Here is a 112025-nt window from a genome sequence, read left to right on the forward strand (position 1 = left end):
TCTCGACAATTACCTTCCCCCTGTCTAAGCGTCCCGTCCGCACCCTCCCGCCCCCGGCTGAATCCGGAGTGAACATGTCCGATAGCACGATTTCCGCCAGCAAGGTCCTCGACCGGGTCCTTGTCCTCGAGATGGTCCGCGTGACCGAGGCCGCGGCGATCGCCGCATCGAAGCTCATCGGCAGGGGCGACGAGAAGGCTGCCGATGCTGCCGCGGTCGAGGCGATGCGGACGGCGTTCGACGAGCTTTACATGGACGGAACCGTCGTTATCGGCGAGGGCGAGCGCGACGAGGCTCCGATGCTCTACATCGGGGAGAAGGTCGGCGGGGCGCCGGGCAAGGGGCCCAAGATCGACATTGCGCTCGACCCTCTCGAAGGCACCACCATCACGGCGAAGGCCGGACCAAATGCGTTGGCGGTCCTGGCTGCCGCGGAGGAAGGCTGCCTGCTCAACGCTCCCGACGTCTACATGGACAAGCTGGCCATTGGGCCTGGGTATCCCGAAGACGTCATCGACCTTTCCAAATCGGCGACCGAAAACGTCGAGGCGTTGGCCGCTGCTAAAGGCGTGCAGCCGAACGAGATCATCGTGTGCGTGCTCGACCGCCCGCGCCACGCCGACCTGATCGCCGAACTGCGCGCGATCGGCTGCGGCATCCAGCTCATTCCCGATGGCGACGTCGCCGGCGTGATCGCGACGACCAACGAGGAAACCACGATCGACATGTACATGGGTTCCGGCGGCGCACCGGAAGGCGTCCTTGCCGCCGCCGCCCTGCGCTGCGTCGGCGGACAGTTCCAGGGCCGCCTGCTGTTCCGCAACGACGACGAGCGCGCGCGCGCGGCCAAGTGGGGCATCGAGGACCTCAACCGCATCTACAAGCTGGAAGACCTGGCGCGGGGCGATTGCATCTTTGCGGCGACGGGTGTCACCAGCGGTTCACTGCTGCAGGGCGTGAAAAACCTCAAGAGCGGCAAGATGACGACCGAGAGCGTGGTCATGCGCGCTTCTTCGGGCACGGTGCGCTGGGTTCGAGGCGAGCATCGCAAGTAAGCGCCGCCCCGCCTGCTCTCCGATCCTCCGTGGACGACGAGCCGGTGGCGTATTGCAATACAATGACGCTTGTTTAGAGCCGGGCGCGACAGGCGCGTTCGGGGAAGGGCACCGCAGATGAAGATCTTGGCCGGCAACAGCAACCTGCCGCTCGCACGGGCGATCGCAGGCTACCTCGAACTGCCGCTGACCGATGCCAGCGTGCGGCGATTCGCCGACGAGGAAGTCTTCGTCGAAATCCATGAGAACGTGCGCGGGGAGGACGTCTTCGTCGTCCAGCCGACAAGCTTTCCGGCCAACGACAACCTGATGGAGCTGCTCATCTGCATCGATGCGCTGCGCCGCGCTTCGGCGCGACGGATCACGGCGGTCGTCCCCTATTTCGGTTATGCTCGGCAGGACAGGAAGCCCGGGCCGCGTACGCCGATCTCGGCCAAGCTGGTCGCCAACCTCATCACCGAGGCGGGAGCGAATCGCATGCTCTCGGTCGACCTGCACGCAGGCCAGATCCAGGGCTTCTTCGATATCCCGACCGACAACCTCTACGCCGCGCCGGTGATGGCGGCGGATATCCAGGCGCGCTACGGCGAGCAGGACCTGATGGTGGTTTCTCCCGATGTCGGGGGCGTGGTGCGCGCCCGGGCGCTGGCCAAGCGGCTCGACAACGCGCCGCTCGCCATTGTCGACAAGCGCCGCGACCGTCCGGGCCAGTCCGAAGTCATGAACATCATTGGCGACGTCCAGAACCGCGCGTGCATCCTGATCGACGACATCATCGATTCGGGCGGAACGCTGTGCAATGCGGCGCAGGCGCTGCTCGATGAAGGCGCGGCCAGCGTGACTGCCTACATCAGCCACGGCGTGCTGTCGGGTGGCGCAGTGGCTCGGGTCGACAAGTCGGCGCTGAAGGAACTGGTCATCACCGATTCGATCCTTCCCACCGACGCCGCCATCGACAGCGAGAAAATCCGCATCCTCACCATCGCCCCGCTGATCGGCGAAGCGATTCGCCGAATCGCCGACGAAAGCTCGGTCTCGAGCCTTTTCGATTGAGCGTCGGACAAGCGCTTCCGGTTGCGAAGGCCGCTTGACCCTCCCGGCAGGGGCGTATCAACTCCGACGATGAATCTCGACAACGACATCCTGCTCGCCCACCGGCTTGCCGAAGCTGCCGGACAGGCGATCCGTCGGTATTTCCGGACTGCGGTGGAGACCGAGCGCAAAGGCGATGCCACGCCCGTATCGCTTGCCGACCGCGCAGCCGAGGAAGAAATGCGTCGCATACTTTCCGCAGAAGTGCCGCGCGACGGCATCGTCGGCGAGGAATTCGGCAGCGAGGCAGGATCGAGCGGACGGACCTGGGTGCTCGACCCGATTGACGGGACGACCGCGTTCCTTGCCGGCCGCCCGATCTTCGGAACGCTTATCGCGCTGCTCATGGACGGCTGGCCGGTGCTCGGCGTGATCGATCAGCCTATCCTCGGCGAGAGGTGGACCGGCGCCAGCGGAAGGCAGACGCTGTTCAATGGCAAGCCGGCGCAAACCCGCCGCTGCCGCGAGCTGGCATCGGCGACGCTTGCCACGACCGGGCCGCATTATTTCGACGAGCACGACGGCGGGCATTTCATGGCGCTTGCGGCCCGCACCGATCACAAGCGCATGGTCATGGGCGGCGACTGCTATAATTATGCGATGCTTGCATCCGGACACGTCGACCTCGTGTGCGAGGCGGGCCTGAAGCTCCACGACTGGGCGGCGCTGGTCCCTGTTGTCGAAGGCGCCGGAGGCACGATGAGCGACTGGTCGGGCGAACCGCTTCACGCCGAATCGGACGGTCACGTGCTGGCGCTCGGCGATCCGGCGCGGCTAGAGGATGTGGTGGAAGCACTGGCCTGCCACCATTGAAGGCGAAGCGCCCCGTGACACGCCGTTTCTTTTTCTACGGAACGTTGCTGGCAGGAGCGGATACGCCGATGGCGGCATGGGTGGGGGACCGGCTGACCGGCTCCTCGCCGGGAACATGCGCCGGAAGCTTGCGGGCGATACCGGCGGGCAGCGGTTGGTATCCGGCGCTCCTGAGAGGAACCGGGCGGGTGCGCGGCTGCTGCTGCGAACTGGCCTTGACCCCGGAGGATCTTCGCCATCTCGACCGTTACGAAGGTGCATTCTACCACCGTCGCCCGGTACAGGTAGTCCAGGGCAATGGATCGCGAACGTTCGCGCAGACCTACCTCTGGCGGGGACCGATGCCGCGCGGCTCTCGCCGGATTTCTGGCGGAGACTTTCTCGGCTGGCTGGCACAGCACGGACTGGCTGCCTTCGCCTGAAGTAGCAGGTTGCCCGCAAACGCTTGCCTTCCTGCCGCATTACCTCTAAAGGCGCGCCCTTCATCGACACGGATTTCTCGACCGGTCTGGCTTGAAAGGGCTGCCAGGGCCGGTCCGGCGTGTCTCGAACAAGGAGACGAAAATGCCCAAGCTCAAGACGAAGAGCGGTGTGAAGAAGCGCTTCAAGATCACCGCCACCGGCAAGGTCAAGCATGGCGTGGTTGGCAAGCGGCACCGCCTGATCAGCCACAACAGCAAGTACATCCGCCAGAATCGCGGCACCAAGGTCATTGCCGACCAGGACGCGAAGACGATCAAGAAATGGGCGCCCTACGGCCTCAACTGATTTTGCAGGAGTATTGCTGACATGCCACGCATCAAACGCGGTGTAACCACCCGCACCAAGCACAAGCGGCTTCTCGATCAGGCCAAGGGCTATCGCGGCCGCCGCAAGAACACCATTCGAGTAGCCCGTCAGGCCGTCGAAAAGGCCGGCCAGTACGCGTACCGCGATCGCAAGATCAAGAAGCGCAACTTCCGTGCGCTCTGGATCCAGCGCATCAATGCGGCGGTCCGTGCCGAAGGCCTGACCTACTCGCAGTTCATCCACGGCGCGAAGCTTGCCGGCATCGAACTCGATCGCAAGACGATGGCCGACCTCGCCATGAATGAGGGCCAGGTCTTTTCCTCGGTCATCGAGCAGGCGAAAAAGGCCCTCGGCTGACGCGAAGGATCGCAGGAATGCCATTCGAAAGGGCGCGAGCGGGATTGCCGCTCGCGCCCTTTTTCTTGCAATTGCAACCATCTGTACTTAGGCGCGCACCAGTATCTGGGAAAACAAGGGTCGCGCGTGAACTCGTCTTGCGAAGTCGAGATACGGTACTATACGCCGCCACCCGACCTACGTCCTTATTTCAGCACGATTTTTTTCATCGAAGTGGCAATGCCCGATGGTGAATTCGTCGCCGACTATCTTGTGCCGGAATGGGCGACGCTTCGATTCCATTCGGGCTCCCTGCCCGTGGCACGCGGTCGCGACCGCACGATCGTGGCGGGGACGAACTTTCCCGTCACCGGGCCGCATTCGCGCGAGATAAACTTCACGATCGGGGCGACGCGGCAGTGGGGTGTGCGCCTGCTGCCGGCGGGCTGGGCTCGCTACGTCAGGGAGCCGGCGGTCAGCTTCGCCAATCGCCTGATCGACGGGCACCGCAACGTCGCCTTCGCACGCCTTGCTCAGCTCGCCAATTCCCTGTTTCAGGGCGAACCCGACCTGGATGCCGAATACGAGCGCATACTGGCGCATTTCCGCAGCGGCGAGAGCGAACCCGATATCGATGAGGATCGCATCATCGCGATGCAGAAGGCGATGACGGATCCCGAAACGACATCGGTCTGGGAAGTCGCCGAGGCGGCGGGCGTGAGCCAGCGAACGATCGAGCGCATCTGCAACCGGGCCTTCGGCTTCTCGCCCAAGACGATCCTGAGGCGACAGCGCTTCCTGCGCAGCCTTACGGACGCTACGCTCGACCCGACGCTCAGCTGGACCGACGCGATGGACCTTTCCTATCACGACCAGCCGCAATTCGTTCGCGACTTCCGCCATTTCATGGACATGACCCCGGGGCAGTACGCCGCGCTCGAAAAGCCGATCGTCGAGCCTGTCACCCGCGCACGCGCGCTTCACAATGCGCGCCGTCGCGAAGGAGCGGACGACAGCTCTCCCGACTGCGGGGCGGCATGATTGCGATTCTCGCTTTTGCCCCCTAAGGACCGCCGCCGACAGCAAAGAAATCGAAGCAGCAGGCGGACTTTACCAAGTGGACTACACTGCAACCGGGCGGGATGCGCTCCTGCGCATTGCCGAAGCGGCGGACCTGGACGCGGTCGAGGCGCTGCGCATCGAATTTCTTGGCAAGCAGGGTTCGATCTCGCTGCTCCTCAAGACTCTTGGCAAGATGACGCCAGATGAGCGGCAGGCGGAAGGACCCAAGATCCACGGCCTTCGCCAGAGCGTGACCGACGCCATCGCCGCGCGAAAGTCGGCGCTGGAAAACGCTGTGCTCGAGGCGCGGCTTGCCTCGGAAAAGATCGATCTCACGCTTCCTGCTCCCGAGGCGACAATCGGTTCGGTGCATCCTGTCAGCCAGGTGATGGACGAGCTCGCCGAGATCTTCGCCGACATGGGCTTTGCCGTCGCCACGGGGCCCGAGATCGAGGACGACTGGCACAACTTCACCGCGCTCAACATGCCCGAAAGCCATCCGGCGCGCGCGATGCACGATACCTTCTATTTCGCGGACAAGGGTGCCGAAGGCCGCGAAATGCTGCTTCGCACGCATACCTCGCCGGTGCAGATACGATCGATGATCGAGCAGGGTGCCCCGCTGCGTGTCATCGCGCCGGGCCGTGTCTATCGCTCCGACAGCGACGCGACCCACACGCCCATGTTCCACCAGGTCGAAGGGCTGGTGATCGACAAGGGTATCCACCTCGGGCACCTCAAATGGACGCTCGAAACCTTCCTCAAGGCCTTCTTCGAGCGAGACGACATCGTCCTCCGCCTCCGCCCGAGCTACTTTCCGTTCACCGAGCCTTCGGTCGAAGTCGATGTCGGCTACACGGTGATCGACGGCAAGCGCGTCGTGGGCGGCGGCGGCAATGTGCCCGATGGCGGCTGGATGGAAGTGCTTGGCTCGGGCATGGTCAACCGCCGGGTGATCGAGTTCGGCGGGCTCGATCCCGACCAGTGGCAGGGCTTTGCCTTCGGCACCGGCGTCGATCGCCTCGCCATGCTCAAGTACGGCATGGACGATCTGCGTGCGTTCTTCGACGGCGACGAGCGCTGGCTTTCGCATTACGGCTTCTCGGCTCTCGACGTCCCGACCCTGTCGGGCGGCGTCGGAACGCCGGCCTGAGCGGGAGGGGAAATCATGAAATTCTCGCTAGCCTGGCTCAGGGACCACCTCGAGACGACAGCCTCTGTCGAGGAGATTGCCGATACGCTCAATGCCATCGGCATCGAGGTCGAAGCGATAGAGGACCCGGCGCAGAAGCTTGCGGGCTTTCGCGTCGCGAAGGTTCTGACCGCCGAACCGCACCCCGATGCCGACAAGCTTCATGTCCTTTCGGTCGATGCCGGCGACGGGCAGCCGCTTCAGGTCGTCTGCGGCGCGCCGAACGCACGTGCCGGCATGCTCGGCGTTCTCGGCCTTCCCGGCGCGGTCGTTCCCGCGAACGGGATGGAACTGCGCAAGTCGTCGATCCGGGGTGTCGAATCGAACGGCATGATGTGCTCGGTGCGCGAACTCGAGCTGGGCGAAGAGCACGATGGCATCATCGAATTGCCCGAAGATGCTCCCGTCGGCTCGAGCTTTGCCGATTATCGAGGCAGCGAACCGGTGCTCGACGTCGCGATCACCCCGAACCGGCCCGATTGCATGGGCGTCTACGGCATTGCCCGGGACCTTGCGGCGGCTGGCCTTGGCGCTCTCAAGCCGATCGTCGTCGAAAGCCAGCCGGGAACCTTCCCCTGCCCGATCGAGATCCGCACCGACGACCCGCACGGGTGCCCGGCATTCTTCGGGCGCGTCATCCGCGGCGTGAGCAATGGGCCGTCGCCCGACTGGATGCAGGAGCGCCTTAAAAGCGCGGGTCAGAGACCGATTTCGGCGCTGGTGGACATCACCAACTACCTCATGCTCGCCTACGGTCGTCCGGCGCATGCCTATGACCTTGCCAGGCTGTCCGGCGCAATGGTCGCCCGCAAGGCCCGCGACGGGGAACAGGTGCTGGCGCTGAACGAAAAGGAATATACGCTAGATTCCTCGATGACGGTCATTGCCGACGATGAGGGTCCTCACGACATCGGCGGCATCATGGGCGGCGAGCATTCCGGCTGCGACGAGAATACCACCGATGTCCTGCTCGAGATCGCTTATTTCGATCCGGAAAAAATCGCGTCGACGGGCCGCAAGCTCAATCTGACTTCCGACGCGCGCCAGCGGTTCGAGCGCGGGGTCGATCCCGCATTCCTGGAGACGGGCATCGACCTCCTGACGCAGCTTATTCGCACGATCTGCGGGGGCGAGGTATCCGAACTCGTCCGCGCAGGCGCCCCGCCCAGCCAGCCTCGAATCGTGCATTATCGGCCCGTCATGGCCGAAACGCTTGGCGGGATTGCGGTGCCGGAGGTCGAGCAGAAGCGTATCCTCGGCATTCTCGGCTTCGAAGCGGTTGGAGAAACGGCGGAACTGGAGCAGGCCTGGGCCGTGACGGTTCCCGGATGGCGCCCCGATATCGACGGCGCCGCCGACATCGTCGAGGAAGTGATCCGTATCCACGGACTGGACAAGGTAGAAAGCGTCGCTCTTCCGCGTGCCGATGGCGTCGCGCTACCGACCGCGACGCCGCAGCAGAAGCTGGAGCGCCGCGTGCGCCGTGCGGCTGCCGCGCGGGGCATGCACGAGGCGGTGACGTGGTCGTTCCTCCCGGAAAGCGAAGCAACGGCGTTCGCGGACGAACAGAACGCGCTCTGGATTCTGGCCAACCCGATCAGCGAGGACATGAAAGCGATGCGCCCCTCGCTCGTGCCCGGCCTGCTCTCGGCGGCGAGACGAAACCTCGACCGCGGTGCAAACGGGCTTCGCCTGTTCGAGGTGGGCCGCCGCTACTTGCGTGGCGAAGAGGGTGCGAGCGACGAGAGGCCGACGCTGGCAGTCGTGCTCGCCGGGGAAAGGCAGGCACGAGGCTGGGCGACGGGCAAGGCGGTCGCTTACGACGCGTTCGACGCCAAGGCCGAGGCGCTCGCGATTCTCGGCGAGGCGGGCGCGCCTGTCGCCAACCTCCAGGTAATGGGCGAGGCCGGGCCGCAGTTTCACCCCGGCCAGTCGGCGACACTCCGCCTTGGGCCGAAGAACGTACTTGCCCGTTTCGGCATGCTGCACCCGACGATGCTGCGCGCTTTCGACATCGAAGTGCCCGTGGCGGTCGCGGAGATCTACCTCGATTCGATTCCGGCGAAGAAGGGCCGCGAGACGTTCGCGCGTGCGCCCTACGCGCCGTCGTCGCTCCAGTCGGTGACGCGCGACTTCGCTTTCCTCGTGCCGCGTGACCTCCCGGCCGGCGATCTCCTGAAGGCGGTGCGCGGCGCCGACAAGGCGAATATCGTCTCGGTTCGCCTGTTCGACGATTTCCGCGGCGCCGGGGTCCCCGACGACGGGAAGTCGCTGGCGGTCGAAGTCACGCTTCAGCCAGGCGAGGCCAGCTATCGCGACGAAGACCTGAAGGCGATTGCCGGACGGATCACGGCGGCGGCCGGCAAGCTTGGCGCGACGCTGCGCGGCTGACCCGCGAACGTCGACCGTTGCGGGCCGCGCCTTGCGACCCTAAGGGCCGCGGATGTCTTCAGAACGCCGAACTTTCGCGATCATCTCGCACCCGGACGCGGGCAAGACCACGCTGACCGAGAAACTGCTGCTGCAAGGCGGTGCGATCCACCTTGCGGGCGAGGTAAAGGCGCGCGGGCAGGCGCGGCGCGCGCGTTCCGACTGGATGAAGATCGAGCAGCAACGCGGAATCTCGGTAACCAGCTCGGTGATGACCTTCGAGCGCGGTGGCATCACCTTCAACCTGCTCGACACGCCCGGGCACGAAGACTTCTCCGAGGATACCTACCGGACGCTTACCGCGGTCGATTCGGCGGTGATGGTGATCGATGCGGCGAAGGGGATCGAGCCTCAGACCCGAAAGCTGTTCGAAGTGTGCCGAATGCGATCGGTGCCGATCATAACCTTCGTCAACAAGGTCGATCGCGAGGGACGGCCCGGTTTCGACCTGCTCGACGAAGTGGCCGATGCGCTCGCGCTCGACGTCGTGCCGATGAGCTGGCCGGTCGGCATGGGCGGCCTGTTCGAAGGAGTGCTCGATTTCGCTACCGGAGCGGTGAGCCGTCCCGAGGGCGGGAGCCGCGAGTTCCTCGGCAAGGTCGACGAAAACCCCGAGATACCGGGGGAATTCGCAGAGGAAATGGAGCTGGCGCAGGCTGGCTATCCCGAATTCGACGTCGAGGCCTATCGCGGCGGGGACATGACGCCAGTCTACTTCGGCTCGGCGCTCAAGAACTTCGGAGTGGTCGAACTGATCGACGCGCTGACGCGGTTCGCCCCGCCACCCCGCCCGCAGCCGGCGGACGGCGGCGAAATCCAGCCGGGCCGTGACGAGGTCAGCGGATTCATCTTCAAGGTCCAGGCCAACATGGACCCGCAGCATCGCGACCGCATCGCCTTCATGCGGCTGGTCTCGGGCACCTTTAAGCGGGGCATGAAGCTGACACCGTCAGGTCTGGGCAAGCCCATCGCCGTCCATTCGCCGATCATGTTCTTCGCGCAGGACCGCGAGATCGCCGACAGCGCCGAGCCTGGCGACATCATCGGAATCCCGAACCACGGCACGCTGCGGGTCGGGGACAGCCTGTCGGAGAAGAACGACATCCGTTTTACCGGCCTTCCGAACTTCGCCCCGGAAATCCTGCGACGAGTCGTCCTGAAGGACCCCACCAAGACCAAGCAGCTGCGCAAGGCGCTCGACGACTTGTCGGAGGAGGGCGTTATCCAGGTGTTCTACCCGGAAATCGGCGCGCAATGGATCGTCGGCGTCGTCGGGCAGCTCCAGCTCGACGTACTCGTCTCGCGGCTCGAGGCAGAGTACAAGGTCGAGGCAATGCTCGAACCCGCGCCGTTCGACACCGCCCGGTGGCTGAAAGGGCCGGACAAGTCGCTCGACGAGTTCGAAAACTTCAACAAGGGAAACCTCGCGCGCGACCGGGATGGCGACCTCGTCTTCATGGCGAGGTCGGCATGGGATGTCGGCTATCAGCAGGAGAAGAACCCCGACCTGACCTTCAGCGCGACGAAGGAGCGATGAGTCTGCGGGCTGCAGCCGGATTGCGCAACCCGGGCGTCGCGCCCTAGTTAGAAACTCGTGCAACTCACTGTCGCCAGCTACAACATCCACAAGGCCGTTGGTCTCGACCGCAGGCGCGACCCGGACCGCATCCTTACGGTCCTTCGCGAAATAGACGCGGACGTGGTGGCGCTGCAGGAAGCGGACCGGCGTTTCGGGAAGCGCGAGACGGTTCTGCCTCTTGCTGCGATATACGATCATTCACCGTACAAGCCCGTACCCCTCTCGATGCGTCCCGACAGCATCGGGTGGCACGGAAACGCTTTGCTGGTGCGGCGCAACATCGACATCCTGTCGGCGCATCGCGTGCCCTTGCCCACGCTGGAGCCGCGCGGCGCGATCCGCGCCGATCTCGCCAGCGGGGAAAGGCGCTTCCGCGTCATAGGAATGCATCTCGACCTGTCGGGCCTGCGCCGCCGTCATCAGGTTCGCAGCGTGCTCGATCATATCGGCGGATGCGAACCGGAGTGCCCGACGGTCCTCATGGGCGATCTCAACGAATGGGCGCGCCGCGGCGGATGCCTGAGGGAATTCGGGCAGGGCTGGCGCATACTGGCTCCGGGCGCCAGTTTTCCATCGCGCAGGCCGGTCGCGCACCTCGACCGCATAATTCTTTCACCGGAATGGCGTACCGTTGAAACCAAAGCCCATCACAGCGCGTTATCCGCGCAAGGGTCGGATCATCTGCCCATTCTAGCCCGCCTGATGCTGCCCAATATTTAGGCAGCTGCACAGGAATCGGGCGATCTGATGCTGCAACAGCGAAAGGCTTGTCTTGCAGATCGGCTGAATCTTACCAATCCGTAAATTGGCATATCCCTTGCTTCGTTAGTCCAGCCGGCGCTGGGCCGGTGGCTAACAGGGGATAGGCATGAAGTTCATCATCGCCATCATCAAGCCGTTCAAGCTCGACGAGGTTCGGGAAGCGCTTGGCGCGATTGGCGTTTCGGGAATGACCGTTTCCGAAGTCAAGGGGTTCGGACGGCAGAAGGGGCAAACCGAAATCTATCGCGGAGCGGAATACTCCACGAACATGCTGCCCAAGGTGAAGATCGAGGTTGCGGCGCCGGACGGCCTTGCCGCGCAAGTGGTCGAAACCATCCAGCAAACCGCCAGCACCGAAGCCATCGGCGACGGAAAGATCTTCGTGCTCGACCTTGCTTCCGCCGTGCGCATCCGCACCGGCGAGGCCGGCGACACGGCTCTGTGAGAATGGGGGGACTCCAAATGAACCGCAATTTACTCAAGTGGGGTGCGCTCGGCGTAGCCACTCTTGCGCTGGCCGAGCCGGCATTTGCCCAGCAGGGAACCGATGAAGCGGCTGCTGCCGTCGCCGTCGGAGGCGGCACTGCCTACATCCTGAACACGCTACTGTTCCTGATCGGCGGCTTCCTAGTCATGTGGATGGCCGCAGGCTTCGCCATGCTCGAGGCCGGCCTGGTCCGCGCCAAGAACACTTCGGTGCAATGCCTCAAGAACATCGGCCTCTATTCGATCGCCGGCCTGATGTTCTGGATCATCGGCTACAACATCGCCTATCCGGGCGACTTCAATGGCTTCATCGGCGGCTTCACCGGCTGGTACCCGATGCAGGAAGTCGGCGCGGCCGATACCGAAACGGGCTATTCGGTGGCATCCGACTGGTTCTTCCAGATGGTCTTCTGCGCTACTACGGCCTCGATCGTTTCGGGCACGCTGGCCGAACGCATCAAGATCGTTCCGTTCTTCATCTTCGTCACCGTCCTGACCGGCATCATCTACCCGGTCGTGGTGAGCTGGGAATGGGGCGGCGGCTTCCTTGATGCCCAGTTCGGCTTCTCCGACTTCGCCGGCTCCACGCTCGTCCACTCGACGGGTGGCTGGGCCGCGTTGATCGGTGCAATCATCCTCGGTCCCCGTCTCGGCCGTTTCGTGGATGGCAAGGTCGCCGTGTTCCCGGGCACGAACATTCCGCTCGCAACTCTTGGCACCTTCATCCTGTGGCTGGGCTGGTTCGGCTTCAACGGCGCATCGCAGCTTGCGATGGGGACCGTCGGCGACGTTTCGGACGTGTCGAAAATCTTCGTCAACACCAACATGGCGGCCTGCGCGGGCGTTGTGGTGGCGATCATCCTGACCCAGATCCGCTACGGCAAGGCTGACGTCACCATGGCGCTCAACGGAGCCCTGGCCGGCCTCGTCTCGATCACGGCCGAGCCGCTCACGCCGAATGTCGGCATGGCGGTGATCATCGGCGCGATCGGTGGTGTCATCGTGGTCTACACGGTCCCGCTGCTCGACAAGCTGAAGATCGACGACGTTGTCGGTGCGATCCCGGTCCACCTTTTCGCCGGTATCTGGGGCACGATGGCCGTGCCGCTTACCAACGGCGATGCCAACTTCCTGGGTCAGTTCGTGGGCGTTGTCGCCACGGGTGTCTGGGTCTGCGTGGCCTCCGGCATCGTCTGGCTGATCCTCAAGGCGGTGATGGGCCTGCGCCCGACCGAAGCCGAGGAACTGGCCGGCCTGGACCATTCGGAAACGGGCATCGAAGCCTATCCCGAGTTCGTCCAGACCTGACATCCACCAAGCTTGGCGGGGTGGGAATCCTCCTCTCCTCCCACCCACCCCGCCACCCGTTGTTCCTCCTGCGAACAGCAACTCGAAAGGGCCGGAGCGCAATGCTCCGGCCCCTTTTTTCGTCTGCGATGCGTCGGGACTGTGCCGGTGGCAGGCAGGCACTAGTCGTTACCGGACGACAGCATGTCGAGTAGCGGTTGCACCGGCGTCAGATCGTAACCCGCAGCTACGGCGCGCGCTTTCAGGTCATCTACGTCCGCACCGGCGCTCGCCTTGGCCAGCGACCAGAGCAGCGTCGATCGGGTGCCCGAGCGGCAATAGGCGAGTACGGGGCCTTCGGCATTGGCGAGCGCATCGGACATTGCCTTCACCTGCCAGTCGGAAAAGCCCGAATGGGTCACGGGAATGGCCACGTACTTCATTCCTGCCTCATTCGCGGCTTTCTCGATCGCTTCACCCGGCGTCTGGTCGTCGCTTTCACCATCAGGCCGGTTGTTCACGATCGTCGTGACCCCGAGCTCCCTGGCGCGCTCGATGTCCTCGACAGTGATTTGCGGACTGGCGTAGACTGATTCGGAAAGCTTTCGGAACATGGCGATACCTCCTTCATAGGGTTGCCCGAATACACTTCGGGACGATCCCTTGCGCCCTCTCGCCATTGCGAGTGAGTTCTTGCAAGCGGCAACTCTTTTCAGACAAGCATTTATGTTCGCCATCGCAAGCGAATTCGTGTAAGAACCTTGCCGCAGGATGGGGTACGGCTGCCATGCCGGGCGACCTGTCCTGACGTTCGGCCCGATTCGTCCGCGCGGCCGACGGTTAGCTTTTCTGGGGGCGAAGCGAAGGTTTATTCGAGAAGATGGGTTTTGACAGAGGGCGTCGTGGCCGGGGACGCGACAAGCGGGATGGTATCGGAGAAGAGGGTTTCGATCCTTTCTATGCCGGACAGGATCGTTTCGGAGGAAATGATCGATTCGGAGGCGACCGCGGAGGCGATCGCTTCGCCGAGGACCGCTTCGGCGGCGGCGGCGGCGGCGGCGGCGGAGCCCCGCGTGGGGGCTTTCGCGGCGGCGGCGGCGGAGGTGGGCCGCGTGGCGGAATGCCCGCACAGGTCGTCGGCCAGGGTCGTGGCACTGTAAAGTTCTTCAATACGAACAAGGGCTTCGGCTTCATCCAGCGCGACGAAGGTGGCGAGGATGTGTTCGTACACATCAGCGCCGTCGAGCGTGCCGGCCTCGAAGGCCTTGCAGAGGGCCAGGAACTGGAATTCTCGCTCGTCGATCGTGGCGGCAAGATCTCGGCAAGCGACCTTCAGGTCGTCGGCGACGTGATTCCCGTCCAGAAGCGCGAGAGCCCGCAGCGTCAGCTTACCGGCGAGAAGGCGACCGGGACGGTCAAGTTCTTCAACACGATGAAGGGCTTCGGCTTCATCACCCGCGATGACGGCCAGCCCGACGCATTCGTGCATATCTCGGCAGTCGAGCGTTCGGGTCTTTCGGGCCTCAACGAAGGCGACCGGGTCGAATTCGATATCGAAGTCGACAGGCGCGGAAAGTATTCGGCGGTGAATCTGGTTCCCTGCTGAGCTTCGGGACATGCACTTGCGTTGACCTTGTCTGCGCAAGTGCCTAAATCTCACGACCAAGGCGGCGGCCCGAATCCGGGCAAGCCGCCTTTTGTCGTTTCCCGAATCCGGGAGCGAACACTTCAAAGGTATCGTGAAAGGTCAGTGTAATGTCGATCAGCCCGCTCATGCCCGTTTATCCCCGGTGCGACGTGCGGCCCGTGCGAGGGGACAACTGTCATCTGATCGATGAGAAAGGCGAACGTTACCTGGATTTCGCCAGCGGGATCGCGGTCAACCTCCTCGGACATTCGCATCAGGGTCTGATCGGAGCCATACAGAAGCAGGCCGCCGAATTGATGCACGTGTCGAACCTGTATGGCAGTCCGCAGGGCGAGAAAATCGCGCAAAGGCTCGTCTCGCTGACCTTCGCGGATACGGTGTTCTTCACGAACTCCGGTGCCGAGGCGGTGGAGTGTGCGATCAAGACGGCCCGCGCCTACCACCAGCATGCCGGCGACGAGCAGAAGTTCGAGCTCATCACTTTCAACAATGCATTCCACGGCCGGACGATGGCGACGATCAGTGCCTCGAACCAGGACAAGATGCACAAGGGCTTCATGCCATTGCTCGCCGGTTTCCGTTATGTCGATTTCGACGATTTTGCGGGCGCTGAAGCCGCGATGGGCCCGAATACGGCGGGCTTTCTGGTGGAACCGATCCAGGGCGAAGGGGGAATTCGTTCTGCATCGGAGACTTTCCTGCAAGGTCTTCGCAAGCTGGCCGACGACAACGATCTGATGCTTGTATTCGACGAAGTCCAGTGCGGCGTCGCGCGAACCGGGTCTCTTTATGCCTACGAACAGTACGGGGTCGAGCCGGACATCATGGCCACGGCAAAGGGAATCGGCGGCGGTTTCCCGCTTGGCGCCTGCCTCGCCACCGAGAAGGCCGCTCGGGGCATGGGCCTCGGCACTCACGGTTCGACATACGGCGGCAATCCGCTTGCCATGGCGGCAGCAGGAGCGGTGCTCGATGCCGTGGCGAACGACGAGTTCCTAGCGAGCGTGCGTGCAAAAGGTGACAAACTTCGGTCCCGTCTCGAGCAGTTCATCGGCAACTATCCGGAACTGTTCGATTCGATTCGCGGGCGCGGCCTGATGATGGGTATCAAGCTGAAGACCGAGCCGCGTCCCTTCGTCGCGCACCTACGGGACAATCACGGGCTGCTTACGGTCGCGGCCGGTGACACGACCATGCGGCTGCTGCCGCCCCTGGTGATCGAGGACGAGCATATCGACGAGTTCATGGAGAAGCTTTCGGCCGGCGCTGCCAGCTACGATCCGGGAGAATCAGCCTGATGCGGCATTTCCTGAACCTCAGCGATGCGGGCGGCGATGCCATCGCGGCCATGCTCAACGACGCAATCGATCGCAAGGCGGCGCGGGCGAACCTGCCCAAGGGGGTCCCCGATCCCGATGCACCGCTTGCCGGACGCGTTCTTGCGATGATCTTCGAGAAGAACTCGACGCGGACGCGCGTGTCTTTCGACATGGCGATGCGGCAGCTGGGCGGCACATCGATCGTCATGGAATCGGCTGGAATGCAACTCGGTCGAGGAGAGACGGTGGCGGACACTGCGCAGGTCCTCGGCCGAATGGTCGATGCCATCATGATCAGGACCGACGATCACGCCAAGATCGAGGAGCTTGCCGATCGAGCGGGCGTTCCCGTCATCAACGGACTGACCGATCATTCGCATCCTTGCCAGATCGTGGCCGACCTTCTCACCCTGGTGGAGCGAGGTATCTCGCTTCCCGGGCTGCAGATGGCATGGCTCGGAGACGGCAACAACGTCGCGCATTCTATGATCGAAGCCGCCGGCCTGATGAAATTCCGCCTGAGGCTGGCCGTCCCGCCCGGCTATGAACCCGAGGGGGAGGTCGTCGAACGTGCGCGCGCAAACGGCGGTGAGGTTACTGTCCTGCACGATCCGGTCGAAGCCGCGACCGATGCGTCCGTGATTGTCACCGACTGCTGGGTTTCGATGGGGCAGTCGGGCGCGGAGGAGCGAATGAAAGCACTCGCCCCCTACCAGGTAAATGCCGAGCTGATGGGTAAGGCAAGGGCCGATGCGGTCTTCATGCACTGCTTGCCCGCGCATCGCGGTGAAGAAGTGACCGCCGACGTGATCGACGGACCGCAGTCCGCAGTATGGGACGAGGCCGAAAACCGCCTTCACGCCCAGAAGTCGGTGCTTAGGTGGGTGCTGGGCCAGCTGTGAGCGGTATCGACGAGACTGCAGTGCAGGATGACGGCTTCGATCGGGTGCTCGGTTTCACAGTGCCCGGACGCAATGCGAGGGGGAGGGCGATCAGGCTCGGGCCGGTCCTCGACACCATCCTTGCAGCCCATGCCTATCCCGACGCGATCCGCCACCTGCTAGCAGAGGCGCTCGTCATCACGGCGGTCATGGGGTCGCTGCTGAAGCATGAGAAGAGCCAGCTGACGCTACAGGCTCAGGCGCAGGGCGGTGTCGTGGACCTGATGGTGTGCGACTATCTCGACGGGGAACTGCGCGGATACGTCAGTTTCGACGAGACGAAGCTCGCGGCGGTAGGGTCCAATCCGTCGCTCTCGACGCTGTTCGGCGAAGGCTATCTGGCCTTCACTTACGATCTTGCTGCGAAGGACGAGCGTTATCAGGGGATAGTGCCTCTTGAAGGGACTTCGATGGCTGCGGCTTGCGAGAGCTACTTCGCACGATCGGAGCAATTGCCCACGCTAATGCGGGTGGCTGTCAGGACCAGGGGCGAGCGCTGTGTTGCCGGAGGCCTCCTTGTCCAGCACTATCCGGAAGGCGAGGAGGGTGGCGAGCGGCTCCATGTGAAGGAAAACGAGCTCGAGTGGGAGCACGTGGCAGTCATCGCCGGGTCGGTCCGGCACGACGAGCTGCTCGCGGGCGATCTATCGCTCGAACAGCTGGTCTGGCGGCTCTTCCACGAAGAGGACGAAGTCAGGGTGATGCCGATGGCTGCATTGTCGCGCGGCTGCAGGTGCAGCGCTGCCTACTACGAATCCATTCTGTCGAAATTTCCCGAAGCGGAACGAGCCGATATGCGCAGCGACGAGGGCGTGATAGAAGTGGACTGTGAATTCTGCGCGAAGACCTTCCCGATTTCGCTTTAGGCGATCTCCATTCCGTTCGCGTCTCGAACGACGAGGACCGGCCGTGAAACGACAATTGTTCTCTCTCGCCGTATTCATTCCGGTCGTTGCAGTCTCGCTTACCGGTGCCGCGAGCGCGCAGGGGCTTAAAGGTCTGGAAGAATTACAGAAGGGCAGGTGGGAAATCCGTATTCGCGGTGGCGCGAACGACAGCAGGTCGGTTTGCCTTGGCGATCCTTACAGGCATTTCGTCCGGATCCGCCATCCCGACCAGGCTTGCAAGACGGTGGCAACCCGGATCGACGAGAACGAGGTGACGGTTCAATACACTTGCCCGGGTAACGGCTTTGGGCGGACGAGCGTCCGGAAGGAAACCCCCCGGCTTGTCCAGATCGATGGACAGGGCGTTGCCGACGGCATCCCCTTCGTCTTCAATGCCGAGGCGCGACGTGTCGGAACGTGCAGGCCATGACCGGAGGCAAGCGCGAGGCATCGCGACAGGCGGAACGGCTTGAGCCGGGCCACGGAAAACCTGCGGTCGTGCTGCTCTCGGGGGGATTGGACTCGATGGTCTGTGCCGGCCTCGCTGTCGAGGCTGGATACTCGCTGCACGCTCTGACCATCGACTACAATCAACGCCACAGGGTCGAACTCGAAGCAGCCCGTAAAATCGCGGACATGCTTGGTGCGAGCAAGCATCTGGTCCTTCCCATCGATCTTCGGCGCTTCGGCGGGTCTGCGCTCACCGATGAGATTTCGGTTCCCAAGGGCGGGCTGTCCGACGATATCCCGGTAACGTACGTTCCCGCCCGCAACCTCATATTCCTGTCCCTGACGCTTGGATGGGCCGAAGCGACCGGCGCACAAGACATCCTCATCGGCGTAAACGCGCTGGACTATTCGGGCTATCCCGATTGTCGACCGGAATTCATCGAGGCATTCGAGGGCGTTGCCAACCTTGCGACCAAGGTCGGGACGGCCGGTCCCGGTTTCAATATTCACACGCCGTTGCAATACCTGTCGAAAGCGGAAATCGCGACGGAGGCGGAACGCCTGGGCCTTGACGTATCTGTCAGCTGGTCGTGCTACGATCCGACGACCGCCGGAGAACCCTGCGGCCTGTGTGACAGCTGCCGCTTGCGGAGAGCGGGCTTCGCGGCGGCAGGCCTGACCGATCGCCAGGACTATGCAAGCCTCATTTCGGAGTGAGGCCGCTCAGCCGACGCGGGCGAAGACGCCGCAGCCGATGCGCCCGCCGCTGTCGCCGCTGGGATCCGTCCGGTAGTCGTCAGCCCGTGCGTGGATAACGATGGCTGTGCCGTCCGTGTCGAACATCTTTTCCATGACGTCCGCGTAAGAGCCGCGGAGAGGGACGACGTAACGACCCATCCCGTTATCGGCGATGGTAAGGTTGGGCAAATCACCGAGATGAGGCCCCTGCGGATTGAGAGTCCCGTGCTTGCGCCCGAATGGATCGAGATGGCCGCCGGCGCTCGAGAAGTCGGGAGGCACGCAACGACCTGTCGTGTGAAGGTGAACGCCGTGGACTCCCGGCGGCAGATCCATGCCTTCAAGCTGGAGTTCGATCTCCCCGTCCTGGACCGCGACGACGGCATTCCCTGTAACGGAGTTTTCGGCGGACAGGATCGTTGCTGCTGCGACGACCTGTCGCGACGGCACATTCGTTCCTGCGCATCCGCCAATCATGAAGGCGGCCACAATCGCGCACCCTGTCAAAATTCGCATTGTTCGCATCCTCCCGAAAGCTGTTCTGCGAAGCTTGCACCGCTTGCGGACAAAGAAAAAGGGGCCGGATTTCTCCGACCCCCAAATCTTTCGCTCCGAAGAGAAGCTTACATGCCCGAACCCGGACCGTAAGTGATCTCGACGCGGCGGTTCTGAAGTTCGCGAACGCCGTCCGCGGTCGGAACGCGCGGGTTGCTTTCGCCGAACGCCTGGCTCGAGATGACCGTGTCGGGGATGCCACGAGCGGTCAGGTACGAGCGGACCGACGAGTTGCGACGCTCCGACAGGCCCATGTTGTACTGCACGGTACCCGAACGGTCGGTGTAGCCCGCGAGCATGATCGGAACGCGATCGCAATTCGCGTAGGCACTGATCGCGCTGTCCAGAATGGTGGCAGCTTCCGGCGTGATGTCGGACTTGTCCCACTCGAAGAAGACGATGTACGGGCCCTTGTTGCAGACCGCGCTCGGCGGAGCCGGGGGAGCCGGCGGACCCGGGGGAGGCGGCGGCGGCGGCGGCGGCGGCGGCGGCGGAGCCGCAACGGGACCGCCGAAGTTGTAGATCAGGCTGCCCATCGCACTGTGCGAACGCCAGCGCGTCTCGACCGAACGACCGAGTTGGTCGACCATCTTGAGATCGTCGACGTTGTGGAAGCGATACTTGATGCCGACGTCCCAGTTGTCGGTCAGCGGCGCGCGTACCGCCGCGATGACCTGCCACGCAAAAGCGGTGTCGGAATCGTCGAAGATGCCCGGGCCGGTGCTGTTCAGGCTAGCGTCGTAATCGACGCGCGAAACGCCGACACCACCACCGATCGAGCCCTGGAAACCATTGTCGCGACCGAAGTCGAGAAGACCGTTCAGCATGAACGAGAGCGCGCTGGCATCGCCCTGGAGGTCGTAGGTGCCGGTGGTCAGGTTGTTGCCGCCGAGCACGGGCACCGCAACGCCCGCATCGATGGAGTCGTTGTCGGCCGTACGGTAGCTGGCTTCGGCTTCAAGCCGGAAGGCGCCGAAGTCGTAGCCGACCGCGCCGCCACCATCGACGCCGTATTCATGATCAATGGCAGCGCCGTTGGTCGTCGTGCCGATATCGAATTCACTGTCTTCGACGATCATGGGACCGAAATCGAGTTCGATATACCACGAACCGTCACGCGCCATGGCTGGCGTGGCGAGAGCTGTGGAAGCCAACGCCATCCCAAGGACGAGTTTCCGCATTATGTTTCCCCTATAAAGAGACTTGGAGCCACCGAGTGTGCGATGTCTACCGCCTATACAATGGCCACGCAAGCGGGCAAAATCTTCAACTGTTGCAATAATGCCGCGTTCCCTGCGCGTTTGGATGACCCTATTGCACCCAAATTGCTTCAGATTTGGCACTAATAAACCTCAGGTCTGTTCAGTCTTGAGCGAAGATCCCCGCACCCTTGAGTGCCGCCATTAGTTCGACGATCGCTTGTCGGGCCTCGGTGTCAACGTTGGAACCGCCGGAAGGTTCCGCAGGAGACTCAACCCTTTGCCACCCGTTCAGATAGTGAACCTGCTGGCCGGTCGAGCGATCGAGCAGCCGCATGCCGTCCCTCGGCGATACGTAGAGCCATTGACCACTCTGCTGGCAGGCGATGGTGCCGTCCCTGCCGCTCCACTCGCCGGTCGCGCCCGCGCCGACGATCCAGCCGGTACCATCGATGGGGGTTTCCGGTGGCGCCGGGGATGTGCCCTCGACGGACCCGTGCAGCAAGGCATCGATGATTGCGAAGGCCTCGTTCACATAGAACTCCTTCTGCGCTTGTCCCGAGTACAGGAGGGGAAGTGCAAGGCGGGGACTGGTCGCGTCGAAGACTATCGGGTCGGACATGATGAACTCCGTGTTTTGCTGATCATGCTGGGAACAGGGTCGGACCGGATTGCGCATAGGTGCCGACCTGTTTGACGAAAAAGCCTTGGGCGAGGCCTTCCGCTGCGGACTGCGGGTCAAGCTCCAGGCGGGGCACATCGACCGTCCATGCCGCAGCCGGAGCCGAGGGCTCTCCGTACCCGACGATGTAGCTTTCACGCGTCTCCGCCAGCGGGACATCGACGCCATCGGTCCATTCCCATGCGCCCCGCGCCCGCCGCGCCCAGGTCAGCCGCAGGCCGCCTCCGGCAAGAGGTTCCGCGCGGGGGTGAACGGGACGAAGCGGTTTCAGGGTAACTCCGCGCAGGGCGATCGCGCTGGTAACGGGGCCGGCATCACCAGGGCCGATTGCGACGAGAGTCGCGTACGGCTGCGCGCCGACGATGGCGGGGTCGACGGAAACCGGCTTTTCATCGAGGAGCACGAATGTCTCGCCGGCCAGGTGCGAGATCGCGCCTGCCTCAGTGCCTCCCCGGCCGCGCAGCAACCCGGAAAGCTTCCATCTGGAAACGCCTAGTGCAGTCGCCGTGGCGAACTGGATTATCTCCTTGCCGACGAGCGCCAGGTTGGCTCCGGCGGCAAGCTGGCGCGGTGCTGCGTCGGAGAGGACGAAGTCTGCCGATGCAAGGGTGACGACCAGCGACGTCGATCGATCGAGGATTAACGGCGAGAGAGCCGGTAACGCATTCTCGGTCGTACCGACAATGGCTCGCCTGCGACCGCTCGATCCGAGCGAATGCAACTCGCCATCGCCGCGGTCGGCATAGAGTGCAGCGCCCTTCCAGCCAGCTTCGCTGGAGGAAACCGCGGCGAAAACGGCGGGAGTGGAGCCTGCTCCGGTCCCGTCCCACGGCATTTCGAAAGCCGAAAGTCGGGTCTCGGGCACCGTCAGGTCGTCGGGAAGGTTGGCCCTGCCGGGATCGGTCGGCACCGGCGGCGCGGCCTCGGCCGAGGCCGGCAGGACACGTGTCAGCTGAAGTTCCACACCCTTTTCGCGCCACTCCCATTCCGCGATGCGCCAGGTTCCCTTCTCGCCGGGCAACCTGACGATGGATCCGGGCGAAAGGGACGGGTCGAGATCAGTTGTGCGCCATGAAATGCGGCTACGCGACCAGTCGAGCCGCCGCGACATCCTGAGCGCGATGTCACGTGCGTTCGCCGAAGTCAGCACTGCAGGAATTTCGACTGTTCGCGGCTGCCCGCTGCGCTGCACTATGGGAGCGCGCTGCACGCCCGGAAGATAGTCGCGATCAACGTCGTAATAGCGCAGTATCTCTGGAGGCGTTGCTGGTTCTTCGGCGCGCTTGCGGAGAAATCCCGATGCACCGCCGAAATCGTCGTCCCCCACCGCAATCGCAGGTTCCGGCAAGATGATGGCAACGCCTTGCACCGATCCATCGCGCAGCTGGAGCGTGTCCCCCGTAGCGCTGGCGTTGAACGGGCAGGCCGGCTCGAGCGCCGCGAGGGTGCCGGACAGGGGACCCTCGCACGAAAAGCCCGCTACTCCGCCAAGCGGCACGGCAGCGTCGGTTCGGGGGACTACCTCTCCCACCAGCTTGTCGAGAGACAGCGGATCATCGTCGGCGAAGACTTCGAAAGTCAGGGCGGGGATGCGATTGAAGAAGTCTCCCAGCTCGAGGTCTTCGAAGACCACGTAGGCAAGCCCGCGATAGGCCGGGCACCTGTCCTGACCTTCGATCGACGCGATCAGCGGATCGGGCATCTGGTCGCCTTCTCCTGTGTACACCCTGAGCGTCCCGGGAGCCTTCAGATCGCCCGCTTCGCCTCGCAGGAGATTGCCGTCGGCCCATATCCTCCCGATGCGCCCGATCGGCCTGCTGGAAAGGGCGACCGCGAACGAAGCGGTGTAGCTGTACGTCGTGACCGAGGGTCGGTTCTTGCCGCCGCCTTCCGTCTCGGACCTTTCGACCAGTTCGGTCGACCAGATGATCGAGCCTGACACGCGCATCCTGCCGAAGTGACGCGGGATGGGCGTGCCGTAGCTCGATGTCGTGGCATTGAGTTCCTTGAGGCGCGGGCCTTCGCGATCCGGAGTGCCGATGATCAGGCCATCGACCTGGCGGCCGACGAGTGCGCCGAGCGCGCCGCCAATCGGCCCGCCGACAAGCGTGCCGACCGCTCCGAGTACCAGTGTAGCCATCTTTGCTCAGTGTCCTTCTTCGGAAAGGCGCAATTGCCGGATCGTCGGCCACGGCAATCCGCCGGATTGTATTAGGACGCGCCGTGCACCCGCATGGGCGTGTACGAAGCTCTGCGCGTTCAGGCAGATCATCAGGTGAAGCTGGCAGGGTCCGGGTTCGACAAGCAGTACGTCGCCCGGCAGGATCTCGTCCTCGACGCGAGCCAGGCCGCACGCCGTCGCGACTTCGTCGAGGTCCGGTCTGGATAGCGCGCGGAGCCTGTAGCCGTTCGGGAGCCGGGGTCGCTTGCCGATCGCGACGAGGGAAGCATGAAGCAGGCCGATGCAGTCTAGGCCGTGTTCGGCCCGCCGGCCGTGGAGCCGAAAGGGAACTCCGGCGAAACTACCGGCGGCCGCCGCCAGGGCATTGCCGCTCACGATGGGGGCAGGGGATATCGGGAGATGAGGTCGTTGCCCGGAAGGTGCGGCTCACCCTGGAAGTTCGCGGCGTTGGTGAACCTCGACGCGCATGTTTCGAGCCGGCGGTCGCATCCCTCGCGCACGATGGCCCGCAGCCCGGATGGCAGCGTGCCATCGATGGGAACCGCAAGGATGAGTCCTCCGCCCTGCGCCGGACCGGTGATAGGCATCTCCATTCCCGCATGGGGACCGTCGAACCATCGCAAGGTCCCGCCAACGAGCGCTTCTTCAGACACAGGGCTCTCCAGTTGAACGGCGTTCTCGGGAGCGTTCAGCGCAATCAGGATCGCTTCGTGCGTGAAGTGCGCGGCGTTGAGGTTGCAGCCGGGAGCGCAAAAGTGCGCCCGGCACGTCGGCGCCGTGCGGGGCACGGGATCGATCCGCAATTCGGCCTTGCGCGAGACGAGTTCGGCGGAGAACGAATCTTCCTGCTGCGAAACCGAACCGAGAGAGCCGCTATAGAGGACCACCTTCTCTCCGGTCTCCCAGTCGACGAGGCCGATCTTGACGCGCGCTCCGTCGAAACGTCCCTCCGAAAGATCGGAGGCCGAGATCGAATCGTGGCTGAGGGACCCCATCACGTCGGCGCTGTCGGGTTCCAGGTCGGCGGAGCGGCGAATTGCCGACGGGACCATGCCGGGAGCGGCGCGATGCCGGATGCCGTCGAACCAGAGATCCTGGTCGTGCGTGGTCAATCCGACGGTCACGCCGTCTTTGCGGAGCACGCGCCAGAACGACGCCACGGTTTCAAGTTCCTCGCGGAACCACACCCGGCTCATGCCGCTTCCCGGATTTCGACGACAGGAACGCTGGGCGCCTCGCCGGCGGCGAAAGCGGCTCCGGAAATTTCCAGGCGGTCGTCCGCAAAGCGAACCGGTACGTCGAAGATGAAGCCTGCCCGCACGACGCTGCCTTCCGCTGGCGGCACGTCGAAAATCACGATCCCGCCCGTTCCGAGCGCGAAGTTTTCCTCCTGCACGCCGTTTACACTGACCAGCAGGCTCTCGGCCCGAGGCCGCGTGATCCGGCGAAGCTGGGCTGCTTCGGCGGTGCCGTAGCGCTTGGAAAGCGGGAAATCCGTGGTCGCGCCATCTCCGCGGCCGATAAGCTGGTCGAGCATCGTCGGCGTACCGACCATGCCGCTGGAGCTGAAGTCCGTGGGATCGCGCAGCAGGAATCCCCGTGCTGCGCCCCTTCTCGCCCGGTAGAATTCGATGAGGTCGCCGAGTTCGGCTTCCGATCGGATGCCCGGGCCGACATCGAAGCGCAGCCGGGCATCGGACCACAGGCTGTTGCGGCGCTCGAAGCCCGAAGCGGTTACCGAAACCGAGGTCGAAAATTCGGGAATGACCGTCGCATCCCGTCCGAGTGCGAGGGGATACCGGACGTCGTCGAAAGCTTGCATGTCGTCACCTGGTTTGTTCACGGGGATGCGGACGTATCCGTCGCGGGAAACCTGCGGCAGCGCCCATACGAAAACCTCGTGCGGATCGCGTTTCAGCGCCTCGTCGATACCTGCGTCGATCCTGCGCCAAAGGTCGCGATCTTCGGGCTTCAGGACGAAGCCTGCGAAATAGTCCTGTTCCGCAAGGGGATAGCCGAGATGCTCGTCGAGGCGGGTGTAGGCTAACCGGCGATATCCGTCCGAGCCGCTCGTCAGCCAGTCGTAATCCTCGACCTGCAGGCGGTCGAAAGCGGGGTATGCCCAGCCGCCAGGGACATTCGCGCGCCGGGCCTCGGGCATCTCCGGATCGAGGATCGTCGGCGAGAAGATGAGCAGCAGGCTTTCAAGCGGCTCGGGCGCGACGGCCGAACGCGCCGCTTCCACGAGAGCGGAGGTGGACGCCGCCAGCAGCGAGCCGGCGGCGTCGAGGAGCGCGACCTGCTCGTCATCGAGCGGCTGCCGGATGTCCTCGATATCGGGCGGGTCGCCCCCGAACGCGGCGCGGGCAGCGGCATCGTAAAGGCAGATCCGTCCGCCCGGCTGGACCCACCACCACGGCTCGCCCACCTGAAAGCGAACCGGAACACCGGCATCGCGGGCGAGGGTGACGAATTCGGCGGCAACCGATTGCAGCCATGCCATGGCAGCGCCGTTTGCAGGCGACAGCAAGGCAGACGGCGGGTCCCATCCGGTCCGGCCGGGTTCGCCGTCGAACGTGCGCTGCTGCCAGGCGGAGGGGCAATGCTGGGCGAGCACTTCGTAGGAAAGCGAGACGATAGGCGAGAAGCCGAGCGCGGCGCATGCGGAAAAGTACCCAGCATGCCATGCACGGGCCGGCCCGCAGAGGGGATCGCCGGTCCCTCCGACAAGGAACTCGCCAGCGGATGGTGCGAGCCGGAAATAATGGCTCATGCCGACATAGTGGACGACGCTGCCGCGATAGCCGAGCTGGCGAGCGCTTCGCAGCAGCCGCGCGGGGGTCTGCGTGCCGCAATCGTCGAAGGCCGTCGCCATCGCGAGGCCATGGGGAGGGACGACAACGTCTCCGATTTCCAGCATTGCGCGATGGCCGGTGCATTCGATCCCGGTCAGTTCGACCCAGCCTTCGACAGGGCCGGGCAGAGCATCCTCCACACCGGCTTCGTAATCGGGGGAGACGAGCGATATGAACATCCGGTCGATACTGCCGGGCCATACGAGATCGGCATCGTCGGGCAGTGTGAAACCGCCGCGCAAGTCGGAGAAGCGCAGCACGATGCGCGCGTCCTCGTTCGTACCCTCGGCATAGTTCCACAGCCGGACGTACCAGGTGCGAGGTTGCCTCGCCTCGTCGCGGCCCTCGATCGTCAGCGTCGGTCCGTTGATCCCGTCGAGCGGGATGATCCCGCCCGAACGCCAGCGGAACGAGAGCGTCGTGCGCGAATAATCGCGATCGGTCGCGTAAGCGAGGAGGGGGTGGTCGAGCGTGTCCTCGCTCTGCCAGATCAGTCCCGCAAGGTCGGTCTTGCGAAGGAACGTCGCTTCCACGCGCAAGGCGTCGGGGGCGGTGGTGACGACCGAAGCCATCATCGGGCGCGGAAAGTTCACCGTCCAGAAGCGCGGGTCGAAGCGCTGGATCCAGTCGGTCACCTGCCCCTCGCGTTTATCGGCGAGCCAGAACGCCATCGATAATTCCTCCCGGTTCAGGCGAGCGCGCGGCGGACGGCGGCGGCAACCTGCCGGGCCGAGCGCTGCAGCGACTGCGGCACGTCGGCACCGCGCGGAGAATTGACGTTGATCGAGATGCGCACGTCGCGCCCGCCTCCCTGGCCGGGCTGCCCGATACCGAAATTCTCGACCCGGCCTGCCGAGGCGGGGACGAAAAGTTCGGGTCCGCGCTCGCCTACAAGGTAACCGCGCCCGGGAGAAACCGCCCCCCCCGTCGCGCGGCCCGGAAGTCCGAGCGCCGCTCCGATGATCCCGCCCGCATCGAAAAGCCCGCCGAACAGGCCGCCGCCGCCCGAGGGTATCAGGCTGTGCAACGCCTGCGCCGCGATCTCGTCCAGTGCATTCAGGGCGACGCGCTTGAGGTCGTCGAAGCCCAGGCTGCCCTTTCGGATCGCACCTGTCAGCCCGCGCTCGAGAACGTCGCCCGCACGGGCGAAACCGTCAGCCAGCGTGCCGTCCACGGAGCCTCGCATAGTAGCGATATCCTGCGCGAATTCCTCGGTGCTCGCTCTCACTTCGACGAGCAGGCTCTCGACGTCTTCATCCATTTTCGCTCTCCATCAATCGTTCGAGGTCGTCGCGGCCGAGGCCGCCAGCAGACGTGGCGGAATGACCCAGGCTGGCGGCGAGTTCGGCCGGTGTCGCTTGCCAGAATTCGTCAGGAAGCCACCCCAGCGCCCGCGCCGCGATGCCGGCAAGCACGATCGCGGCGGCTCCGAAGCCGGAGCTCACCCCGCGCCCTGGAGGATCTGGGCAAGGACGGCGCGAAGCGCGGGGGCGCAACCGGCGAGACCCCTTTCCATAACGGCCGCACCGACCTCTTCGCGCGTGATCTCCCCGCGCTCGGCAAGGCAATGCCAGAACAGCGCGGCAAGCTCGGAAAGGCGCAACCCGCCCTTGCCCGCGCGCTCGACGAGCGCGAAAAGCGAGCCGAGTTCCTCTTCGGCGGCGACCAGCGCGGCAAAGGTCGGGCGCAAGGTATGTGGGCGTCCCGCGACGACCAGCGTCGCTTCGCCGCGGTGCCGGTTGGCCGGGCGCTCGCTCATGCGGGCACGACCTCGCCCGAGCTTTCGAGCTGGACGGTGTAGTTGCGCTCGCCGTTGAAGTCGCCCGCGTAGTCCAGTCGTTGGATCAGGAAGCGGCCGCGAAGTTTCTCGCCGTCCTCGAAGCTGAGCTCGTAATCGTCGAGGATGCCCGCCATCGCGTTGGCGCGAATCCGGCCCTCTGCAGCGCTGCCGAGGAAGATGCCGGCGGCACTTACCGAAACCGAGCGAACGCCCGCGCCCGAAAGCAGTTCGCGCCAGCCGCCGCTGTCCTTGCTGGTGACGACGACGGTGTCGCCGGTAATCGACATCTGCGTCGTGCGCAGTCCCGCGACGGTTTCGAAGGCCGGGGTCTCTGCCCCGTCCGAAATCTTGAGCAGGAAAGCGCTGCCTTTCTGGGCGGTCATGGCATTCTCCGTGATGAAGTGGATCAGTCCGCCAGCAGGCGGAAGCGGTATTCGATTAGGATCGCGCGGCGGCTCTCGCCGCGCTGCTCGGCGCGGGCGCGCAGGAAGCGGGCAGTCACGACGGTGAATCCCGGCTGATAGCGAGGGATCGAGGCGACGCGCTCCTCGATCCGGGCGACGAGGTCCGCGGCACTGTCGGCCCTGTCGCCGCGGCAATGCAGTTCGAGTGCGATGCGCACCTCGCGGCCCTCGTTGCCCTTGCAGCCCCATTCGGCACTGGCGCTGGTCGCGATGGCAAGCCAGGGGAGTGCGGTACGCGAGGGCGCTTCCTCGACGATCGCGTTGAGCTCGGTTGCCAGTAGCGGGTCGGCCGCGAGCCAGCCGAGCAGCGCGGCGCGGAAGGGTACTTCCATGGACCGGGTCATCCTTTCGTGAAGAGGGGCCAGAGGAGCGTCGCGCGCCGCCAGCGGGATGGATCGTCTCGGCGCTGCCGTGCCTTCCGTTCGCCGCGCGCGACGGCGAGGGCATGCGCCTTTCGGGCAAGCCGGTTCGCGAAGGCCGCCGGACCTTCCCGTGGTTCGGCCTCGATCATGAGAGGCGCATCCGGCGGAACGGGCGCCAGAGCGCTGCGACCGAAGCGGGCGGCAATGGCGCCGAACCAGCACTCTCCCGCTCGCGATGCTGGTGCGCGGCAAGGCGGACGACGCCGTGGCGCAGCTTTGGCGGCAGCGCATCCCATTCGGCGGCTAGACCGGCGGTGAAGCGCACCGCGATGCGCGTCGCCGCGCCCGGCGTGATGACGAGGATGCGACCGCTTCCCTCGGCATCGAGATCGACGGCATAGGCCTCGACCGGCAGGGCGAACCTGTCGCCGCTCGCGGTCAGGCCGTCTACCTGTGTGATTGCCTCGACCGGGCGGGTCGAAAGCGTCTGCCAGTCGATGCCGACGGGCAGCATTTCCTCGCATTTGCACTCGAGCGGCAAGGCACCGACGAAGGCCTCGCAGGTTTCCAGGCTGGTGCGAACGAGGTCTGCCAGGGGCGCATCGTCGTGCGCCGTGGTGATGCCGAGCCATTGCTTGAGTTCGGCGAGGGCCGAGGGCGAGACCTCGGCAGGCGTGACGATAGCCCGCTTCATGGCGGCGGCCTCCGTTGATTCGGGTTTCGAGAAGGGGCACCCGCGCCGCCTTGGGGGAGCATCGGCGGCGCGGGTGCGAACCGGACAGGGAGAGGGCCTGCCCGGCTATCGGAAAGAGGCTGTCCGGCGGATCAGGCCTCGATCTTCATCAGCTTGATCGCATCGCTGTCGAGCACCTGGCCGCCGATCCGCTTCGTCGCGTAGAAGTGGACGAACGGCTTGTTGGTGAACGGATCGCGCAGGATCGCGGTCGCGCTGCGCTCTGCGATCAGGTAGCCGGCGCGGAAGTTTCCGAAGGCGATCGGGAAGGCGTCGGCGGCGATGTCGGGCATGTCCTCGGCCTCGACCACCGGGTAGCCGAGCAGGCGGTTGGGCTGGCCTTCCATAAGTCCGGGCTGCCAGAGGAACGAGCCGTCGGCTGCCTTCAGCTTGCGCACTTCTGCGAGAGTGGTCGAGTTCATCACCCAGCTCGCGCCCTGGCGATGCCCGGCCTTGAGCGAATGGACGAGGTCGATGAGGCGAAGCTCGGGAGACGTGTCGAAGCCGGAAGCGTTGCCGCTGCCGACGTACTGCAGCGTTGCGAACGGGCGGATGCTGTCGCCCGCCGCGCTGGTCGGCGCGCCGAGGAAACCCCTGGGCTGGTTGACGCCGGTGCCGCCGACGAAAGCCGCACCCTCGGCCCGCGCGAATTCCATCGCGATCTCGTCGGCCAGCCATGCCTCAAGGTCGAAGGCTGCATCCTCGAGCATCGCCTGGCTCGCCGCCGGATTGGCGTAGAGCTCACCCGAAGGCGGCGCGACTTCGACGAAGCTCGGCGTATCGGTTTCGGGACGACCGGCGGTTTCGCTGACCCAGCCGGACGAGGTGCCGCCGGTGGTCACGAGCTTGCGATAGCCGGCGCTGCCGGTCTGGACGACCTGGGCGATCGAACGGATCGGGCTGATGTTCCTGAGGCGCGAGGAGATCATCGCATCGATCTCGCGCGGGACGGCATAGCCCCCGTCGCCCGGTACAGCTCCGGAGATCGACTTCAGTTCGGCCTCGCGGCCCATGCGCAGGTAGCCGTCGACGAAGCCCTTGAGCTCGGGGCTGGCGGGAGCCGCGCCCTCGAGTACGGGCCGAGCAGCGGCTCGCGAGACGCGATCGAGCCGCGATTTGACGTCGTCGACGTCGGTTCGCAGCGCCTCGACGGCCTGGTCGGTGGCATCCTGCCTCGCGACGAGATCGAAGGACGCGTCGAGCGCCTCGGGCGGAGTATTCATTTCCATTGGGCATTCACCTTTCGGGGGTTGTTCTGGCCGTTCCGTGACCGGCGCGACCGGGCGGGATTCAGGAGACGAGGTGCACGCGCGCGCCGTGCTGCATGGGGCGGGAGACGAGGCTGACCTCGAACAGCTCGACGTCGAGCAATTCGCGCCCCTCGGGCGTCTGGCGGCTTTCCAAGGTCCGGTATCCGAAGCTGAGACCGGTCATCCGCCCGCGCCGGACGGCGATCCCGGCGGCACCGTCGGGATTGTCGATCGAGGCGACCACACGCAGGCCGCGCGCGTCCTCGCTCGCGCTCACAATCCAGCCGATGCGCAGATCGGGGCGGTGCTGCCAGTAGAGCGGGATCGGGTCGCGCCGCCCGGCGAGGGTCCTGGCAAAGGCACCTTTGCGGATCATGTCGCGCCCGGCGTCGCGCTTGCCGAAAAGCGCGGCATAGCCGGCGAAGCGCAGGCTCATCGCAACAGCTCCGTCGCGCCGATGCGCACGGCGATCCCGATGAGCAGCAGCGCCAGCATGGCGCGCACCGTCCAGTCGATCGCGGCGCGCCAGGCACTGGCCTTCGCGTCGCGCCAGGCCCTGAGCAGCTCGCGCAGTTCGACGAGATCGTCCTGCGCGGTCTCGTCGTCCAGGCCGAGGTGCGCGAGCATGCGCTGCGCGCCAAGCTCGCTGGCTTCCTCGACTATCGCGCGCAAGGTGACGAGGTCGGTCCCGTCGATGGCCGCCTGCGAAACGAGTTGCGCCAGCATTTCCTCACTGTTCATGAATTGTTCTCCTGTTCGGCCGGCGCTTCGGGCAGGCCCAGCAGCGCTCGCTTTTCGGCGTCGGTAAGGAAGTCGGCGTCGGTGACCTGGGCCCAGAGCCGCTCGCGGTCCTCGGCAAGGGCGGGCACGCGGTCGAGATCGATCGCGAGCCTTGCATCGGGGTACCAGGGCTCCAGTCCCTCGAGCAGCGCGGCGAAAAGCTTGGCCGAGAGCGGCAGGAGCGTAAGCCGCCACAAGGCGCGGTTTGCCTCGCGGTAGTTCGAGTAGGTCGAATCGCCCGGCAGACCGAGCAGCATCGGCGGCACTCCGAAGGCAAGGGCGATGTCCCGCGCCGCCGCTGCCTTGAGCGTCGCAAAGTCCATGTCGGCTGGCGTCATCGACATCGACTGCCACTTGAGACCGCCCTCGAGCAGCATCGGGCGGCCGGCGTTGTTCTCGCCCGAGAAGGCGCGGGCAAGTTCGGCCTTGAGCCGGTCGAACTGGTCGGGGGTAAGCGTCGCCGTATCGCCCGCCTCGTAGACCAGCGCGCCCGAGGGCCGCGCCGCGTTTTCGAGCAGCGACCGGTTCCACACAGCGGCTGCATTGTGCGTGGCGACCGCCTGCTCGGCCGCCGCGAGGCACCCGGCGCCGTAATGGTCGTCGGTCGGATGGAAATGGCGGATATGAATGACGTTGGGCGAGGCGTCCTCGTCGAGGACGGGGATGGTCAGCGACTGCTCCCCTACCCGGTAGGCATAGGCGGTGGGCCAGCCGTCGGATCCGGCTATCACGCTCATCCGCTCGGGCCGCAGCGCGAACAGTTCGACCGGGCGGCCCCTGGCATCCTTCATGATCTGCACGTACCCGTTGCCGTGCAGCAGCAGGTGGGAGGCCAGGGTTTCGAGGAGCGACTGTCCGGCGCTCGTCGTCGCGACCAGCCGGGCGAGGTCGGGATCGGTCTCGAGAAGCGGCGCTCCGCCGATACCTTCGGCGACGAGGCGAACGGCCCGCTGGGCCACCGGGTTGTCGATGTAGGCGCGCCCGACCGATCCGCGGTACTCGAACGGGACGCGCGGCGCTCCTGTATCGGCGAAAGCCCAGGGCGAATTGAAGCTGCGCGCCAGCGGCACGCGGTCGCCCCCGCCCTTGAAGGCGGCGGCAAGCGTTTGAAGGAAGGACATCGTTTGCCTTTCGCTTGGGTTTCGGAACGGTCCGGTCCGGTTCGTTTCGGTTTCGGTTCCCGGGGTCTTCAGCCCACCCACACGCGCGGGCGGGCGGGACGGTTGAGCATGAGTTCGGACAGCGCCCAGACAAGCGCGTCTGCCCTGTCCGGGGAGCGGCCCGGCCCCTCGTACCCGCCCCCCGCCATCAGGCCGCACAACTCGTCTTCGAGCTGCGGGAAGTGTCCGGCATGCCGGACACGTCCGACCTCGTAGAGTGCCGCGACCGGTTCGGCGCGCGCAGCCTTGCCACGAGTGGCGTGCACGAGTTTGACCGGCAACGAGATATCCGCGGCGCGCAGGACGCTTTCGACCATCGCGCCGCCCTGGTTCGCTTCTGCGACGACGCGGTCGGCGCGCCATTCGGCTGCGGCGTTCGCGACCGCCCGCGCCCATCTTTCGGGGCTGGGCCTTGCAACCGATGCATCGGCGAGAACGTGCCCCAGGCCGTCGCCGCCCAGCGCCGCGACGACGATGCCGCATGCGTCGCCGTTCGCCGAGGCCGGCGGATCGACGCCGACGACAATCCTTGCGCAATCGGCGGGCGGCGCATCGCTGCGGCATCGCTCAATCGTCTCGCGGCTCCACAGCGCACCCGGTATGTCGGCGACGAGTTCGCCGTCGAGCTCCTGCCGCGCCAGTTGCGACTTGCCGAAGGTACGGCGCATGTCCCTCAGGAACCGGCCTGGCAGGTTGTCGGCGTTGTCCTCGGTCCGGCCCCGCGTCACCGCCAGTCCGTCGCCTTCCTCGGCCAGCAGGCGGCGAAGCAGCGGAACTGCGCGGGGCGTGGTCGTTGCCAGCAGTCGCGGGCATTCGCCGAGGCGCAGGCCGAGCAGCAGGTTATCCCACGCCGCCTGCGCGCGGTCGCCCGCCTGCTCCCACTTGGCGATTTCGTCGCACCAGGCATGGCTGTGCTGCGGACCGCGCAGCGATTCGGGCTCGCCTGCCGAATAGAGCGTTGCCTGCGCGCCGTTGGGCCAGCTCAGGCGTCGCAGCGAAGGTTCGAACTTCGGTCGGCGGCGCGGCGGCGTCGTGCCCAGGATTCCGCTTTCGCCTTCCACCATCACCGCGCGCGCTTCGCCGAGCGAGGCTCCGACCAGGGCGATGTGCGCTTCGGGATCGGTCGTCGCGATTTCGCGGATCCATTCCGATCCGGCGCGAGTCTTGCCGAAGCCCCTGCCCGCAAGGATGAGCCAGGTCCGCCAGTCGCCGCCCGGCGCGACTTGCGGCTCGCGCGCCCACAATCGCCAGTGCCAGGCGAAGGCCGTCCGCTCGGCCTCGTCGAGGTTGCGGAGCGCCGCCAGTCGTTCGTCCTGCGGCAGGTCGAGGAGGAACTGCAGGCGCTTGCTACGCCTCATTCGCAGCTTCCGCGGCCTTCAAGGCGCGTTCGCGCATCCGGTCGAGCTTGGCGTCGATCGAGGCGAGCACGGCTTCGGCGTCCTCGTCGTCGCGAATTGCGCGCTCGCGCGCCACGGCCTCGCGGTGTGCCGAAAGCAGGCGGAAGGCGGTGGCGTTATCGTAGGTCCTGACACCCTTCTTCGCACCGGAAGGTGGCTTGATCTCACCGGTCCGCAGGCGATGGAGGAGGTCCATCTCGAGGTGGTCGTAGCCTTCGATCAGCGCCTGCTGCCACTTGCGATAGAACGCGGGGTCCCTGCGCTTGGCATCGTATGCTCTCGACGTGCTGACGCCCGCGCGCTTTGCCGAAGCCGTGATGTTCGAGGTTGCTGCAAGCTCGGACAGGAATGCTTCCTGCCAGTCGCACGGGGACGGCTGCCGGACGTCTCGTCGTCCGCCATAAGCTGCTGGTCCGTTTGCTGGAGTGGATCGGGGGTCGCTTGCCGGCCGTTTCGAATCGGTCCATCGCGATGTTCCCTCTATGTGGCGATTAGGTAGTTTACAAACCCGCCACGACAGCGAACAGCCAGCGCACCGCTGGATAACCTAGGGAAACCGCCATCAAGAAGGCGATGACGGTGAATTCCAGCTCAAGAAGATCGGGGTTGCGCATCGCCGGACGGGATAACCGATCCGGTGCGCTGTAGGACAGAGGGGTTAGCTTCTGATAGGCTTTGACCATGAGCCTTTCTTGGGTGGACGGGGTGGCTTTCCCCTAGGCCGATCGTCCGGGTGCATCCAATTTTTTGGCGGATCATACTCAGTGGGGCGTAAAACCGGCACGCCATTCAGGGTCAACCGATCATTTATCACGCAGCGTTCAATATCTTGCTGGGTCAGGCTGACCGATTTGACGCCGTACTTGCTGTAGCCAGAAGGGGCGGAGCGGTCTGGAGGAGCAACTCCCACAAGCATCTTGCCCTTCGGGTGCAGAGATTGAGAAAATACACGAGCTGTGGCTACTTGGTCGGTGTCCGCACTTAAAAGTAGAGCCACGTCATAAACATCGTTCAAGCCGTCAAGGATCAGTTCAAGCGCGACGTTAATGTCGGTTTGCTTTTCCGTCCATTTGGTTTGACCTGTCGCGATACCGTTTTCCTCGATGTTTTCGGGCACATAGTGGCCATTGATGATTTCCACCCCACAAGCGCGCTGCGCATCATTGAAGCGTTAGTGGCGTTGACGCTTTCCCGGGTCCTGCCGAGTGCTCGGGACCGCAGTGCAAAACAGCACCTTGACTAGGCGTTGACCCTGTTTTTGAGCCAGGTTTTCACCGAGTTTCCAAAGATTGGCCCACTTGAGGTGGTTCCAAACTGCGCCCATCCTGTGGATAGGGTGATATAGGTTGAACCCATCGATATACAGGGCAGCGCGAGGCTTCTCGCCCCCTTGACTTTTGGCCTCATTTTGCATATGTGCGCATCACCGATGTTGAGGGTAGCGCCCTCAGCGACCCCGGCGCGGACCTTTCGAGGGCGCGACCGGGGTTTCGCTTTTTGTGGGTTTGACCACCCGTTTCAGCCGCTCTCTGAAATGTTCATCATCGTCGTCGCATTCGAGGTCGCGCGCGGCGTCCTTGAACTTATCAATCTGGGTTCTGTTATCTCGGTCCATTTGCCGCACAATAGACTCTTATTGTAACTCTCGCCAGTCGAAGCCGAATCTGGCAGGGGAAACTGCGTGAACATAAAAATCGATGATGCAGCTTCATTGGTCGAGAACCTCCGGTCCCTTCCGCATGAGACCGACTGGGTTGAATTTAAACACAACTATGAGAATGAAGAAGGCATCGGGAAATACATATCTGCGTTGTGTAACGCTGCAATCTTGAACGAGAAAGATGATGCCTATCTCGTTTGGGGCATAGAGGACGAAACGCATAAAGTCGTCGGGACCAATGTTGATGTTAGGAAAAAGAAGAAGGGGAATTCTCCGTTTTTATTTTGGCTGTCTCGGGAGTTAGACCCAAGTCCGACGCTTCATGTAGAGACAGTTGAATATGAAGGAATGCGTGTCGAATTACTCTGTATTCGTCCGCCCTATGAACGGCCGGTGCGCTTTAAAGGGCAAGCATACGTACGGGTCGGAACGGCGCAACAGAGACTGTCCGACCATCCTGAATTAGAACGATCAATTTGGCAAATAACTTCCCGGTTTTCCTTTGAGGAGTCAATCATAGAGCCGAATGCGACTCTCGAAAACCTGGATGAAAAATATGACTATACAAAGCTTCTTAATGTGCTTGGTGTCAGAACATCGTCGAAAGAGGCGCGAATTACTAAATTAGAATCAGAGGGCTTGATAAAGATAAATCTTCAGGGGCGATACGATATCAAGTCTCTATTGGCCATTTCTTGCGCTAGCGATCTTAATGAGTTTTCCGCCCTTCGCTCAAGGGGCGCAAGAGTTATTTCGTTCGACGGGGCTGATAAAGGTCACGCAGCGGATGATATAGAGGGGAAGCGGGGATATGCTGTAGTCTTTGAAAATTTGCTCAAGGTAATGATGTCCCGCCTTACGCTGGGAGAGTATTTTGAGGGCGGAAAGAGGCGCAATCATTACGCCATTCCAGAAGAAACCATCCGAGAGTTTGCTGCAAACGCCATTGTGCATCAGGATTTCACTAAACAGGGGGAGCGTCCGACTTTTGAGGTCTATTCGGACCGAGTTCGAATAATCAATCCTGGGGTGCCGTTGATTGAAGCGGACAGATTTATCGATAGCCCTTCAAGATCGAGAAATCCTAGCTTTGCTGGCTTGATGAGGAAAGCTGGACTTTGCGAGCTTCGTGGAAGCGGAGTGGATCGCGCCGTCCGGGCAATCGAAAGAATGGCCCTGCCGCCTCCTTTAATTCAACCCGTCGAAGGGTCTACGATTGTGACGGTTTTCAAGGACCGGCCATTTGCCAAGCTCACGCCCGAGGAGCGGGTTCGAGCGTGTTATCAGCATGCTTGCCTCAAGTATGAGGGCGGCGAGGCAATGAGCAATTCATCTCTGCGGGAACGGTTTGGTCTTTCGAAGAGGCAATATCCTCAGATATCCAACGTTATCCGCGATTCTATCGAAGCCAAAAAAATCGTTCCGGAAAATGAGGATCAGGGGAAGCGGTATGCTCGCTATCTCCCATATTGGGCGCGCTAATGTAATTCGTTCGGCACCATAGCGGGAGAGAAAGGGAAAAAACGGGAGAAATCCGCAATTACCAATCCGTCCTTTTTGTAATCGGCTGAGGTCAACTCTTCGTTTTCCGGTGCGGATTGGCCCGCCACCGTGAGCGGGTCCGCCCGACCGGAGGGCGATCGTCAGACTGAGATGTCAGGCCTTGCGTAGGTCAGGCGCTTGCCAACGATGCCCTGCATCGCACGGGTGGCGCGGGCCGTATCGTTGACGCCGTTTGCTTCGCGGTGCGTGTAACGGAAGTCGAACTCAGCAAGGTATCGGTGCAGGTGCTTTTCGGAGCAGTGCTGGTAGACGCCGCGCATGCCGCGCTTGAAGATCGAGAAGAAGCCCTCAATCGTGTTCGTGTGAACGTCGCCACGTACGTACTCACCGCCGCCGTGCAGTACGCTATCGTGACCGGCAAACTCGCGACCGACACGCTTATACAGGTGGGCCTCGTCGGTCGTCAGGATCGCCTCACGCTTCACGTTGTCGGATACGATCTGCGCTACCTCTGACTTGCTCACGCCCTTGGCATGGAAGGAACGTACGACGCCAGTCTCGCGATCGACGAGCGAGACGACGCAATGCTTATGCCGCCAGCCACCGCGTTGCTTTTCGACGCCCTTCTTCTGGCCGATGTAGGTTTCGTCGGCTTCAACCCGGCCACCGGGCGAACCGAACGGGGCCAGCGAGCCTTCACGCATGGCTTCCTGGATGCGGTGATGCAGGAACCACGCGCTCTTGTACTGGATTTCCAGAACGCGGTGCAGCTGATGGGCGCTGATACCCTTCTTGCTCGACACGATCAGGTGAACGGCCTGGAGCATCTTGTGGAGCGGGATGCGCGCATGCTCGAAAACCGTGCCCACCTTGACGGTGAACTGCTTGCGGCACTCGCCACACTTCTTGAGGCCGTAGCGGATCGCGCCTTCCGGGTTCTTCTTGCTCGGCTTGCCGCGAACTCCCGACAGGTCATACACGCGACCATCAACCGCGCCGCAGTGCGGGCAGGTGACGCCATCGGCCCAAACGATGCCTTCAAGGTACTCGAATGCCTTGGCTTCGTCATGGAAATGAGGCTGGGAAAGAACCGACATGGTGAAGTGCTCCGTTGATGGAACACATATATCGTGAATAGCTGGGTTTGTAAACTACCTAATCACCCTCTATGTACCGAAACAGCGTGACGATGTCAAGGATAAAGAACCAAATAGGTTATCGCTTGTCGCGTGTTCCACGCGCGTCTAGGCAGCCCGCTCTTGCAAGGGGACGCGATACGATGCTGCGCCGGCTTTACGACTGGACCATGGCCAAGGCGGCGCACCCGCATGCCGAATGGTGGCTTGCCGCGTTCTCGTTCATGGAAGCGAGCTTCTTCCCGATCCCGCCGCACCCGCTCCTCGGTCTCATGTGCCTTGCCGAGCCGAAGAAGGCGATCCGGTTCGCCGCCATCTGTACCGCGGCATCGGTGATGGGCGGACTGTTCGGTTACGCGATCGGGTATTTCCTGTACGAATCGGTGGGCGTCGCGCTGCTCGGCGCGCTGGGCCTTGCCGAAAGCTTTCCCAAGGCCGCGTGCTACCTGCGCGAATACGATGTCGAGGTCATCCTGCTCGCCGGGACGACGCCGGTTCCGTTCAAACTGCTGACGATAACGGCGGGCTTCATCGAGATGGCGATCGTGCCTTTCATCCTGGCGAGCATCGTCGGACGCTCGATCATGTTCATGGGCGTAGGCATCCTGTTTCGGCTGTTCGGCGCGCCCATCAAGGCAGTGATCGACCAGCACCTAGGCAAGGTCACCGCGCTGTTCGGCGTTCTGCTGGTGGGCGGCTTCGTCGCGCTCGCATTCCTGGGCGGCGGCGCGGAGGAAAGCAGCGACAAGTGCGACGCCGCAGTCAGCGTCAAGCGCTGAGCCCCGTGCCCTAACGCTCTCCGGCGCGCGCGAGCGCCTCGGCGATGGCGTCGCGAAGCACCGGCTCCATGGCCGCGTAGCCGGCCTCGTTGGGATGTGCGCCGTCGTCGAACAGCTCCTCGCGGAATCCCGCCTCACCGCCTTTCAGAACCGCGTTGTAGTCGGCGAGGACGAGGTTCCTCTCGCGCGCCATTTCGACGAGCCTTGCATTGACCCGCGACAGCCAGGGTTCGGGCGAGACACCCGGCTTCCACGGAAAGCGGCTCGCCGGCGGCATCGTCGCGAGCACCACCTCGATCCCGTTTGCCCGCGCCTGGTCGACCATCGCGCCGACGTTCGCGATGTAGCTGTCGATGGCGAGCGGGCCGGTGTTCCCGGCGATGTCGTTCGTTCCGACGAGGATGTGGACGACCTCCGGCCGGAGTGCCACGACGTCCTGCGAGAACCGCAGCAGCACCTGGTCGGAGGTCTGGCCGCCGATCCCGCGGTTGACCGCGTCGACGAGCGGCAGGTCCCAGAACGCGGTTAGCGAATCGCCGATCATGGCGACTTGCGGTCGTTTGCCGCTGGCGATCACTTCGGCATTGGCGGCGCGGTAGGCGCAACGGCCCGCCCAGTCGTCGATCGGCTGGCCGGTTACGGGCCCGCCCTCGGCCGCGCAGGGTTCATCGGTCATGCCGACCGTCGCCGGCGGGGGTGCATCGCGATTGCGCATGGCGACGAAGACAAGCACCGCCACCAGGGCGATGGCAAGGATCGCGATGCGGATGCCGCGCGTCACCCTGCGGCTCCGTCAGATGATGCCCGTCGCGCGCCCGGCCCGCTCGAACATGCCGACAATGGTGTCGACCTGCTCCTCGGAATGCTCGGCGCACAGCGAGCAGCGCAGCAGGGTCATGTTGGCGGGCGTCGCCGGAGGCCTTGCGAGGTTCACGTAGAGCCCCTCGTGAAGGAGGGCCTCCCACATCGCGGCACCCTTTTCGAGGTCGGGCATGATGACCGAAATGATCGCGCTCTGCGGTTCGTCGGTCCCGAGCCTGAAGCCCAAGTCCTTGAGGCCCTTGTGCAGCTTGCGCGAATTGGACCAGAGATGCTCGCGCTTGTCGCCTGCCTCCATCAGCTTGCGGATCGAGGTGGCAGCGGTGGCGACGACGCTGGGCGGCAAGCTGGCAGTGAATACGTAGGGACGGCAGACAAGTCGCATGATCTCGAACTTGGGATGGTTCGAAACGCAGAATCCGCCGACCGTGCCGACGCTCTTCGAAAAGGTGCCGATCACGAAGTCGACATCGTCGAGCACGCCCTGCTCCTCGGCCACGCCGCGCCCGTTCGGGCCGATGAAGCCCATCGAGTGCGCCTCGTCGACTAGGATCATCGCGCCGTTCGCCCTTGCGACCGCGATCATTTCCTTCAGTGGCGCGACATCGCCGAGCATCGAGTAGACGCCTTCGAGGATCACCAGCTTGCCCGCACCTTCGGGAATGCGGCGCAGGCGCTTTTCCATTGCCTCGATGTCATTGTGGCGAAAGGGCACGACTTCGGCGTCGCCCATCTTGCAGCCGTCCCAGATCGAGGCGTGGCTGTCGATGTCGAGCACGATGTAGTCGCCCTTGCCCGCGATCGTGCTGATGATGCCGAGGTTGGCCTGGTACCCGGTCGAGAAAACCATCGCATGGTCCATGCCGTAGAATTCGCACAGCGCCTGTTCGACTTCCTTGTGCCCCTGATAGGTCCCGTTGAGCACGCGGCTGCCGGTCGTGCCCGATCCGAAGTCGGTGAGCGCGGTACGGCCGGCATCGATCACTTCCGGGTCGAAGGTCATCCCCATGTAGTTGTAGGTGCCGAGCAGGATGGTCTCGCGCCCGTTGCAGACGGCGACGGTGGGCGAAAGCACACGCTCCATCACCAGGCCGAACGGATCCTCCATGCCCGAGGCGAGCAAGCCCTCGCGCATCTGGATGAGCTCGTCGAACTTGGAGAACAGGTCGCGTTCCCCGCCTTCGAATTGCTGTGGGCGATCCGGCTGGCTGACGGCTTCGGTCATCGGGTCTGTCGCCTCTCGTCTCAGGACTGTTCGGATCGCAAACGGACGACCGCGTCGACCAGTTGCCCGTAGGTTTCGATCTCGGCCTGCTGGTTCATGCTGATGATGATGTCGAACTCGTCCTCGATCGCCGCCACGAAGTCCATTACGGTAAGGCTGTCGAATTCGAGGTCGCCCGCGAAGGTCGTGTCGTCGGTGATCGTGACGCCCTTCTTGTTGAAGGGTTCGATCAGGCTGGCGATCCGGTTTGCGGTTTCGGCGCGGTCCATGTCTTGGGCTCCAGAAGCGGTTACGGCTGTTTTGCCGCCGAATGCGGCGCAAAAGCGGCGGGTGGTCGGACTGTCAAGCTATAGCAGGGCCTTTACCGCGTTCATGAACGGCGTGATCGAGACAGGCTTGGCAAGGTAACTGTCCGCACCCGCGTCGCGGATCCGCTCCTCGTCGCCCTTGCCGGCATAGGCGGTGACGGCAAGCACGGGAATGGCGCGAAGATCCTTGTCCGCTTTGGCCGCCTCGATCAGGTCGAGGCCGGAGACATTGGGAAGCTGGATGTCCATGATCATCAGGTTGGGGACGAATTCGCGCGCCTTGGCGAGCGCTTCGAGGCCGTCGGCCACCGGCTCGACGGCGAAACCCTGGCTCTTCAGCACGTCGCAGAAGAGCTTCCGGTTCAGATCGTTGTCCTCGACAACGAGGATTCGCTTTGCCATTCGCCGCGTCCATCCCATCTTGGGCTTCGACCGCTCTATTCGCTGCATGCGAGGCTGACAATTATCAGAGACAATCCTTCCCCCGCGATCGACCCGCAGGCGCTTGCCCTCAATGCGCTCGGCTGGGTGCTGGGCGACGAGGACCGGCGCATGCGGCTGCTGGCGCTCACCGGCCTCACGCCCGGCGATCTTCGCGAAAGGCTCGGCGATCCGGCGCTGTTGTGCGCCGTGCTCGACTTCCTTTGCGCGCACGAGCCCGACCTCGTCGCGGCGGCAGGCGCGCTCGGCGTCGAGCCCGAGGACCTTGCCGCCGCGCGCGAAAGGCTGGCGGCATGAGCCGGCCCCTCGTGATATCGGACTGCGACGAGGTCCTGCTCTACATGGTCTCGCACTTCCGCGACTGGCTGGGCGAGGAGCACGGCGTCGATTTCGACATGGCGGGCGGCGATTTCGCCAGTGCGATCAAGTGGCAGGAAACCGGGCAGCCGCTGGCACAGGAAGACATCTGGCGCCTGCTGAACCTTTTCTTCGACAACGAGATGCACCGGCAGGAGCCGGTCGAGGGCGCGGTCGAGGCCATCGGCAAGCTCGGCGAGCACGCCGACGTCGTGGTGCTGACGAACCTGAAGGATCACCGGCAGGAATCGCGCGTGCGCCAGCTTGCCGATCACGGCATCGATCTCGAAGTGTTCACTAACCAGGGGCCGAAGGGGCCTGCGCTCCGGGCGATTCTCGACAGGTACCGGCCGAGCCGCGCGATCTTCATCGACGACCTTGCGCAACACCACGATTCGGTCGCCAGTGTCACGCCGCATGTCTCGCGGCTCCACCTGTGCGCCGAACCCTCGCTCGCGCCGCACATCGATTGCGCGCACAAGGCCGGCCATGCCCACGCCCGCATCGACGACTGGCAGGGCGCCTTGCCCTGGCTGCTCGACAGGCTCTACGCTGAGGAAGACGGACCCGGTGCCGCCGGCAGCAAGGAATCCCAAGATCATGAATGACGACGAAATCGAGAAGCGGCTGCACGAACTGGGCCTCGTCCTGCCCGAGCCGGCCGCGCCTGTTGCGGCGTACGTACCCGTCGTCGTGTCCGGTGGTTTCGCGCACGTTTCTGGCCAGCTACCCTTCGTGGACGGTGCACTCGTCACCGGCCGGCTGGGCGAGGATGTCTCGCTCGACCGCGGGATCGAGGCGGCGCAGGCCTGCGGGATCATGATCCTTGCGCAACTCAAGGCCGCGCTCGGCTCGCTCGGGCGGATCGAGCGAATCGTGAAGCTCGGCGCTTTCGTGAATTCGACGCCCGCTTTCACGGACCAGCCGAAGGTCGCCAACGGGGCCTCGGAACTGATGGCGGCGGTGCTCGGCGAAGCCGGGCGGCATGCACGCAGCGCGGTGGGCGTTCCGGTCCTCCCGCTCGGTGCCGCGGTAGAGGTGGACGCGATTGCCGCTGTTCGCCCCGATTGACCGCTGGCGCGCGCCGGCGCCCGATCCCGCAAAGGTATCGTGGATCGGCGAGGCGGATTATGCGCATCGCGGACTGTTCGGTCCCGGCGTGCCCGAGAACTCGCTCGCGGCGTTCGGCGCGGCGGTGGATCGCGGGTACGGCATCGAACTCGACATCCAGCGGTCGAGCGACGGTCACGCTATGGTCTTCCACGACTGGGATCTAGAGCGGCTGACCGGCGCGTACGGGCCGGTCATGAAGCAGAGCGCCGAGGCGCTGGGCAAGCTGGCACTGGGCGGTACCGGGGAGACCGTTCCGACCTTGCGCGCCGTGCTCGACCTCATCGGGGGCAGGGTGCCGGTCCTGATCGAGATAAAATCGAAGCGCGATCTGCGCGTCGGCCCCTTGTGCCTTGCAGTGCGGCGCGTGCTCGAAGGCTATCGCGGCCCGCACGGCGTGATGAGCTTCGATCCGCGTGTCTCGCGCTGGTTCGCGACGCACTCGCCTCACACGGTGCGCGGGCTTTCGTACACCGAGGGCGAGGACAAGGCGTTGCCAGGCATGATCCGCAGGCGGCTGGCGCTGTGGCATGCGAGGCCCGACTTCCTGTGCTACGACATCCGCGACCTACCAGGCCGGTTTCCCGCCTCGCAGAGACGGCGCGGCCTGCCGCTCGTTACCTGGACCATTGCGAGCGCCGAACATCTGGAGCGCGCCGAAGCACATGCCGACGCCGCCATCGTCGAGGGGCCTGCCATTCGATGAGCGATCCCGCATGAGCGAAGGCGAGTATCTCGCCCGCGCGGGCGGACGGATCGGTGATTTCGATGCCGGGCAATGGGATGCGCTGACCGGTGGCGGAAATCCCTTCATGCGCCATGCCTTCCTGTCGGCGCTGGAGGATTCCGGAAGCGTCGGCGAGGGAACCGGCTGGGACCCGGCACCTATAGCGATCGAGGACGCGCAGGGGCATCTCGTCGCCGCGCTTCCGGCATATGTGAAATTTCACAGCCAGGGCGAATATGTCTTCGACCATGCCTGGGCCGATGCACTGCACCGGGCGGGCGGGGCATATTATCCCAAGCTCCAGATCGCGGCGCCCTTCACTCCCGCGACCGGCCCGCGGATCCTGACAAGGGAGACGAAGTTCGCATCGCACCTGCTGGCGACGGCGGAGAGCCTGTGTCGCGAGAGCGGACTGTCGTCGGCGCACGCAACCTTTGTCGAGCCCGGCCAGCTCCGACACTTCGAGGAAGCAGGCTGGCTGCTGCGCAGCGACATCCAGTTCCACTGGCGGAACGATGGCTACGCAACGTTCGACGGTTTCCTCGGCGCGCTGTCGTCGCGCAAGCGCAAGGACCTGCGCAAGGAGCGCGCGAGAGCGCAGGACGGCGTGGACATCCGGCGATTGAGAGGAAGCAGGATCGAACCTGCGCACTGGGACGCCTTCTGGCGGTTCTATCAGGATACCGGCGCACGCAAATGGGGCTCGCCATACCTGACGCGCGACGCCTTCGACCTGCTGGGAGAGCGACTGGGGGACGACGTGCTGCTGGTTCTCGCCTTCATGGAGGACAGGCCGGTCGCGGGCGCGCTGAACTTCATCGGCGCCGACGCCCTCTACGGCAGGTACTGGGGCGCGCTGGTCGACAAGCCCTTCCTGCATTTCGAGTTGTGCTATTATCAGGCGATCGATGCCGCGATCGAACTCGGGCTGGACCGCGTGGAAGCCGGTGCGCAGGGCGGGCACAAGCTCGCTCGCGGGTATGCGCCGGTGCAGACATGGTCTGCGCACTACATCGTCGATCCGGGCTTTCGCCGCGCGGTCGCCGACTATCTCGGGCGCGAGCGGGCCGGTATCGCGCAGGATGCGCTCTACCTCGAGACGCGCACGCCCTTCAGAAGGGATTGAAGCGCGCTCAGGCGGCGCGGCGTACGGTTTCGGCGAGCCATTCGCGGGCGCGGCGCTGCGCCTCGGCGATTTCCCGCGCGGTCATCTCGTCCGCGACTTCGGCGCGGCAGAGCTGCGCTTCCTCGTAGCCGCCGGTTGCCGCCAGGTTGAACCACTTGTGCGCTTCGACGAGGTCGCATTCCACCCCGTGGCTGCCGGTCGAATAGGCGACGCCAAGGTCGAAGTAGGCGGATACGTCGCCTTCCGAAGCGGCGGCGAGGCAGTTGGCGACCAGCAGGTCCGCCGCGTGCCCCCCGATGCCCGTGCCGGCCGACTTGGCGTTCCAGCTCATGTCCATGATCTTAACCCCCAGTTGGAGGAAGGCGACCCCCTGCCGCGCTTCCACAAGCCGAAAGCTGGCCTACCGTGGTCAACAAATGGTTAACGCTGGCCGCAAAAATCCGGCCAGACGCAAGGAGGCGGCAAATGCGTAGAGGAAAATCCGCAATTTAGAGGCCATTGGCGCTTGTGCGCAGGAAGACCGGCAACTATAGGCGCGGCATCCTTGGCTCGCTGCAGGTTCACGGGAAAAAAGCCCGGAACGGCAGGACTCTGGCGATCCGGGTGGGGAACTGTGCGGAGTGATCTATGGCAACCGTCCTCGCTGACGAAATCGATATCCTTGCCAAGGCCAAGCGGAGTGTCGGGGACGAGTACTACCCCGGAGACGACGAGCCCTACATGTGCGAGGCGCATCTCGACTACTTCCGCAAGCTGCTGCTTGCCTGGAAGAAATCGATCCTCGATGCTGCGGCGGGAACGCTGCAGCAGCTTCAGGACGGGCCGATCCGCGAACCCGATCTCAACGATCGCGCCTCGAGCGAGACCGACTGGGGGATCGAGCTTCGCACGCGCGATCGCCAGCGCAAGCTGATCGCCAAGATAGATTCGGCGCTCCGCCGGATCGAGGAAGGCGAATACGGCTTTTGCGAGGTTTCGGGCGAACCCATCGGCCTCGGCCGGCTGGCGGCACGACCCATCGCGACGATGACCGTGGAAGCGCAGGAAGCGCACGAGCGCCGCGAAAAGGTCTCTCGCGAGGATTGATCGACCGCCCGGGCCGGTCACGGCGGTATCCATTAAGGGTTTTTTTGCCAGATTGCTTTAGCGAAGCGTTTCTGAACGGACCGCATTGCGGCCCGACTTTTGGACACGCGGCTTAGCACGCCGCACAGGCGCCCGGGCGACTTTATGGACGACAGTGAAAATCGGCAACTCGCGCGCGATAGCCTGTTTCTCATGGCCGACCTGCGCATCGACGGCCTCGACGGCGAGCACCGGATCAAGGTCCGCAATCTCTCGAGCGGCGGCATGATGGGCGAAGGCCCGGTTCGCGTCGTGCGCGGCGCGGTGGTCGAAACGGCGATCCGCAACATCGGCTGGGTCGAAGGATCGGTGGCGTGGGTGCAGGGCAACCGCTTCGGCGTCGCCTTCCGGGACGAGATCGATCCCAAGGTCGCGCGCGCCCCGGTCGGCGGAGATGGTGAGCAGGCGCAGTTCCTGCGCCCGCTCAGGACGGGGACCGGCCACTCCCAAGGGGTTTCCCTTCGCAAGGTCTGAACGCGGCATCCGTTTTCGAGGCGTCGCCTGCCTGCGGCGTTTCACCGCTAGCCGAAATCGACTAGGCGTTGCGGATGAACGCCGTCCGCCGCATGATAGCATACCCGGTCGCCATCCTCATGGCCGCGATGCTGGCCGCCTGCGGCTCGGGCCACGGTTCGGGGGTATCCGTGACCGTCATTGGCGACCCGGCGGACCCGTTCGACGAAGAGCGGGCGCTTTCGCCCGCGCGCGAACTGCTGCGCGCGGCCACTACCGAGGGCCTTGTCGCTTTCGACGAGCAGGGGCGGGTGATACCGGCGCTTGCCGACCGCTGGATCGTGACCGAAGACGGCCTGAGCTACATCTTCCGGCTTCGCGACGGCACCTGGCGCGACGGCGAGGCCCTGACTGCCGCTTCTGCGCGCGAAGCGCTTCGCCGCGCGATCCGCGCCCAGCGCGGCAGCGCGCTCGGTCTCGACCTAGCGGGCATCGAGGAAATCAGGGCGATGGCGGGCCGCGTTATCGAGATCAGGCTTTCGCGGCCAATGCCCTACTTGCTGCAACTGCTGGCGCAGCCCGAGCTCGGCCTGGCCGTGGACGGCGAGGGCGCGGGGCCCATGCAGTTCGCGCAGGTACAGGACCTGGCCATCCTCGAGCCGATTCCACCCGGCGCCCTCGGCCTGCCGGAAATCCCGAAGTGGGACGAGCGGGTACGGGCCATACGTTTGTCGGCAATGCCCGCCGCCAGAGCGGTCGAGCGCTTCAACGAGGGTGAGACCGACCTGGTCCTGAACGGCACCATCGCGGATTTTCCGTTAACCAGTTCGGTTGGAATCTTGCGTGGAACGATCCAGATCGACCCGGTTGCGGGCCTGTTCGGACTGGCATTCGTGGAAGACGCCGGCTTTCTGGCGTCGCCCGAAAACCGCGAGGCGATCGCCCTGGCGATCGACCGCGAGGCACTGATCGTTCCCTTCGGGGTTTCCGGGTGGGTTCCAACGACGAGGATCGTTCCTCCCGGACTCGACGCCGAAACCGGGGACGCGGCCGAGCGCTGGGCCGACATGACGATCGAGAACCGGCAGGCGCTGGCGCGCGCGCGCGTCGACTTCTGGCTGCAGGGTGAGGAAGATCCCGAACCCCTGAAGCTGCGCATTTCACTTCCGGCCGGCCCCGGCGCCGATCTCCTGTTCGAACGGATCGCCGCAGACCTCTCTGCCATTGGAATAGAGGCCGAACAGGTCGGATTGGGCGACGATGCGGACTTGCGGCTTATCGACGCGGTGGCCCGGTATCCGCGACCTCGGTGGTTTCTCAACCGCCTCAGCTGCGCGGCGCAGCGCATTTGCAGCGAGGCCGCCGATGACCTGGTCACCGAATCCGGCACCATGTCCAATTCTGCCGTGCGCGCGGCCGTGCTGCGCGAAGCCGAACGCGAACTGACAGATGCAAACCTGTTCATCCCGTTCGGCTCGCCTATACGCTGGTCGCTGGTGCGGGGCGACGCAATCGGCTTCGCGACCAACCAGTGGGGATGGCATCCCTTGATGCCGATGGCGCTGCTCCCCAGATAGGCGTTATGGAAAAAGCTGTTCGCGGAGCAATTGGCAAGCGATGGTAGAGCAGGGCACGGTACGCCGCATGAGCGCGCAATTGCCGCTGGGTCGCGATGCCGCCTCGGTGCGGCAACGTGTCGAGGCGCTCGAAAAGATACTCGAGCGCGCCTTCGTAATTCCCGGCACCAAGCAGCCGATCGGCCTGGATGCACTGGCCGGGCTCATCCCTGTCGCGGGCGACATTGTCGCAGCGGGCCTCGGTCTTTATCTCATCTGGGAGGCGCGCAATCTCGGCATGCCCAAGTGGCAGCTGGCGCGGATGGTCGGGCACGTCGGTTTCGACACGCTGATCGGCGCGGTCCCGGTCGCGGGCGACCTGTTCGACTTCCTCTACCGCTCGAACACGAAGAACCTGAAGATCATCCGCAAGTATCTCGACAAGCATCACCCTCACACGATGGTGATCGACCAGTAGCATGCGCGCAGCCCTTGCATTGACCGCGCTCGGTGCGCTTTGCGCCTGTGGCCAGGGCGAGAACGATGCCGGTCCTGGCGGCGTGACCGTCGGGGAGGCGCGTGCTCTCGACGAGGCAGCCGAGATGCTCGAGGAACGGCGTATGCCCGAGGAAGTCGTGAGCGCGGTCCCGACCGATGTTCCGTCGCCGGCGGCGGCACAGGCCGAGTAGGCCTTTCAGTCCAGCCGGACCTTGCCGCGTGCGGCCTTGACCGCGCCGCGCTGCTTCTTGTGCTTGAGCCGTTTGGTCTTGCCGACCCGGTTGAGGCGGCTCTTCTTGCGCTTCTCGGGAAGGTTGTGCGCTTCCGCCAGCAACTCGGCCAGACGCTCGCGCGCATCGGCACGGTTGGCTTCCTGCGAGCGATGCCGCCGTGCGGTGATCAGGAGTTCGCCGCGTGCGTTCAGCTTGCTGCCCGCCAGCTCCTTCAGCCGACGGAAGACGGGCGGGCGCAATCGCAGCGCGTAGACGTCGACCCGCAATTGTACCGCCGTCGCCACCTTGTTGACGTTCTGGCCGCCGGGGCCGGTGGAGGCGATGAAGCTCTCTGTCGCAAGCGACTGCGCATGCTCGATCACCTCATCCATCGACGAAGCCCAACGCCAGGAAGTCGCGTGGAAGCGGCGCGACGGCGGCGATGTCGGCCTTGCCCTCGCGTGCGATCTCCAGCCCGGCGGCATGCAGCATCGTGCGTCCCGCACCCTTGCCATCGCCGTAGACCGGGTCGCCCAGCAGCGGCACGCCGAGGCCGGATGCGGCATGTACGCGGATCTGGTGCGTCCTGCCGGTTTCGGGCCGGAACTCGACCAGCGTGAGGCCATCGCGCGCATCGAGCCTTCGCCAGTGCGTGACCGACGGCTTGCCCTTCCGTGCCGGGATCATCCGCCAGCCCTCGCTCGCGCTGCTGATCTTGGACAGTGCGAGTTCCACCGTTCCCCCTGCTTCGGCGAGATCGCCCGCGACGATGCCGAGGTAGCGCTTTGCCACCGCGCGCTCCTCGAAGGCGCGCGAAAAGCGCTTCAGTGCCTTGGGATTGCGTGCGAGCAGAAGGCACCCAGACGTGTCGGTATCGAGCCGGTGGACCGGCACGGGCGCGCGCGCGAAACCGAGCTTGAGTTCGTCGAGGCGGTCGCCGAGACACGCGCCGCCGCTGCGCGGCCGGTCGATGGGCAGGCCGCCGGGCTTGTCGATCACCAGCGCCTCGGCGTCCTCGAACAGGATCGGGATGGTCATGGCGCGAGTGCGTCCCCGATGCGGCGAAGCGCTTCCATCAGCGTCTCGCGTCCCGCGGCGAAGCTGATGCGAAAGCCGTCGCGTCCGCCGAACGCCGATGCGGGCACTACCGCGACGCCGTGCTCGAGCAGGTGGAGCGCAAGTTTCGCATCGTCCCCGAAGCGGTCCATCAGCGGCGCGGCATCGACCATGCAATAGAACGCGCCCTCGGGCTCGGGGGTCGAAAGGCCGGTAATGGCATTGATTCCGGCAACGACGAGGTCGCGCCGCTGCCGAAACGTCTCGCGCCAGTCGGCAAGGAAATCCTGCGGCCCCTCGAACGCCGCGACGGCAGCAGCCTGGCTGATCGAGCAGGGGTTGCCGGAAGCGTGCGACTGGAGCTTCTCCATGGCGCGGATCAGCCATTCGGGACCGGCCGACACGCCAATCCTGAAGCCTGTCATGGCATGGCTCTTCGACACGCCCGAGACGGTCAGCACCCTGTCGGCGAGATCCGGGCACAGCGCCGCCAGCGTGGCGTGCGGCGCGCCGGTGTAGTTGAGCGGAGCATAGATGTCGTCGCTCAGCACCATCACGCGCGGATTGCGGCGCAGCACCTCCCCGATGCCGAGCAGCATGTCTCCGGAGTACACGGCGCCGGTCGGGTTGCCGGGACTGTTGAGGAGCAGCCATTGCGTGCGCGGGCCGATCTGCGATTCGAGGTCGCCTGCCGAAAAGCGGAACCCGGATGCCGCCGACGTCTGCAGCGGGACGACGCTGCCGCCTGCGAAGCGCACGATCTCGGGATAGCTGACCCACCATGGGGCGGGCACGATCACTTCTTCGCCCTCGCTGACCGTGGCCAGCATCGCGAGGAATATCGCCTGCTTGCCGCCCGCGCTGGTCATGACCTGCGAGGTCGGAACCTCGATGCCCAGGTCGCGTGCGAAATGCAGCGCCGCAGCCTCCTTCATCCGCGCCGTGCCGCCGACCGGCGTATATTTCGTCAGGCCATTGACGAGTGCCGCTTTGGCCGCTTCCACGACATGCGTCGGCGTAGCGAAATCGGGCTCGCCCACGGAAAGCGAGATGATGTCACGCCCTTCGCCGCGAAGCTGCGTCGCGCGGTCGGTCATCGCCGCCGTCTGCGATGGCGCGATGCGCGCGAGGGCACGGGAGGTCTGACCGGTCACGATGCAAGCCTCGCGGGCACGAGGCCGCGCACGGCATTGCCGATGAGGAAGCCCCCGGCGAGGTCGTCCGTGCCGATCTCGCCCTCTCGGGCCTCCCCGCTCTCGATCAGCGACCGGCGCAGCACGCCGGGCAGGAGGCCGATGCCGAGCGGCGGTGTGACCAGCCCGCCTTCGCGCCGGACGAAGACGGAAGTGAAGCACCCCTCCGTCACGAGGCCGTCGTCGCGTACGAAAATCGCTTCCGCCGCACCCGCCTTGCGCGCGGCCGCCAGCCCGGCATCGTAAAAGCCCCGGTCGCTGGTCTTGTGGCGCAGCCGCAGGTCGCCGGGATCGACGGGCAGGCGCATCAGCACGCAGGGTGCGGGATCGGGAAGCGGCGGCGGCATGTCCGAAAGCTCGAGCGAGAACTGGCCGCCGCCCGAGGCGACGAGCCGCAGCCGCGCAGGCTCCTCCGCTTCGAAGCACAGCGCCTGGATCGCGTTGCGCACGGCATGGCGGTCGAACCGGAAACCCAGGTCCGCCGCGCTCGCCCTGATCCGCTCGAGATGGAGTTCGAGAAGCGCTATGCCATCGTCGGGAATGAAGACCATGGTCTCGATCAGGTCGAAGCCGGCGGCGCCCGTATCCTGTCCCGATTGCCGCACGAAGTCCCCCTTGACCATGCATTCCCGCCATTCGGGGAGCGCTTCGGAATCGGCGACGATCGCCGATCCCACTCCCAGTACCGCGCGTCCCCGTCCGTTTTCGCCCGGGGTCAGGCGCAGTGTCCGGATTGCCACATTGAACGCCGCGTCGCCAGAGGCATCGATGCGCCCGATGCTGCCGCAGTACGGTCCGCGCGGATCGCGCTCGACTTCGGCGATCAGTTCCATCGCCCTGATCTTGGGCGCGCCGGTGATCGAGCCGCACGGGAACAGCGCGCGCAGGACATCCACCGCATCGTGTTCGGGCGCGAGCCTTGCGCGGACGGTCGAAACCATCTGGTGCACCGTCGGATAGCTCTCGACCGCGAACGGCGCCGCCACCGACACGCTACCCGCTTGGGCGACGCGCGACAGGTCGTTGCGCATCAGGTCGACGATCATCAGGTTCTCGGCGCGGTCCTTTTCGGATCGTGCGAGTTCGCTTGCGAGCGCGCGATCCTGCGCCGCATCTGTGCCGCGCGGGCGCGTGCCCTTCATCGGCTTCACCGTCACGTCGCCGTTCTTCAACGCAAAGAACAGCTCGGGCGAAAAGCTCAGCAGCCAGTGCCCCCCGTCGAAGACGATGCCCCCGTACCCGGCGGCGGCGCGAGGCCGGATCGCGGCATAGAGCGCGACCGCATCGCCGGCCCACGCTCCCTCGATCGGAAGCGTCAGGTTCACCTGATAGATGTCTCCTGCCCGGATGGCGGCTTGCAGGCGGGCGAACGCCTTTGCGTACCCTCCGGGCGAAAGCTGCGGTTCGAGCGGTCCGAGAGAGGCATCGGACGCCGCGCAATTGGCGGCAAGCCAATGAGGGACCTGATCCGCGGCGATGGTCTCGTAACGGTCGAAGGCTCCGAACAGGAGGAGCGGCCCTGCCGCGCCCGAACGGGATGCGGCGATCGGCGCCAGCCGGCCTTCCATGGCAAGCCCGGCCTCGTACGCGATGAAGCCTGCGAGTTCGCAGCCCGACCGCGACAACTGCCGCAGGCGTTCGAGCGCGCCCGCCACCTCTTCGTGCCTGTGTGCGACGATCCATTCGCGCGCATGGCGATAGAGCCGCGCATCGCTCGCATCGGCGGAGCGCGCATCGTCGAGAAGGATGAAGGGGTCGGCCATCTGGAACGACGGTCCTAGACGTGCCGCGCGCGGCTTGCAAAAGCCTGTGTGCCCGGTAACCAAGTCGGCATGGGACGGGCCGGAACTGCAACGTACGAAAGCGGGGTCACAAGCGCATGGACGACATTTTTCTCGGTCAGGATCTCGGCGGCGGTCGCCAGTCGCTGCTTCTCGGGCGGGCAAACCGGCACGGGCTGATCGCCGGGGCGACCGGAACCGGCAAGACCGTGACGCTCCAGACCATTGCCGAACAGTTCTCCGCCGCCGGGGTGCCGGTGTTCGTTGCCGACGTGAAGGGCGACCTGTCGGGGATCTCGATGGCGGGAAGCCCGGACTTCAAGCATGCCGACAAGCTGGAGGACCGCGCGAAGGAAATCGGCATCGCGGACTATTCATACCGCGACAATCCGGCGGTCTTCTGGGACCTCTATGGCGAGCAGGGCCACCCGATCCGCACGACGATCTCGGAAATGGGGCCGCTGCTGCTGTCGCGCCTCATGGGTCTCAACGAAACGCAGGAAGGCGTGCTCAACATCGTCTTCCGCTTCGCCGACGAGCAGGGAATGCTCCTGCTCGAACTGGAAGACCTGCAGGCGATGCTCGTCTACACGGCGGAAAACGCGAAGGACCTGTCGGCGCAGTACGGCAACGTCTCGCGCGCCAGCGTCGGGGCGATCCAGCGCCAGCTCCTGTCGCTCGAAAGCCAGGGCGCCGCCGCTTTCTTCGGCGAGCCCGCGCTCGAGATTTCCGATTTTCTCCGCTGCGACGAGGACGGGCGCGGCTACATCAACGTTCTCGCCGCCGACAAGCTGATGCGCGAGCCGAAGCTCTACGCCACGTTCCTCCTGTGGCTGCTCGCCGAACTGTTCGAGACGCTGCCCGAGGTGGGCGACCCCGAGAAACCCAGGCTCGTCTTCTTCTTCGACGAGGCGCACCTGCTGTTCGACGATGCGCCCAGGGCGCTCGAGGAGAAGATCGAACAGGTCGTCCGGCTGATCCGTTCGAAGGGCGTCGGCGTCTTCTTCGTCACGCAAAATCCCATCGACATTCCCGAGGATGTCGCAGGCCAGCTCGGCAACCGCGTCCAGCACGCGCTGCGCGCTTTCACCCCGCGCGACAAGCGCGCGATCAAGGCGGCCGCCGAAACCTTTCGCATCAACCCCGAACTCGACGTCGAGACCGCGATCACCGAATTAAGGGTGGGCGAGGCGCTGGTCTCGACGCTCGACGAAGACGGCGCCCCGTCGGTCGTACAGCGCACGCTGATCGCGCCGCCGCGCTCGCGGCTCGGACTGGTCAGCAAGAAGGAGCGCGCCATTGTCCGCTCGATCAGCCCGGTGGAGGGCAAGTACGACGAACGCGTCGACCGCGAGAGCGCCGAGGAAGTGCTCGCCCAAAAGGCGCTAGACGCCGCGAAGACCGCAGAGGAAGTGGAGGAAAAGGGCGAGGAGGAAGTGCGCAAGCGCGAGCGCAGGAACACCGGCCTGTGGGACGGCATCGGCGGCAGGATGGCCAAGGCGGCGGCCGGAGCGGCGGCAGCGAGCGCGGGTTCGATCCTTGCCGGCAAGCTTTCGGGCCGCAAGAGCCGGGCCAACCCGCAAGCAACGGCGGCGGGGGCGGCGGCCGGTACCTTCGGCTCGCAACTCGAAAAGGCGGTCGGAATTCCGGGAATAGGCCGGTTCGCCCGCAACCTTATCGGTGGCCTCATGCGTTGAGGCTGCGACACGGTACTCACGAAGGACAGAAATGGGTCGCCTGAAATTCGCCGCCGCGCTCGCCTGCGCGGCGATCGCCACGCCGTCCAACGCGCAGGAACCCGGCTCGCGGCCCGACGTGCCGCCCGTCGTATCCGAACCCGAAGTGCCGCTGGGACGGCTGGGGGACGCGGTTGTGCCCGCTCGCTATCGGCTCGACCTCGCCGTCGATCCGGCGCGCGAGAGGTTTGCGGGGCATGTCGAGATCGACGTCGCGCTGGCCCGTCCCTCGCGCAGTATCGATCTCCATGCCTACGACCTCGCGATCCGGTCGGCATCGGCGCGGATCGGGGCGCGCAACTATCCGGCCGAGTGGGAGGTCGTCGATCCCAGCGGCGTCCTGCGCCTGCGCTTCGCCGAGGAACTGCCGGCAGGCGAACTGACCTTGCTGTTCGACTACGATGCTCCGTTTAACGACGGCCCGGCAGGCATGTTTCGCGTCAACGTCGGCGGGGACTGGTACAGCTGGACGCAATTCCAGTCGATCGACGCGCGCGCCGCCTTTCCGTCGTTCGACCAGCCCTCGTTCAAGACGCCCTTCGAAGTCACGCTGCGCACGCCCGTGGGCCAGATGGCGGTGAGCAACGCGCCGCGAGTATCGACCGAGACCGTCGACGGCTGGGACATCCATCGCTTCGCGCCGACCCGGCCGCTGCCGACGTATCTCGTGGCGATGATGGTCGGGCCGTTCGTCGCGGTGGAAGGCACCGCGCCGCCGACCCCGCAGCGCGCCGACCCGCTGCCCCTGCGGATCGTGTCGACCAGACCCAACGCGGGACGCCTCGACTTCGCGCTCGAGAACTCGAAGGAAATCGTCGTACTGCTGGAGAGCTATTTCGACGACGCCTTTCCCTATCCGAAGCTCGACCAGATCACCTCGCCGATCATGCCCGGCGCGATGGAGAACGCGGGCGCGGACCTCTACAAGACCTCGCTGCTGGTGATGGACGAGGATGCGCCGATCGCGCAGCAGCGCAGTTTCGGCAAGGTGGTCAGCCACGAACTTGCGCACCAGTGGTTCGGCGACCTCGTCACTCCGGCGTGGTGGGACGACATCTGGCTGAACGAGAGCTTCGCCAACTGGATGGGCTTTCACATCGGCCACCAGTGGCGTCCCGCACTCAACCTCGGCTCAGGCGCGCTGGCCGACGGGTTCGAGGCGATGCAGACCGATGCCCTGGTCGCCGGAAGGCCCGTGCGCGCGCCGGTCGCGACGAGCGCGCAGATCGACGAGGCGTTCGACAGCATAACTTACGGCAAGGGCGGCCACGTCATCGCGATGATCGCCGATTTCATGGGCCCCGAGCGCTTCCGCGACGGCGTTCGCCGGTACATGCGCACGCACCGCGACGGCAACGCGACGAGCATGGATTTCTTCGCCGCCCTCGCCGAAGCGGCGGAGGACCCGCGCATCGTCCCGGCGCTGCGCAGCTTCGTCGGCCAGCAGGGGGTGCCGCTCGTCACCATCGAACGCGCCGCGGACGGGTTCACCGCGACCCAGAGCCGCTACGCGCCTCTCGGTGTCGAGGCGCCGGAGACGCGCTGGGGCATCCCGCTCTGCGTCAGGCAGGGCGAGCGGCGCATGTGCCAGCTTCTCGATGAGCGCAGCGGCACCTTCCCGCTCGCGGGCAGGGGGGCGGTCATGCCCAATGCCGGCGGCACCGGGTACTATCGCTTCGAGCTCCCCGAAAAGGACTGGGAGGCGCTCATCGCGCGCGCCGGCGACCTGCCCGGCGGCGAGGCGCAGGCGCTGGCCGATTCGCTTGCTGCGAGCGTGCTCGCCGGACGTTCGGATGTCCGCGCGCTCGCCCGCCTTGCGCGCAACCTCGTGCATCATCCCGATACCTACGCCGCCGACGCTGCCAGCGATGCGCTCAACGACCTGTCGCGCTCCGGCCTGCTCGACGGCGAGGGCAGGCGCGGCTGGAGGAAATTCCGTGGCAGGCTCTACGCGCCGTTGCTGCGCGAATACGGCTTCGATCCGGGAGCGGGGGCCTACGTTCGCGAAGACCCTGAACGCTCGCAGCGCCGCGCACAGATCGTCGAGCGCCTGATGGGATCGACGAGGGACAACGATGTGCGCGCCACCCTGATGAAGTCAGCCGAGGCCTACCTCGAAGGCGATACGCGGGCGCTCGACCCCGTGTGGTTCGACAAGGCCTTCGCTGCCCATATCTATCGCCGGGGCGAAAGCGGCGCGCGCGACCTCGTGGCGGCGGCGCTGGCTTCGGAGGATCCGCTTTTCCGACCGGCGGCGCTCGGGTCGGCTGCCGGAAGCGGCAACGAGGGCATTGCGCGCTGGCTGCTCGAGGAGCTCGACGATCCGCGCCTGCGCGAAAGCGAGCGGCGCTCGATGCTGCGCGCCGTCGTGCTCAATTCCTCGACGCGCGAGTACGGCTATGGCTGGATGCTCCAGAACATTGACAGTCTGCTCGAAGGCGGCGGTATTTTCGATGCGCGGCGCATTCCGCAGATGCTGACCCGCTATTGCTCGGTCGAGGATTCGCAGAGGATCGCGCGGGATTTCGGCCCGCATCTGGCAGGGACGGCTGGAGCGCTCGAACTGGGCCGGACGGTCGAGATCGTGCGCAACTGCGGCATGCTGAAGGATGCACTGGGCGACCGCATCTCGGATGCCTTCGCCGACTTCGGCTAGGTCGCTTGCACGGGCAGGCGCAACGTAGCGACGAGGCCCGAGACATTGCCCGCGGCGTCGCGCCGGTTGGCGAGTTCGAGCGAACCGCCGTGCTGCTCGGCGATGGCGCGGGCCAGCGCGAGACCCAGGCCCGCCCCGCCCGTCCCGGTGTTGCGAGAGGGGTCGCCGCGCGTGAACGGGGCCATCATCCGCTCGATCTCGCCATCGGGAATGCCGGGGCCGTCGTCCTCGATCCGGATCGCCGCGCTCCCGCCCGCGCGTTCGAGCGAGACGCGCGCCTGCCCCCCATAGCGCAGGGCATTGCCCACGAGATTGCGGAGCGCGCGGCGCAGCCAGGTCGGTCTCAGCGTCGCGACGATGCGGGTGCTTTCGGCGAAGGACACGCGCTCGCCCATGTCCTCGTATTCCTCGACCACCGAGGCTACCAGCGCGGAAAGCTCGGTCCGCTCCTCGGGATCGCTCGGGCGGCCGACGCGAGCCAGCGAAAGGATGTCGTCGAGCGACCGGGTGATGTCCTCTATCGTCGCGGCCATGCGCGAGCGCTCGTGCTCGTCGTCGACCGACTCGATGCGAACGCGCAGCGCCGCGAGCGGTGTCTTGAGGTCGTGCCCGATCGCCCCGAGCATCACGTCCTTCTCGTCGAGCAGCGCGGCAATCCGTGCCTCCATCGCATTGTGTGCCTCGATCAGGCGGCGGACATCGGCGGGGCCGCGCGGCTCGATCTGGCCTTGCGGGTCGCGGGTCTCGGCAAAGCGCTCGAGCCGGCTGGTAAGGCTGGCAATCGGCCGGGTGATCCGCCGTGCGACGAGCGCGATGACGGTCATCAGGATCGCATAGATGAGCAGGGTTTGCAGGGCGATGGTCCATAGCCCCTCGCGCCGGTCCGGTGGCACGCGCATCCGCGCCGTGACCCAGCCTTCGGCAGGACCGAGATCGACGCCTGCGATGATCACTTCGCCATCCAGCGGATCGCGCCCGGGCCGGAATGCCGCGCGCCGCATTGCCGCCTCCCGCGCCAGCGGGTCGGCGGCGACGGTTCGGCGGACGACCACGGCGTGCCGGGGATCGATGCCCTGGTAGCCGAGGATATCGACGAGCTTGGCTGCTGCCGCGACGTCCGGCTTCTCGCCGGTCCGCAAGGGCGAGGTTTCCGTTCTTGTGACCTGTACGCGGCGCATGCCCCGCCGCCTGGGCGGACGCTCGCCGCGCATCTCGCGCAGGGGGGGCACGCCACGCATTTCGGTCATCAGGCGGAAGGCGGCGGCATTGAGCATGCCTTCCTCGAGCCGCTCTGCCCGTGCCCGGTAGACGAGCGTCGCGCCGAGCACCTGCGCGACGAGCAGCGCGAGCGCCACCGAAAGCAGTAGCTGCCCGAGCAGGCTTTGCGGCCAGAGCCTGTTCACGGAGCGACGCGCCTGACGTCCGCCGCGAACATGTAGCCGCCACCCCAGACCGTCTGGACAAGCTGCGGATTGCGGCTGTCGACCTCGATCTTGCGGCGCAGGCGACTGACCTGATTGTCGACGGCGCGGTCGAACAGATGCGCTTCGCGGCCCTGGACCATGTCGAGCAGCCGGTCGCGGTCGAGCACTTGCCGGGGGTGTTCGAGGAAGGCGATCAGCAGGCGGAACTCGGCGGACGATATCGCGACCGAAGCGCCTTCGGGATCGGTCAGGCGACGCTTGAGCGGGTCGAGCCGCCAGCCTTCGAACTCGAAATGCTCGTCCTCGTCGGGCTGGGCCGGACCACGCGTGGCGCGCCGCAGGACGCTGCGGATACGCGCCACCAGCTCGCGCGGCTCGAACGGCTTCACGACGTAATCGTCGGCGCCGATTTCCAGCCCGACGATGCGGTCGGTCGCCTCGCCCCTGGCGGTCAGGAAGATCGTGGGGATCGATCTCGCCTCGACGAGGTGGCGGCATAGCGAGATGCCGTCCTCGCCCGGCATCATGATGTCGAGAAGGACGAGATCGGGAGTTTCGTCGCGCAGGATCGTGCGCGCGTCGGCAGCGCTGGTCGCTTCGGTCACGACAAACCCCTGGCGCGAGAGGTACTCGGCCAGGGGCTCGCGCAGGGCCGGCTCGTCGTCCACGAGCAGCAGCCTTGTTTGCGCGATATCGCTCATGTGAAGGCCGTTCCGCGGCGGATCATCAGTTGGCGCGGTCGGAGCGGCGCTCCCTCCACTGTTCGCGCATCGCCTTGCGGGCGGCCTGACGCTCTTCCTTCGTGACCTGCCCGTCGTTGTTGGCGTCGGCGGTCTCGAAGCGGGTCATCGCGGCGGCGGTGAATTCGGCCTGGCTGATCGCGCCATCGTTGTTCGCATCGGCCATGCGCATCATCTTGAAGGCGTGGCCGCCGCGGTTATGGGCCTTGCGGCCCATCCGGTCGCCGCGCTCGCCACGTTCGCCGCGCATGCCGTGGTGGCCGCGCATCGCTTCGAATTCGTCGCGCGAGATCGAGCCGTCGTTGTCGGTGTCGATGCGGTCGAACATCTGAGCGCGGCGCGCTTCGCGGTCGTCGGGGTTGATCACGCCGTCGCCGTTCACGTCCATGCGCGCGAACATGCTGGCAGCGGAGGCCTGCGCTTCGTCGCGGCTGATAACGCCGTTGCCGTCGCTATCGCCGCGCGGGCGCATTTCGTTCTGGGCATAGGCAGCGCCGGTCACGGTAAGGGCGGCAATCGAGACGCCGAGGACAAGCTTCTTCATCGTTTCGAACTCCATTCTTTCCCCGAGGGGGTAAACAGGGGGAAAGCCGCAGGGGAGGGGGAAGGGAGGGAAACGACCCTGCGGCTTTCTGAAACCCGTTATATGAAGTGAATGTCGCGCAAATTTGCCGCGATGGAAGAAGTTTGTCGCAAATTGTCGCGGGAGCTGCGGAGCGTTCATCCTACCGCAAGGCTCACGGCGCGTCAGCCCATGACGAAGGCGTTGAGCTTGTTGCCATCGGGATCGCGGAAATAGGCGGCGTAGAACCCGCCTTCGCCGCGCGGGCCGGGCGCGCCCTCGTCACTGCCGCCGTTGTCGAGCGCGAGGGCATGCAGGCGATCGACCTGCGCCTTGTCCGCTGCCTGCAGCGCGACCATCACGCCGTTGCCGACCGTGGCGGCATTGCCGTCGTAGGGCCTTGTCAGGCCGATGCCCGCACCGCCTTCCGCGTCACCCCAGGCGATGCCGCCCTCGTATTCCATGAAGCGGCCCACGCCGAGCTCGGCGGCGATGGCATCGTAGAATTTAGCGGCCTTCTCGAGGTCGTTGGTACCGAGCGTCACATATCCGATCATCGCGCTTCTCCTTGCGACTCGCCAGACAGGAACATTACGCGAACATAAACCGGCCTACAAGGGACGGCATGCCTCCCCGAGCCAGGCGAGCGCCTCGCCATCGAGTTTCGGCGCGAGCAGGTCGCGCACCTTCGCGTGGTAATCGTTCCACCATTGCCGCTCGTGCGGGGCGAGCAGTCCGGGCGCGACGAGGGTGCGGTCGATCGGCACGTGGGTAAGCGTCTCGAAGCCCATCGATTCGCCTTCGCCCCCCGCGATCTCGCGCTTTTCGACGAGGACGAGGTTCTCGATCCGGATGCCGTATTCGCCTGCCTTGTAGTAACCGGGCTCGTTCGACAGGATCATTCCCGGAAGCAGCTCCTGCTCGGTCCCGCCCTGCCCGCCGGCCGGCTTGGCAATGCGCTGCGGTCCCTCGTGCACGCCGAGGAAGCTGCCGACGCCGTGGCCGGTGCCGTGCTGATAGTCGAGCCCCGCTTGCCAAAGGTATTGCCGCGCCAGCGTATCGAGCTGGCTGCCGCGCGTGCCCCTGGGGAAGACCGCGAGCGCAAGCGCGATGTGGCCCTTGAGGACGCGGGTAAAGCGGTCCTTCACTTCGGCGGGGGGCGCATCGGGGCCGATCCACACCGTGCGGGTGATGTCGGTCGTCCCGTCAGGGTACTGCCCGCCCGAATCGACGAGGTAGACGCTGTTCGGCTCGAGCGTGCGGTTGGTCTCCTCGCAGACGCGATAATGGCAGATCGCGCCGTTCGGTCCCGCGCCGGAAATCGTGTCGAAAGACAGGTCGCGCAGGTCGCCGCACTCCTGCCGGAAGCGGTAGAGCCGGTCTGCGACGTCGAGTTCGGTCAGCGCGCCCTTCGGCGCTTCGCCCGAAAGCCAGTGCAGGAAGCGGGCGACCGCCGTCCCGTCGCGCAGCTGCGCATCGCGGTGGCCCTGCTGTTCGGCGGGGTTCTTGATCGCCTTGGGCAGGATCGTCGGGTCGCGCGTTTCCGTGATGTCCGCCCCCGCGCTTTCGAGCGCCGCGAAGATGGCATGGACGGCATTGCCGGGATCGACCGCGACCCGCTTGCCCTTCATTTCGCCTAGCGCATCCTCGAAGGCGTCGCGCGGGCGGATGGTCACCGAGTTGCCGAGGTGTTCGCGCAATTCGGGTGTGACCTTTTCTTCTGCGATGAACAGGTCCGCCGTGCCGTCGCGCCGGGCGACGATGTAGGAGAGCGCCACCGGCGTATGATCGACGTCGCTGCCCCGGATGTTGAGCAGCCATGCGATCGAATCGAGCGCGGATACGACCGTCGCGTCGAGGTCTTCCCCGGCGAGCCACTCGGCAACCGCGGCCCGCTTGGCCTGGCTGCTTTCGCCCGCCAGCGCGGTTTCGTGGACGAGCGCGGGAGCGGTCGAGGCGGCGGGGCGATCTTCCCAGACCGCGTCGATCGGGTTCCTTTCCACCGCCACCAGTTCGCCGCCGCGTTTGGCCAGCGCCTTGCGCGCGGCCTCGACCCAGGCCTTGCCGTGAAGCCAGGGATCGAAGCCGATCCGCGCCGAAGCGGGTGCATGCTTGCCCAGCCATTCGGCGATGCTCGTGTCTGGCACGCTTTCGTAGTCGTAGAGCCGTCCGTCAACCTGGTCGCGCACCTGAATCGTGTAGCGCCCGTCGACGAACATCGCCGCCGCCGGATCGCGCGTCGCGTCGGCCAGCACGACCGCCGCGCCCGCCGATCCGCCGAAGCCGGTCAGCCATGCGAGCCGCTGGGCGTAGGCGCCGACGTATTCGCTCATGTGCTCGTCGGAAATGGGAATGACGAACCCGTCGAGCTCCTGGTGCTTCAGTTCCTTGCGCAGGGCGTCGAGACGGGCTTCGTGGGTGTTCATCAGCATTGTCAGGGTATCCGCTTGCGGGAGGTATGCTGCCAACATAGATGCAGGGCATGGCAAGTTCCACCCAGTCGCAGTCCGCGCCGCCCGTCGCGGCGAAGAAACCGCACGAGACGACCCACCACGGCATCACCGTGTCCGACGATTACGCATGGCTGCGCGATCCCGGTTATCCGGACGTGTCCGACAAGGCCGTGATCGCACACCTCGAAGCCGAGAATGCGTGGTTCGAGGCGCGGATGAAGCCGCACGGGGAAACGGTCGAGACCCTGTTCCGCGAGATGCGCGCGCGCATCAAGGAGGCCGACAAGTCGGTTCCGCAGAAGGACGGCGACTGGCTCTACTGGATCGAATACGAGGAAGGCGCCGAGTACAAGAAGTGGTGGCGACGCCCGGTCGGCTCGGCTGAGGACGGCAGCGCCGACGAACTGATCCTCGACGAGGTCGCGCTGGCCGAGGGCAAGGACTACTTCCGGCTCGGGGCGATCTCTGTCAGCAGGAGCGGCAAGCTGCTCGCGTACTCGGCGGACGAGAACGGATCGGAGCGGTTCACTGCCCGGATTCGCAACCTCGAGACCGGCGAATTGCTCGCGGACGAGATTCCCGGCACGCTCTCCTCGCTGCTCTGGGTGGCCGGGGACAAGGGCATCGTCTACTCGCTCGCCAACGAGCATTGGCGCACCGACAATGCCCGGCTTCACTGGCTCGGCGAGCCGACCTCAAGCGACGTTGAGCTTTTCCACGAGGACGACGAGGGCTTTCGCGTCGGGTCGTCGCTTTCGGCCAACGAGGGCTGGCTGATCATCTCGACGAGCGATCACGAGACGAGCGAGGTGCGCCTCGTCCCCGCAGCCGATCCGCTGGCCGATCCGGTTCTGGTGCGCGCGCGGCAGAAGGGCGTCGAGTACGACGTCGACGTCGACGAGCGCGAAGGCGGCGATGCGACGCTTTTCGTCCATGCCAACGATACGCACGAGAACTTCCGGCTTGCCACGGCACCGCTGGCCGACCCCGCGAGCTGGACGACGCTGGTCCAGGGAACCGACGACTTCTACCTGACCGGCTTCGATCTTTTCCGCGATTTCTTCGTGACCGAAGGACGCCTGGCCGGGCTCGATCAGGTCGAGATACGCCACTACGACGATCCTGCGCGCGTCGAGCCGATCGACTTTCCCGAAGCGAGCTACGTCGCCGGGCTATCCGACAATCCCGAATGGGCAGTCGATCGCCTGCGGCTTTCCTACCAGTCGATGATCAGCCCCGGCACGGTCTACGACTACCATGTCGCGGACAGGCAACTGGAAACGCTCAAGGTGCAGGAAATCCCGTCGGGCTACGACAAGGACCTCTACCTCACCGAGCGCCTCGAGATCGCCGCGCGCGACGGGACGGCGATCCCGGTCAGCATTGTCATGCGCAAGGACAGGCCGGCCGGCGGGCCGCTGCACCTCTATGGTTACGGCGCATACGGACTTGCCATCGAGCCGGGCTTCTCGACAGCGCGGCTCAGCCTTGTCGATCGCGGGTTCGCCTATGCCATAGCGCACATCCGCGGCGGCGACGATCTCGGGCGCGCATGGTACAAGGCGGGCAAGCTCGAGCGGCGAACGAATACCTTCAACGACTTCGTCGACGTGGCGAAGGGCCTGGTCGAGCACGGCTACACGGCGAAGGGCCGCATCAGCATCTCGGGCGGCTCGGCGGGCGGCGAACTGATGGGTGCGGTGGTCAATTCGGACCCCGAGCTATGGGGCGCGGTCGTCGCGCAGGTGCCGTTCGTGGACGTGCTGGCGACGATGCTCGACGCCTCGTTGCCACTGACGCCGGGCGAATGGCCCGAGTGGGGCAACCCCATCGAGGACAAGGGCGCGTTCGAACTGATCCGCAGCTACAGCCCCTACGACAACGTGCGTGCGCAGGCCTACCCGCCGATGATGGTGACCGCCGGGCTCAACGATCCGCGCGTGACCTACTGGGAGCCTGCGAAATGGGTCGCGCGGCTGCGTGAGCTGAAGACCGACGACAACGAACTGATATTCAAGACCAACATGGGGGCGGGACACGGCGGCAAGTCGGGCCGCTTCCAGTCGCTCCACGAAACCGCCGAGGAGTTCGCCTTCATCCTCTGGCAGATGGGGGTGGAGACTTGAACGGGTTCGAACTCGAATTCGTTGCCGGGTACGATCACATCGACTTCATGGGGCACGTCAACAACGCGGTCTGGCTCGAATGGGTGCAGGACATCGCGATCGCCCACTGGGAAGCGGTCGCGCCGGACGAACACCGCCAACGGTATCTCTGGGTCGTGACCCGGCATGAGATCGACTATCGCGGCAACGTGCGCGAGGGCGAGGCGGTCATGGCGCGCACCTTCATCCCCGACCCGCCGCGCGGGGCCCGTTTCGACCGGCATGTCGAGTTCCGCAATGCCGGGGGCAAGGTCATCGTCAAGGCGAAGTCGACCTGGGCGATGATCGAGCGCGGGAGCGGGCGTCTCGCCCGGGTCACGCCTGATATAGCCGCGCCGTTCTTCGGCGGCTAGGCGGCGGCCCTCGTGGCGCGGCGGTGCGATATCGCGAAGCTCTGGAGCCGCTCGCTCATCGTCCGGTTCCGGCCCGCCGCCTTGGCTTCGTAGAGCAGCTTGTCGCAGTGCGCGTAAAGCACCTCGAAATCGCCCTTGAGGCGACCGGCCTCTGGCTGCTCGACGAGCCCCATGCTGGCGGTGACGAGCCGGTCGAGCCCGGGAATCTCCGCCAGCGTGCGGGTGGAAATCGCGATGCGGCGACGCTCGGCGCGTTCGGCAGCATCGCTTCCGCGAAGCAGGAGCAGGAATTCCTCGCCGCCCAGCCTTACCGCGATGGTGTCTTCGTCGGGGGCCAGGGCTATGGCGACCGCCCGCAGCACCGCATCGCCGGTCGCGTGCCCGTGGGTGTCGTTGACCTGCTTGAAGTGGTCGAGGTCGATCACCGCCATCGTGCGGAAGCCCTCGTTGCGCAGGCGATCGAACCGCTCCTCGATCACGCCGCGGTTGAGCAGCCCGGTCAACGGATCAAGTGTCGCCCGGGCCTCGAACACCCGCGCATCGGCCCGGGCAAGATCGCGCTGCTTGCGGATGATCATGAACCGGTCGGCCACGCTGAGCGAGGTGATCAGCACCTCGAGCGCGATCGCCACGTGCTGCTCGAGCTGCAGCTCCAGCGGCACGTCGGACAGCCCCAGCGCCGAGCCGACGCGGACGACGCCGACGATCATGATCGGCGACCAGGCCGCGATCTGGAACCGCACCGCGCGGCTGCCGCGCCTTGCCGCCACCGCCATGATCCACACGAACAGGACGAGCACCGGGATGAACGCGGCGTAGTAGGCGGGCGTGGCGTAGGGGCGCAGCGGCCCGTCGGCGAAGAGGTAGAAGGCCGTGAACACCGCGATCCACGGGGCGAGCAGCCGCATGAGCAGGCGATGGACCGGGTCGAGCTTGCCGGGTTCGATCAGGTCCGCCGAGAAGTAGGCCGCAGCGACGATACCGGCACTGAAGCTCGTCGCCGATATCAGGCACAGTTCCTTTAGCGACAGGTCGGCGAACCGGTTGATCAGCCCCGACGATACGAGCGTCTGGATCAGCATGAACACGACCGCGACCGCGTGCCACAGCAGGAATTTCTCGCGCAGGACCCGGTAGAACGCGAAGTTGAACACCAGCGGCACGCACAGCAGGCCGCAGATCGCTGCCAGGATCAGCTCGAAGCGCAGCGATCCGGGCGTGTCGGCCGGCGCGCTCGTCAGCGTGGCGTCGGAGAAAAGCCCGGCATGCCGCGCCCCGTTCACCTGCAGGATGACCGCCGCGGGCGGTCCCGCGACGGGCGGCAGTTCCGCGAACATCAACCAGTCATTCGTCGCCGGCCGGAAGCCCTCGGGGGTAAGCTTCCTGCTCGCCTCGCTGCCGTCCGCGCCGATGGCGGTGATCCGCATCGTGTCGAACAGCTTGAGCCGCGTGCGCAATTCGCGCGGCATTTCCTCGGTGCCGGTCAGGTCGAAACGGACGAAGACCCGCTCCGCCGACATCGGCCAGTCCTTGTCCGCGCAGGTCCAGCGTGCGGGCTCGGCGGCGACCGAGGCGTAGGTTTCTTGCGGTCCGGCCCCGGCGTGGCAGCGGGAACCGAAGGGAAATCCTTCTGTTTCAGCCCCCGCCGAGGCGGGGGCGGCGAGCAATCCCGCCAGTAAAAACAAACATTTGATAAGTGCCCGCCACATTGCGGGACATTGCGGCCTCGCGGTTCAAAGCCCGGTTAAGGCGAATGCCGAATCAGACGTTAACGTGTTCCTCCACCGGCACGTAATCGTAGCCCAGCTCGCGTGCGACCGCCTCGTAGGTCACCTGCCCGGCATTGACGTTAAGCCCGGCGCCAAGGTGCGGGTCGGCACCCAGCGCCTTGCGCCAGCCCATGTCGGCGATGCGCAGGGCGTGGGGCAGGGTGACGTTGTTGAGCGCATAGGTGCTCGTCCGCGCCACCGCGCCGGGCATGTTCGCCACGCAATAGTGGACGATGCCGTCGATCACGAAGGTCGGATCGTCGTGGGTCGTCGCCCGGCTCGTCTCGAAGCAGCCGCCCTGGTCGATCGCGACGTCGACCAGCACTGCGCCCTGCTTCATCGTCTTCAGCATCTCGCGGGTGACGAGGCGCGGGGCCGCCGCGCCGGGCACCAGCACCGCCCCGATGACGAGGTCGGCCTCGGCGATGATCTCGGCCAGGTTGGCCTCGCTCGAAAAGCGGGTCTTGGCGCGCGCCTCGAAATAGATGCCGAGCTTTTCCAGCACTTCGGGATTGCGATCGAGGATGGTCACGTCCGCGCCCATGCCGACCGCGACCTGCGCCGCGTTGAAGCCGACGACGCCGCCGCCGATCACCGCGACGCGGGCGGGCATCACGCCCGGCACGCCGCCGAGCAGCACGCCGCGTCCGCCCTGTGCCTTTTCGAGCGAATGCGCGCCCGCCTGCACCGACATGCGGCCGGCCACCTGGCTCATCGGCTTGAGCAGCGGCAGCGTGTTGCCGGGGCCGGTCACCGTCTCGTAGGCGATGGCGGTCACGCCCGATTTGACGAGGTCGGCGGTCTGTTCGGGATCGGGAGCGAGGTGGAGGTAGGTGAACAGCACCTGCTCCTCGCGAAGCTGCGCGCGTTCCACCGCCTGCGGCTCCTTGACCTTCACGACGAGCTCGCAGCCCGTGAAGATGTCCGAGGCGTCCGGCTTTATCGTCGCACCCGCCGCCTCGAAATCCCGGTCCCAGGCCCCGATGCCTTCGCCCGCGCCCGCCTCGACCCAGACCTCGTGCCCGTGCGCACGGAACTCGCGCACGCTTTCTGGCGTCAGGCCGACGCGGTACTCGTGGTTCTTGATCTCGCGGACGGTGCCGACACGCATCGCTGATTTCCTTGCGTAATTTCGTTGCGCACAACTATTAACAGATTGCGCCGGATTTGGGCAACATGCGGGCGAAGAGGACGGGGCGAAGTTGACAAAGGCGACACGGTGTCACCCTGCTGGAAATGCAGGATTATCGCCTTGGATCAGTATTTTGTTCCGGCGTTCCTGAAGTTGACAGTTTATCGCACCGAAATTCGACGTGAAATGCGCGCATACCGGGCAGTCATGGCAGCCATCCGGCAAGTAGGAAAGGGCGGCTCGCATTTCGTCCGGACTGATTTTCAGCCAATCGGAAGTGCCGCTGGGAAGGTGCAATGGACTGCGTTGAACAGCACGCAGCCTTTCTTCACGGGCCCGGTTGCGCCGGTTTGGTTTCGACGGTGGGGCGCGATCGTCTGATTGCCCCTACAACGGGTTCCCGTTCTCGTCGCGGTAGATGTCGCGGCGGCCCACGTGATTGGCGGGGCCGACGAAGCCGTCGGTTTCCATGCGCTCGACCCACTTCGATGCGGTGTTGTAGCCGACGCCCATCTGCCGTTGCAGCCAGCTTGCCGAGACCTTCTGGTTCTCGAACACTAGCTGGCAGACCTGCCGGTACTTGCGCTCGGCCGGGTCGTCGGACGCGGTCAGTTCGTCGTCGAAGCCGAAGCCGCCGTCCTCCGGCTCCTCGGTGACCGAATCGACGTATTCGGGAGTGCCCTGGCCGCGCCAGAACTCGGCAACGCTTTCGACTTCCTCGTCCGAGACGAACGGGCCGTGGACGCGCTTTATAGGATCGGTGTTGGGCTTGTAGAGCATGTCGCCCTTGCCCAGCAGCATCTCTGCTCCCTGCTCGCCCAGGATCGTGCGGCTGTCGATGCGGCTGGTTACGGCAAAGCTGATGCGGGTGGGCAGGTTCGCCTTGATGACGCCGGTGATGACGTCGACCGAGGGGCGCTGCGTCGCCATGATGAGGTGGATGCCCGCCGCGCGGCTCTTCTGCGAAAGGCGCTGGATCAGCACCTCGATCTCCTTGCCGACGGTGACCATGAGGTCGGCCAGCTCGTCGACGATGAGCACGATCTGGGGCAGCACCTCGTAATCGAGCTGGTTCTCCTCGTAGAGTTCCTCGCCCGTATCGGGGTCGAAGCCGATCTGCACGCGGCGGCCCAGCGGCTTTCCCTTGGCGGCGGCGGCGCGCACCTTCTCATTGAAGCCGGCGAGGTTGCGCACGCTGATCTCGCTCATCATGCGATAGCGCCGCTCCATCTCCTCGACCGCCCATTTCAGCGCCCGCACCGCCTTCTGCGGCTCGGTCACGACGGGGGAGAGCAGGTGCGGGATCTCGTCGTAGCTCTTGAGCTCGAGCACCTTGGGATCGATCAGGATCAGGCGGCACTGCGCGGGCGTGAGCCGGTAGAGCAGCGAGAGCAGGATGCAGTTGAGGCCCACCGACTTGCCCGACCCGGTGGTGCCCGCGACGAGCAGGTGCGGCATCGAGGCGAGGTCGGCGACGATCGGCTCGCCCGAGATGTCCTTGCCGAGGATGATCGGCAGCATGCCCTTGTGGTGGGCGAAGGCCTCGCACGCGACGAGTTCCTTGAGCATGACCATCTGGCGGTCGGCGTTTGGCAGCTCGATGCCCATCACGGTGCGTCCGGGGATCGAGGAGACCCGCGCCGAGACCGCGCTCATGTTGCGGGCTATGTCGTCGGCAAGGCCGATGACGCGGCTGGCCTTGATGCCGGGAGCGGGCTCCAGCTCGTACATCGTGACGACAGGGCCGGTGCGCACCGCGGTGATCTCGCCCTTGACGTTGAAGTCGTCGAGCACCGTCTCGAGCAGGCGGGCGTTGCGCTCGAGGCTGAGCTTGTCGATCTTCTTGGCGGAATGATCGGGCGGGTTTGCCAGCAGGTCGAGACTGGGCAGGTCGTATTCCTCGAACAGGTCGCCCTGCCGGCTGGTGGCGGATAGCTGCGCGGGCTTGGCGGGTTTCGTCGGGTCGCTGATCTCGGGCGCGCGGCGCGGCGTGTCGGCAAGCGGGACGGGGGCCTTCGCCTCGCGCGGCTTCTGCTCGCGCTGCGGAGCAAGCGCCGTGTCGTCGCCGGCGTCCTCGCCCTGGAACGGCAGTGCGGGAACCGCGCCGCGCAGCCGGCCCGGCAGCGTCAGCAGCGCGCCCCAGTCGACCGCGAAGACCCGGCCCGCAAGCCCCGCGCCCGCCAGCAGGAATACGCTCGCGACGCCGAGGATCGCCCAGCCTCGCGCCACATCGGGGAGCAGCGCGGCAAGCGCTGTCACCGCCTTGGCACCCAGCAGCCCGGTGATGCCGCCCATCCCGGCAGGCAGCGAGCCGCCCGGACCGTCGAACGCCAGCGCCAGCACCGTGGAGAGCAGCGCCATCGCGAACAGCAGCACGCCGATCGGCCGCCACCAGCGCTGGTCGCTTTCCTCGGCGGTGCCGTCCTCTTCCTCGACCAGACGCCACAGCTTGCGCGCGAAGACATAAAGCAGCGGGAGAAACAGCACCGAGACCGGGCCGAACAGGAACAGCGCGCGCTCCGCCACCCACGCGCCGGGCGCGCCCATCCAGTTCTGCACCGCGCCGCCGGCGGCGGTCGAGGCGGAAGGGTCGGTCTGGTGGTAGCTGACGAGGGCGAGCGCGAGGAACACCATCGCGGCGAACAGCAGCACCGCGCCGCCCAGCTCGCTCGCCCGGCGCGCGGCACGCCGCAGCACGGCACGGATGTCGGGCCGTGCCCGCCTTGCGCCCGAGGTCATCGCCCGTGTCGCCATGTCTTGTCCCCCGAATGAGCGCGGATAATCCCGCATGCGCGACTCCGCGTCAAGAATCCAAGCGAATCCAAGCACGTGGGCGGAGTCTAAGTGCCCCCAAACATGGCCCTATTTTTATGCGTCGGGACGGGGCAGTCCGGTCGAAAGGCCGTCGATCGCGGCCCAGCGTTCCCACTTCATCCGCTCCGCACGACCACGGTCCATCCCCCCCAGCGCGATCACCGGCATTCGTGCACGCCTTGCCAGCAGGCGGAAGCGCAAGGGGCCCAGCGTCCGCGCGCCGGGGTGCGAGCGGGTCGGGAAGACGGGCGAAAGCATCACGGCATCGGCGCCGAAGCGGTTGGCCCTGCCGATTTCGCGCAGGTCGTGCGCGGTCGCGACGGCGACCAGCCCCGTGCGCCGGGGACGAAGGCTCTCCGGCGATGCGTAATAGCCGTCCGCGCCCCACCGCAGCGCGGTCGCCGCACCGGATGCGAGGACGACGAGGTGGCCTTCCATGCGCGCGATCCGGGCCAGTGCTTCGAAGCGCTCTCGACGCTCCCCGGCGGCAAGGTGATAGTGCCGGTAGACGAAGGCGACCGGTGCGCTCCAGCCGCGCAGCGCGGTCTCCAGCACGGCGTCGTTGCGCGCGTCCGAAAGCAGCCAGAGCCGCGGCAGCGCGCGGGCCTTCAGGGCGCCTCGCACCAGACTTCCACGCCCTTGTCGAATTCGCGAACCAGCGCGCGGCCGGTCCGTGCCGACTGGTCGATGGCGTCGATCAGTCGATGCATGTGCAGCGCGTCCTCGAACGTGGCCGCATCCTCGCTCCCCGAAACGAAGAGCGCCCAGGCTTGCGCGACGTTGAGCGCCGGGTCGGGCAGGTCGCCCGCGAGCATGTACTCGGGAGGAATTTCCATCGGCTCGGGTCGTTCGCCGCCCTTCGCTCCCGCCAGGGCGAGCGTCATCGGCTGCATCTGGCCGAAATCGCTCGACAGCACGAGATCGCCCTCGGTCCCGTTGATCTCCCAGCGCAGGTTCTGGCCGCCTGCCTGCCCGCCGCGATAATGGATCGAGGCAACGGCCCCGCTTTCGAGCCGGGCTGCGATGACCCACTGGTCCTCGGCGGTCGCCTTCACCGTCTTCGAGTTCTCGACGAAGTGGATCTCCTCGCGCCGCAGGCCCGAAAGCGTCTGAACCTCCTCGATCCTGCCGAGGCAGAATTCGAGCGGGTCGAGCGCGTGCCCGACGCCGATGGTCAGCAGCGTCGCGCCGTTCCTGGCGTCCAGCGTATAGGCGTTGCGCAGCAACATGCCGGGCCCCCAGTTCATGCCCGAACCGAGCAGCGTCGTCGACAGCACATCGCCGATGTAGCCCTGCGCCACCAGGTCGCGCACGTAGCGAATCGTCGGCGCGGCGCGGGCCTGCAGGCCGACCGCGCAGCGCAGGTCTCGCGTCGCGGCGTGATGCGTCATCTTCTCGGCCTCGAGCAGCCCGTTGCCGAGCGGCCACTCGCAATAGACGGGCTTGCCCGCTTCGATCGCGGCGGTGACCACGTCGTAGTGGTCGGGCACCTTCACCGTCACCGCGACGATGTCGATCCCCTGGGCAGCGGCCATGTCGGCCGCCGAGGAATAGCCGGGGACGCCGAACCGGTCGGCGGCGGCCTGCGCCTTTTCGGGCGAGGTCGCGCAAACCCCTGCCAGCACAACGCCGTCCAGCGCTTCCAGTGCGGGCAGGTGGGTAACGTTGGCCCAGCCGGTGAGCGTCGGATCGTCGCTGCCCGAAACGCCGACGAAGCCGACGCGGACGGTGTTGCTCGCAGTTGCCATGAACGCTTCCCCTCTCGTCTGGACGCACTGTCCCGCAGCGCTATAGCACGCGCCATGACCGAAACATCCACCCCCTTGCAGGACGTACGCGCGGCGATTGCCAGGGCCGCCGGAATCGCCCGGCGTGACGCCGACGAGGTGACGCTGATCGCGATTTCGAAGACCCACCCGACCGAGAGCATCGTACCGCTTATCGGGGAAGGACAACGCGTCTTCGGCGAGAATCGCGTGCAGGAAGCGCAGGAGAAATGGCCGCCGCTGGTCGAGGCGCACCCGGACATCGAACTGCACCTTGTCGGGCAGCTCCAGTCGAACAAGGCGGACGATGCGGTCGCGCTGTTCGACTGCATCCATTCGCTCGACCGGCCCTCGCTGGTGAAGGCGCTGGCGAAGGCCTTCGACAAGGCCGGGCGGCAGGTTCCGTGCTTTGTGCAGGTCAACATCGGCGCCGAGGAGCAGAAGGGCGGCTGCGCGATCGCGGACGTGCCGGGACTGATCGGGCAGGCGCGCGACGCAGGTATTCCGCTGGCGGGGCTGATGTGCGTGCCGCCCTTCGAAGTCGAGCCTGCGCCGTACTTCGCGCTGCTTGCGAAGCTGGCGGCGGACAACGGGCTGCCGGGGCTGTCGATGGGGATGAGCGGCGACTTCGAAACCGCTGTCATGCTGGGCGCAACGCACGTCCGGGTCGGCAGCGCGCTGTTCGGCGAAAGGGGTTAGGTAGCGGCCCTGCGAAGGCGGGGACCTCCGGCGTCGCGCGTATTCGATGATGGTCCCCGAGTTCGCAGGGACCCGTGCCGCATCAGTCCTCGTGCTTGTCGAGTTCGTTGCCGCTCAGCGTCACGACGTGGAGCAGGTTGGTCGAACCCGGCGTACCGAAGGGGACGCCTGCCAGCGTGATCAGCTTCGATCCGGCCCGGCCGAACTTGTGCCTGAGCGCCATGCGCTTGCCCTTGGCGATCATCTCCTCGAAACTGCCGATGTCCTTGGTCGCGACCGCGTGGCTGCCCCATAGCAGGGCGAGGCGGCGAGCGGTGGTCTTCGACGGCGTGAGCACCAGCATCGGTGCACCGGGCCGTTCGCGCGCGACGCGGCGCGCGGTGGAGCCGGAGCCGGTGAAGATCACGATGCCCGACAGCGTCACCGTCTCGGCGATCGAGGCGCAGGCGTGGGCGAGCGCATCGGCGGTGGTGCCGTCGGGCAGGACGCGGGTGAAATCGACCTGGTGGCGATAGCCGGGATCGCGCTCAACCTTCATCGCGATGCGATTCATGATCGAGACCGCTTCCTCGGGCCACTGGCCCGCCGCGGTTTCCGCCGACAGCATCACCGCGTCGACCCCGTCGTACACCGCGTTGGCGACGTCGGAGACTTCGGCGCGCGTCGGGGCCGGGCTCTCGATCATCGATTCGAGCATCTGCGTCGCGACGATCACCGGCTTGCCCGACATACGCGTCTTGGAGACGATATGTTTCTGGAGCGGGGGCACGTCCTCGGGATAAAGCTCGACGCCAAGGTCGCCGCGCGCCACCATGATCCCGTCGGAAAGTTCGATGATCTCGTCGATGCGGTGGACCGCGGCAGGCTTCTCGATCTTGGCCATCAGCGCGCCGTATCCGCCCATCAGCTTGCGCGCCTCGGCCACGTCCTCGGGCCGCTGCACGAAGCTCAGTGCGATCCAGTCCGCCCCGTGCTCTATCGCGAAGGCAAGGTCGCGCCGGTCCTTCTCGGTCAGCGCGGGCACCGGGATCACCGCGTCGGGGACGTTCACGCCCTTGCGGTCGGAGATTTCGCCGCCGACTTCGGCGGTGCACAGGATCTCGTCCGATCCGGCGCGAATGACCTTGAGGCGCAGCTTGCCGTCGTCGATCAGCAGTCGCTGGCCCTTTTCGAGGATTTCGAAAAGTTCGGGATGCGGCAGGCAAACCCGCTCGTCGCTGCCCGGCTCGTCGCGGCGGTCAAGCGTGAAGTGCGCGCCGTGCCGGATGAACGCCTTGCCGCCCTCGAACTGTCCGACGCGCAGCTTCGGCCCCTGCAGGTCGCACAGGATGGCGACCGACTGGCCGGCCTTCTTCTCCTCGGCGCGGATCGCCTCGATCGTGCGGGCATGCGTCTGATGGTCGCCGTGGCTCATGTTGACGCGAAAGGCGTCCGCCCCGGCACGCAGCAGCTTCGCGATCATCTCCGGGCTGTTGCTGGCAGGCCCCAGCGTGGCGAGGATCTTAACCTTGCGGCCGCGCGGATCGATCTTGCTCAACGGTCGCTACCCCTTTTCCCGTGTGGCCGCCCTATGGCAAAGGCGGCCCGATCAACCAAGGACGAATAGAACCATGCCCGAACCGACAGACCCACTCGACCAGCTCGACGATGTCGTGGCCGCCGCCGCGTTTCGCCGCCTTGTGCGTCATTTGCGACATCGCCATGACGCGCAGAACATCGACCTGATGGGCCTGTCCGGCTTTTGCCGGAACTGCTTGGCCGACTGGATCCGCGACGCCGGTTACGAAGGGGACAAGCCGCAGGCGCGCGAATTGATCCACGGCATGCCGATGGACGAGTGGAAAGCGAAGCACCAGAGCGAGGCCACGCCCGAGCAGATCGCCCGGATGGAAGCCAGCGTCGCGAAGAACCGCACCTGAATCGGGGTCCTGCGCCGAATATCCACAGGTCGTCGCTTCCGACTCGCCGCGGCCCGCGCTAACAGCCGCGGCGAACCCGATTCACCCTCTTGCCGGAGAGTATTCCCATGGCCGATGCCGAGCCCACAGACGACCGCCTGCGCCTCCTGATCGAGCGCGTCGAGCGCCTCGAGGAAGAGAAGAAGGGCATCGCCGACGATATCCGCGACGTCTACGCCGAGGCCAAGGCGGTGGGCTACGACGTCAAGATCATGCGCCAGATCGTCCGCCTGCGTAAGATGAAGCCCGACGACCGGCGCGAGATGGAAACCATCCTCGATACCTACAAGGCGGCGCTAGGCATCGGCTGAGACGGGCTTTACCATGCGCCGGGCCCCCGCTGCGGCGGGGCGTGGAACGCCCTTCGCGAACCGCGTGTTTCATATGTGAAGCACCCGAAGACTCGCGAAGGAGCAGCCCGATGGCAGAAGCACACGACACACCTGTACACGACCGTGCCGATTTCGTCCGCCAGATCGACGAGGACCCACTGCCGGGTCATGAATCCGAACTGGAACCCAAGCCCGACTGGGAGCCCCGCTATCCCGGGTCGGATCGGCTGAAAGGCAAGGTCGCGCTAGTCACCGGCGCAGACAGCGGCATCGGTCGGGCGGTCGCGGTGCTCTATGCGCGCGAAGGCGCAAACGTCGCCATCGCCTACCTCGAAGAACACGACGATGCCGGGAAGACCGCAGAACTCGTGGAGGCCGAAGGTTCCGAGGCGCTGACTTCCGCAGGAGACCTCGGCGATCCGGCGCACTGTGACGAACTCGTGAAGTCAGTGATCGACAAGTGGGGGCGACTGGACGTTCTTGTCAACAACGCCGGTGAGCAGCACCCGGACGACGAAATCGAGGAGATCACGCACGAACAACTGCAGCGCACCTTCCAGACCAACATCTTCTCGATGTTCTACCTCGTCCAGGCGGCTCGCCCGCACCTCGAGGCAGGAGCCGCGATCGTTAACTGCACTAGCGTGACGATGTACAAGGGGTCCTCGGGCCTGCTCGACTACTCGGCGACGAAGGGTGCGATCACCGCTTTCACCCGTTCGCTTTCCGAGAACCTCGTCGGCGAGGGCATCCGGGTCAACGCGGTCGCTCCCGGTCCGATCTGGACGCCGCTCAATCCCTGCGGCGGCGCGCCGAAGGCAAAGGTCGAGCATTTCGGAGAGTCGACCCCGATGGGGAGGCCCGGCCAGCCGAACGAGGTCGCGCCTTCGTTCCTTTTCCTTGCCTGCGAGGATTCGAGCTATATGTCGGGACAGGTCCTCCACCCCAACGGAGGCTACATCGTTAACGGCTGACAAGAGGGGAAAGCCGATGATCTCGACCACGACGCCCCATATCGAGGGCAAGCCCGCCAAGCGCTATCTCGGCATCGTGACCGGCGAGGTCATCGTCGGCGCCAACCTGTTCCGCGACATCTTCGCCTCGATCACCGACATCGTCGGCGGTCGCTCGGGCAAGTACGAGGAAGTGCTCGCCCGCGCGCGAAAGGAAGCGCTCGCCGAGATGGAGGAAGAGGCCGCTAAGCTGGGCGGCAATGCCGTGGTCGGCGTCGACCTCGACTACGAGGTGATCGGCCAGAACGGGTCGATGCTGATGGTCAGCTGCTCGGGAACCGCGGTCGAGGTCTGATCCGCAGCGCGATTGCCCGGAAGGTCCGGTTGGGTTAGGGGCGGCCCGAACCCAACCGAACACCCGAACAAAGACGAAAAGCACGATGGCCGGCCATTCCAAATTCAAGAACATCATGCACCGCAAGGGCGCGCAGGACAAAAAGCGCTCAGCGATGTTTTCCAAGCTCAGCCGCGAGATCACCGTCGCGGCCAAGACCGGCATGCCCGATCCGGACATGAACCCGCGCCTGCGCCTGGCGGTGAACAACGCCAAGGCCCAGTCGATGCCCAAGGACAACATCCAGCGCGCCATCGACAAGGCGACTGCCAACGAGGGTGACGACTACGAGGAGCTGCGATACGAAGGCTACGGCCCCGGCGGCGTCGCGCTCATCGTCGAGGCGCTGACCGACAATCGCAACCGCACCGCCACCAACGTGCGCACCGCGTTCTCCAAGAACGGTGGCAACCTGGGCGCGTCGGGATCGGTAAGCCACGGGTTCGAGCGCGTCGGCCTGATCGTCTACCCCGCCAGCATCGGCGGCGAGGAAAAGGTCCTCGAAGCCGCGATGGAAGCGGGGGCGGAGGACATCCAGTCGGGCGAGGACGAGCACGAGATCTGGACCGCCGCCGACGACCTCCACGAAGTCGCCTCGTCGCTTGAAAAGTCGCTGGGCGAGGCCGAGACGGTCAAGCTGGCGTGGCGTCCCAACCTGACCGTCGAGGTGGCCGAGGGCGATGCGCAGACGCTTTTCAAGCTGATCGACGCGCTCGACGACGACGACGACGTCCAGACCGTCTGGGGCAATTACGACGTCTCGGACGAGGTGATGGAAAAGCTGGGGTGAACTGGAAAGGTTGGCTCTTTGCAGTCGGCCTTTTTGCTATTTCGCGTTTCTCTTTGTCATGAATGGCGGTTTCATGATGGGTGACTGCATCGAACCGAACGAAGCGCCACCATGCTAGTCCATTGTAATATCGTCACCCTGAACTTGTTTCAGGGTCCATTTCTCCACCCGCGACGTCAGTGCAAGTCGGCGGAATGGATGCTGAAACAAGTTCAGCATGACGATGCAGACGGGTTTGGGCATTGCTCATAATCGGCCTCGACCCCTCGCTCAGCTGTACCGGCTGGGGGATCGTCGCGAAGTCGGGCAGCCGCGTCTCGCATATCGCCAACGGGCAGGTGCGCACCGATCCGAAAGCGCCGATGGCCGAGCGGCTGGTGACGCTCGATCGCGAACTGGCCGACGTGATCGCCCGGCACGCCCCCGATGCCGGCGCAGTCGAGGAAGTCTTCGTCAACAAGAACCCGCAATCGACGCTCAAGCTCGGGCAGGCGCGGGGCGTCTGCCTGCTCGCGCTCGCCCGCGCCGGGCTGCCGGTGCACGAATACGCGACGCGACTGGTCAAGAAGGCGGTGGTCGGCACCGGCGGGGCCGAGAAAGCGCAGGTCCAGGCGATGCTAGGGGTGCTGCTGCCCGGCGCGCAGCTTGCGGGCGCGGACGCGGCGGATGCGCTCGCGGTGGCGCTCACACACGCGCAGCTCGCCGGAAGCCGATAGCGGGCACGGCAACAACGGGGCGCGGGGCGCGTTGATCCTCCAGTTCCCGCGCGAAGCCGGAAAGGAGCCAGCCCTTGAAACGTTCCCAATCGAAGCGTGCAGTCGTCCTCGCCGCCGTCGCCGCCAGCCTGACGCTGGGGGCCTGCACCGCCAGCCGCTACCAGATTTCCGATGCGCTGATGCGATACGGCATGGACGCGAACGAAGCCGGCTGCGCCGCCGAATTCCTGCGCGGCAAGCTCAGCGTCAGCCAGGTCGACCGGCTGAAGGACGCGGCGCGCTACTACAACGGCGGCAGTCGGGGCCTCACCTTCGGAGACCTGATCCGCGTTGCGGGCAGCGTGCGCGATCCAGACATCGCGCTGCAGGTCGGCGCCAGCGCGCTCGCCTGCAACATCGCCGCGGATATTCCGATCCCCGGACTCTGAGCGCGCGCCGGGGATAGCGGCGCATTCGTGCTTGCCCGTCCGCCTTCGGTGCGGCAGGAACAAAGCATGATCGCAAAGCTGACCGGCACGCTCGACGATTTCGGCCCCGACTGGGCCGTGATCGACGTCGGCGGCGTCGGCTACCTCGTCCATTGCTCGGCCCGCACGCTCGCTGCGCTGGGCGCGCGCGGAGAGCAGGTCACCGTCCACACCGACCTTCAGGTTTCGGAAAACGACCTGCGCCTGCTCGGCTTTGCCGAAGCGGGCGAGCGCGAATGGTTCCGGTTGCTCACGGGCGTGCAGGGCGTGGGCAGCAAGGTGGCGCTGGCGATCCTGTCCGCACTGTCGGCGGACGAACTGCGCAGCGCCTGCGCCAGCGGAGACGCTGCGCAAGTCGCACGCGCGCAGGGCGTCGGGCCGAAACTGGCCGGCCGCATCGTCAACGAACTCAGGGAGAAGGCGGGCGGCATGCCGGGCGGCGGCGGCGCTCCGGCCGGCGCGGGCGCGCCGCTGCCGGAGGGTTCGGCAACGTCCGATGCCGTCTCGGCGCTCCAGAACCTCGGCTTCAAGCCCGCCGTCGCCGCCACCGCCGTCGCCGCCGCTGTCGGCGAACTCGGCGAAGGCGCGAGCGAGGGCGAACTTATCCGCGTGGCGCTGAAAAGGGCGGCGGGGTGAAGGGGAACGTCGTCCATCGTCATCCTGAACTCGATTCAGGATCCATCGTGCTTCGGGCCGGGATCGAGCGACTGCAAGCCAAGTCCCGAAGCCAGGTCGGCCCAATCGGGGTTTCCGGTCTCGATCAGGTTGATCTTCCACTGGCGTCGCCAGTTCTTGATCTGCTTTTCCCGCGCGATGGCGCGCCCCATGTCGCCGAACAGCTCGAAATGGACGAGGCGTTTAACCTTGTAGCGCGAAGTAAAGCCGGGAACCGCTCCGGTCCGGTGCTGCCAGACCCGCCGCACGAGGCTGGACGTGACGCCGACGTACAAGGTTCCGTTGTATCCGCTGGCGAGGATGTAGACGCAGGGCTGCCGCTCGTCATTCATGCGCTGCGATGTGCCGGGGGATGGATGCTGAAACAAGTTCAGCATGACGACTTTTTCAGCGCCGCAACACTTCCTCATCGTCATCCTGAACTCGTTTCAGGATCCACTGCACAAGCGATGCCGGAACCCCGGGCATGACCGATAACCCCATCCTCACGCCCGACCGGCAGCCCGACGACGCCGATGCCGCGCTTCGGCCCAGGACGCTGGCCGAATTCGTCGGGCAGGCGGCGGCGAAGGACAACCTGCGCGTGTTCATCGAGAGCGCGAAGTCGCGGGGCGAGGCGATGGACCATACGCTGTTCTTCGGCCCGCCCGGCCTTGGCAAGACGACGCTGGCGCAGATCGTCGCGCGCGAGCTGGGCGTCGGCTTTCGCGCCACCTCCGGCCCGGTCATCGCCAAGTCGGGCGACCTTGCCGCGCTCCTCACCAACCTCGAGCAAGGCGACGTCCTGTTCATCGACGAGATTCACAGGCTGAACCCGGTGGTCGAGGAAGTGCTCTACCCGGCGATGGAGGACCGCGCGCTCGACCTCATCATCGGCGAGGGGCCGTCGGCACGTTCGGTGCGGATCGACCTGCAGCCGTTCACGCTCATCGGCGCGACGACGCGGCAGGGCCTGCTGACGACTCCGCTGCGCGACCGGTTCGGCATCCCCGTGCGGCTCAATTTCTACACCGTGCCCGAGCTGGAACGCGTGGTGACGCGCGGTGCCTCGCTCCTCGGTATCGGTATCGACGAGGATGGCGCGCGGGAAATCGCGCGGCGTTCGCGGGGTACGCCGCGCGTCGCCGGGCGGCTGCTGCGCCGGGTGCGCGACTTCGCCCACGTCGGCAAGGCGAAGGCGATCACGCAAGGCGTCGCCGACGATGCGCTGACCCGGCTCGAAGTCGATTCGCTCGGCCTCGACGCGCAGGACAGGCGCTATCTTTCGATGATCGCGGACATTTACAGGGGCGGCCCGGTCGGTGTCGAGACGCTGGCGGCGGGGCTTTCCGAACCGCGCGACACCATCGAGGACGTGATCGAGCCGTACCTGATCCAGCTCGGCCTCGTCGCGCGCACCGCGCGCGGGCGCTGCCTTAACGACGGGGGCTGGAAGCATCTCGGCCTGGCGCCGCCCGCAGGCGGGCAGGGCGGTCTCTTCGAGTTACCGCAATCGCCGGACGATTAGGCCAACCACCTAATCGCATTGACGATTTCGCAAGGTTCAGTCCCATTCCGGGACAGGTCCTGCCCGTCCACCCGGAATTAACCGTGATTCTCGGAATGGGACGTTAGAAACACGGTTAACGCGGTTGTCCGATTAATAACTCTCTGCGTTTTTGATGGCACTGGATGCAATGGCCCGGGCTTCAGCCGGGCTTTTGCAACCATCGGAAAGAACAAAGAGAGCAACGCTTATGTCGGTACGGATGGCCCTTGCGAAATTGTCAGCTTGCGCTGCAGGCTGCGCCGTCGTCGGTGGCGGCGCGGTCCACGTGGCCGAGACGCCCGCGGCCCAGGGCCAGTACCGGAAGGTCAAGCAGGTCAAGGCGCAGCCGGTCGAGCGCAAGGTCGTTCGCCGCGCAGAGGCCCCGCGCACGACCAAGCGCGTTCGCCGCGTCATCAAGAAGGAATGCTGCGAGCAGCCGCAGGTGGCGATGATGCCGCTCCCGGCGCCCTACCTGCCGCCCCCGCCGCAGCCGCCCATCGTCTCGGGCGGCGGCACGCCGATCGTGATCGGCGGCGGCCCGGCTTTCGGCGGCGGCTTCGGCGGAGGCTTCTTCGGAGGCTTCTTCGGAGGCGGCGGGTCGGGCGGCGGCAACGTCGTCATTTCCTCGACCAGCACCGGCGGATCGACCTCCACGTCGAGCGGCGGTTCGGGCGGCTCCTCGACTTCCACGTCGAGCGGCGGTTCGGGCGGCTCGTCCACCTCGACCTCGACCGGCGGCTTCACCTCCACCGGCGGCTCGACCTCGACGGGCGGCTTCACCTCCACCGGCGGTTCGACGTCGAGTTCGACGGGCGGCATCAGCTCGACCACGTCGAGCAGCGGCGGTTCGACCTCGACCTCCACGGGCGGTTCGTCTACTTCGACGGGCGGCTCGTCCACCTCGACCGGCGGCATCAGCTCGACCACGTCGAGCGGCGGTTCCTCGACCTCGACGGGCGGCATCAGTTCGACCACCTCTACCTCATCGGGCAACGTCTCGACGTCGTCGGGCAACGTCTCCACATCGTCCGGCAGCGTCTCCACATCGTCCGGCAGCGTCTCCACGTCTTCTGGCAACATCTCGACTTCGTCCGGCAACGTCTCGACTTCGTCCGGCAACGTCTCGACCTCCTCGTCGAGTTCCACCAGTTCCTCGACGTCTTCCAGCTCGTCCACTTCGACGAGTTCGTCCACCTCGTCGAGCACCTCGTCCTCGACTTCGACCAGCACGAGCAGCAGCAGCGGCGGCAAGCATCCGCCGCCGCCGCCGAGCACCAGCGGCAACCCGCCGCCCCCGCCGACTTCGAGCGGACACCCCCCGCCACCGCCGACGACGAGCGGCAATCCGCCGCCGCCTCCGACGACGAGCGGCAACCCGCCGCCGCCGCACGAAGTGCCCGCGCCGCCGATGATGCTGCTGTTCGGCGCCGCCGCCGCGACCGTGCTGGCGCGTCGCCGCAAGGCAAAGCCCAGGGGCAAGTTCGTCTTCTCGATCGACGGCAAGCGGCACGAGGCAAACTAAGCTGCTGCGAAAGGCTGGTAATCCGTGCTAGCTTGTCCTACCCTGAGCAAGCTGCAAAGCTGCTAGCCCGGCCGGTAACGGGCAACAGGGGGAAGGACGGTGCCATCGGCGCCGTCCTTTCTTTATGGAGCGGGCCGACTTCGCAGCCTGCGGGCAGCACCCGGTGCTGATCTCCGAAACGAAAAGGGCGGCCCCCCGGGACCGCCCTTCGCATTTCCGATCGATGCCGTTCTCAGGCGGCGAGCTTGCGCAGCACGTAGTGCAGGATGCCGCCGTTCATGTAGTATTCCATCTCGTTGGCGGTATCGATCCGGCACAGCGCGGTGAAGGTGAAGCTGGAGCCGTCGGCGCGTTTTACCTCGATCTCCACGTCCTGGCGCGGCTTGAGGCCGGCGATGCCCTTGATGGTGAAGCTGTCCTCGCCCGTCAGGCCGAGCGATTCGCGGCTGTCGCCGTCCTTGAACTGCAGCGGCAGCACACCCATGCCAACGAGGTTGGAGCGGTGGATGCGCTCGAAGCTCTCGACGATGACCGCGCGCACGCCCAGCAGGATCGTGCCCTTCGCCGCCCAGTCGCGCGATGAGCCGGTGCCGTATTCCTTGCCCGCGACGACGACGAGCTGGGTGCCGTCCTCCTTGTGCTTCATCGCGGCGTCGTAGATCGGCATGACTTCGCCGTTGTACTTCGTCATGCCGCCCTCGATGCCGGGCACCATCTCGTTGCGGATGCGGATGTTGGCGAAAGTGCCGCGCATCATCACTTCGTGGTTGCCGCGGCGCGACCCGTAGGAGTTGAAGTCCGCCTTCGCGACCTGATGCTCCTTGAGGTACTGGCCGGCCGGGCTGTCTTCCTTGATCGATCCGGCGGGCGAGATGTGGTCGGTGGTGACCGAATCGCCGAGCACGGCGAGCGGCCTTGCATCGACGATGTCGCCGATCGGGGCGGGCGTCATGTCCATGCCCTCGAAGTACGGCGGGTTGGCGACGTAGGTCGATCCGGCGCGCCACTGGTACGTGTCCGACGGCGTGACGTCGATCTTCTGCCAGTGCTCGTCGCCCTTGTAGACGTCGGCATAGCGCGCCTCGAACATCTGGCGGTCGATCGAACCGGAGCGGATGTCGGCGATTTCCTGCGAGGTCGGCCAGATGTCCTTGAGGAACACCTCGCTGCCGTCGGTAGCGGTGCCGATGGCGGTTTCGGTGATGTCCTCGGTCACGGTGCCCTTCAGCGCGTAGGCGACGACGAGCGGCGGCGAGGCGAGGAAGTTCGCGCGGACGTCGGGGCTGACGCGGCCCTCGAAGTTGCGGTTGCCCGACAGGACCGAGGCGGCGACGATGTCGTTGCCGTTGATCGCGTTGCTGATCGGTTCGGCGAGCGGGCCGGAATTGCCGATGCAGGTCGTGCAGCCATAGCCGACGAGGTCGAAGCCCATCGCGTCGAGGTGGTCCTGCAGGCCCGATTTCTCGAGGTAGTCGGTGACCACCTGCGATCCGGGCGCGAGGCTCGTCTTGACCCACGGCTTGGGCTTGAGGCCTTTCTCGTGCGCCTTCTTGGCGACGAGGCCGGCGGCAATCAGGACGTCCGGGTTGGAGGTGTTGGTGCAGCTGGTGATCGCCGCGATCACGACGTCTCCGTCACCGATGTCGTGGTCCCTGCCGTTCACTTCTGTGCGGACCGGCGCGTCCTTCTTGTAGACCGACCTGAGATCGCCGTTGAACAGCTCGTCGACTTCGGGAAGCGCAACCTTGTCCTGCGGGCGCTTGGGACCGGCGAGCGAGGGCACGACGGTCGACAGGTCGAGCTCGAGCGTGTCGGTGAAGACCGGGTCGCGTGTCGGGTCGATCCAGAAGCCCTGCTCCCGGGCATAGGCCTCGACGAGGGCGATCTCGTCCTCGGGGCGGCCGGTCAGGCGCAGGTAATCGAGCGTCTTGTCGTCGATTCCGAAGAAGCCGCAGGTCGCGCCGTACTCGGGCGCCATGTTGGCGAGTGTCGCGCGGTCGGCGAGGCTGAGCGTCGAGAGGCCGTCGCCGAAGTACTCGACGAAGCGGCCGACCACGCCCTTGGCGCGCAGCATCTGCGTGCAGGTGAGCACGAGGTCGGTCGCGGTCACGCCCTCGGCCAGTTTGCCGGTGAAGCGGAAGCCGACGACTTCGGGGACGAGCATCGAGATCGGCTGGCCGAGCATCGCGGCCTCGGCCTCGATCCCGCCGACGCCCCAGCCGAGCACGCCGAGACCGTTGACCATCGTCGTGTGGCTGTCGGTGCCGACGCAGGTGTCGGGATAGGCGACCATCTTGCCGTCCGGGTCCTCGCTCGACCAAACGCAGCGGGCGATGTGCTCGAGGTTGACCTGGTGGCAGATGCCGGTGCCCGGAGGCACGGCCTTGAAGTTCTCGAAGCTCTGCGCGCCCCACTTGAGGAAGTCGTAGCGCTCGGCGTTGCGGGCGTATTCCAGCTCGACGTTCTTCTCGAACGCCTTGGGGTGGCCGAATTCGTCGACCATCACCGAGTGGTCGATCACCAGGTGCACGGGCACCTGCGGATTGATCTTCTTGGTATCGCCGCCCAGCGCCTTGATTGCATCGCGCATCGCGGCGAGGTCGACGACGCAGGGAACGCCGGTGAAGTCCTGCATCAGGACGCGCGCGGGGCGGTACTGGATCTCGTCGCCGGTGACAGGGTTGTTCTGCCACTCGACGATCGCCTTGATGTCGTCGGTCGAGACGGTGAAGCCGCCGTCCTCGAAACGCAGCATGTTCTCGAGCAGGACCTTCATCGAGAAGGGCAGCCGCGAAACGTCGCCGAATTTCTCTCCGGCTTTCCTGAGCGAATAATAGGCGACCTCGCGGCCCCCGACGGTCATCGTGCTGCGGGTTCCGAGCGTGTCCTGTCCGACCTGCGTCATACGGCGTCTTCCCTTGCTGGCTGTGTTTCGCGTTCGCGGCTTTCCCCGGGGGAACGGTTCCGCGCGCCCCAAGGTTGCTGCATCCGCGAAATGGCGGAAATGTCGCGTTGGCGATTGCGCGCTGGAAGCCCGCTCGTCAAGGGGCAGAACCCCTGCCGAACCTGTCCGCATGTTCGTCCGGCGGGCGTCAGTGCCAGGGGCGGGTGCGGTACCACTTGGTGAAGACGTACTTCGCGCCCGCAAGCACCGGGGTCGCGGCGTGGAGCGTCTCGTGGTTCGGACTGCCGTCCGCCAGTGCGTTGTTCCAGACGAGCAGCGAGCCCGCCTGCGGCGGTACGCTGACCCCGATGCGGGTGAAATCGGTCGTTCCGCCGTCCTCTACATCGTTGAGCCAGGCCATCGCCGTCCAGCTGCGCTGCCCGCCGCGCTCCTGCTCGCGCGCCCAGTAGTGCGTGTCGGTGTAGAACCAGTCGTGATGGGCCTTGAACTGCTGGCCGGGATAATAGCGCTGGCCCTGCAGCGATTCGCCCCAGGCCGCGGGCAGGCCGAGAAGGTCGGAAAGGCGCGCGTCTATGTCCTGCACGACCGGGTCCCCGCGCGGGATGTCGCCGGTGTAGCTGGTGCGATAGCGCTCGGCGGGCTGTTCGTCATAGGTAGGCGAGGGCGCGGCGACATGATCGATCACCATCATCAGGTAGTCGCGCTCCTCGGGATCGAGGAAGCCGGACACCGCGTATATTTCCGCCGCCTCCACCGGAAGCCGGAAGGCATCGGGATTGCGGTCGAGCCGTGCGCGCACGATCTCGCCGGCGCGGGCGAGCGCATCGCGATCGGGATCGGTGAGGGTCGTCGCGGCCTCGGTCATGGCCGCCTCTTCTAGCTTGCGGAGGTTGAAGCCGGGTTTACGCGCGCCGCCGGGTTGCGCGTGGCGATCCAGCTTCCGGCCACGATGAGCAGCGCGCCCGCCATCGTCGCCCAGCCGACCGGCTCGCGAAACCACAGCCAGCCGAACAGCGCCGCCCAGAGGAAGCCGGTGTACTCGATCGGCACCAGCGCCTGCGCCTCGGCGCGCGCATACCCCCAGGCGAGGAACAGCAGCGCCAGTACCGCGAAGGCCGCACCCAGCACGATGTCGCGCATCGCCGCCTCGCCCGGAACCTGCGCAAGCCAGGGCGCCGCGGGCAGGAGGAACAGCCCTACGAACAGGTTTTGCAGCACCGCGATCTCGTAGGGGCTGGCGAGCAGCGCCTGCCGCCGCTGCAGCACGAGGTTGAGGGCGTAGAAAACCGCCGAGACCAGAATTGCGGCGATGCCCAGCCCCGCTTCGCCCGATAGCCCGCCGTCGCCGAAGCGCGCGCCCGCGATCACCGCGACCCCGGCGACGCCGAGCAGCGAGGCGACGATGGCGCTCGGTCGGATCACCTCGCCCAGCAGCAGCGAAGCGAAATAGAGCGCGATCAGCGGCGCGATGAAGGATATCGCGATCGCCTCCGCCATCGGGATGCGCACGAGGCCCCAGAAGAACAAGGGCGCCATCGCCGTGACGACCGCGGAGCGGACGAGGTGCACGCGCAGCGCATCGCGGGTCGGCCACGCCTTGCGCCGCGCCAGCCAGACCGGCGCCGCAAGCAGCGCTCCCAGCAGGCTGCGCAGCACCAGCGCGGTGTAGACGCCCCCAAGGATCGCGGCGCTTTTCATTGCCGCGTCCATCAGGCTGAACATGCCCAGCCCGAGGGTGACGGCGAGAAACGGAAGCAGGCGGGCGGCACCGGGCATTGCCGGTGCCTTACGACCGTTGCCCGCGCGCGTCACCAACTCGTGAATTCATCACAGGCTAATCGGCGATGCTTGATGATGACGGCAAAACGGGGCTAGATGAAACGCGTCATGCCATGCGCGCCGGATCGTCCGCCTCGCATTGAAAGGCTGTGATTTCGCGATGAAAACGGGGATTACGATGCATCTGCGGCTGGGTTCGATTGCGGCTCTGGCGACCGTGGCGCTTGCGGCGGGGCCGCTTGCCGCGCAGGAAGCACCGCGGATCGAGCCGCAACCCACCTCCTCCGCCGAGTTCGACGCCGCGTTCCCCGCCCCTGCCGGAGAGGCGACCGAAAGCGTGCCGGTGATCCAGCCGGTGCCGCTGGCCGAGCCGGAGATGGAATGGCCGCTCGGCGAAGCGCAGGCGCTTCTCTCCTACATCGAGCAGGTCGGTACCGAGGGACTGATCCCCGGCGACTACGAGCCTGCCAAACTGCGCGAACTGATCGCCGCGGGTGAAAGCCCGCAGCTGAGCGAGGCGGCCAGCAAGAGCTTCTCATGGCTCGTCGAGGACCTGCGCGACGGACGCACGCCGATGGATGCGCGCGTGCAGTGGTTCGCCGTCGATCCCGATCGCGACCTGCTGCGGACCGAGACGCTGATGCGCGCCGCGCTCGGGGAAAGCGACGTCGCGACGGTTCTCAACTCGCTTGCGCCCACGCACCCCGATTACGCCGCGCTCAAGGCGAAGCTTGCCGCCACGCCGAAGACGGCGAAGAAGGAGCGCGCGCTGATCCGCGCCAACATGGATCGCTGGCGCTGGCTCGCTCGCGACATGGGCGATGTCTACCTCATCACCAACGTTCCCGAATTCCAGCTTCGCCTGACGGTTAAGGACAAGATCATCCGCACCTACAAGACGGTTGTCGGAAAGCCGGGGCGCACCGCGACGCCGCAGCTTGCCGAAACGGTGACGGCGGTGGTCTTCAACCCGACCTGGACGGTGCCGCAGTCGATCTCCGTGGGCGAGGGACTGGCCGCCAAGGTCAGGAGCAATCCCGGCTGGGCAAAGGCGAACGGCTATACGGCCAGGACCGGGGAGGACGGCACTACCTGGGTCGTTCAGCAGCCCGGCCCCGGCAACGCGCTCGGCCTGATGAAGATCGACATGCCGAACCCGCACGCGATCTACCTGCACGACACGCCTTCGAAGCAGTTCTTCGACCACGACGTGCGTGCCTACAGCCACGGCTGCATCCGCACCGAGCGCGCGGTGGAACTGGGCATGACGATGGCGATCCTCGGCGCGAAGATGCCTGCCGACGAGGCCGCCGCGATCTCGGTCTCGCGCGAGTACACCAAGGTGCCGATGACGCGGACTTTCCCGGTCTACATCACCTATTTCACGATGGGGCAGGACATCGACGGCGAACTGCGCGCGTTCGACGACATCTACGGGCGCGACAAGCCGGTGCTCGCCAGCTTCGAGGCGCCGCGCAAGCTCAAGACGAGCCAGCGCAAGAGCGACGAGGAAATCATCAAGCTCGACAATCCGCTTTGAGCGGGTTTCCGATCGACTGACGTCGATGCGGCGTGTGTTTCTTATCGACTGACGTCGATGACGGCACCGGCCCTCTCCCCCACCCGGCCACCCGACGGCAGTATTCCATGGGTGGCCGGGTGGGGGAGAGGGCCGGTGCCGAAGTCCTGACGAGAACGGCCGGGTACGGCTTTCCTGCAATGACTTCTGCAACGGCTTCTCAGTGCTGCCTGATCACCGCGAGGAAGGCGTCGCCGTAAGCTTCGAGCTTGCGCGCGCCGACGCCGCCGATGCGGCCCAGTTCGCCAAGCGAGGCCGGACGTCCCGCCGCCATTTCGCGCAGGGTGGCGTCATGGAAGACGACGTAGGGCGGCACGCCCGCTTCCTGCGCCAGTTCGCGGCGTAGCGCGCGCAGCGCGTCGAACAGCGGATCGCCCACCGGGTTGGCCGCGTCCGACCGGGCACGCCGCTTCTCTCGCTTCGGCGGCAGGACCAGCGGCACGATGGCTTCTCCGCGCAGGATTTCGCGCGCATCGCCGCCCAGCGCGAGGCCGCCGTGCTCGGTCTGCACCAGCGCGCCGCGCGCCTGCAGCGCCCGGGCAAGCGGCCTCAGCAGCGCCGCTTCCCCCTCGCCCACGATGCCGAACACCGACAGCGAATCGTGCCCGCGCTGCGTCACCCGTTCGTCGGCGACGCCGGTCAGAACCTTCTGGATATGCCCGAAGCCATAGCTCTGCCCGGTGCGGTAGACCGCCGACAGCAGCTTGCGCGCCGCCTCGGTCGCGTCGGCGCTTTCGGGCGGGTCGAGGCAGTTGTCGCAATTGCCGCAGGCCTGCGGCGGGTCCTCGCCGAAATGCTTCAGGAGCACGCGGCGGCGGCATTGCGCGGTCTCGGCAAGCGCGGCGAGCGCGTCGATCCGCGCGCGTTCGCCCGGAAGGCGCGCCCGCTCGACTTCGGACAGCCGCTGGCGCGCGCGGGCGAAGTCGTCCGCTCCCCACAGCATCAGTGCGACTGCCGGGTCGCCGTCCCGGCCCGCACGCCCCGTCTCCTGGTAATAGGCCTCGATCGACTTGGGCAGCCCGGCATGCGCGACGAAGCGCACGTCGGGCTTGTCGATGCCCATGCCGAAGGCGACGGTGGCGACGATCACCATGTTCTCCGACGCCACGAACGCCGCCTGGTTCGCCGCGCGCACGGCGGGATCGAGCCCGGCGTGATAGGGCAGGACGGGCCGCGAGCCGCTGTCCAGCTTTTCTGCGATCCGCTCCACCTGCGCGCGCGTGGGGGCATAGACGATGCCCGGTCCCGGCTCCTCGTCGAGCAGCGCCTGCAACTGCCGCAGCAGGCTGTCGCGCGGGCGGATCGCGTAGCGGATGTTGGGCCGGTCGAACCCGGCGACGACCAGCCCGTCTTCCGCGATGCCGAGCTGGACGAGGATGTCGGCACGCGTGTGCGCGTCCGCCGTCGCGGTCAGCGCGAGGCGCGGGACGTGCGGGAAGGCGTCCATCAGCGGGCGCAGCAGGCGGTAGTCGGGCCGGAAATCGTGCCCCCATTCGGAAACGCAGTGCGCCTCGTCGATGGCGAAGAGCGAGACGCGCGCGCTTTCGAGCAGGCGGCGGAAATGGTCCTGCGACGCACGTTCGGGCGCGACGTAGAGCAGGTCGAGGTCGCCGGCGCGGAAGCGCTCGATCGTTTCCTCGCGGTCGGCATCGGCGCTGGTCAGCGTGGCGGCGCGAATGCCGTTCGCCGTCGCTGCGCGGAGCTGGTCGTGCATCAGCGCGATCAGTGGGCTGATGACGATGCAGGTGCCGTCGAGCATCGTCGCGGGCAGCTGGTAGGTCAGCGACTTGCCCGCGCCCGTCGGCATTACCGCGAGTGTCGACAGGCCGGAAAGCACGCGCGCGACGACCGGCTCCTGCATGCCCCGGAAGCCCGAGAAACCGAAGACCCCGTGCAGCGCCTCGCGCGCCGACGCCATGGCGGCGTCCTTTGACGTTTGGTCGGAAAGGAGGGGGGCGGCGGAGCCGGAGGTCATCGCCCGCTCCTGCCAGATAGCGCGCGCGCGGCCAAACCGCCCCGGCGTCTTATCCCAAGGGCTATTGCCCCAGGAGAACCTGCAGCCGCGTGATGCGCGAGGTGTGGATGCGCCAGGCACCATCCACCTTGCGGTAGGTTTCGTGGTAGTGTCCCCAGCCGTGAAGGATCATCGCCTCGCCGTTCTCGTCCCAGAGAAGGTCTTCCATCGCGATGACGCCGCGCGCCTCGGTCGCGGAGAGAATCTCGACCTCGTGGCAGTGCCCGTGGTGGACGCTGCGGTTCTTGCCCGCCGCGCCGCTGATGAAGTCCACGATGGTGTCGCCGCCTTCGTAGAACCACTCATTGCTTTCGGCGGCCTTGCCGCCTTCGGCCTGCCCGTCGATACTGAACGAGGTGCGCGCGTCGAACGTCGCGTCGTCGCAGAATATCGTGCGCATGGCCGCCCAGTCCTTGGTGTCTAGCGCACGGAAATAGCGCCCCTTGAGCTGCTTGATCTCCTCGATCGCCAGAAGGCGCTGCGTGGCATCCATCGTCGTCTCTCCCGTGCAAGGTGTCGGCAGCCTGGTTTATTCCGGCCCGCCCGTTTGTTGACCTGAACAAATTCGCGTACGTATCCCGTCTGAAAAATACGAGAGGAAAACGGGATTTGTATCCGTTCAGTGTAGACCGCAACTACGTTCGCGATTCCTGGTATGTCGCTGCCTTGTCGTCCGAGGTGAGCGACAACCCGGTGGACCGGCGCATTCTTGGCGATCTCGTCCTGCTCTATCGCGATTCCAATGGCGATCCGGTCGCGCTTTCCGGTCTGTGCCCCCATCGTCGGCTTCCGCTCCGACTGGGCAAGAGGGTCGGGGACAATGTACAGTGCGGGTACCACGGCATCACCTTCGATACCGGAGGAAATTGCGTTTCGGTTCCGACCCAGGAAAAGCCCTCCGAACGGTTGAGCCTGCATAAGTACCCGGTGGCAGAGCGCTGGAAGTGGATCTGGATCTGGACAGGCGACCCGGCGGATGCGGACCCGAATCTGATCCCCGATCACCGCGAAATGGGGCTGGAGGGAGACTGGGAAGCGACACCCCCCGAATACTACCATGTGGCAGCGCGATCGCAGATGCTGATCGAGAACCTGCTCGATCTCAGCCACATCAGCTTCCTTCATGGCGACTACATCGAGGATGCCGCATGGTACGAAACACCGGTGACGATCGAACGCGACGGAGACCGCTGCGTCGCTTCGCGCCACACACCTTCAAGCAGGAGTTCGGATTTCCACCGGTGGATGTTCCCCGATGCGCCCGATCTGGTCGGGCAGGACCTGCGCACGGTGTTCCTGGGACCGGCGCTGACCTACAGTGGTCCCGTCGTTCGCGAGGCTGCCGCCAACGGCAGCAACGGACGCTACCTGGGCACGATGTACGCAGCCCACGCGATCACGCCCGAAACGCCGCGGTCGAGTCATTATTTCTCGACCACCACGCGCGACTTCAGGACCGACGACGCCGCGATGTCTGAAGAACTTCACACGATGGACATTGCGGTTCGCAATCAGGATCTCGTCGCGCTGGCCGCGATAGAGGCAGAGCTCCACCGTGAGGATTCGTTGCCACCCGAAGTATCGGTCAAGGCGGACAATCCCGCGCTTTACGTCAGGCGGATGATCGAGGATCGACTGCGCGCCCAGCCCGCATGATCAATCGAGGTTGGGCCGCAGCCAGCGTTCGGCGGTTGCGATGTCGACGCCGCGCCGCCTCGCGTAGTCCTCTACCTGGTCGCTGCCGATCCGCGCGACGCCGAAATACTGGCTGTCGGGATGGCCGAAGTAGAAGCCCGACACCGCCGAGGTGGGCAGCATCGCCTGGCTCTCGGTCAGCGTGATCCCCGCCCGCTCCTGCGCGCCGAGGAGGTCGAACAGGACAGGCTTCAGGCTGTGGTCGGGGCAGGCCGGGTAACCCGGAGCGGGCCGGATGCCCGCGTACTCTTCCTTGATCAGCGCCTCGTTGGTGAACTGCTCGTGCGGGGCGTAACCCCACAGGTCGGTGCGGACATGGAGGTGCAGGCGCTCGGCAAAGGCTTCGGCGAAGCGGTCGGCCAGCGCTTTCAGCAGGATGTCGTTGTAATCGTCGTGCGCGTCCTTGAAGCGCCTGCTGTGTTCGTCGATGCCGTGGATGCCGACGGCGAACCCGCCGATCCAGTCGCCGTCCGGATCGATGAAGTCGGCAAGGCAGAAGTTCGCCCGGTCGCGGCTCTTCCGGATCTGCTGGCGCAGGAACGGAAAGCGGACATGGACCTCGTCATCGAGGTATAGCTCGACATCGTCGCCGTCGCGCGCGCAGGGCCAGAAGCCGCAGACGCCGCGCGCGGTGAGCCACTTCTCCGCGACGATGCGATCGAGCATCGCCTGTGCGTCCTTGAACAGCGAGCGTGCGCTTTCGCCGACGACCTCGTCCTCGAGAACCGCCGGGTAGGTGCCCGCAAGTTCCCATGCGCGGAAGAAGGGCGTCCAGTCGATGTAGTCGCGCAGGTCCGCAAGGTCCCAGTCCTCGAAGACGTGGACGCCGGGTTTGTCCGGAGGCGGGGCCTTTTCGGACAAGTCGGCCTTATATGCGTTCACCCGCGCATCCTCCAGGCTGAGCAGGACGCTTGCCTCCTTGCCCGATCGCACGTCGCGCACATGCTCGTACTCGGCGGCGGTCTTCTCGACGAAAGCCTCGCATTGCGTGTCGGACAGGAGCTGCGATGCGACGCCGACGGCGCGGCTGGCGTCGAGCACGTGGACGACGGGGCCTTCGTAGGCCGGGTCGATCCTGAGCGCGGTGTGCACCTTGCTGGTCGTCGCCCCGCCGATCAGCAGCGGTATCGAAAGGCCGGCGCGCTGCATTTCCTCGGCCACGGTCACCATCTCGTCGAGCGAAGGAGTGATGAGGCCCGAAAGGCCGATGATGTCGGCATCGTTCTCGTTCGCGGCCTCGAGGATCGTCGAGTACGGCACCATGACGCCGAGGTCGATGACCTCGTAGCCGTTGCACTGCAGGACCACGCCGACGATGTTCTTGCCGATGTCGTGGACATCGCCCTTGACCGTGGCCATGACGATGCGGCCCTTGGCCTTGGCGCCTTCTTCCTTGCCGGCCTCGATGAAGGGAATGAGGTGGGCGACCGCCTTCTTCATCACGCGCGCCGACTTCACCACCTGCGGCAGGAACATCTTGCCCGATCCGAACAGGTCTCCGACCACGTCCATGCCGTCCATCAGCGGCCCCTCGATCACCTCGATGGGCTTGTCGGCGGCCTGCCGGGCTTCCTCGGTATCGTCGACGATGTGCGCGTCGATGCCCTTGACGAGCGCATGTTCGAGCCGGCGGCGCACGTCCCAGCCGCGCCATTCCTCGGCGGCCTTTTCCTCGGCGACGCTCTTGCCCTTGAAGCTCTCGGCAAGTTCGATCAGCCGCTCGGTCGCGGACTGGTCACCCTCGACCGGGCGCATCAGGATCACGTCCTCGCACGCATCGCGCAGGACCGGGTCGATCTGGTCGTAGACGTCGAGCTGCCCGGCATTGACGATCGCCATGTCGAGGCCCGCCGGGATTGCGTGGTAGAGGAACACCGAGTGCATCGCGCGGCGCACGGTCTCGTTGCCGCGAAAGCTGAAAGAGAGGTTCGACAGTCCGCCAGAGCAGTGTACGTGCGGGCAGTTCGCGCGGATTTCGCGCACCGCCTCGATGAAGTCGAGCCCGTAGCGGTCGTGCTCCTCGATGCCGGTTGCCACCGCGAAGATGTTCGGGTCGAAGATGATGTCCTCGGGCGGGAAGCCGATGCCGGTCAGCAGCCCGTAGGCGCGCGAACATATCTCGACCTTGCGCTCCCTGCTGTCCGCCTGGCCGGTCTCGTCGAAGGCCATGACGACCACGGCGGCGCCGTAGTCCATGCACTTGCGCGCCTGTTCGAGGAACTGCGCCTCGCCTTCCTTCATGCTGATCGAATTGACGATGGGCTTGCCCGGGACGCACTTGAGGCCCGCCTCGATCACCTCCCACTTCGAACTGTCGATCATGATCGGCACGCGCGCGATGTCGGGTTCGGCGGCGATCAGCTTGAGGAAGGTGGTCATCGCCTCGACCGCGTCGAGCAGGCCTTCGTCCATGTTTACGTCGATCACCTGCGCGCCGTTCTCCACCTGCTGGCGCGCCACCTCGACGGCGGTGGGATAGTCGCCCGAGAGGATCAGCTTCTTGAACCTTGCCGAGCCGGTGACGTTGGTGCGCTCGCCGATGTTTACGAAGCGCGCGGATGAAGCGGTGGATGCCATGGGTGCCTAGTGTCTTTCAGGTTCGGATTTCGGATCGGATGGGGCGGGCAAGGACGAAGTCGTCGTAACTCTCGGCCCCGACGCTAAACCGGCGCTCGCCGATGACCGAGAAGCCGTGCTTGCGGTAAAAGGCGATGGCGCGCGCGTTGCCGTTGTAGACGCCGAGGAGCAGCCGCTCCGCATCGCCGGCGGCGGCGAGTGCGGCGTCCATCAGCGCCGGCGCTATGCCCGAGCCGTGGAAGCGCGAAAGCAGGTAGATGCGCTTCAGCTCGACGTCGCCGTCGCCCGCCTGCGCCAGCTCCGGCCGGGTCAGCAGCGCGTATCCGACGGGCGCCGCGCCGGGAGCGGCTTCGGCGATCCATGCGCTTGCGCCGCCCGCCAGGTAACGCTCGTAGGTCGCGACCGAATGCTGCTTATCGCAGTGCGCGACGATGGCATCGCCGTCGATCACGCCGGCGAAGCTTTCGAGGAACGTCGCCGCGCCGACGAGCGCCAGCGCCCGCGCATCACCGGGCGTCGCGCGGCGCACGCGCCAGTCGGGGCAGGACGCCTCGCTCACGCCGCGAGCGTGAAGGGCTCGAGGCCCGCGAGCCGGGTCGCGTGGCCGAGCGTCGGCACATTGCGCGGGGCAAGGCCCGCCACCGCCTTCGCCATCGCGGCGATGTGCGCGGGGGTAGACCCGCAGCACCCGCCGAGGACGTTGACCTGCCCGTCGGTCGCCCAGTCCCGCACGAGCCCCGCCGTCGTCTCCGGCGCCTCGTCGTAGGCGCCCAGCTCGTTGGGCAGCCCTGCGTTCGGATAGACCATGATGAGGGTGTCGGCGACCTGCGAGAGTGCCTTGACGTGCGGGCGAAGCTGGGTCGCGCCGAACGAGCAATTGAGCCCGATGGTGACGGGGTTGGCATGGCGCACGGCGTGCCAGAACGCCTCGACCGTGTGGCCCGAGAGGTTGCGGCCCGAAAGGTCGGTCAGCGTCATCGACAGCATGACCGGCACGTCGCGGCCCAGTTCGCCCTCGAGGCGCCTGGCGGCCATGATCCCGGCCTTGGCGTTGAGCGTGTCGAACACCGTCTCGATCAGGATGAAATCGGCACCGCCCTCGACCAGCGCCGCGGCCTGCTCGTGGTAGACGTCGACCAGTTCGTCCCAGTCGATTTCGCGGTAGCCCGGGTCGTTGACGTCGGGCGAGAGCGAGAGCGTCTTGTTCGTCGGCCCGATCGCGCCGGCCACGAAGCGGGGGCGGCCGTCCTTCCCGGCGAATTCGTCGGCGACGCGGCGCGCCAGTTTCGCCGAGGCGACGTTGAGTTCGGTAACGAGGCCCTCGGCGGCATAGTCGGCCTGGCTGATGCGATTGGCCGAAAAGGTGTTGGTCTCGGCGATGTCCGCGCCCGCTTCGAAATAGGCGCGGTGGATCGCTTCGGGCACTTCCGGCCTGGTCAGCGCCAGGATGTCGTTGTTGCCCTTCTGGTCCTTCGCCAGGCGGAGGTCGCCGGCATAGTCTTCCTCCGCCAGCTTCCAGTTCTGGATTTCGGTGCCGAACGCCCCGTCGGTGACGAGGATGCGCTTGGCGGCTTCGGCGTTGAACGTTTCGCGCGCGCTCATGCGGCTTTCTCCTTCGGGCGCACGCCGAGCATGTGGCAGATCGCGTAGGCGAGCTCGGCGCGGTTGAGCGTGTAGAAATGGAACTTGCGCACACCGCCGGCATAGAGGCGGCGGCACAGCTCGGCGGCCAGCGTGGCGGCGACGAGCTGGCGCGCCTCGGGCCGGTCGTCGAGGCCCTCGAACAGCTTTTCCATCCAGCCCGGAACGTCGGTGCCGCACATCTTGGCCATGCGCGTGACGCTGGCGTAGTTCATCACGGGCATGATGCCGGGCACGATCTCGGCATCGATCCCGAACTTTTGCGCATCGTCGCGGAAGCGGAAGAAGGTGTCGGGCTCGAAGAAGAACTGCGTGATGGCGCGCGTCGCGCCTGCGTCCATCTTGCGCTTGAGGTTGGCGAGGTCGTCCTGGGCGCATGGCGAGTCCGGGTGGCATTCGGGATAGGCGGCGACCGAAATCTCGAACGGATGACGTTCGCGCAGGCCCTTCACCAGCTCCTCGGCATTGGCATAGCCGCCGGGATGCGCGGCGTAGGTCCCGCCCTTTTCGGGCGGATCGCCGCGCAGCGCGACGATGTGGCGTACCCCTGCATCCCAGTAGGCGTCGACGACTTCGTGGATGTCCTCCTTCGTCGCCTCGACGCAGGTCAGGTGCGCGGCTGCCGGCAGGTTGGTTTCCCGGGCAATCCGCGCGACGGTGTCGTGCGTCCGCTCGCGCGTCGATCCGCCCGCGCCGTACGTGACCGAAACGAAGCGCGGCCCCAGAGGGGCGAGCGCCTCGATCGCGTCCCACAGCTGCTCCTTCATCCTGTCGCTCTTCGGCGGGAAGAATTCGAAGGAAACGTCGATGTCCCCCGGCAGCGAGGCGAACAGGGGAGAATCGTGCGCGGTGCGCTGTTCCTGCCTTTCGTCGAGTATGACGGTCATGCGCGTGCTCTCTTTCCTTCATCGTTTTCGGCTTGGCGGACGGCGCTCGTACCCTGCTTGCGCCCGATCCAGATCTTCACGGTCAGCGGCGCGCCCGGAAGCGCCACCGGCGATTGCGGCGCGAAACCCGCGTCGTCCAGCAGCATCGCCATGCGCTCGTCGGAAAAGCCGAGGCGCGCGTGGGCGTGCCGTTCGCGCAGTTCCTCGCGGTCGTGGGCGGCGAAATCGACGATGGCGATGCGCCCGTCCGGGCTCGCGACGCGTGCCGCTTCGGCAAGCACGACGGCGGGCTCCTGCGCGTAGTGCAGCACCTGGTGGAAGACGACGGTGTCGAACGCTGCGTCGGCGAACGGCAGGTCGGTGAAGTCGCCACGCACGAGGTCGAGGTCTCCGGCGGGCAGCGACTGGAGCCGCGCGCGGGCGACGCGGAGCATCTCGGGACTCTTGTCGAGCGCGGTCACATGGCTGCTTTTCGGCGCGAGCAGCTCGGCGATGCGGCCGGTTCCGGTTCCGATGTCGAGCAGCCGGCCGAGGCTTGCCCGGCCGAGCGCCTCGACGAGCGCGGCTTCGACCGGTTCGTCGGGCGAGTGCAGCGAGCGCAGCTTGTCCCATTCGTCGGCATGGCGGGCGAAGTAGGAGGCGGCCGTAGCCTCGCGCGAGGCGCGGATGGCTGAAAGGCGGCGCCGGTCCTCGGCGCAGCGGGCGCTGAACGCGGGATCGTCGCGCTCGGCCACGGCAAGGAGGTGGGCGGCCGCCGCGCCGAGCGGCGGCGGCCCGTCCTCGCGCACGGCGCTGCGCACGAAGACCCAGCTTCCCTCCTTCCGCCGCTCGGCGAGACCGGCGTCGGTCAGGATGCGCAAATGGCGCGAGACGCGCGGCTGGCTCTGATCGAGCACCTGCGCGAGTTCACCGACGGCAAGCTCCATGTGCGCCAGCAGGCGCATGATGCGCAGCCTCGTCGGATCGCCGAGCGCACGAAGGAGTGGGTCGATTTGCATTGCGGCATCATATAAAGATATCTTTATATCACCGCAAGCCCAAGGATTTCCGCCGATCCTGCCCGGATTTTTGCCATTTGCGTTGGGGTTAGCACTCGTTTACACATTGGCGCCGCAGGCAAGGCCCAAGCGATGGCGCCTGCGCCACATTATGCAAGGGGATTCGCATGAAGAAATTCGCTTACGCCACGTTCGCGTCCGCCGCCGCCCTGGCGCTGGCCGCGTGCGGCAGCTCGGAAACCGCCAGCGAGGAAGCGACGGCCGAGAGCGTCGAGATGCCGGCTGAGGAAGCCATGACCGACGCCACCATGATGCCGACCGAAGACGCCATGGCCACCGAAGGCGCGATGGAAGACGGCATGGGTGCCGAAGAAGCCGCGACCGAGGCCGCCGAGGCCGCCGAAGGCGCGATGTAATACCGGATCGGGCCGGCTCGCGCCCGTCGCGGCCGGCCCTTTCTCCCGGACCCGATCCGGATACGAGGCCTCCCATCGCGGAGGCTTTTTTCATGCCTGCCGGACACCGCGTCCCGCGCCGCGCCAACCGGGTGGACGCAGGCTGCCCGCAGTCATAGTGTGCCCTGTCCTGTCCGAAGGGGGTCGCACGAAATGAAGTACCTGCTCGCTGCTCTGTCCGCCGCCGCGCTGCTCGCTCCGCAAGCCGCGTTTGCCGGCGCGGAGTCCGATTACGAGGCGCTGCGCGAGGAAATCTGGGAATACAAGCTCGACAACGATCCCCTGCTCGCCATGCGCATCGGCGACCGGCGCGGGGACGGCACGCTGCCCGACGGATCGCTCCGGTCGTACGAAACCGAACTGCGCGACGAGGCCGCCTTCCTCGACCGGCTCGATGCTATCGATGCCGACGCCCTGCCTGAGGACATGCAGGTCGACTACGCCATCCTGCGCCGCGACCTTGCCGACGGGATCGAGGCCGGGAAGTTCGATCACGAGCGCTACACGGTGATCGGCAACCGCTATGGCCCGCACACCTTCGCGGGCTACCTCACGACGCTTTCGCCGCTGTTCACCAGGGCGGACTACCAGTCGTACATCGCGCGCCTCGATGCGCTGCCGGCGCTGGTCGACCAGATGATCGACCGCTCGCGCGGGGCGATCGACAAGGGACTGACCCTGCCGTGCGAACCGATGCAGGGCTATGCCGAGGGCATAACCGCCAGCGCGCCCGCATCCGTGGAGGATTCGCAGGTCTGGGGGCCGTTCAGGGAAAAGCCCGCCGCGATCTCCGAGGCCGACTGGACCGCGCTCAGGACGCGCGCACGGCGGGTCATCGCCGACGACGTGAACGCATCGCTGCGCAAGTTCGCGGCGTTCTATTCGAGCGAGTACGCCCCGAAATGCCGCACCGGCGCCCCCGGCCTGATATCGACGCCCGGGGGCGACGACTATTACGGCTACCTGGTCCGCAGCTACACGACCACGCAGATGACGGCCGACGACGTCCATGCGCTCGGCCTGTCGGAAGTTGCGCGCATACGCGCCGAGATGGAACAGGTCGCGAGCGAGGCCGGGTACGACACGCGCGAGGCCTTCATCGAGCACTTGCGCACCGATCCGCAGTACTATGCGAAGACGCCCGACGAACTCATGATGCGGACCAGCGCGCTCGCCAAGGAGATCGACGGCTGGATGCCCAAGCTGTTCGGCAAGCTTCCGCGCCTGCCCTACACGGTGCTGCCGATCCCCGAGGCGCTCGCGCCGGGCAACACCACCGCCTACTACAATCTCGGCTCGCTCGCGAACGGGGCGGCAGGCGTCTACCGCGTAAACACCACCGAACTCGACCAGCGTCCGCTCTGGGAGCTTCCGGCGCTGACCGTTCACGAGGCGGTTCCCGGCCATCACCACCAGCTTGCCCTGCAGCAGGAGCTCGACATCCATCCGCTGCGCACGCACGGCACTTTCTTCACCGCCTTCGTCGAGGGCTGGGGACTCTATTCGGAGCGGCTGGGGATCGAGATGGGCCTCTACGACACGCCCGCCAACCAGATGGGCCGCCTGAGCTACGAGATGTGGCGCGCGACCCGGCTCGTCGTCGATACCGGTATCCACGCCAAGGGCTGGAGCAAGCAGCGCGCGGTCGACTACATGCTCGACAACACCGCGCTCACCCCCGCCAACATCGATGCGGAGGTCAACCGCTACATCACCACGCCCGGACAGGCGCTGGCCTACAAGCTGGGCGAGCTCAAGATCCGCGAGTTGCGGACCCGCGCCGAAAACACGCTGGGCGAGAACTTCGACCTGCGCGGCTTCCACGATGCGGTGCTCGAAAACGGATCGGTCCCGCTCGATGTACTCGAAGCGCAGGTCGATCGCTGGATCGCCGGACAGCAGGCGAGCGCGGGGTGAACGCGACGATGCGCGGCGCGTTCGCACTTCTGCCGCTGGCGCTCGCCGCCTGCGCCCCTGCCGCCGAGGACGGTGCCGCGCCGCCGGAGAACGCGCAGTCCGGACCCGAGGCCCCCACGACGCTGGCCGGCGGCTGGCGCGTTGCCGGGATCGACGGCGAGGAGTTGGATGGACCCGAAGGCATCGGCCTGCTGGGCGACGAGGACACGATCTGGTGGAGCCCGCGCTGCGCCGGGCAGGAACGAGCCTATCGCATCTCCGGCGGCACGATCGAGACCGGGGCGGGTCCTGCTGCCGAAGCGCAGCCATCGGGCGTGCCGCCGCCGGCTGTCTGCACGATCGGGCTGCCTGCGGGGCTCGAGGACGTGATGCGCGCGCTCGATGCGGCGGAACGGATCGAGCGCACGCCCGAGAACGGCGTGCGCATTTCGGGCGGCGGGCACAGCTTGCTGCTGTTCAGCCAGTAAGAGGCACGCTAACGGGCGGCGCATGGTCACCACCCGTTTCGCTCCGTCGCCCACCGGCCGGCTCCACGTCGGCAACATCCGCACCGCGCTTCACAACTGGCTGCTCGCGAAGCAGGCGGGCGGTCGCTTCCTTTTGCGCATCGACGATACCGACCGGGAACGCAGCCGCGAGGAATACGTAGAGGCGATCCGCGCCGACCTCACATGGCTGGGCATCGGGCCGGACGGCGAGGAGCGCCAGTCCGCGCGCTTCGATGCTTACGAGGACGCCTTCGCCAGGCTGGAAAAAGCGGGCCGCGTCTATCCCTGCTACGAAACCGCGCAAGAGCTGGAACTAAGGCGCAAGGTGCTGCTGGGACGGGGCCTGCCGCCGATCTACGACCGCGCCGCGCTCGACCTCACCGATGACGAGAAGGCCGCGAAGGAGGCGCAGGGCATCGCGCCGCACTGGCGCTTCCTGCTCGATCGCGATGCGCCGATAGCGTGGGAAGACGGTATCCGGGGGCCGCAGCGCTTCGACCCCGCGCAGTTGTCCGATCCGGTCGTCCGGCGCGGCGACGGTTCGTGGCTCTACATGCTGCCGAGCGCGATCGACGACATCGCGATGGGCATAACCGATGTCCTTCGCGGCGAGGATCACGTCTCCAACACCGCCGCGCAGGTCCAGATGTTCGAGGCACTGGGCGCGCAGCCGCCGCGCTTCGCGCACGAGGCGCTGCTCGTCGGGACCGAGGGCAAGCTGTCCAAGCGGCTCGGCTCGACCGGCGTCGCCGATTTCCGCGAATCGGGGGTCGAGCCCGAGGCGCTGGTGGCGCTGCTCGCCCGGCTCGGCACTTCCGACCCGGTCGACCCGGCGCTTTCCGCAAGGGAACTGGCGGAGCAGTTCGACCTTGCGAAATTCGGACGCGCGCCTGCCCGTTTCGACGAGGCCGAGCTGCATCGCCTCAATGCCGCGATCGTCCACCGCCTTCCCTACGACCGGGTCGCGCACCTGCTGCCCGAGGGCATGGGCGCGGCGGGCTGGGACGCGATCCGCCCGAACCTTGCGCATATCGAAGAGGCCGAGGGCTGGTGGCGGATCGTGACCGGGCCGGTCGAGCCGCCCGCCTGCGACGCCGAAACGCGGGAATTCCTGGCTGCGGCGGCAGCCACGTTCGATGCGCGGGACTGGGGCGAAAATCCCTGGAAGGACCTCACCGCGACGCTCAAGGGCGCGACCGGGCGCAAGGGCAAGGCGCTGTTCCTGCCGCTTCGCCAGGCGCTGACCGGGCTCGACCACGGCCCCGACATGTCGGAACTCCTCCCGCTGATCGGCCGGGAAGAAGCGGTGGCGCGGCTCGAACGGGCGGCGCGCGCCTGACCGGTCAGGCGGCCTCTGCCGGCTCGCGGTCGCTGGCCGCTTCGAGGAGGTCGCGCTCGATCGCCTTGATGCGGGTTTCGGAGACGATCTTGTCGCCCAGCAGGTCGGTCACGTAGAACGTGTCGGCCGCGCGTTCGCCATAGGTGGCGATGTGCGCGGAATGGACCATCGTGCGCGATTCGAACAGCGCTCGCGCCAGCCGGTTGAGCAGCGCCGGACGGTCCCGCGCATTGACCTCGACGACGGTGAAGCGGTTCGATGCATCATTGTCGAACAGGACGCGCGGGCGCACGTCGAAGGCGTCGGCGCGCGGACGCGACAGCGGCTTGGCATCGAGCTGCGGGAGCAGCTTCACCCGGTTCGCCAGTGCATTCTCGATCGCCGTGCGCAGCCTTTCGAGCTGGCCTTCTTCCATGAAAGGACGGCCCAGCGGGTCCTGCACGAGGAAATTGTCGAGCGCGGTCCCGTTCTTGGCGGTGTGGATGCGCGCATCGATGATGTTGCCGCCAGCCAGGTGGATGCCGCCAGCGATGCGGTAGAACAGGCCGGGGTGGTCGGCGGCGACCACCGTGACCATCGTGGCACCGCGCGCCTCGTAGTACCGGGTGGCGATGGACAGCGGGTCCTTCGCCTCATGGGCGGCGTCGAGATGGATCAGGTTCATCTCGATGACGTCTTCGGGCTCGGCGATCCAGTACGCGTCGTTCATCTGGGCGCCGGCCGTGTCGATAAGGTTCGCGCGGTCGCCCATGCGTTCGCGCACCAGTTGCTTCTTTGCCGCGACGCGCTTCTCGCGCCCGTGCTGCGCGTGGCCGAGGCGCAGCCGTTCCTCGGCGGAATCGAACAGTTCGGTCAGCAGCTGCGCCTTCCAGCTGTTCCAGGTGCCGGGTCCGACCGCGCGCGTATCGACGACGGTGAGGATGGTAAGCTGCCGCAGCCGGTCGATCGACTGCACCTGCTCTACGAAATCGGTGATGGTCTTCCAGTCGGCGAGATCGCGCTTCTGCGCGGTCGAGCTCATCAGCAGGTGATAGCGAACCAGCCACGAGACCAGCTCGGTCTCGTCCTCGTCGAGGCCGAAGCGCGGGCAGAGTTTCAGCGCGATATCCGCACCCAGTTCGGAATGGTCGCCCCCGCGACCCTTGGCGATGTCGTGGAGCAGCACGGCGACGTAGAGCACGCGGCGCGAACGCAGCTTCTGGATGATCTCGGTCGAAAGCGGGTGGTCGTCCCTGAGTTCGCCCTTCTCGATCCGCGAGACGAGGCCGATCGCGCGGATGGTGTGCTCGTCGACAGTGAAGTGGTGGTACATGTCGAACTGCATCTGCGCGTTGACGCGGCCGAAATCGGGCACGAAACGCCCGAACACGCCCGCCTCGTTAAGCCAGCGCAGGACCGTTTCCGGATCGTTCCGGCTGGTCAGCAGCTCCATGAACAGCGCGTTGGCCCTGGGGTCCTTGCGCACTTCGGCCTTGATGAGCTTCGCATCGCGCGAAATCTGGCGCATCGTCTCGGGGTGGATTTCAAGCCCCTCCCTGTCGGCGATGACGAAGATCTCGAGGAGGCGCAGCGGGTCCTTCTCGAACCAGTCGTCGCCCAAGGCCTGTATCTTGCCGCCGAACAGCTTGTAGCCCTTCAGCATGCGGGGCCGGGCGCGGAATCCTGCGAGCAGGCCGCGCGGCTGCTTCCTGGCGAACTGCTCGTCGAGCTGCGTGAGAAACACGCCGGTCAGGCTGCCGACCGCCTTCGCCTGCAGGAAGAAGTACTGCATGAACCGCTCGACCGCGCTCTTGCCGGTGCGTTCGGCGAAGTTCATGCGGTCGGCCACTTCGCGCTGCATGTCGAAGGTCAGCCGGTCCTCGGGACGCCCGGCGATGATGTGCAGGTGGCAGCGTACGGCCCAGAAGAAATTGGCGGCGCGGCGGAAGTTGCGGAATTCCTCCTTGGTCAGGAGGCCCACGTCGACCAGTTCGGCGGCGCTGCGCACCTTGTAGACGTACTTGCCGATCCAGTAGAGCGTGTGCAGGTCGCGCAGCGATCCCTTGCCCTCCTTGACGTTGGGTTCGACGACGTAGCGGCTGTCGCCCATGCGCTTGTGCCGCTCGTTGCGCTCTTCCAGCTTTTCGGAAACGTACTGGCGCTCGGTTCCCTTGACGACGTCGCTCCAGAACTTGCGCTGCGCTTCCTCGAACAGGGTCTGGTCGCCCCAGACGTAGCGACCTTCGAGCATGCTGGTGCGGATCGTCAGGTCCGACTTGCACATGCGCACCATGTCCTCGACCGTGCGGCTCGAATGGCCGACTGTGAGGCCGAGGTCCCACAGGAAATAGAGCATCGCCTCGATCACCTGTTCGCACCACGGCGTATTCTTGACCGGGGTGAGGAAGGCGATGTCGACATCCGAATGCGGCGCCATCTCGCCGCGCCCGTAGCCGCCGACCGCCAGGATCGCGAGGCGTTCCCCGGTCGACCGGTTGCCGATCGGGTAGACGTGCTCGATCACGTGATCGTGGATCGTGCGGACGAGCTGGTCGACGAGGAACGCCTGCGCCTCGGCGATCTCGTGCCCCGCGTAGGGCTTTTCGTCGAGGCGCCGCGAAATCTCGGCGCGGCCATCCTCCAGCGCCTTGCGCAGCAGTTCGACCACGTCCATGCGACACTGGCTGCCGCCCTTCTCCCCGGCGAATTCGGCGATGCGGGTGGCAAGCTGGCGACGGTCGACGACCGCGCGCTGGTTGGGAATCCGTATGGCGCTCATGCACCGTACCTAGCGGCTTGGGCGCGCGGATAACAGGTGCAGCCGCACAACTCCGAAAAGCGGCTATGATCGCGCCCGCGCCTATGCCAGAAGGCGCCCGCCCGGAGATGCCGGGCGCGTCAACAATCGAAGGGTCCGGCACCTTGCTGATACTGTCCGCCGCCGCTTCTGCCGCCGAGCCGATCTATTGGGTAGACCTCGGCCTGACGCAGGGCATCGACCTCGGCTTCTTCATGCTGCGCTGGTATTCGCTCGCCTACCTGGCGGGGATCGTGCTGGGCTACTGGCACCTGACGCGCATGATCAAGGCGCCCGGCGCGCCGCTGGCGCAGCGCCATGCCGACGACCTGTTCTTCTACTGCACGCTCGGCATCATCATCGGCGGGCGCCTTGGCTATGCGACCTTCTACCAGCCCGAGCTCTGGGCCGATCCGGGCGAGCTGGTGCAGCTCTGGAACGGCGGCATGAGCTTTCACGGCGGGCTCGTCGGCGTGCTGCTCGCCATCGCCTATGTCTCCTGGCGCGGCGGGCTCAATTTCCTGCGCGTTGCCGACTACATCGCCGTATGCGTGCCCTTCGGCATGATGTTCGGGCGCATCGCGAACTTCGTGAACGGCGAGCTGTGGGGCCGCGTGACCGACCTTTCGGTTCCCTGGGCGATGGTCTTTCCCGGAGCCGGGCCGATGCCGCGCCATCCCAGCCAGCTTTACGAAGCGCTGCTCGAAGGCGCGCTGCTGATCGTGGTCATGCTGCTGCTGTTCTGGAAAACGCGCGCCCGCTACCGGCCCGGACTGCTCGTCGGCGTGTTCACCGCGGGCATCGCGCTCGGGCGTTTCACCGTCGAATTCTTCCGCGAGCCCGACGCGCAGTTGCAGGAATTCGCGATGCGCACCGGGCTTTCGATGGGCCAGTGGCTTACCATTCCGCTTATCGCCATCGGCATCGGCATGGTGCTCTACGCGCTCAGCCGCCCGGCGCTCGGCAGCGGGCGCCCTGCAACCGCATGAGCGGGGACGAGCCTGGCAAGGAGCCGCTTTCCGCCATCTTCGAGCGCCTTATCGCCAACCACGGGCCGATCAGCCTGATGCACTTCATGGGCGAGGCGAACGCCCGCTACTACGCATCCCGGGATCCGCTGGGCGACAAGGGCGACTTCGTGACCGCGCCCGAGATCAGCCAGATGTTCGGCGAACTGATCGGGCTGTGGCTGGCCGACATGTGGATCAGGGCGGGGCGCGAGGAGCCTGTCCATTACGTCGAGATCGGCCCGGGGCGCGGCACGCTGGCGCGCGATGCACTGCGCGCGATGAAGCGCTACGGGCTGGAACCGCGACCGCATTTCGTCGAGACCTCGACCACGCTCAAGGATCTCCAGCTGGCGACGGTTCCCAACGCCTACTGGCACCACGACCTGTCGACAATCCCGCCCTACGGCCCGGTCTTCGTCGTCGCCAACGAATTCCTCGATGCGCTTCCGGTGCGGCAGCTCGTCATGACCGGGGATGGCTGGCGCGAGCGGATGGTGTCGTTCGAGAAAGGGCAGTTCGTCGCGATCGCAGGGCGCACGCCGATGGACGCCGCGGTTCCTGAAGCACGGCGAGAAGCTCCGGTCGGCACGCTGATAGAGACCTGCCCGGGTGCCGCCGCGACGGTCTACGAAGTGGCCGGGCGGCTGGTCGAGCAGGGCGGGGCGGCGCTGTTCATCGATTACGGGCACGAGGAAGAGCGCACCGGATCGACGCTGCAGGCGGTGCGTGCGCACCGCAAGGTCGATGCCTTTGCCTCTCCGGGAGAGGCGGACCTGACCGCCCACGTCGATTTCGCGACGCTGGCCCCCATCGCGCAGTCGCGCGGGTGCAAGTGGCTCGGCACGGTGACGCAGGGTCGCTGGCTGCGCGAACTGGGGATCGAGACGCGCGCAGAGAACCTTTCGGCCTTCGCGCCCGAACATGCCGCCGCGATCCGGTCGGCGAAGGACCGCCTGATCGGCGAGGGGCAGATGGGCGCCCTCTTCAAGGTAATGGGCCTGGCAGGTCCGGAGTGGCCCGACGGCGTCGGCTTCTGAGCCTCAGTTCGCGGTAATTCGCGGGGCCGAGGGCACCGGGCGCGGCGCCTCCCCGTCGAGCCAGGCTTCCAGCGCCTCGAGATCGAGACCGCCGGTCACCGCGTCGGTTCCGTCGGTGAAGACCGCATAGCCGTCTCCGCCCTGCGCGAGGAACGAGTTCATCGTCACGCGATAGGTCGCCTGCGGATCGACGGGCTTGCCGTCGAGGGTCATCGACACCAGCCGCTCTCCTGCCGGGCGCGACAGGTCGTAGCGGTAGGCAAAGCCCTGCGAGGGTACGAGGAACTTGGGATCGGCCATCGCCAGTCCCTGTTCGAGGAGTGTCTCGAGCTGCGCGCCGGAGAAGGTCCTGGTGACGAGCGTGTTGCCGAATGGCTGCACCGCGTAGATCTGCCCGAAGGTGAGGCGCCCGTCCGCCGTCGGCTCGAGGTCGGCGCGGATGCCGCCGGTGTTCATGAAGGCGACTTGCGCGCCCGCGTCCCGCGTCGCCGCAAGCTGCGCATCGGCAATAAGCAGGCCTAGCCGGCCGCCGGTGTTCGGACCCTCCCCCCACATCCGCAAGGCTCCCCCGCCGATCCGCCCTACCGGTCGTTTCGCGTATTCGGCGGCGGCATCGACGTAGCGGGCGACGTAGGCGGCGATGTCGGCGCGCGGCTCGAAGCGCGCGAACGCATCGGTGGCGGGCGTTTCGCCGCGGCTGGTCGCATAGCCGGGCGACTGGACGATGACGTTCTCGGCCCGCGCCGCGACGACCTGGTCGGCGGCCGGATCGATGGTGAGCGCGATGTCGGTCACCAGCCGGCCGTACGAACCCGCGCTTGTCAGCAGGAGCGGGCGCGCGGGATCGATGGTGCCGTAATCGCAGACGTAGGCCTGGTGCGTGTGACCCGAGACGACGACGTCGACGCCGGGATCGAGTCGCCCGAGAATTTCGAGGAGCGCGCCCGAGAGGCCTTCGCAATCGTTGGGATCGGGGTTCTCACCCTGCTCTGCGCCCTGGTGAATGAGGACGACGATCGCATCGGCGCCTTCGCTTTCGAGAACGGGCACCGCGCGGTTGATCGCCTCGGCCTCGTCGCCGAAGGTCAGGCCCGCGATTCCTTCGGGCGAAACGAGCAGCGGCGTGCTTTCCAGCGTCAGGCCGATGAAGCCGAGCTTGATCTGCCCTGCTGGCGTCTCGAAAGTCTTCGTGCCGGTTGCCGGGAACAGCGAGCTGCCATCCCCGGTGTAGGTGCTGGCCGACAGGAAGGCGAAATCCGCGCCGGCGAACTCCTCGACCGCGCAGGGGCGGCGCTGCGTGTGCGCTTCGCAGCCGCCGGCCTGCATGCGCAGCAGTTCCTCGCGGCCCCGGTCGAATTCGTGGTTGCCCACCGCGTTGAATTCCAGCCCGATGCGGTTCATCGCCCCGACCGTCGGCTCGTCGAGGAACAGCGAGGAGGCAAGCGGCGAGGCACTGATGAGGTCCCCTGCCGAAACCACGGTGCTGTACCTGTGCCGCGCCGCGACCATATCGATGGCCGAGGCAAGCCATGCGGCCCCGCCCGCCGGGACGTACGTCGTGCCGCCGCTTCCGTCCGGGACGGGGACCGCCATCTTCGGAGGCTCGAGATTGCCGTGGAAATCGTTGATTGCGACGATGCCCACCGTGACCGTTTGCGGGGCGGGCGCGCTGGCCTGCGGCGTGGCGCAGGCGGCGATGGCAAGCGGCAGGAGCGCGGCGAGAATGCGTGTCATGCGCCGGTCCATACCGCTCGTTCGTGACTCATGCGAGACGTTGCGGCGTGGCTATCTGTCCTGCTTGCGATAGACGCCCGAGAAGCTGACGTTCGCGCCGCCGCAGTTGCCGTTGTCGCCTGCCACGAGATAGTCGCCGATCAGCGTGAAATCGATCTCGCACAGGTTGTCGTCCTCGTAGCGCCCGACAAGGCCGTTGCGCGAAACCGCGCCCGCGATCTCGCCGACATGGATCGAGATCCAGTCGGTTGTGTCGGGATGTCCGGGCCAGAACGCTTCGCCTGCGACATGCAGCACGCTGCCCTCCACCCGGAAGCGGACTTCCGGATTGTCGCCCACCGACCATGTGCCGATCCAGCGGGCGAGCGCCGGGTTCGATTCGTGTTCGATGAGGGCGAGGCGCGCGGTTTCTATCCAGCCGGCGGTTCCGCCGTTGGCTCCGGGATAGAACGCGCACGTGAAGCCGCCGCTGGTCCGACCTGTCAGCACGACGTCGTCCTCGATCACGTAGGAGCGCGAGCGGCAGTCCCCGGCCTGCGGGCAGCCGTCGATGTCATCATGGAAGAACGCGCGTTCGTCGGTGATCCTGGCGAGCGCGAACGGCGGCTCCTTGGGGAACAGGCCGTTGCGGCAGAAATCGTCGGCTGCCGCGCTCGCGGGCGCGATGCCAGGCGCGGCCAGCAGTGCCAGGAGAGGGACGATCCGCTTTGCGAACATGCCCCGTTTCCTAGCGTCCGGCGCGCGGCTTTCAACCGTCCGTCAATACGCCAGCGGCTTTTCGGGCTTCTCGCGCGGCGTCGCCAGCGCGTTCCCGAACAGCGCGCGCTCGGCCAGCGCGGTGTCGAAGAAGGCATGCATCTCGATCATCCGGCCGTCCTCGGCGAAGCGGAAGACTTCGCAATAGACCTGGTCGTAGACGTCGCCGGCCTTCGTCGGGCCGCCGCCTTCCATGATGATGCACACCCGCTCGTCGTCGGCGCACATGATCCTCCAGCGCGATGCGAAATGCATCCGTTCGGGAACGAGTGCGCCGTGCACCTGCTCGGCGATCATGCGGTCGGTTACTTCGGCCTTGCCTTCCTTGCGTCCCGAGGCGGGGGTGGTGCCCGCCATGTGGATGACGATGTCGTCGTGGTACATCGCCTCGACCGTTTCCCAGTCCCCCGCCTGCATGGCATCGAGGTACTTCGTGGTCAGTTCGATGTTGCGCGCGCGGTTCATCATGCTTTCTCCCGGCTGGAAGCGTCGCGATGGGCCTCGGGTTCGAGCGGGTTGTCGGCGATGAGCCCGGCAAGACTCTCGCCCGCGATGAGCCGGTCGAGGTTGCGGTGGAAATGCGCGATGCGGCGCTCGTCGGAGGACAGGATCGGCCGGTCGAAGCCTGCCGATTTCTGGCCGGACTGCACTTCCTCGACGAGGTCGACGTCCTCGCCGAGAATCTGCTCGGCGACCGGATGCGTGCGAACGCCCCATTCGAGCACCTCGCCGACCGGCTGCGCCTTCCCCTGCACGATGCGATGCCGGTAGGCCGGAACCTCCTCGCCGGGCTGGAGCGGGGCGCACATGATGAAGTCGTAGTAGACGCGTTCCGGGTCTCCCGAGGGATGCGGGCGATAGCGCATCGCGACATAGAATTCGGGGAACAGGTTGAAGTGGACCGACGGAAAGACGAGAAAGTGCCAAGCGTCGGTCAACTGGCTGTCGCTCAGGCTCTCGTAGGGAAAGACGGTGTCGCCTGCGTCGCGCTTGGCATCGCGCACCGCGCCGCGCACGTCGGTCGCCTTGCCGGGGAAGGTGGCGGGGTCGATCCCGCTCGCTTCGAGGAGCGCGGCGAGCGCCGGGTTCACCGTCTCGCGGTCGGGGTAAAGGCGGCTGGGTGCACCGTACTCGTTGACCATGTGGCTGTGGATGCCGTCGAGCGTGATCGGCGCATCCTCGTTGCCCCATGACAGGACGTCGCGGTGGAGTTCCTGAAAGTGGTAGCTTTCGTGGAAGGCGTCGAGCACGGTCTTCCAGTTCGTGCGGAACTCGAAGGTCTTGTAGTCGACGATCCGCGCCCGCTCCATGCGATAGGGCGCAAGGTGGCCGGTCATCCGTCCGAGGTATTCGGCAAGCGGCGGGGCCTCTTCAGACAGGGTGAACCACAGCCAGCCAGCGAAGCTTTCCACGCGAAAGCGCCTGAGCGCGGTGTTTGCCGGCGCGAGATCCTCCTCCGCGAAGCGCTCGCGGTAGGGGACGCTGGCAAGGCTTCCTTCGAGGT

Annotated in this window: 114 protein-coding genes (1 of these 114 cut by a window edge); 54 read left to right on the forward strand and 60 right to left on the reverse strand. The window is 66.0% G+C overall.

The window, feature by feature from the left end; all coding sequences use genetic code 11:
• The first annotated feature begins 74 nt into the window (after positions 1-74).
• From glpX to FHS75_RS04955, 13 genes are all read left to right on the forward strand, one after another.
• The gene (glpX, locus tag FHS75_RS04895; RefSeq protein WP_179406630.1) at positions 75-1055 is read left to right on the forward strand and encodes a class II fructose-bisphosphatase; all 981 of its coding nucleotides are present in this window, start codon (positions 75-77) and stop codon (positions 1053-1055) included.
• Between the two features lie 117 nt (positions 1056-1172).
• Positions 1173-2108: a ribose-phosphate pyrophosphokinase gene (locus FHS75_RS04900; protein ID WP_179406631.1), complete on the forward strand. Its 936-nt coding sequence runs from the start codon at positions 1173-1175 to the stop codon at positions 2106-2108.
• 69 nt (positions 2109-2177) lie between these two features.
• Entirely contained in the window at positions 2178-2960 is a 783-nt protein-coding gene (hisN, locus tag FHS75_RS04905) for a histidinol-phosphatase (protein WP_179406632.1), read from the forward strand.
• A 14-nt stretch (positions 2961-2974) separates the two neighbouring features.
• A complete protein-coding gene (locus FHS75_RS04910; protein WP_179406633.1) occupies positions 2975-3382 on the forward strand; it encodes a gamma-glutamylcyclotransferase family protein in 408 nt (135 codons plus the stop codon).
• A gap of 142 nt (positions 3383-3524) precedes the next feature.
• Positions 3525-3728, forward strand: a complete 204-nt coding sequence (gene rpmI / locus FHS75_RS04915; RefSeq protein ID WP_179406634.1) for a 50S ribosomal protein L35 — start codon at positions 3525-3527, stop codon at positions 3726-3728.
• A 21-nt stretch (positions 3729-3749) separates the two neighbouring features.
• Complete coding sequence (gene rplT, locus FHS75_RS04920) at positions 3750-4106, forward strand: 50S ribosomal protein L20 (RefSeq protein ID WP_179406635.1); 357 nt, start codon at positions 3750-3752, stop codon at positions 4104-4106.
• A 219-nt stretch (positions 4107-4325) separates the two neighbouring features.
• On the forward strand, positions 4326-5126 hold the full coding sequence (locus FHS75_RS04925; RefSeq protein ID WP_179406636.1) for a helix-turn-helix domain-containing protein: 801 nt from the start codon (positions 4326-4328) through the stop codon (positions 5124-5126).
• A gap of 76 nt (positions 5127-5202) precedes the next feature.
• The gene (pheS, locus tag FHS75_RS04930) at positions 5203-6300 is read left to right on the forward strand and encodes a phenylalanine--tRNA ligase subunit alpha (protein ID WP_179406637.1); all 1098 of its coding nucleotides are present in this window, start codon (positions 5203-5205) and stop codon (positions 6298-6300) included.
• A gap of 15 nt (positions 6301-6315) precedes the next feature.
• The gene (gene pheT / locus FHS75_RS04935; RefSeq protein WP_179406638.1) at positions 6316-8730 is read left to right on the forward strand and encodes a phenylalanine--tRNA ligase subunit beta; all 2415 of its coding nucleotides are present in this window, start codon (positions 6316-6318) and stop codon (positions 8728-8730) included.
• Positions 8731-8782: 52 nt separating this feature from the next.
• Positions 8783-10306 carry a peptide chain release factor 3 gene (locus tag FHS75_RS04940; protein WP_179406639.1) on the forward strand — a complete coding sequence of 508 codons (1524 nt, stop codon included), beginning with the start codon at positions 8783-8785 and terminating at the stop codon, positions 10304-10306.
• 57 nt (positions 10307-10363) lie between these two features.
• Entirely contained in the window at positions 10364-11068 is a 705-nt protein-coding gene (locus FHS75_RS04945; RefSeq protein WP_179406640.1) for an endonuclease/exonuclease/phosphatase family protein, read from the forward strand.
• A gap of 148 nt (positions 11069-11216) precedes the next feature.
• The gene (locus FHS75_RS04950; RefSeq protein WP_179406641.1) at positions 11217-11555 is read left to right on the forward strand and encodes a P-II family nitrogen regulator; all 339 of its coding nucleotides are present in this window, start codon (positions 11217-11219) and stop codon (positions 11553-11555) included.
• A 17-nt stretch (positions 11556-11572) separates the two neighbouring features.
• On the forward strand, positions 11573-12904 hold the full coding sequence (locus FHS75_RS04955; protein WP_179406642.1) for an ammonium transporter: 1332 nt from the start codon (positions 11573-11575) through the stop codon (positions 12902-12904).
• Between the two features lie 161 nt (positions 12905-13065).
• Here FHS75_RS04955 and FHS75_RS04960 read toward each other — a convergent pair whose 3' ends face one another.
• On the reverse strand, positions 13066-13497 hold the full coding sequence (locus FHS75_RS04960) for a protein tyrosine phosphatase family protein (protein ID WP_179406643.1): 432 nt from the start codon (positions 13495-13497) through the stop codon (positions 13066-13068).
• A gap of 266 nt (positions 13498-13763) precedes the next feature.
• Here FHS75_RS04960 and FHS75_RS18070 point away from each other — a divergent pair, with 266 nt between their 5' ends.
• The 6 genes from FHS75_RS18070 (at position 13764) to queC (ending at position 18845) form a co-directional block, all read left to right on the forward strand.
• Positions 13764-14489 carry a cold-shock protein gene (locus FHS75_RS18070; protein WP_179406644.1) on the forward strand — a complete coding sequence of 242 codons (726 nt, stop codon included), beginning with the start codon at positions 13764-13766 and terminating at the stop codon, positions 14487-14489.
• A 149-nt stretch (positions 14490-14638) separates the two neighbouring features.
• Positions 14639-15829 carry an aspartate aminotransferase family protein gene (locus FHS75_RS04970; RefSeq protein WP_179406645.1) on the forward strand — a complete coding sequence of 397 codons (1191 nt, stop codon included), beginning with the start codon at positions 14639-14641 and terminating at the stop codon, positions 15827-15829.
• Complete coding sequence (argF, locus tag FHS75_RS04975) at positions 15826-16752, forward strand: ornithine carbamoyltransferase (protein WP_179407373.1); 927 nt, start codon at positions 15826-15828, stop codon at positions 16750-16752. Before FHS75_RS04970 ends, argF begins: the two co-directional genes overlap by 4 nt.
• Positions 16749-17657, forward strand: a complete 909-nt coding sequence (gene hslO / locus FHS75_RS04980; protein ID WP_373285038.1) for an Hsp33 family molecular chaperone HslO — start codon at positions 16749-16751, stop codon at positions 17655-17657. The genes argF and hslO overlap by 4 nt, the downstream gene beginning before the upstream one ends.
• Positions 17658-17700: 43 nt before the next feature.
• Entirely contained in the window at positions 17701-18108 is a 408-nt protein-coding gene (locus tag FHS75_RS04985; protein WP_229735653.1) for a DUF3617 domain-containing protein, read from the forward strand.
• Entirely contained in the window at positions 18105-18845 is a 741-nt protein-coding gene (gene queC, locus FHS75_RS04990) for a 7-cyano-7-deazaguanine synthase QueC (protein WP_179406646.1), read from the forward strand. The genes FHS75_RS04985 and queC overlap by 4 nt, the downstream gene beginning before the upstream one ends.
• A gap of 6 nt (positions 18846-18851) precedes the next feature.
• Here queC and FHS75_RS04995 read toward each other — a convergent pair whose 3' ends face one another.
• From FHS75_RS04995 to FHS75_RS05095, 21 genes are all read right to left on the reverse strand, one after another.
• Positions 18852-19316 (reverse strand): superoxide dismutase family protein, encoded by a 465-nt coding sequence (locus FHS75_RS04995; RefSeq protein WP_229735652.1) that lies wholly within the window; start codon positions 19314-19316, stop codon positions 18852-18854.
• Between the two features lie 173 nt (positions 19317-19489).
• Entirely contained in the window at positions 19490-20602 is a 1113-nt protein-coding gene (locus FHS75_RS05000) for an OmpA family protein (RefSeq protein WP_179406647.1), read from the reverse strand.
• A gap of 181 nt (positions 20603-20783) precedes the next feature.
• Entirely contained in the window at positions 20784-21242 is a 459-nt protein-coding gene (locus tag FHS75_RS05005) for a DUF2793 domain-containing protein (RefSeq protein WP_179406648.1), read from the reverse strand.
• A gap of 22 nt (positions 21243-21264) precedes the next feature.
• A complete protein-coding gene (locus FHS75_RS05010) occupies positions 21265-23442 on the reverse strand; it encodes a phage tail protein (protein WP_179406649.1) in 2178 nt (725 codons plus the stop codon).
• A gap of 6 nt (positions 23443-23448) precedes the next feature.
• Positions 23449-23859, reverse strand: coding sequence for an NlpC/P60 family protein (locus FHS75_RS05015; RefSeq protein WP_179406650.1), 411 nt, complete (start codon positions 23857-23859; stop codon positions 23449-23451).
• On the reverse strand, positions 23856-24680 hold the full coding sequence (locus FHS75_RS05020; RefSeq protein ID WP_179406651.1) for a DUF2163 domain-containing protein: 825 nt from the start codon (positions 24678-24680) through the stop codon (positions 23856-23858). Before FHS75_RS05020 ends, FHS75_RS05015 begins: the two co-directional genes overlap by 4 nt.
• The gene (locus tag FHS75_RS05025; protein ID WP_179406652.1) at positions 24677-27010 is read right to left on the reverse strand and encodes a DUF2460 domain-containing protein; all 2334 of its coding nucleotides are present in this window, start codon (positions 27008-27010) and stop codon (positions 24677-24679) included. Before FHS75_RS05025 ends, FHS75_RS05020 begins: the two co-directional genes overlap by 4 nt.
• 17 nt (positions 27011-27027) lie before the next feature.
• Positions 27028-27600, reverse strand: a complete 573-nt coding sequence (locus FHS75_RS05030; protein WP_179406653.1) for a tail tape measure protein — start codon at positions 27598-27600, stop codon at positions 27028-27030.
• Positions 27593-27784 (reverse strand): phage tail assembly chaperone, encoded by a 192-nt coding sequence (locus tag FHS75_RS17805; RefSeq protein ID WP_179406654.1) that lies wholly within the window; start codon positions 27782-27784, stop codon positions 27593-27595. The genes FHS75_RS05030 and FHS75_RS17805 overlap by 8 nt, the downstream gene beginning before the upstream one ends.
• On the reverse strand, positions 27781-28098 hold the full coding sequence (locus FHS75_RS05040) for a gene transfer agent family protein (protein ID WP_179406655.1): 318 nt from the start codon (positions 28096-28098) through the stop codon (positions 27781-27783). Before FHS75_RS05040 ends, FHS75_RS17805 begins: the two co-directional genes overlap by 4 nt.
• On the reverse strand, positions 28095-28502 hold the full coding sequence (locus tag FHS75_RS05045) for a phage major tail protein, TP901-1 family (RefSeq protein ID WP_179406656.1): 408 nt from the start codon (positions 28500-28502) through the stop codon (positions 28095-28097). Before FHS75_RS05045 ends, FHS75_RS05040 begins: the two co-directional genes overlap by 4 nt.
• Before the next feature lie 23 nt (positions 28503-28525).
• The gene (locus FHS75_RS05050) at positions 28526-28915 is read right to left on the reverse strand and encodes a DUF3168 domain-containing protein (RefSeq protein WP_179406657.1); all 390 of its coding nucleotides are present in this window, start codon (positions 28913-28915) and stop codon (positions 28526-28528) included.
• A gap of 175 nt (positions 28916-29090) precedes the next feature.
• Entirely contained in the window at positions 29091-29639 is a 549-nt protein-coding gene (locus tag FHS75_RS05055; RefSeq protein ID WP_179406658.1) for a head-tail connector protein, read from the reverse strand.
• Between the two features lie 131 nt (positions 29640-29770).
• Positions 29771-30907, reverse strand: coding sequence for a phage major capsid protein (locus FHS75_RS05060; protein ID WP_179406659.1), 1137 nt, complete (start codon positions 30905-30907; stop codon positions 29771-29773).
• 61 nt (positions 30908-30968) lie between these two features.
• Positions 30969-31364, reverse strand: a complete 396-nt coding sequence (locus FHS75_RS05065; RefSeq protein ID WP_179406660.1) for an HK97 family phage prohead protease — start codon at positions 31362-31364, stop codon at positions 30969-30971.
• A complete protein-coding gene (locus tag FHS75_RS05070) occupies positions 31361-31669 on the reverse strand; it encodes a DUF6127 family protein (protein WP_179406661.1) in 309 nt (102 codons plus the stop codon). Before FHS75_RS05070 ends, FHS75_RS05065 begins: the two co-directional genes overlap by 4 nt.
• On the reverse strand, positions 31666-32829 hold the full coding sequence (locus tag FHS75_RS05075) for a phage portal protein (protein WP_179406662.1): 1164 nt from the start codon (positions 32827-32829) through the stop codon (positions 31666-31668). Before FHS75_RS05075 ends, FHS75_RS05070 begins: the two co-directional genes overlap by 4 nt.
• A gap of 68 nt (positions 32830-32897) precedes the next feature.
• Positions 32898-34226, reverse strand: coding sequence for a DNA-packaging protein (locus FHS75_RS05080; protein ID WP_179406663.1), 1329 nt, complete (start codon positions 34224-34226; stop codon positions 32898-32900).
• Positions 34216-34461, reverse strand: coding sequence for a hypothetical protein (locus FHS75_RS05085; RefSeq protein ID WP_179406664.1), 246 nt, complete (start codon positions 34459-34461; stop codon positions 34216-34218). The genes FHS75_RS05080 and FHS75_RS05085 overlap by 11 nt, the downstream gene beginning before the upstream one ends.
• A 304-nt stretch (positions 34462-34765) precedes the next feature.
• Positions 34766-34948, reverse strand: coding sequence for a hypothetical protein (locus tag FHS75_RS05090; RefSeq protein WP_179406665.1), 183 nt, complete (start codon positions 34946-34948; stop codon positions 34766-34768).
• Positions 34924-35406, reverse strand: a complete 483-nt coding sequence (locus FHS75_RS05095) for a PIN domain-containing protein (protein WP_179406666.1) — start codon at positions 35404-35406, stop codon at positions 34924-34926. Before FHS75_RS05095 ends, FHS75_RS05090 begins: the two co-directional genes overlap by 25 nt.
• Positions 35407-35946: 540 nt before the next feature.
• Between FHS75_RS05095 and FHS75_RS05100 the strand changes: the two genes are divergently transcribed.
• A complete protein-coding gene (locus FHS75_RS05100) occupies positions 35947-37407 on the forward strand; it encodes an RNA-binding domain-containing protein (protein ID WP_179406667.1) in 1461 nt (486 codons plus the stop codon).
• Positions 37408-37568: 161 nt separating this feature from the next.
• Here the strand turns inward: FHS75_RS05100 and FHS75_RS05105 are convergent, their stop codons facing one another.
• Positions 37569-38525 (reverse strand): IS1595 family transposase, encoded by a 957-nt coding sequence (locus tag FHS75_RS05105; protein ID WP_179406668.1) that lies wholly within the window; start codon positions 38523-38525, stop codon positions 37569-37571.
• Positions 38526-38707: 182 nt separating this feature from the next.
• On the opposite strand from FHS75_RS05105, the gene FHS75_RS05110 reads away from it, so the two are divergent.
• Positions 38708-39343: a YqaA family protein gene (locus tag FHS75_RS05110; protein ID WP_179406669.1), complete on the forward strand. Its 636-nt coding sequence runs from the start codon at positions 38708-38710 to the stop codon at positions 39341-39343.
• A 10-nt stretch (positions 39344-39353) separates the two neighbouring features.
• Here FHS75_RS05110 and FHS75_RS05115 read toward each other — a convergent pair whose 3' ends face one another.
• The 4 genes from FHS75_RS05115 to FHS75_RS05130 all read right to left on the reverse strand — a co-directional run bounded on the left by FHS75_RS05115 (position 39354) and on the right by FHS75_RS05130 (position 42097).
• Positions 39354-40124, reverse strand: coding sequence for a GDSL-type esterase/lipase family protein (locus FHS75_RS05115; protein ID WP_229735651.1), 771 nt, complete (start codon positions 40122-40124; stop codon positions 39354-39356).
• Between the two features lie 12 nt (positions 40125-40136).
• On the reverse strand, positions 40137-41387 hold the full coding sequence (spt, locus tag FHS75_RS05120) for a serine palmitoyltransferase (RefSeq protein WP_179406670.1): 1251 nt from the start codon (positions 41385-41387) through the stop codon (positions 40137-40139).
• Between the two features lie 20 nt (positions 41388-41407).
• Positions 41408-41656: an acyl carrier protein gene (locus tag FHS75_RS05125; protein ID WP_179406671.1), complete on the reverse strand. Its 249-nt coding sequence runs from the start codon at positions 41654-41656 to the stop codon at positions 41408-41410.
• Positions 41657-41734: 78 nt separating this feature from the next.
• The gene (locus FHS75_RS05130) at positions 41735-42097 is read right to left on the reverse strand and encodes a response regulator (RefSeq protein ID WP_179406672.1); all 363 of its coding nucleotides are present in this window, start codon (positions 42095-42097) and stop codon (positions 41735-41737) included.
• 87 nt (positions 42098-42184) lie between these two features.
• On the opposite strand from FHS75_RS05130, the gene FHS75_RS05135 reads away from it, so the two are divergent.
• The 5 genes from FHS75_RS05135 to FHS75_RS05155 are packed head-to-tail and all read left to right on the forward strand — an operon-like array spanning position 42185 to position 45456.
• The gene (locus tag FHS75_RS05135) at positions 42185-42433 is read left to right on the forward strand and encodes a DUF3572 domain-containing protein (protein WP_342356012.1); all 249 of its coding nucleotides are present in this window, start codon (positions 42185-42187) and stop codon (positions 42431-42433) included.
• On the forward strand, positions 42430-43101 hold the full coding sequence (locus FHS75_RS05140) for an HAD family hydrolase (protein WP_179406673.1): 672 nt from the start codon (positions 42430-42432) through the stop codon (positions 43099-43101). The genes FHS75_RS05135 and FHS75_RS05140 overlap by 4 nt, the downstream gene beginning before the upstream one ends.
• Positions 43094-43564, forward strand: coding sequence for a RidA family protein (locus tag FHS75_RS05145; protein ID WP_179406674.1), 471 nt, complete (start codon positions 43094-43096; stop codon positions 43562-43564). Before FHS75_RS05140 ends, FHS75_RS05145 begins: the two co-directional genes overlap by 8 nt.
• Positions 43542-44309 carry a glycerophosphodiester phosphodiesterase family protein gene (locus FHS75_RS05150; RefSeq protein ID WP_179406675.1) on the forward strand — a complete coding sequence of 256 codons (768 nt, stop codon included), beginning with the start codon at positions 43542-43544 and terminating at the stop codon, positions 44307-44309. The genes FHS75_RS05145 and FHS75_RS05150 overlap by 23 nt, the downstream gene beginning before the upstream one ends.
• Positions 44310-44319: 10 nt before the next feature.
• Positions 44320-45456, forward strand: coding sequence for a GNAT family N-acetyltransferase (locus FHS75_RS05155; protein WP_179406676.1), 1137 nt, complete (start codon positions 44320-44322; stop codon positions 45454-45456).
• Between the two features lie 7 nt (positions 45457-45463).
• On the opposite strand, the gene FHS75_RS05160 is transcribed toward FHS75_RS05155, so the two are convergent.
• Positions 45464-45787, reverse strand: coding sequence for an SEL1-like repeat protein (locus FHS75_RS05160; RefSeq protein WP_244959005.1), 324 nt, complete (start codon positions 45785-45787; stop codon positions 45464-45466).
• A gap of 296 nt (positions 45788-46083) precedes the next feature.
• Between FHS75_RS05160 and dksA the strand changes: the two genes are divergently transcribed.
• From dksA to FHS75_RS05185, 5 genes are all read left to right on the forward strand, one after another.
• On the forward strand, positions 46084-46542 hold the full coding sequence (gene dksA, locus FHS75_RS05165) for an RNA polymerase-binding protein DksA (protein ID WP_179406678.1): 459 nt from the start codon (positions 46084-46086) through the stop codon (positions 46540-46542).
• 144 nt (positions 46543-46686) lie between these two features.
• On the forward strand, positions 46687-47055 hold the full coding sequence (locus FHS75_RS05170) for a PilZ domain-containing protein (protein WP_179406679.1): 369 nt from the start codon (positions 46687-46689) through the stop codon (positions 47053-47055).
• A 74-nt stretch (positions 47056-47129) separates the two neighbouring features.
• The gene (locus tag FHS75_RS05175; protein ID WP_229735650.1) at positions 47130-48611 is read left to right on the forward strand and encodes an ABC transporter substrate-binding protein; all 1482 of its coding nucleotides are present in this window, start codon (positions 47130-47132) and stop codon (positions 48609-48611) included.
• A 40-nt stretch (positions 48612-48651) separates the two neighbouring features.
• Positions 48652-49068 (forward strand): DUF4112 domain-containing protein, encoded by a 417-nt coding sequence (locus FHS75_RS05180; RefSeq protein ID WP_229735649.1) that lies wholly within the window; start codon positions 48652-48654, stop codon positions 49066-49068.
• A gap of 1 nt (position 49069) precedes the next feature.
• Positions 49070-49279 carry a hypothetical protein gene (locus tag FHS75_RS05185; protein ID WP_179406680.1) on the forward strand — a complete coding sequence of 70 codons (210 nt, stop codon included), beginning with the start codon at positions 49070-49072 and terminating at the stop codon, positions 49277-49279.
• Between the two features lie 5 nt (positions 49280-49284).
• Here the strand turns inward: FHS75_RS05185 and arfB are convergent, their stop codons facing one another.
• From arfB to pabB, 4 genes are read right to left on the reverse strand one after another with little or no spacing between them, the layout of a single operon-like run.
• The gene (gene arfB, locus FHS75_RS05190) at positions 49285-49692 is read right to left on the reverse strand and encodes an alternative ribosome rescue aminoacyl-tRNA hydrolase ArfB (protein WP_179406681.1); all 408 of its coding nucleotides are present in this window, start codon (positions 49690-49692) and stop codon (positions 49285-49287) included.
• Positions 49685-50338, reverse strand: coding sequence for an RluA family pseudouridine synthase (locus FHS75_RS05195; protein ID WP_179406682.1), 654 nt, complete (start codon positions 50336-50338; stop codon positions 49685-49687). The genes arfB and FHS75_RS05195 overlap by 8 nt, the downstream gene beginning before the upstream one ends.
• On the reverse strand, positions 50335-51453 hold the full coding sequence (locus FHS75_RS05200) for a pyridoxal phosphate-dependent aminotransferase (RefSeq protein WP_179407381.1): 1119 nt from the start codon (positions 51451-51453) through the stop codon (positions 50335-50337). The genes FHS75_RS05195 and FHS75_RS05200 overlap by 4 nt, the downstream gene beginning before the upstream one ends.
• Before the next feature lie 53 nt (positions 51454-51506).
• Positions 51507-53312 carry an aminodeoxychorismate synthase component I gene (gene pabB, locus FHS75_RS05205; protein WP_179406683.1) on the reverse strand — a complete coding sequence of 602 codons (1806 nt, stop codon included), beginning with the start codon at positions 53310-53312 and terminating at the stop codon, positions 51507-51509.
• A gap of 116 nt (positions 53313-53428) precedes the next feature.
• Here pabB and FHS75_RS05210 point away from each other — a divergent pair, with 116 nt between their 5' ends.
• Together FHS75_RS05210 and FHS75_RS05215 are read left to right on the forward strand one after the other, a co-directional pair.
• On the forward strand, positions 53429-55027 hold the full coding sequence (locus tag FHS75_RS05210) for a helicase HerA-like domain-containing protein (RefSeq protein WP_179406684.1): 1599 nt from the start codon (positions 53429-53431) through the stop codon (positions 55025-55027).
• Between the two features lie 31 nt (positions 55028-55058).
• Entirely contained in the window at positions 55059-57722 is a 2664-nt protein-coding gene (locus FHS75_RS05215; protein ID WP_179406685.1) for a M1 family metallopeptidase, read from the forward strand.
• Here the strand turns inward: FHS75_RS05215 and FHS75_RS05220 are convergent.
• The 5 genes from FHS75_RS05220 to FHS75_RS05240 form a co-directional block, all read right to left on the reverse strand.
• Positions 57719-59125: a sensor histidine kinase gene (locus FHS75_RS05220; RefSeq protein WP_179406686.1), complete on the reverse strand. Its 1407-nt coding sequence runs from the start codon at positions 59123-59125 to the stop codon at positions 57719-57721. The genes FHS75_RS05215 and FHS75_RS05220 overlap by 4 nt on opposite strands.
• Positions 59122-59847, reverse strand: a complete 726-nt coding sequence (locus FHS75_RS05225) for a response regulator (protein ID WP_179406687.1) — start codon at positions 59845-59847, stop codon at positions 59122-59124. The genes FHS75_RS05220 and FHS75_RS05225 overlap by 4 nt, the downstream gene beginning before the upstream one ends.
• A gap of 25 nt (positions 59848-59872) precedes the next feature.
• A complete protein-coding gene (locus FHS75_RS05230; RefSeq protein WP_179406688.1) occupies positions 59873-60430 on the reverse strand; it encodes an EF-hand domain-containing protein in 558 nt (185 codons plus the stop codon).
• 203 nt (positions 60431-60633) lie between these two features.
• The gene (locus FHS75_RS05235) at positions 60634-61005 is read right to left on the reverse strand and encodes a VOC family protein (protein WP_179406689.1); all 372 of its coding nucleotides are present in this window, start codon (positions 61003-61005) and stop codon (positions 60634-60636) included.
• 54 nt (positions 61006-61059) lie between these two features.
• Positions 61060-62880 (reverse strand): aminopeptidase P family protein, encoded by a 1821-nt coding sequence (locus tag FHS75_RS05240; protein ID WP_179406690.1) that lies wholly within the window; start codon positions 62878-62880, stop codon positions 61060-61062.
• Between the two features lie 41 nt (positions 62881-62921).
• On the opposite strand from FHS75_RS05240, the gene FHS75_RS05245 reads away from it, so the two are divergent.
• Both FHS75_RS05245 and FHS75_RS05250 read left to right on the forward strand, forming a co-directional pair.
• Positions 62922-65027 (forward strand): S9 family peptidase, encoded by a 2106-nt coding sequence (locus tag FHS75_RS05245; protein ID WP_179406691.1) that lies wholly within the window; start codon positions 62922-62924, stop codon positions 65025-65027.
• Entirely contained in the window at positions 65024-65419 is a 396-nt protein-coding gene (locus FHS75_RS05250) for an acyl-CoA thioesterase (RefSeq protein ID WP_342356002.1), read from the forward strand. The genes FHS75_RS05245 and FHS75_RS05250 overlap by 4 nt, the downstream gene beginning before the upstream one ends.
• On the opposite strand, the gene FHS75_RS05255 is transcribed toward FHS75_RS05250, so the two are convergent.
• Positions 65416-66939 carry a sensor domain-containing diguanylate cyclase gene (locus tag FHS75_RS05255; RefSeq protein WP_179406692.1) on the reverse strand — a complete coding sequence of 508 codons (1524 nt, stop codon included), beginning with the start codon at positions 66937-66939 and terminating at the stop codon, positions 65416-65418. The genes FHS75_RS05250 and FHS75_RS05255 overlap by 4 nt on opposite strands.
• A 241-nt stretch (positions 66940-67180) precedes the next feature.
• Positions 67181-68299 carry an alanine dehydrogenase gene (gene ald / locus FHS75_RS05260; RefSeq protein ID WP_179406693.1) on the reverse strand — a complete coding sequence of 373 codons (1119 nt, stop codon included), beginning with the start codon at positions 68297-68299 and terminating at the stop codon, positions 67181-67183.
• Between the two features lie 141 nt (positions 68300-68440).
• Here ald and FHS75_RS05265 point away from each other — a divergent pair, with 141 nt between their 5' ends.
• Complete coding sequence (locus FHS75_RS05265) at positions 68441-68701, forward strand: hypothetical protein (RefSeq protein ID WP_179406694.1); 261 nt, start codon at positions 68441-68443, stop codon at positions 68699-68701.
• A gap of 6 nt (positions 68702-68707) precedes the next feature.
• On the opposite strand, the gene FHS75_RS05270 is transcribed toward FHS75_RS05265, so the two are convergent.
• The 3 genes from FHS75_RS05270 to FHS75_RS05280 form a co-directional block, all read right to left on the reverse strand.
• Entirely contained in the window at positions 68708-71074 is a 2367-nt protein-coding gene (locus FHS75_RS05270; protein WP_179406695.1) for a DNA translocase FtsK, read from the reverse strand.
• Between the two features lie 114 nt (positions 71075-71188).
• Positions 71189-71758 (reverse strand): thiamine phosphate synthase, encoded by a 570-nt coding sequence (locus FHS75_RS05275; protein WP_229735648.1) that lies wholly within the window; start codon positions 71756-71758, stop codon positions 71189-71191.
• Positions 71743-72882: a Gfo/Idh/MocA family protein gene (locus FHS75_RS05280; protein WP_179406696.1), complete on the reverse strand. Its 1140-nt coding sequence runs from the start codon at positions 72880-72882 to the stop codon at positions 71743-71745. The genes FHS75_RS05275 and FHS75_RS05280 overlap by 16 nt, the downstream gene beginning before the upstream one ends.
• A 54-nt stretch (positions 72883-72936) precedes the next feature.
• On the opposite strand from FHS75_RS05280, the gene FHS75_RS05285 reads away from it, so the two are divergent.
• Positions 72937-73599: a YggS family pyridoxal phosphate-dependent enzyme gene (locus tag FHS75_RS05285; RefSeq protein WP_179406697.1), complete on the forward strand. Its 663-nt coding sequence runs from the start codon at positions 72937-72939 to the stop codon at positions 73597-73599.
• A gap of 82 nt (positions 73600-73681) precedes the next feature.
• On the opposite strand, the gene pyk is transcribed toward FHS75_RS05285, so the two are convergent.
• Positions 73682-75136, reverse strand: a complete 1455-nt coding sequence (gene pyk / locus FHS75_RS05290) for a pyruvate kinase (RefSeq protein WP_179406698.1) — start codon at positions 75134-75136, stop codon at positions 73682-73684.
• A gap of 73 nt (positions 75137-75209) precedes the next feature.
• Between pyk and FHS75_RS05295 the strand changes: the two genes are divergently transcribed.
• The 8 genes from FHS75_RS05295 (at position 75210) to ruvA (ending at position 79845) form a co-directional block, all read left to right on the forward strand.
• A complete protein-coding gene (locus FHS75_RS05295) occupies positions 75210-75518 on the forward strand; it encodes a DUF1244 domain-containing protein (RefSeq protein ID WP_179406699.1) in 309 nt (102 codons plus the stop codon).
• A gap of 107 nt (positions 75519-75625) precedes the next feature.
• Positions 75626-75868, forward strand: coding sequence for a DUF2312 domain-containing protein (locus FHS75_RS05300; RefSeq protein ID WP_179406700.1), 243 nt, complete (start codon positions 75626-75628; stop codon positions 75866-75868).
• 110 nt (positions 75869-75978) lie between these two features.
• Positions 75979-76863 (forward strand): SDR family oxidoreductase, encoded by an 885-nt coding sequence (locus FHS75_RS05305; RefSeq protein ID WP_179406701.1) that lies wholly within the window; start codon positions 75979-75981, stop codon positions 76861-76863.
• A gap of 16 nt (positions 76864-76879) precedes the next feature.
• Complete coding sequence (locus tag FHS75_RS05310) at positions 76880-77197, forward strand: heavy metal-binding domain-containing protein (protein ID WP_179406702.1); 318 nt, start codon at positions 76880-76882, stop codon at positions 77195-77197.
• Positions 77198-77282: 85 nt separating this feature from the next.
• The gene (locus tag FHS75_RS05315; protein ID WP_179406703.1) at positions 77283-78026 is read left to right on the forward strand and encodes a YebC/PmpR family DNA-binding transcriptional regulator; all 744 of its coding nucleotides are present in this window, start codon (positions 77283-77285) and stop codon (positions 78024-78026) included.
• A gap of 242 nt (positions 78027-78268) precedes the next feature.
• Positions 78269-78742: a crossover junction endodeoxyribonuclease RuvC gene (gene ruvC, locus FHS75_RS05320; RefSeq protein ID WP_179406704.1), complete on the forward strand. Its 474-nt coding sequence runs from the start codon at positions 78269-78271 to the stop codon at positions 78740-78742.
• Between the two features lie 74 nt (positions 78743-78816).
• The gene (locus FHS75_RS05325) at positions 78817-79170 is read left to right on the forward strand and encodes a hypothetical protein (RefSeq protein WP_179406705.1); all 354 of its coding nucleotides are present in this window, start codon (positions 78817-78819) and stop codon (positions 79168-79170) included.
• Positions 79171-79236: 66 nt separating this feature from the next.
• Positions 79237-79845: a Holliday junction branch migration protein RuvA gene (gene ruvA, locus FHS75_RS05330; RefSeq protein WP_179406706.1), complete on the forward strand. Its 609-nt coding sequence runs from the start codon at positions 79237-79239 to the stop codon at positions 79843-79845.
• A 35-nt stretch (positions 79846-79880) separates the two neighbouring features.
• Here the strand turns inward: ruvA and FHS75_RS05335 are convergent, their stop codons facing one another.
• On the reverse strand, positions 79881-80261 hold the full coding sequence (locus FHS75_RS05335) for a GIY-YIG nuclease family protein (RefSeq protein WP_179406707.1): 381 nt from the start codon (positions 80259-80261) through the stop codon (positions 79881-79883).
• Positions 80262-80350: 89 nt separating this feature from the next.
• Between FHS75_RS05335 and ruvB the strand changes: the two genes are divergently transcribed.
• A complete protein-coding gene (gene ruvB / locus FHS75_RS05340) occupies positions 80351-81391 on the forward strand; it encodes a Holliday junction branch migration DNA helicase RuvB (RefSeq protein ID WP_179406708.1) in 1041 nt (346 codons plus the stop codon).
• Positions 81392-81880: 489 nt separating this feature from the next.
• Here ruvB and FHS75_RS05345 read toward each other — a convergent pair whose 3' ends face one another.
• The 4 genes from FHS75_RS05345 to FHS75_RS05360 all read right to left on the reverse strand — a co-directional run bounded on the left by FHS75_RS05345 (position 81881) and on the right by FHS75_RS05360 (position 87615).
• Entirely contained in the window at positions 81881-82891 is a 1011-nt protein-coding gene (locus FHS75_RS05345; RefSeq protein WP_179406709.1) for a hypothetical protein, read from the reverse strand.
• Between the two features lie 275 nt (positions 82892-83166).
• On the reverse strand, positions 83167-85839 hold the full coding sequence (acnA, locus tag FHS75_RS05350; protein ID WP_179406710.1) for an aconitate hydratase AcnA: 2673 nt from the start codon (positions 85837-85839) through the stop codon (positions 83167-83169).
• Between the two features lie 187 nt (positions 85840-86026).
• Complete coding sequence (locus FHS75_RS05355) at positions 86027-86704, reverse strand: prolyl hydroxylase family protein (RefSeq protein ID WP_179406711.1); 678 nt, start codon at positions 86702-86704, stop codon at positions 86027-86029.
• Between the two features lie 11 nt (positions 86705-86715).
• Positions 86716-87615 (reverse strand): DMT family transporter, encoded by a 900-nt coding sequence (locus tag FHS75_RS05360; RefSeq protein WP_229735646.1) that lies wholly within the window; start codon positions 87613-87615, stop codon positions 86716-86718.
• 181 nt (positions 87616-87796) lie between these two features.
• Between FHS75_RS05360 and FHS75_RS05365 the strand changes: the two genes are divergently transcribed.
• Entirely contained in the window at positions 87797-89158 is a 1362-nt protein-coding gene (locus FHS75_RS05365; protein ID WP_179406712.1) for a L,D-transpeptidase family protein, read from the forward strand.
• 199 nt (positions 89159-89357) lie between these two features.
• Here the strand turns inward: FHS75_RS05365 and recQ are convergent, their stop codons facing one another.
• A complete protein-coding gene (recQ, locus tag FHS75_RS05370; protein WP_229735644.1) occupies positions 89358-91115 on the reverse strand; it encodes a DNA helicase RecQ in 1758 nt (585 codons plus the stop codon).
• A 118-nt stretch (positions 91116-91233) separates the two neighbouring features.
• Positions 91234-91704: a nuclear transport factor 2 family protein gene (locus FHS75_RS05375; protein WP_179406714.1), complete on the reverse strand. Its 471-nt coding sequence runs from the start codon at positions 91702-91704 to the stop codon at positions 91234-91236.
• Between the two features lie 116 nt (positions 91705-91820).
• On the opposite strand from FHS75_RS05375, the gene FHS75_RS05380 reads away from it, so the two are divergent.
• Entirely contained in the window at positions 91821-92867 is a 1047-nt protein-coding gene (locus FHS75_RS05380; RefSeq protein WP_179406715.1) for an aromatic ring-hydroxylating oxygenase subunit alpha, read from the forward strand.
• Here the strand turns inward: FHS75_RS05380 and metH are convergent, their stop codons facing one another.
• The 5 genes from metH to FHS75_RS05405 are packed head-to-tail and all read right to left on the reverse strand — an operon-like array spanning position 92868 to position 99009.
• Entirely contained in the window at positions 92868-95483 is a 2616-nt protein-coding gene (gene metH, locus FHS75_RS05385) for a methionine synthase (RefSeq protein WP_179406716.1), read from the reverse strand. It lies immediately after the preceding gene.
• Positions 95484-95499: 16 nt separating this feature from the next.
• A complete protein-coding gene (locus FHS75_RS05390) occupies positions 95500-96042 on the reverse strand; it encodes a GNAT family N-acetyltransferase (RefSeq protein WP_179406717.1) in 543 nt (180 codons plus the stop codon).
• A complete protein-coding gene (locus FHS75_RS05395; RefSeq protein WP_179406718.1) occupies positions 96039-97085 on the reverse strand; it encodes a homocysteine S-methyltransferase family protein in 1047 nt (348 codons plus the stop codon). Before FHS75_RS05395 ends, FHS75_RS05390 begins: the two co-directional genes overlap by 4 nt.
• On the reverse strand, positions 97082-98011 hold the full coding sequence (gene metF, locus FHS75_RS05400; RefSeq protein ID WP_179406719.1) for a methylenetetrahydrofolate reductase [NAD(P)H]: 930 nt from the start codon (positions 98009-98011) through the stop codon (positions 97082-97084). Before metF ends, FHS75_RS05395 begins: the two co-directional genes overlap by 4 nt.
• The gene (locus FHS75_RS05405; RefSeq protein WP_179406720.1) at positions 98008-99009 is read right to left on the reverse strand and encodes an ArsR/SmtB family transcription factor; all 1002 of its coding nucleotides are present in this window, start codon (positions 99007-99009) and stop codon (positions 98008-98010) included. Before FHS75_RS05405 ends, metF begins: the two co-directional genes overlap by 4 nt.
• 167 nt (positions 99010-99176) lie before the next feature.
• On the opposite strand from FHS75_RS05405, the gene FHS75_RS05410 reads away from it, so the two are divergent.
• The 4 genes from FHS75_RS05410 to gltX all read left to right on the forward strand — a co-directional run bounded on the left by FHS75_RS05410 (position 99177) and on the right by gltX (position 103208).
• Positions 99177-99425, forward strand: a complete 249-nt coding sequence (locus tag FHS75_RS05410) for a hypothetical protein (protein ID WP_179406721.1) — start codon at positions 99177-99179, stop codon at positions 99423-99425.
• Positions 99426-99617: 192 nt separating this feature from the next.
• Entirely contained in the window at positions 99618-101381 is a 1764-nt protein-coding gene (locus tag FHS75_RS05415; RefSeq protein WP_179406722.1) for a DUF885 domain-containing protein, read from the forward strand.
• Positions 101378-101848 carry a hypothetical protein gene (locus FHS75_RS05420; protein WP_179406723.1) on the forward strand — a complete coding sequence of 157 codons (471 nt, stop codon included), beginning with the start codon at positions 101378-101380 and terminating at the stop codon, positions 101846-101848. Before FHS75_RS05415 ends, FHS75_RS05420 begins: the two co-directional genes overlap by 4 nt.
• A 22-nt stretch (positions 101849-101870) precedes the next feature.
• Positions 101871-103208, forward strand: a complete 1338-nt coding sequence (gene gltX / locus FHS75_RS05425; RefSeq protein ID WP_179406724.1) for a glutamate--tRNA ligase — start codon at positions 101871-101873, stop codon at positions 103206-103208.
• 4 nt (positions 103209-103212) lie between these two features.
• On the opposite strand, the gene FHS75_RS05430 is transcribed toward gltX, so the two are convergent.
• On the reverse strand, positions 103213-105966 hold the full coding sequence (locus FHS75_RS05430) for a [protein-PII] uridylyltransferase (protein ID WP_179406725.1): 2754 nt from the start codon (positions 105964-105966) through the stop codon (positions 103213-103215).
• 107 nt (positions 105967-106073) lie between these two features.
• On the opposite strand from FHS75_RS05430, the gene lgt reads away from it, so the two are divergent.
• Positions 106074-106973, forward strand: a complete 900-nt coding sequence (lgt, locus tag FHS75_RS05435; protein ID WP_179406726.1) for a prolipoprotein diacylglyceryl transferase — start codon at positions 106074-106076, stop codon at positions 106971-106973.
• Positions 106970-108031, forward strand: coding sequence for a class I SAM-dependent methyltransferase (locus tag FHS75_RS05440; protein WP_179406727.1), 1062 nt, complete (start codon positions 106970-106972; stop codon positions 108029-108031). Before lgt ends, FHS75_RS05440 begins: the two co-directional genes overlap by 4 nt.
• A gap of 3 nt (positions 108032-108034) precedes the next feature.
• On the opposite strand, the gene FHS75_RS05445 is transcribed toward FHS75_RS05440, so the two are convergent.
• The 4 genes in view from FHS75_RS05445 to FHS75_RS05460 are tightly spaced (at most 42 nt apart) and all read right to left on the reverse strand, a layout consistent with a single transcriptional unit that may run on beyond the window.
• Complete coding sequence (locus tag FHS75_RS05445) at positions 108035-109777, reverse strand: bifunctional metallophosphatase/5'-nucleotidase (protein ID WP_483406974.1); 1743 nt, start codon at positions 109775-109777, stop codon at positions 108035-108037.
• 39 nt (positions 109778-109816) lie between these two features.
• Positions 109817-110482 carry a hypothetical protein gene (locus FHS75_RS05450; protein WP_179406729.1) on the reverse strand — a complete coding sequence of 222 codons (666 nt, stop codon included), beginning with the start codon at positions 110480-110482 and terminating at the stop codon, positions 109817-109819.
• A 42-nt stretch (positions 110483-110524) separates the two neighbouring features.
• On the reverse strand, positions 110525-110989 hold the full coding sequence (locus FHS75_RS05455) for a nuclear transport factor 2 family protein (protein WP_179406730.1): 465 nt from the start codon (positions 110987-110989) through the stop codon (positions 110525-110527).
• On the reverse strand, positions 110986-112025 hold the 3' portion of the coding sequence (locus FHS75_RS05460; protein WP_179406731.1) for an aromatic ring-hydroxylating oxygenase subunit alpha. It continues 304 nt past the right edge of the window; 1040 of the gene's 1344 nt are visible here — the last part of the coding sequence; the start codon falls outside the window, past its right edge — the gene reads right to left on this strand; its stop codon occupies positions 110986-110988. Before FHS75_RS05460 ends, FHS75_RS05455 begins: the two co-directional genes overlap by 4 nt.

This window comes from Novosphingobium marinum (genome assembly GCF_013408095.1).
Classification (GTDB): Bacteria; Pseudomonadota; Alphaproteobacteria; order Sphingomonadales; family Sphingomonadaceae; genus Novosphingobium; species Novosphingobium marinum.

Excerpts from the sequence above, each read along its gene's own strand:
- FHS75_RS05160 (WP_244959005.1), bottom strand. The coding sequence starts at position 45,787 with ATGAGCTGGAACGCCAAGTCGGCCGGCACGGGCATCGGGGGGCACGCG.
- FHS75_RS05050 (WP_179406657.1), bottom strand. The coding sequence starts at position 28,915 with ATGGAAGTACCCTTCCGCGCCGCGCTGCTCGGCTGGCTCGCGGCCGAC.
- FHS75_RS05240 (WP_179406690.1), bottom strand. The coding sequence starts at position 62,880 with ATGCTGATGAACACCCACGAAGCCCGTCTCGACGCCCTGCGCAAGGAA.
- FHS75_RS05280 (WP_179406696.1), bottom strand. The coding sequence starts at position 72,882 with ATGGCAACTGCGAGCAACACCGTCCGCGTCGGCTTCGTCGGCGTTTCG.
- FHS75_RS05060 (WP_179406659.1), bottom strand. The coding sequence starts at position 30,907 with ATGGAAATGAATACTCCGCCCGAGGCGCTCGACGCGTCCTTCGATCTC.
- FHS75_RS05230 (WP_179406688.1), bottom strand. The coding sequence starts at position 60,430 with ATGAAGAAGCTTGTCCTCGGCGTCTCGATTGCCGCCCTTACCGTGACC.
- FHS75_RS05070 (WP_179406661.1), bottom strand. The coding sequence starts at position 31,669 with ATGAACAGTGAGGAAATGCTGGCGCAACTCGTTTCGCAGGCGGCCATC.
- spt (WP_179406670.1), bottom strand. The coding sequence starts at position 41,387 with ATGACCGAAGCCGTCAGCCAGCCGGATCGCCCACAGCAATTCGAAGGC.
- FHS75_RS05145 (WP_179406674.1), top strand. The coding sequence starts at position 43,094 with ATGAATGACGACGAAATCGAGAAGCGGCTGCACGAACTGGGCCTCGTC.
- hisN (WP_179406632.1), top strand. The coding sequence starts at position 2,178 with ATGAATCTCGACAACGACATCCTGCTCGCCCACCGGCTTGCCGAAGCT.
- rplT (WP_179406635.1), top strand. The coding sequence starts at position 3,750 with ATGCCACGCATCAAACGCGGTGTAACCACCCGCACCAAGCACAAGCGG.
- acnA (WP_179406710.1), bottom strand. The coding sequence starts at position 85,839 with ATGACGCAGGTCGGACAGGACACGCTCGGAACCCGCAGCACGATGACC.
- FHS75_RS04955 (WP_179406642.1), top strand. The coding sequence starts at position 11,573 with ATGAACCGCAATTTACTCAAGTGGGGTGCGCTCGGCGTAGCCACTCTT.
- FHS75_RS05000 (WP_179406647.1), bottom strand. The coding sequence starts at position 20,602 with ATGCGGAAACTCGTCCTTGGGATGGCGTTGGCTTCCACAGCTCTCGCC.
- FHS75_RS05170 (WP_179406679.1), top strand. The coding sequence starts at position 46,687 with ATGGACGACAGTGAAAATCGGCAACTCGCGCGCGATAGCCTGTTTCTC.
- FHS75_RS05235 (WP_179406689.1), bottom strand. The coding sequence starts at position 61,005 with ATGATCGGATATGTGACGCTCGGTACCAACGACCTCGAGAAGGCCGCT.
- FHS75_RS05445 (WP_483406974.1), bottom strand. The coding sequence starts at position 109,777 with ATGGACCGGCGCATGACACGCATTCTCGCCGCGCTCCTGCCGCTTGCC.
- ruvB (WP_179406708.1), top strand. The coding sequence starts at position 80,351 with ATGACCGATAACCCCATCCTCACGCCCGACCGGCAGCCCGACGACGCC.
- pheT (WP_179406638.1), top strand. The coding sequence starts at position 6,316 with ATGAAATTCTCGCTAGCCTGGCTCAGGGACCACCTCGAGACGACAGCC.
- arfB (WP_179406681.1), bottom strand. The coding sequence starts at position 49,692 with ATGGATGAGGTGATCGAGCATGCGCAGTCGCTTGCGACAGAGAGCTTC.
- FHS75_RS05130 (WP_179406672.1), bottom strand. The coding sequence starts at position 42,097 with ATGGCAAAGCGAATCCTCGTTGTCGAGGACAACGATCTGAACCGGAAG.
- FHS75_RS05180 (WP_229735649.1), top strand. The coding sequence starts at position 48,652 with ATGGTAGAGCAGGGCACGGTACGCCGCATGAGCGCGCAATTGCCGCTG.
- FHS75_RS04970 (WP_179406645.1), top strand. The coding sequence starts at position 14,639 with ATGTCGATCAGCCCGCTCATGCCCGTTTATCCCCGGTGCGACGTGCGG.
- FHS75_RS05030 (WP_179406653.1), bottom strand. The coding sequence starts at position 27,600 with ATGGATGAAGACGTCGAGAGCCTGCTCGTCGAAGTGAGAGCGAGCACC.
- ald (WP_179406693.1), bottom strand. The coding sequence starts at position 68,299 with ATGCGTGTCGGCACCGTCCGCGAGATCAAGAACCACGAGTACCGCGTC.
- FHS75_RS04900 (WP_179406631.1), top strand. The coding sequence starts at position 1,173 with ATGAAGATCTTGGCCGGCAACAGCAACCTGCCGCTCGCACGGGCGATC.
- FHS75_RS05055 (WP_179406658.1), bottom strand. The coding sequence starts at position 29,639 with ATGAAGCGGGCTATCGTCACGCCTGCCGAGGTCTCGCCCTCGGCCCTC.
- FHS75_RS05155 (WP_179406676.1), top strand. The coding sequence starts at position 44,320 with ATGAGCGAAGGCGAGTATCTCGCCCGCGCGGGCGGACGGATCGGTGAT.
- FHS75_RS05410 (WP_179406721.1), top strand. The coding sequence starts at position 99,177 with ATGAAGAAATTCGCTTACGCCACGTTCGCGTCCGCCGCCGCCCTGGCG.
- FHS75_RS05140 (WP_179406673.1), top strand. The coding sequence starts at position 42,430 with ATGAGCCGGCCCCTCGTGATATCGGACTGCGACGAGGTCCTGCTCTAC.
- FHS75_RS05315 (WP_179406703.1), top strand. The coding sequence starts at position 77,283 with ATGGCCGGCCATTCCAAATTCAAGAACATCATGCACCGCAAGGGCGCG.
- FHS75_RS05200 (WP_179407381.1), bottom strand. The coding sequence starts at position 51,453 with ATGACCGACCGCGCGACGCAGCTTCGCGGCGAAGGGCGTGACATCATC.
- FHS75_RS05125 (WP_179406671.1), bottom strand. The coding sequence starts at position 41,656 with ATGGACCGCGCCGAAACCGCAAACCGGATCGCCAGCCTGATCGAACCC.
- FHS75_RS05450 (WP_179406729.1), bottom strand. The coding sequence starts at position 110,482 with ATGTTCGCAAAGCGGATCGTCCCTCTCCTGGCACTGCTGGCCGCGCCT.
- lgt (WP_179406726.1), top strand. The coding sequence starts at position 106,074 with ATGCCGGGCGCGTCAACAATCGAAGGGTCCGGCACCTTGCTGATACTG.
- FHS75_RS05040 (WP_179406655.1), bottom strand. The coding sequence starts at position 28,098 with ATGAGCGAGCGCCCGGCCAACCGGCACCGCGGCGAAGCGACGCTGGTC.
- FHS75_RS05080 (WP_179406663.1), bottom strand. The coding sequence starts at position 34,226 with ATGAGGCGTAGCAAGCGCCTGCAGTTCCTCCTCGACCTGCCGCAGGAC.
- FHS75_RS05225 (WP_179406687.1), bottom strand. The coding sequence starts at position 59,847 with ATGAGCGATATCGCGCAAACAAGGCTGCTGCTCGTGGACGACGAGCCG.
- recQ (WP_229735644.1), bottom strand. The coding sequence starts at position 91,115 with ATGGCGTCGGCGCGCGAGGCGCTGCACGGGGTCTTCGGTTTCTCGGGC.
- FHS75_RS05415 (WP_179406722.1), top strand. The coding sequence starts at position 99,618 with ATGAAGTACCTGCTCGCTGCTCTGTCCGCCGCCGCGCTGCTCGCTCCG.
- FHS75_RS04940 (WP_179406639.1), top strand. The coding sequence starts at position 8,783 with ATGTCTTCAGAACGCCGAACTTTCGCGATCATCTCGCACCCGGACGCG.
- queC (WP_179406646.1), top strand. The coding sequence starts at position 18,105 with ATGACCGGAGGCAAGCGCGAGGCATCGCGACAGGCGGAACGGCTTGAG.
- metF (WP_179406719.1), bottom strand. The coding sequence starts at position 98,011 with ATGACCGTCATACTCGACGAAAGGCAGGAACAGCGCACCGCGCACGAT.
- FHS75_RS05045 (WP_179406656.1), bottom strand. The coding sequence starts at position 28,502 with ATGACCGCCCAGAAAGGCAGCGCTTTCCTGCTCAAGATTTCGGACGGG.
- FHS75_RS05285 (WP_179406697.1), top strand. The coding sequence starts at position 72,937 with ATGACCGAAACATCCACCCCCTTGCAGGACGTACGCGCGGCGATTGCC.
- FHS75_RS05310 (WP_179406702.1), top strand. The coding sequence starts at position 76,880 with ATGATCTCGACCACGACGCCCCATATCGAGGGCAAGCCCGCCAAGCGC.
- FHS75_RS05215 (WP_179406685.1), top strand. The coding sequence starts at position 55,059 with ATGGGTCGCCTGAAATTCGCCGCCGCGCTCGCCTGCGCGGCGATCGCC.
- FHS75_RS04950 (WP_179406641.1), top strand. The coding sequence starts at position 11,217 with ATGAAGTTCATCATCGCCATCATCAAGCCGTTCAAGCTCGACGAGGTT.
- FHS75_RS05195 (WP_179406682.1), bottom strand. The coding sequence starts at position 50,338 with ATGACCATCCCGATCCTGTTCGAGGACGCCGAGGCGCTGGTGATCGAC.
- FHS75_RS05440 (WP_179406727.1), top strand. The coding sequence starts at position 106,970 with ATGAGCGGGGACGAGCCTGGCAAGGAGCCGCTTTCCGCCATCTTCGAG.
- FHS75_RS05395 (WP_179406718.1), bottom strand. The coding sequence starts at position 97,085 with ATGAGCGCGCGCGAAACGTTCAACGCCGAAGCCGCCAAGCGCATCCTC.
- FHS75_RS05305 (WP_179406701.1), top strand. The coding sequence starts at position 75,979 with ATGGCAGAAGCACACGACACACCTGTACACGACCGTGCCGATTTCGTC.
- ruvA (WP_179406706.1), top strand. The coding sequence starts at position 79,237 with ATGATCGCAAAGCTGACCGGCACGCTCGACGATTTCGGCCCCGACTGG.
- FHS75_RS05020 (WP_179406651.1), bottom strand. The coding sequence starts at position 24,680 with ATGAGCCGGGTGTGGTTCCGCGAGGAACTTGAAACCGTGGCGTCGTTC.
- pabB (WP_179406683.1), bottom strand. The coding sequence starts at position 53,312 with ATGGCCGACCCCTTCATCCTTCTCGACGATGCGCGCTCCGCCGATGCG.
- FHS75_RS05335 (WP_179406707.1), bottom strand. The coding sequence starts at position 80,261 with ATGCTGAACTTGTTTCAGCATCCATCCCCCGGCACATCGCAGCGCATG.
- dksA (WP_179406678.1), top strand. The coding sequence starts at position 46,084 with ATGGCAACCGTCCTCGCTGACGAAATCGATATCCTTGCCAAGGCCAAG.
- glpX (WP_179406630.1), top strand. The coding sequence starts at position 75 with ATGTCCGATAGCACGATTTCCGCCAGCAAGGTCCTCGACCGGGTCCTT.
- FHS75_RS05270 (WP_179406695.1), bottom strand. The coding sequence starts at position 71,074 with ATGGCGACACGGGCGATGACCTCGGGCGCAAGGCGGGCACGGCCCGAC.
- FHS75_RS05090 (WP_179406665.1), bottom strand. The coding sequence starts at position 34,948 with ATGGTCAAAGCCTATCAGAAGCTAACCCCTCTGTCCTACAGCGCACCG.
- FHS75_RS05110 (WP_179406669.1), top strand. The coding sequence starts at position 38,708 with ATGCTGCGCCGGCTTTACGACTGGACCATGGCCAAGGCGGCGCACCCG.
- rpmI (WP_179406634.1), top strand. The coding sequence starts at position 3,525 with ATGCCCAAGCTCAAGACGAAGAGCGGTGTGAAGAAGCGCTTCAAGATC.
- FHS75_RS18070 (WP_179406644.1), top strand. The coding sequence starts at position 13,764 with ATGGGTTTTGACAGAGGGCGTCGTGGCCGGGGACGCGACAAGCGGGAT.
- FHS75_RS05455 (WP_179406730.1), bottom strand. The coding sequence starts at position 110,989 with ATGATGAACCGCGCGCGCAACATCGAACTGACCACGAAGTACCTCGAT.
- FHS75_RS05295 (WP_179406699.1), top strand. The coding sequence starts at position 75,210 with ATGCCCGAACCGACAGACCCACTCGACCAGCTCGACGATGTCGTGGCC.
- FHS75_RS05405 (WP_179406720.1), bottom strand. The coding sequence starts at position 99,009 with ATGCAAATCGACCCACTCCTTCGTGCGCTCGGCGATCCGACGAGGCTG.
- FHS75_RS05025 (WP_179406652.1), bottom strand. The coding sequence starts at position 27,010 with ATGGCGTTCTGGCTCGCCGATAAACGCGAGGGGCAGGTGACCGACTGG.
- FHS75_RS04960 (WP_179406643.1), bottom strand. The coding sequence starts at position 13,497 with ATGTTCCGAAAGCTTTCCGAATCAGTCTACGCCAGTCCGCAAATCACT.
- FHS75_RS05185 (WP_179406680.1), top strand. The coding sequence starts at position 49,070 with ATGCGCGCAGCCCTTGCATTGACCGCGCTCGGTGCGCTTTGCGCCTGT.
- FHS75_RS05105 (WP_179406668.1), bottom strand. The coding sequence starts at position 38,525 with ATGTCGGTTCTTTCCCAGCCTCATTTCCATGACGAAGCCAAGGCATTC.
- FHS75_RS05210 (WP_179406684.1), top strand. The coding sequence starts at position 53,429 with ATGGACGACATTTTTCTCGGTCAGGATCTCGGCGGCGGTCGCCAGTCG.
- FHS75_RS05085 (WP_179406664.1), bottom strand. The coding sequence starts at position 34,461 with ATGGACCTCCTCCATCGCCTGCGGACCGGTGAGATCAAGCCACCTTCC.
- FHS75_RS05365 (WP_179406712.1), top strand. The coding sequence starts at position 87,797 with ATGCATCTGCGGCTGGGTTCGATTGCGGCTCTGGCGACCGTGGCGCTT.
- FHS75_RS05355 (WP_179406711.1), bottom strand. The coding sequence starts at position 86,704 with ATGACCGAGGCCGCGACGACCCTCACCGATCCCGATCGCGATGCGCTC.
- gltX (WP_179406724.1), top strand. The coding sequence starts at position 101,871 with ATGGTCACCACCCGTTTCGCTCCGTCGCCCACCGGCCGGCTCCACGTC.
- FHS75_RS05010 (WP_179406649.1), bottom strand. The coding sequence starts at position 23,442 with ATGGCTACACTGGTACTCGGAGCGGTCGGCACGCTTGTCGGCGGGCCG.
- FHS75_RS05175 (WP_229735650.1), top strand. The coding sequence starts at position 47,130 with ATGAACGCCGTCCGCCGCATGATAGCATACCCGGTCGCCATCCTCATG.
- FHS75_RS05245 (WP_179406691.1), top strand. The coding sequence starts at position 62,922 with ATGCAGGGCATGGCAAGTTCCACCCAGTCGCAGTCCGCGCCGCCCGTC.
- FHS75_RS05360 (WP_229735646.1), bottom strand. The coding sequence starts at position 87,615 with ATGCCCGGTGCCGCCCGCCTGCTTCCGTTTCTCGCCGTCACCCTCGGG.
- metH (WP_179406716.1), bottom strand. The coding sequence starts at position 95,483 with ATGGCATCCACCGCTTCATCCGCGCGCTTCGTAAACATCGGCGAGCGC.
- FHS75_RS05375 (WP_179406714.1), bottom strand. The coding sequence starts at position 91,704 with ATGGATGCCACGCAGCGCCTTCTGGCGATCGAGGAGATCAAGCAGCTC.
- FHS75_RS05065 (WP_179406660.1), bottom strand. The coding sequence starts at position 31,364 with ATGAGCCTGCGCTTCGCCGGCTATGCCGCGCTTTTCGGCAAGCGCGAC.
- FHS75_RS05075 (WP_179406662.1), bottom strand. The coding sequence starts at position 32,829 with ATGTCCTTCCTTCAAACGCTTGCCGCCGCCTTCAAGGGCGGGGGCGAC.
- FHS75_RS04925 (WP_179406636.1), top strand. The coding sequence starts at position 4,326 with ATGCCCGATGGTGAATTCGTCGCCGACTATCTTGTGCCGGAATGGGCG.
- FHS75_RS05255 (WP_179406692.1), bottom strand. The coding sequence starts at position 66,939 with ATGTCGGCGGAGCGGGTCTTCGTCCGTTTCGACCTGACCGGCACCGAG.
- FHS75_RS05300 (WP_179406700.1), top strand. The coding sequence starts at position 75,626 with ATGGCCGATGCCGAGCCCACAGACGACCGCCTGCGCCTCCTGATCGAG.
- FHS75_RS05005 (WP_179406648.1), bottom strand. The coding sequence starts at position 21,242 with ATGTCCGACCCGATAGTCTTCGACGCGACCAGTCCCCGCCTTGCACTT.
- FHS75_RS05430 (WP_179406725.1), bottom strand. The coding sequence starts at position 105,966 with ATGAGCGCCATACGGATTCCCAACCAGCGCGCGGTCGTCGACCGTCGC.